The organism is Microbulbifer hainanensis, from assembly GCF_014904735.1.
Classification (GTDB): domain Bacteria; phylum Pseudomonadota; class Gammaproteobacteria; order Pseudomonadales; family Cellvibrionaceae; genus Microbulbifer; species Microbulbifer hainanensis.
Map to the genome: position 1 here is coordinate 1 of NZ_JACZCR010000020.1, position 113,691 is coordinate 113,691.

112 protein-coding genes and 1 pseudogene (1 of these 113 only partly in view) are annotated in these 113,691 nt (G+C 60.9%); 46 read left to right on the plus strand and 67 right to left on the minus strand.

The genetic code is table 11. From position 1 onward, the window contains the following. From IG168_RS06200 to IG168_RS06215, 4 genes and pseudogenes are all read left to right on the plus strand, one after another. A pseudogene (locus IG168_RS06200) lies at window positions 1–471 on the plus strand (DUF58 domain-containing protein); the annotation flags it as partial. Between the two features lie 450 nt (window positions 472–921). Further along, window positions 922–1,533, plus strand: a complete 612-nt coding sequence (locus IG168_RS06205) for a 2OG-Fe(II) oxygenase (RefSeq protein WP_193162960.1) — start codon at window positions 922–924, stop codon at window positions 1,531–1,533. A 48-nt stretch (window positions 1,534–1,581) separates the two neighbouring features. After that, window positions 1,582–2,034: a hypothetical protein gene (locus IG168_RS06210; RefSeq protein WP_193162962.1), complete on the plus strand. Its 453-nt coding sequence runs from the start codon at window positions 1,582–1,584 to the stop codon at window positions 2,032–2,034. A gap of 76 nt (window positions 2,035–2,110) precedes the next feature. After that, complete coding sequence (locus tag IG168_RS06215; protein WP_193162964.1) at window positions 2,111–4,258, plus strand: TonB-dependent copper receptor; 2,148 nt, start codon at window positions 2,111–2,113, stop codon at window positions 4,256–4,258. 55 nt (window positions 4,259–4,313) lie between these two features. On the opposite strand, the gene IG168_RS06220 is transcribed toward IG168_RS06215, so the two are convergent. The 5 genes from IG168_RS06220 to cysK form a co-directional block, all read right to left on the minus strand. Then, a complete protein-coding gene (locus IG168_RS06220; RefSeq protein ID WP_193162966.1) occupies window positions 4,314–4,880 on the minus strand; it encodes an outer membrane beta-barrel protein in 567 nt (188 codons plus the stop codon). Window positions 4,881–4,935: 55 nt separating this feature from the next. Next, the gene (locus IG168_RS06225) at window positions 4,936–5,223 is read right to left on the minus strand and encodes a type II toxin-antitoxin system HicB family antitoxin (RefSeq protein WP_193162968.1); all 288 of its coding nucleotides are present in this window, start codon (window positions 5,221–5,223) and stop codon (window positions 4,936–4,938) included. Window positions 5,224–5,356: 133 nt separating this feature from the next. Continuing rightward, window positions 5,357–5,563 carry a hypothetical protein gene (locus tag IG168_RS06230; RefSeq protein ID WP_193162970.1) on the minus strand — a complete coding sequence of 69 codons (207 nt, stop codon included), beginning with the start codon at window positions 5,561–5,563 and terminating at the stop codon, window positions 5,357–5,359. Window positions 5,564–5,674: 111 nt separating this feature from the next. Further along, a complete protein-coding gene (cysQ, locus tag IG168_RS06235; RefSeq protein WP_193162972.1) occupies window positions 5,675–6,499 on the minus strand; it encodes a 3'(2'),5'-bisphosphate nucleotidase CysQ in 825 nt (274 codons plus the stop codon). A 99-nt stretch (window positions 6,500–6,598) separates the two neighbouring features. Further along, complete coding sequence (gene cysK / locus IG168_RS06240) at window positions 6,599–7,516, minus strand: cysteine synthase A (RefSeq protein WP_193162974.1); 918 nt, start codon at window positions 7,514–7,516, stop codon at window positions 6,599–6,601. Between the two features lie 146 nt (window positions 7,517–7,662). Here cysK and IG168_RS06245 point away from each other — a divergent pair, with 146 nt between their 5' ends. From IG168_RS06245 to IG168_RS06290, 10 genes are all read left to right on the plus strand, one after another. Continuing rightward, complete coding sequence (locus IG168_RS06245; protein ID WP_193162976.1) at window positions 7,663–8,355, plus strand: lysoplasmalogenase; 693 nt, start codon at window positions 7,663–7,665, stop codon at window positions 8,353–8,355. A gap of 68 nt (window positions 8,356–8,423) precedes the next feature. Next, window positions 8,424–9,077 (plus strand): GMP/IMP nucleotidase, encoded by a 654-nt coding sequence (gene yrfG, locus IG168_RS06250; RefSeq protein ID WP_193162978.1) that lies wholly within the window; start codon window positions 8,424–8,426, stop codon window positions 9,075–9,077. A gap of 59 nt (window positions 9,078–9,136) precedes the next feature. Continuing rightward, on the plus strand, window positions 9,137–9,514 hold the full coding sequence (locus tag IG168_RS06255) for an RNA-binding S4 domain-containing protein (protein ID WP_193162980.1): 378 nt from the start codon (window positions 9,137–9,139) through the stop codon (window positions 9,512–9,514). A 115-nt stretch (window positions 9,515–9,629) separates the two neighbouring features. Next, complete coding sequence (locus IG168_RS06260) at window positions 9,630–11,129, plus strand: S1C family serine protease (RefSeq protein ID WP_193162982.1); 1,500 nt, start codon at window positions 9,630–9,632, stop codon at window positions 11,127–11,129. A gap of 35 nt (window positions 11,130–11,164) precedes the next feature. After that, window positions 11,165–11,605 carry a DUF4124 domain-containing protein gene (locus tag IG168_RS06265; protein ID WP_193162984.1) on the plus strand — a complete coding sequence of 147 codons (441 nt, stop codon included), beginning with the start codon at window positions 11,165–11,167 and terminating at the stop codon, window positions 11,603–11,605. 79 nt (window positions 11,606–11,684) lie between these two features. Beyond that, window positions 11,685–12,563 carry an Hsp33 family molecular chaperone HslO gene (gene hslO, locus IG168_RS06270; protein ID WP_193162986.1) on the plus strand — a complete coding sequence of 293 codons (879 nt, stop codon included), beginning with the start codon at window positions 11,685–11,687 and terminating at the stop codon, window positions 12,561–12,563. A 503-nt stretch (window positions 12,564–13,066) separates the two neighbouring features. Further along, window positions 13,067–14,614 (plus strand): phosphoenolpyruvate carboxykinase, encoded by a 1,548-nt coding sequence (locus IG168_RS06275; protein WP_193162988.1) that lies wholly within the window; start codon window positions 13,067–13,069, stop codon window positions 14,612–14,614. 198 nt (window positions 14,615–14,812) lie between these two features. Then, window positions 14,813–15,493 (plus strand): D-Ala-D-Ala carboxypeptidase family metallohydrolase, encoded by a 681-nt coding sequence (locus tag IG168_RS06280; RefSeq protein WP_193162990.1) that lies wholly within the window; start codon window positions 14,813–14,815, stop codon window positions 15,491–15,493. A 24-nt stretch (window positions 15,494–15,517) separates the two neighbouring features. Next, a complete protein-coding gene (locus tag IG168_RS06285; RefSeq protein WP_193162992.1) occupies window positions 15,518–16,219 on the plus strand; it encodes a D-Ala-D-Ala carboxypeptidase family metallohydrolase in 702 nt (233 codons plus the stop codon). A gap of 116 nt (window positions 16,220–16,335) precedes the next feature. After that, on the plus strand, window positions 16,336–17,403 hold the full coding sequence (locus IG168_RS06290; protein WP_193162994.1) for an AI-2E family transporter: 1,068 nt from the start codon (window positions 16,336–16,338) through the stop codon (window positions 17,401–17,403). A gap of 6 nt (window positions 17,404–17,409) precedes the next feature. Here the strand turns inward: IG168_RS06290 and IG168_RS06295 are convergent, their stop codons facing one another. Then, on the minus strand, window positions 17,410–18,216 hold the full coding sequence (locus IG168_RS06295; protein WP_193162996.1) for a bestrophin-like domain: 807 nt from the start codon (window positions 18,214–18,216) through the stop codon (window positions 17,410–17,412). A gap of 314 nt (window positions 18,217–18,530) precedes the next feature. Here IG168_RS06295 and IG168_RS06300 point away from each other — a divergent pair, with 314 nt between their 5' ends. Beyond that, complete coding sequence (locus IG168_RS06300) at window positions 18,531–19,049, plus strand: peroxiredoxin (RefSeq protein WP_193162998.1); 519 nt, start codon at window positions 18,531–18,533, stop codon at window positions 19,047–19,049. Between the two features lie 41 nt (window positions 19,050–19,090). Here the strand turns inward: IG168_RS06300 and IG168_RS06305 are convergent, their stop codons facing one another. From IG168_RS06305 to glnA, 8 genes are all read right to left on the minus strand, one after another. Then, window positions 19,091–20,047 (minus strand): Gfo/Idh/MocA family protein, encoded by a 957-nt coding sequence (locus IG168_RS06305; protein ID WP_193163000.1) that lies wholly within the window; start codon window positions 20,045–20,047, stop codon window positions 19,091–19,093. Window positions 20,048–20,120: 73 nt separating this feature from the next. Continuing rightward, window positions 20,121–20,555, minus strand: a complete 435-nt coding sequence (locus IG168_RS06310) for a DUF3465 domain-containing protein (protein WP_193163002.1) — start codon at window positions 20,553–20,555, stop codon at window positions 20,121–20,123. A 43-nt stretch (window positions 20,556–20,598) separates the two neighbouring features. Then, on the minus strand, window positions 20,599–20,802 hold the full coding sequence (locus tag IG168_RS06315) for a hypothetical protein (RefSeq protein ID WP_193163004.1): 204 nt from the start codon (window positions 20,800–20,802) through the stop codon (window positions 20,599–20,601). 346 nt (window positions 20,803–21,148) lie between these two features. Beyond that, window positions 21,149–21,946 (minus strand): bestrophin-like domain, encoded by a 798-nt coding sequence (locus IG168_RS06320; RefSeq protein ID WP_193163006.1) that lies wholly within the window; start codon window positions 21,944–21,946, stop codon window positions 21,149–21,151. Window positions 21,947–22,100: 154 nt separating this feature from the next. Next, on the minus strand, window positions 22,101–23,516 hold the full coding sequence (gene glnG, locus IG168_RS06325; protein WP_193163008.1) for a nitrogen regulation protein NR(I): 1,416 nt from the start codon (window positions 23,514–23,516) through the stop codon (window positions 22,101–22,103). 21 nt (window positions 23,517–23,537) lie between these two features. Further along, entirely contained in the window at window positions 23,538–24,602 is a 1,065-nt protein-coding gene (glnL, locus tag IG168_RS06330; protein ID WP_193163010.1) for a nitrogen regulation protein NR(II), read from the minus strand. A 450-nt stretch (window positions 24,603–25,052) separates the two neighbouring features. Then, the gene (locus IG168_RS06335; protein WP_193163012.1) at window positions 25,053–25,745 is read right to left on the minus strand and encodes a DUF4124 domain-containing protein; all 693 of its coding nucleotides are present in this window, start codon (window positions 25,743–25,745) and stop codon (window positions 25,053–25,055) included. A gap of 240 nt (window positions 25,746–25,985) precedes the next feature. Further along, on the minus strand, window positions 25,986–27,392 hold the full coding sequence (gene glnA / locus IG168_RS06340; protein ID WP_193163013.1) for a glutamate--ammonia ligase: 1,407 nt from the start codon (window positions 27,390–27,392) through the stop codon (window positions 25,986–25,988). A 370-nt stretch (window positions 27,393–27,762) separates the two neighbouring features. On the opposite strand from glnA, the gene thiI reads away from it, so the two are divergent. Beyond that, a complete protein-coding gene (thiI, locus tag IG168_RS06345; RefSeq protein ID WP_193163015.1) occupies window positions 27,763–29,235 on the plus strand; it encodes a tRNA uracil 4-sulfurtransferase ThiI in 1,473 nt (490 codons plus the stop codon). Between the two features lie 229 nt (window positions 29,236–29,464). Further along, window positions 29,465–31,273, plus strand: coding sequence for a translational GTPase TypA (gene typA, locus IG168_RS06350; protein WP_193163017.1), 1,809 nt, complete (start codon window positions 29,465–29,467; stop codon window positions 31,271–31,273). 94 nt (window positions 31,274–31,367) lie between these two features. Here typA and IG168_RS06355 read toward each other — a convergent pair whose 3' ends face one another. Next, complete coding sequence (locus tag IG168_RS06355; RefSeq protein ID WP_193163019.1) at window positions 31,368–33,899, minus strand: TonB-dependent receptor plug domain-containing protein; 2,532 nt, start codon at window positions 33,897–33,899, stop codon at window positions 31,368–31,370. Between the two features lie 345 nt (window positions 33,900–34,244). Between IG168_RS06355 and IG168_RS06360 the strand changes: the two genes are divergently transcribed. Next, on the plus strand, window positions 34,245–34,484 hold the full coding sequence (locus IG168_RS06360) for a hypothetical protein (RefSeq protein ID WP_193163021.1): 240 nt from the start codon (window positions 34,245–34,247) through the stop codon (window positions 34,482–34,484). 342 nt (window positions 34,485–34,826) lie between these two features. On the opposite strand, the gene IG168_RS06365 is transcribed toward IG168_RS06360, so the two are convergent. Then, window positions 34,827–35,345, minus strand: coding sequence for a macro domain-containing protein (locus IG168_RS06365; protein ID WP_193163023.1), 519 nt, complete (start codon window positions 35,343–35,345; stop codon window positions 34,827–34,829). Between the two features lie 231 nt (window positions 35,346–35,576). Here IG168_RS06365 and IG168_RS06370 point away from each other — a divergent pair, with 231 nt between their 5' ends. Next, window positions 35,577–36,671: a GGDEF domain-containing protein gene (locus IG168_RS06370; protein WP_226876595.1), complete on the plus strand. Its 1,095-nt coding sequence runs from the start codon at window positions 35,577–35,579 to the stop codon at window positions 36,669–36,671. A gap of 123 nt (window positions 36,672–36,794) precedes the next feature. On the opposite strand, the gene IG168_RS06375 is transcribed toward IG168_RS06370, so the two are convergent. Continuing rightward, window positions 36,795–37,358: a TetR/AcrR family transcriptional regulator gene (locus IG168_RS06375; RefSeq protein WP_193163025.1), complete on the minus strand. Its 564-nt coding sequence runs from the start codon at window positions 37,356–37,358 to the stop codon at window positions 36,795–36,797. Between the two features lie 63 nt (window positions 37,359–37,421). Next, window positions 37,422–38,558, minus strand: coding sequence for a thiolase family protein (locus IG168_RS06380; protein WP_193163027.1), 1,137 nt, complete (start codon window positions 38,556–38,558; stop codon window positions 37,422–37,424). A gap of 424 nt (window positions 38,559–38,982) precedes the next feature. Here IG168_RS06380 and IG168_RS06385 point away from each other — a divergent pair, with 424 nt between their 5' ends. From IG168_RS06385 to IG168_RS06395, 3 genes are read left to right on the plus strand one after another with little or no spacing between them, the layout of a single operon-like run. Further along, on the plus strand, window positions 38,983–40,914 hold the full coding sequence (locus tag IG168_RS06385) for an NPCBM/NEW2 domain-containing protein (protein WP_193163029.1): 1,932 nt from the start codon (window positions 38,983–38,985) through the stop codon (window positions 40,912–40,914). Beyond that, window positions 40,907–41,290, plus strand: a complete 384-nt coding sequence (locus IG168_RS06390; RefSeq protein ID WP_193163031.1) for a GtrA family protein — start codon at window positions 40,907–40,909, stop codon at window positions 41,288–41,290. Before IG168_RS06385 ends, IG168_RS06390 begins: the two co-directional genes overlap by 8 nt. Further along, window positions 41,290–42,303, plus strand: coding sequence for a glycosyltransferase family 2 protein (locus IG168_RS06395; protein ID WP_193163033.1), 1,014 nt, complete (start codon window positions 41,290–41,292; stop codon window positions 42,301–42,303). Before IG168_RS06390 ends, IG168_RS06395 begins: the two co-directional genes overlap by 1 nt. A 110-nt stretch (window positions 42,304–42,413) precedes the next feature. On the opposite strand, the gene IG168_RS06400 is transcribed toward IG168_RS06395, so the two are convergent. The 11 genes from IG168_RS06400 to IG168_RS06450 all read right to left on the minus strand — a co-directional run bounded on the left by IG168_RS06400 (window position 42,414) and on the right by IG168_RS06450 (window position 53,568). Then, a complete protein-coding gene (locus tag IG168_RS06400; protein ID WP_193163035.1) occupies window positions 42,414–43,175 on the minus strand; it encodes a VIT1/CCC1 transporter family protein in 762 nt (253 codons plus the stop codon). A 9-nt stretch (window positions 43,176–43,184) separates the two neighbouring features. Next, on the minus strand, window positions 43,185–43,598 hold the full coding sequence (locus tag IG168_RS06405) for a low affinity iron permease family protein (protein ID WP_193163037.1): 414 nt from the start codon (window positions 43,596–43,598) through the stop codon (window positions 43,185–43,187). A gap of 132 nt (window positions 43,599–43,730) precedes the next feature. Next, entirely contained in the window at window positions 43,731–44,474 is a 744-nt protein-coding gene (locus IG168_RS06410; protein ID WP_193163039.1) for a hypothetical protein, read from the minus strand. A gap of 53 nt (window positions 44,475–44,527) precedes the next feature. After that, on the minus strand, window positions 44,528–45,112 hold the full coding sequence (locus tag IG168_RS06415) for a TMEM175 family protein (protein ID WP_193163041.1): 585 nt from the start codon (window positions 45,110–45,112) through the stop codon (window positions 44,528–44,530). 22 nt (window positions 45,113–45,134) lie between these two features. Continuing rightward, window positions 45,135–45,725 carry a hypothetical protein gene (locus tag IG168_RS06420; protein ID WP_193163043.1) on the minus strand — a complete coding sequence of 197 codons (591 nt, stop codon included), beginning with the start codon at window positions 45,723–45,725 and terminating at the stop codon, window positions 45,135–45,137. Window positions 45,726–45,936: 211 nt separating this feature from the next. After that, window positions 45,937–47,841: a DUF885 domain-containing protein gene (locus IG168_RS06425; RefSeq protein ID WP_193163045.1), complete on the minus strand. Its 1,905-nt coding sequence runs from the start codon at window positions 47,839–47,841 to the stop codon at window positions 45,937–45,939. Window positions 47,842–48,008: 167 nt separating this feature from the next. Further along, complete coding sequence (locus tag IG168_RS06430; protein ID WP_193163047.1) at window positions 48,009–48,512, minus strand: MgtC/SapB family protein; 504 nt, start codon at window positions 48,510–48,512, stop codon at window positions 48,009–48,011. Continuing rightward, window positions 48,505–49,347, minus strand: a complete 843-nt coding sequence (locus tag IG168_RS06435) for a mechanosensitive ion channel family protein (protein WP_193163049.1) — start codon at window positions 49,345–49,347, stop codon at window positions 48,505–48,507. Before IG168_RS06435 ends, IG168_RS06430 begins: the two co-directional genes overlap by 8 nt. A 71-nt stretch (window positions 49,348–49,418) precedes the next feature. Then, a complete protein-coding gene (locus tag IG168_RS06440) occupies window positions 49,419–50,012 on the minus strand; it encodes a DNA-3-methyladenine glycosylase I (protein WP_193163051.1) in 594 nt (197 codons plus the stop codon). A gap of 109 nt (window positions 50,013–50,121) precedes the next feature. Then, on the minus strand, window positions 50,122–51,135 hold the full coding sequence (locus tag IG168_RS06445; protein WP_193163053.1) for an SDR family oxidoreductase: 1,014 nt from the start codon (window positions 51,133–51,135) through the stop codon (window positions 50,122–50,124). Between the two features lie 312 nt (window positions 51,136–51,447). Next, complete coding sequence (locus IG168_RS06450; RefSeq protein WP_193163055.1) at window positions 51,448–53,568, minus strand: prolyl oligopeptidase family serine peptidase; 2,121 nt, start codon at window positions 53,566–53,568, stop codon at window positions 51,448–51,450. Between the two features lie 134 nt (window positions 53,569–53,702). On the opposite strand from IG168_RS06450, the gene dtd reads away from it, so the two are divergent. Further along, a complete protein-coding gene (gene dtd / locus IG168_RS06455; RefSeq protein WP_193163558.1) occupies window positions 53,703–54,140 on the plus strand; it encodes a D-aminoacyl-tRNA deacylase in 438 nt (145 codons plus the stop codon). Here dtd and IG168_RS06460 read toward each other — a convergent pair. After that, window positions 54,047–55,138, minus strand: coding sequence for an aminopeptidase (locus tag IG168_RS06460; protein WP_193163057.1), 1,092 nt, complete (start codon window positions 55,136–55,138; stop codon window positions 54,047–54,049). The genes dtd and IG168_RS06460 overlap by 94 nt on opposite strands. A gap of 112 nt (window positions 55,139–55,250) precedes the next feature. On the opposite strand from IG168_RS06460, the gene IG168_RS06465 reads away from it, so the two are divergent. The 3 genes from IG168_RS06465 to IG168_RS06475 all read left to right on the plus strand — a co-directional run bounded on the left by IG168_RS06465 (window position 55,251) and on the right by IG168_RS06475 (window position 56,242). Next, entirely contained in the window at window positions 55,251–55,508 is a 258-nt protein-coding gene (locus IG168_RS06465; protein WP_193163059.1) for a hypothetical protein, read from the plus strand. A gap of 116 nt (window positions 55,509–55,624) precedes the next feature. Continuing rightward, the gene (locus IG168_RS06470) at window positions 55,625–55,753 is read left to right on the plus strand and encodes a DUF3149 domain-containing protein (RefSeq protein WP_193163061.1); all 129 of its coding nucleotides are present in this window, start codon (window positions 55,625–55,627) and stop codon (window positions 55,751–55,753) included. Between the two features lie 129 nt (window positions 55,754–55,882). Beyond that, window positions 55,883–56,242, plus strand: a complete 360-nt coding sequence (locus IG168_RS06475; protein WP_193163063.1) for an MliC family protein — start codon at window positions 55,883–55,885, stop codon at window positions 56,240–56,242. Window positions 56,243–56,265: 23 nt separating this feature from the next. On the opposite strand, the gene IG168_RS06480 is transcribed toward IG168_RS06475, so the two are convergent. Genes IG168_RS06480 through ubiE form a run of 9 tightly spaced genes read right to left on the minus strand, consistent with a single transcriptional unit; the run spans window position 56,266 to window position 62,467 of the window. Next, window positions 56,266–57,018: an esterase/lipase family protein gene (locus tag IG168_RS06480; protein WP_193163065.1), complete on the minus strand. Its 753-nt coding sequence runs from the start codon at window positions 57,016–57,018 to the stop codon at window positions 56,266–56,268. A 16-nt stretch (window positions 57,019–57,034) separates the two neighbouring features. Continuing rightward, window positions 57,035–57,799, minus strand: coding sequence for a twin-arginine translocase subunit TatC (gene tatC, locus IG168_RS06485; protein WP_193163067.1), 765 nt, complete (start codon window positions 57,797–57,799; stop codon window positions 57,035–57,037). Beyond that, the gene (gene tatB / locus IG168_RS06490; protein ID WP_193163070.1) at window positions 57,796–58,302 is read right to left on the minus strand and encodes a Sec-independent protein translocase protein TatB; all 507 of its coding nucleotides are present in this window, start codon (window positions 58,300–58,302) and stop codon (window positions 57,796–57,798) included. Before tatB ends, tatC begins: the two co-directional genes overlap by 4 nt. A 15-nt stretch (window positions 58,303–58,317) precedes the next feature. Next, entirely contained in the window at window positions 58,318–58,578 is a 261-nt protein-coding gene (tatA, locus tag IG168_RS06495) for a Sec-independent protein translocase subunit TatA (protein WP_193163072.1), read from the minus strand. Window positions 58,579–58,635: 57 nt separating this feature from the next. After that, window positions 58,636–58,989, minus strand: coding sequence for a phosphoribosyl-ATP diphosphatase (locus tag IG168_RS06500; RefSeq protein WP_193163074.1), 354 nt, complete (start codon window positions 58,987–58,989; stop codon window positions 58,636–58,638). A gap of 7 nt (window positions 58,990–58,996) precedes the next feature. After that, window positions 58,997–59,398, minus strand: a complete 402-nt coding sequence (hisI, locus tag IG168_RS06505) for a phosphoribosyl-AMP cyclohydrolase (protein ID WP_193163076.1) — start codon at window positions 59,396–59,398, stop codon at window positions 58,997–58,999. Between the two features lie 55 nt (window positions 59,399–59,453). After that, window positions 59,454–61,064 carry a ubiquinone biosynthesis regulatory protein kinase UbiB gene (gene ubiB, locus IG168_RS06510; RefSeq protein ID WP_193163078.1) on the minus strand — a complete coding sequence of 537 codons (1,611 nt, stop codon included), beginning with the start codon at window positions 61,062–61,064 and terminating at the stop codon, window positions 59,454–59,456. Between the two features lie 2 nt (window positions 61,065–61,066). Next, on the minus strand, window positions 61,067–61,693 hold the full coding sequence (locus tag IG168_RS06515) for a ubiquinone biosynthesis accessory factor UbiJ (protein WP_193163080.1): 627 nt from the start codon (window positions 61,691–61,693) through the stop codon (window positions 61,067–61,069). A gap of 24 nt (window positions 61,694–61,717) precedes the next feature. Continuing rightward, on the minus strand, window positions 61,718–62,467 hold the full coding sequence (gene ubiE / locus IG168_RS06520; protein WP_193163083.1) for a bifunctional demethylmenaquinone methyltransferase/2-methoxy-6-polyprenyl-1,4-benzoquinol methylase UbiE: 750 nt from the start codon (window positions 62,465–62,467) through the stop codon (window positions 61,718–61,720). 139 nt (window positions 62,468–62,606) lie between these two features. Between ubiE and IG168_RS06525 the strand changes: the two genes are divergently transcribed. The 5 genes from IG168_RS06525 (at window position 62,607) to IG168_RS06545 (ending at window position 66,282) form a co-directional block, all read left to right on the plus strand. Then, a complete protein-coding gene (locus tag IG168_RS06525) occupies window positions 62,607–63,434 on the plus strand; it encodes a CHAD domain-containing protein (protein WP_193163085.1) in 828 nt (275 codons plus the stop codon). 107 nt (window positions 63,435–63,541) lie between these two features. Then, the gene (locus IG168_RS06530; RefSeq protein ID WP_193163087.1) at window positions 63,542–64,003 is read left to right on the plus strand and encodes an NfeD family protein; all 462 of its coding nucleotides are present in this window, start codon (window positions 63,542–63,544) and stop codon (window positions 64,001–64,003) included. Window positions 64,004–64,084: 81 nt separating this feature from the next. Next, the gene (locus tag IG168_RS06535; protein WP_193163089.1) at window positions 64,085–64,930 is read left to right on the plus strand and encodes an SPFH domain-containing protein; all 846 of its coding nucleotides are present in this window, start codon (window positions 64,085–64,087) and stop codon (window positions 64,928–64,930) included. A gap of 64 nt (window positions 64,931–64,994) precedes the next feature. Then, window positions 64,995–65,399 carry a hypothetical protein gene (locus tag IG168_RS06540; protein ID WP_193163091.1) on the plus strand — a complete coding sequence of 135 codons (405 nt, stop codon included), beginning with the start codon at window positions 64,995–64,997 and terminating at the stop codon, window positions 65,397–65,399. Window positions 65,400–65,643: 244 nt separating this feature from the next. Further along, window positions 65,644–66,282: a thiol:disulfide interchange protein DsbA/DsbL gene (locus tag IG168_RS06545; protein WP_193163093.1), complete on the plus strand. Its 639-nt coding sequence runs from the start codon at window positions 65,644–65,646 to the stop codon at window positions 66,280–66,282. Between the two features lie 97 nt (window positions 66,283–66,379). On the opposite strand, the gene IG168_RS06550 is transcribed toward IG168_RS06545, so the two are convergent. The 12 genes from IG168_RS06550 to hslV form a co-directional block, all read right to left on the minus strand. Further along, a complete protein-coding gene (locus IG168_RS06550; protein ID WP_193163095.1) occupies window positions 66,380–70,156 on the minus strand; it encodes a S8 family serine peptidase in 3,777 nt (1,258 codons plus the stop codon). 784 nt (window positions 70,157–70,940) lie between these two features. Then, entirely contained in the window at window positions 70,941–73,019 is a 2,079-nt protein-coding gene (locus tag IG168_RS06555; protein WP_193163097.1) for a hypothetical protein, read from the minus strand. 247 nt (window positions 73,020–73,266) lie between these two features. Continuing rightward, window positions 73,267–74,214, minus strand: a complete 948-nt coding sequence (locus IG168_RS06560; protein ID WP_193163099.1) for a phosphotransferase — start codon at window positions 74,212–74,214, stop codon at window positions 73,267–73,269. Further along, the gene (gene pnuC / locus IG168_RS06565) at window positions 74,156–74,827 is read right to left on the minus strand and encodes a nicotinamide riboside transporter PnuC (RefSeq protein WP_193163101.1); all 672 of its coding nucleotides are present in this window, start codon (window positions 74,825–74,827) and stop codon (window positions 74,156–74,158) included. Before pnuC ends, IG168_RS06560 begins: the two co-directional genes overlap by 59 nt. Then, the gene (locus IG168_RS06570; protein WP_193163103.1) at window positions 74,820–75,083 is read right to left on the minus strand and encodes a YkoF family thiamine/hydroxymethylpyrimidine-binding protein; all 264 of its coding nucleotides are present in this window, start codon (window positions 75,081–75,083) and stop codon (window positions 74,820–74,822) included. Before IG168_RS06570 ends, pnuC begins: the two co-directional genes overlap by 8 nt. 75 nt (window positions 75,084–75,158) lie before the next feature. Beyond that, window positions 75,159–77,300 carry a TonB-dependent receptor gene (locus IG168_RS06575; protein ID WP_193163105.1) on the minus strand — a complete coding sequence of 714 codons (2,142 nt, stop codon included), beginning with the start codon at window positions 77,298–77,300 and terminating at the stop codon, window positions 75,159–75,161. A 395-nt stretch (window positions 77,301–77,695) separates the two neighbouring features. Then, window positions 77,696–79,273: an alkaline phosphatase gene (locus IG168_RS06580; RefSeq protein WP_193163107.1), complete on the minus strand. Its 1,578-nt coding sequence runs from the start codon at window positions 79,271–79,273 to the stop codon at window positions 77,696–77,698. Window positions 79,274–79,458: 185 nt separating this feature from the next. Further along, on the minus strand, window positions 79,459–81,135 hold the full coding sequence (locus IG168_RS06585) for a hypothetical protein (protein ID WP_226876597.1): 1,677 nt from the start codon (window positions 81,133–81,135) through the stop codon (window positions 79,459–79,461). Window positions 81,136–81,215: 80 nt separating this feature from the next. After that, entirely contained in the window at window positions 81,216–83,063 is a 1,848-nt protein-coding gene (locus tag IG168_RS06590; RefSeq protein WP_193163109.1) for a PhoX family protein, read from the minus strand. Window positions 83,064–83,197: 134 nt separating this feature from the next. After that, complete coding sequence (locus IG168_RS06595) at window positions 83,198–83,572, minus strand: gamma-butyrobetaine hydroxylase-like domain-containing protein (protein WP_193163111.1); 375 nt, start codon at window positions 83,570–83,572, stop codon at window positions 83,198–83,200. A 61-nt stretch (window positions 83,573–83,633) separates the two neighbouring features. Continuing rightward, on the minus strand, window positions 83,634–84,956 hold the full coding sequence (hslU, locus tag IG168_RS06600; RefSeq protein WP_226876598.1) for an ATP-dependent protease ATPase subunit HslU: 1,323 nt from the start codon (window positions 84,954–84,956) through the stop codon (window positions 83,634–83,636). Between the two features lie 136 nt (window positions 84,957–85,092). After that, window positions 85,093–85,632: an ATP-dependent protease subunit HslV gene (hslV, locus tag IG168_RS06605; RefSeq protein ID WP_319024669.1), complete on the minus strand. Its 540-nt coding sequence runs from the start codon at window positions 85,630–85,632 to the stop codon at window positions 85,093–85,095. A gap of 167 nt (window positions 85,633–85,799) precedes the next feature. On the opposite strand from hslV, the gene IG168_RS06610 reads away from it, so the two are divergent. Then, entirely contained in the window at window positions 85,800–86,039 is a 240-nt protein-coding gene (locus IG168_RS06610) for a DUF2798 domain-containing protein (protein ID WP_226876599.1), read from the plus strand. A 39-nt stretch (window positions 86,040–86,078) separates the two neighbouring features. On the opposite strand, the gene IG168_RS06615 is transcribed toward IG168_RS06610, so the two are convergent. Both IG168_RS06615 and IG168_RS06620 read right to left on the minus strand, forming a co-directional pair. Continuing rightward, window positions 86,079–86,654 (minus strand): SPOR domain-containing protein, encoded by a 576-nt coding sequence (locus tag IG168_RS06615; protein WP_193163116.1) that lies wholly within the window; start codon window positions 86,652–86,654, stop codon window positions 86,079–86,081. A gap of 105 nt (window positions 86,655–86,759) precedes the next feature. Beyond that, entirely contained in the window at window positions 86,760–88,979 is a 2,220-nt protein-coding gene (locus tag IG168_RS06620; RefSeq protein ID WP_193163118.1) for a primosomal protein N', read from the minus strand. Window positions 88,980–89,185: 206 nt separating this feature from the next. Between IG168_RS06620 and rpmE the strand changes: the two genes are divergently transcribed. Then, on the plus strand, window positions 89,186–89,398 hold the full coding sequence (gene rpmE / locus IG168_RS06625) for a 50S ribosomal protein L31 (protein ID WP_193163120.1): 213 nt from the start codon (window positions 89,186–89,188) through the stop codon (window positions 89,396–89,398). A gap of 126 nt (window positions 89,399–89,524) precedes the next feature. Here the strand turns inward: rpmE and IG168_RS06630 are convergent, their stop codons facing one another. Together IG168_RS06630 and IG168_RS06635 are read right to left on the minus strand one after the other, a co-directional pair. Continuing rightward, the gene (locus tag IG168_RS06630; RefSeq protein WP_193163122.1) at window positions 89,525–89,998 is read right to left on the minus strand and encodes a nuclear transport factor 2 family protein; all 474 of its coding nucleotides are present in this window, start codon (window positions 89,996–89,998) and stop codon (window positions 89,525–89,527) included. A gap of 16 nt (window positions 89,999–90,014) precedes the next feature. After that, window positions 90,015–90,587, minus strand: a complete 573-nt coding sequence (locus tag IG168_RS06635; RefSeq protein ID WP_226876601.1) for a TetR/AcrR family transcriptional regulator — start codon at window positions 90,585–90,587, stop codon at window positions 90,015–90,017. A 407-nt stretch (window positions 90,588–90,994) separates the two neighbouring features. Here IG168_RS06635 and IG168_RS06640 point away from each other — a divergent pair, with 407 nt between their 5' ends. The 7 genes from IG168_RS06640 (at window position 90,995) to IG168_RS06670 (ending at window position 96,761) form a co-directional block, all read left to right on the plus strand. Beyond that, window positions 90,995–92,248, plus strand: a complete 1,254-nt coding sequence (locus tag IG168_RS06640; RefSeq protein ID WP_193163124.1) for a malic enzyme-like NAD(P)-binding protein — start codon at window positions 90,995–90,997, stop codon at window positions 92,246–92,248. Window positions 92,249–92,380: 132 nt separating this feature from the next. Beyond that, window positions 92,381–92,821 (plus strand): hypothetical protein, encoded by a 441-nt coding sequence (locus IG168_RS06645; RefSeq protein ID WP_193163126.1) that lies wholly within the window; start codon window positions 92,381–92,383, stop codon window positions 92,819–92,821. A gap of 103 nt (window positions 92,822–92,924) precedes the next feature. Next, window positions 92,925–94,508: a glutamate--cysteine ligase gene (gene gshA, locus IG168_RS06650; protein ID WP_193163128.1), complete on the plus strand. Its 1,584-nt coding sequence runs from the start codon at window positions 92,925–92,927 to the stop codon at window positions 94,506–94,508. 18 nt (window positions 94,509–94,526) lie between these two features. Beyond that, on the plus strand, window positions 94,527–95,129 hold the full coding sequence (locus IG168_RS06655) for an acyl carrier protein phosphodiesterase (RefSeq protein ID WP_193163130.1): 603 nt from the start codon (window positions 94,527–94,529) through the stop codon (window positions 95,127–95,129). Beyond that, window positions 95,126–95,617, plus strand: coding sequence for a disulfide bond formation protein B (locus IG168_RS06660; RefSeq protein ID WP_193163132.1), 492 nt, complete (start codon window positions 95,126–95,128; stop codon window positions 95,615–95,617). The genes IG168_RS06655 and IG168_RS06660 overlap by 4 nt, the downstream gene beginning before the upstream one ends. Window positions 95,618–95,671: 54 nt before the next feature. Then, entirely contained in the window at window positions 95,672–96,073 is a 402-nt protein-coding gene (locus IG168_RS06665; RefSeq protein WP_193163134.1) for a CidA/LrgA family protein, read from the plus strand. Beyond that, window positions 96,066–96,761, plus strand: a complete 696-nt coding sequence (locus IG168_RS06670) for an LrgB family protein (protein WP_193163136.1) — start codon at window positions 96,066–96,068, stop codon at window positions 96,759–96,761. Before IG168_RS06665 ends, IG168_RS06670 begins: the two co-directional genes overlap by 8 nt. A gap of 14 nt (window positions 96,762–96,775) precedes the next feature. Here the strand turns inward: IG168_RS06670 and IG168_RS06675 are convergent, their stop codons facing one another. Beyond that, window positions 96,776–97,411 (minus strand): FMN-binding negative transcriptional regulator, encoded by a 636-nt coding sequence (locus IG168_RS06675; RefSeq protein WP_193163138.1) that lies wholly within the window; start codon window positions 97,409–97,411, stop codon window positions 96,776–96,778. Window positions 97,412–97,622: 211 nt separating this feature from the next. Between IG168_RS06675 and rsd the strand changes: the two genes are divergently transcribed. Beyond that, window positions 97,623–98,093, plus strand: coding sequence for a sigma D regulator (gene rsd / locus IG168_RS06680; protein WP_193163140.1), 471 nt, complete (start codon window positions 97,623–97,625; stop codon window positions 98,091–98,093). A gap of 95 nt (window positions 98,094–98,188) precedes the next feature. Here rsd and IG168_RS06685 read toward each other — a convergent pair whose 3' ends face one another. Then, entirely contained in the window at window positions 98,189–98,992 is an 804-nt protein-coding gene (locus tag IG168_RS06685; protein WP_193163143.1) for an FKBP-type peptidyl-prolyl cis-trans isomerase, read from the minus strand. A 453-nt stretch (window positions 98,993–99,445) separates the two neighbouring features. On the opposite strand from IG168_RS06685, the gene IG168_RS06690 reads away from it, so the two are divergent. After that, on the plus strand, window positions 99,446–100,384 hold the full coding sequence (locus IG168_RS06690) for a histidine kinase (RefSeq protein WP_193163145.1): 939 nt from the start codon (window positions 99,446–99,448) through the stop codon (window positions 100,382–100,384). A gap of 6 nt (window positions 100,385–100,390) precedes the next feature. Here IG168_RS06690 and IG168_RS06695 read toward each other — a convergent pair whose 3' ends face one another. Continuing rightward, on the minus strand, window positions 100,391–100,882 hold the full coding sequence (locus IG168_RS06695) for a TIGR02444 family protein (RefSeq protein ID WP_193163147.1): 492 nt from the start codon (window positions 100,880–100,882) through the stop codon (window positions 100,391–100,393). A gap of 81 nt (window positions 100,883–100,963) precedes the next feature. Between IG168_RS06695 and IG168_RS06700 the strand changes: the two genes are divergently transcribed. After that, window positions 100,964–102,880, plus strand: a complete 1,917-nt coding sequence (locus IG168_RS06700) for an ATP-binding cassette domain-containing protein (protein WP_193163157.1) — start codon at window positions 100,964–100,966, stop codon at window positions 102,878–102,880. Between the two features lie 33 nt (window positions 102,881–102,913). Here IG168_RS06700 and IG168_RS06705 read toward each other — a convergent pair whose 3' ends face one another. The 7 genes from IG168_RS06705 to ftsY all read right to left on the minus strand — a co-directional run bounded on the left by IG168_RS06705 (window position 102,914) and on the right by ftsY (window position 109,234). After that, the gene (locus tag IG168_RS06705) at window positions 102,914–103,711 is read right to left on the minus strand and encodes a porin family protein (protein ID WP_193163159.1); all 798 of its coding nucleotides are present in this window, start codon (window positions 103,709–103,711) and stop codon (window positions 102,914–102,916) included. 147 nt (window positions 103,712–103,858) lie between these two features. Then, complete coding sequence (gene trmB, locus IG168_RS06710; RefSeq protein ID WP_193163161.1) at window positions 103,859–104,575, minus strand: tRNA (guanosine(46)-N7)-methyltransferase TrmB; 717 nt, start codon at window positions 104,573–104,575, stop codon at window positions 103,859–103,861. A 113-nt stretch (window positions 104,576–104,688) separates the two neighbouring features. Then, the gene (locus IG168_RS06715; RefSeq protein ID WP_193163163.1) at window positions 104,689–105,066 is read right to left on the minus strand and encodes a DUF423 domain-containing protein; all 378 of its coding nucleotides are present in this window, start codon (window positions 105,064–105,066) and stop codon (window positions 104,689–104,691) included. Window positions 105,067–105,166: 100 nt separating this feature from the next. Next, window positions 105,167–106,021, minus strand: a complete 855-nt coding sequence (rpoH, locus tag IG168_RS06720) for an RNA polymerase sigma factor RpoH (RefSeq protein WP_193163166.1) — start codon at window positions 106,019–106,021, stop codon at window positions 105,167–105,169. A gap of 294 nt (window positions 106,022–106,315) precedes the next feature. Next, window positions 106,316–107,332, minus strand: coding sequence for a permease-like cell division protein FtsX (ftsX, locus tag IG168_RS06725; RefSeq protein ID WP_319024670.1), 1,017 nt, complete (start codon window positions 107,330–107,332; stop codon window positions 106,316–106,318). Continuing rightward, on the minus strand, window positions 107,313–107,999 hold the full coding sequence (gene ftsE / locus IG168_RS06730) for a cell division ATP-binding protein FtsE (protein WP_193163169.1): 687 nt from the start codon (window positions 107,997–107,999) through the stop codon (window positions 107,313–107,315). The genes ftsX and ftsE overlap by 20 nt, the downstream gene beginning before the upstream one ends. 62 nt (window positions 108,000–108,061) lie before the next feature. Further along, window positions 108,062–109,234, minus strand: coding sequence for a signal recognition particle-docking protein FtsY (gene ftsY / locus IG168_RS06735; protein ID WP_193163171.1), 1,173 nt, complete (start codon window positions 109,232–109,234; stop codon window positions 108,062–108,064). Between the two features lie 85 nt (window positions 109,235–109,319). Between ftsY and rsmD the strand changes: the two genes are divergently transcribed. The 3 genes from rsmD (at window position 109,320) to ggt (ending at window position 112,484) form a co-directional block, all read left to right on the plus strand. After that, window positions 109,320–109,925, plus strand: a complete 606-nt coding sequence (gene rsmD / locus IG168_RS06740; RefSeq protein ID WP_226876603.1) for a 16S rRNA (guanine(966)-N(2))-methyltransferase RsmD — start codon at window positions 109,320–109,322, stop codon at window positions 109,923–109,925. A gap of 222 nt (window positions 109,926–110,147) precedes the next feature. Further along, window positions 110,148–110,627, plus strand: coding sequence for a pantetheine-phosphate adenylyltransferase (coaD, locus tag IG168_RS06745; RefSeq protein ID WP_193163175.1), 480 nt, complete (start codon window positions 110,148–110,150; stop codon window positions 110,625–110,627). Window positions 110,628–110,708: 81 nt separating this feature from the next. Then, window positions 110,709–112,484, plus strand: a complete 1,776-nt coding sequence (gene ggt, locus IG168_RS06750) for a gamma-glutamyltransferase (protein ID WP_193163177.1) — start codon at window positions 110,709–110,711, stop codon at window positions 112,482–112,484. On the opposite strand, the gene IG168_RS06755 is transcribed toward ggt, so the two are convergent. Next, window positions 112,478–113,389, minus strand: coding sequence for an amidohydrolase family protein (locus tag IG168_RS06755; protein WP_193163179.1), 912 nt, complete (start codon window positions 113,387–113,389; stop codon window positions 112,478–112,480). The two genes, ggt and IG168_RS06755, sit on opposite strands and share 7 nt — an antisense overlap. A 115-nt stretch (window positions 113,390–113,504) precedes the next feature. Continuing rightward, window positions 113,505–113,691: the final stretch of a bifunctional DNA-formamidopyrimidine glycosylase/DNA-(apurinic or apyrimidinic site) lyase gene (gene mutM / locus IG168_RS06760; protein WP_193163181.1), read on the minus strand. 629 nt of this gene lie beyond the right edge of the window; the window shows 187 of its 816 coding nt (coding positions 630–816); the start codon falls outside the window, past its right edge; its stop codon occupies window positions 113,505–113,507.

Below are 113,691 nucleotides of genomic sequence, written 5' to 3' on the forward strand. Positions count from 1 at the left end.
CACAGCGGTGACGGCGGCCGGCTGCCGCCGGTGAAGGGGGAGAGCGGGATCAATCTGCTGCTCAACGGCGTCTACGACCTGCACTCCGGCACCGCCAACAGCGATTTCACCGGCGCCGCCCAGCAACTGCTCGCCGACCACCACCGTCGCGCGCTGGTGATCCTGGTGACCAACCTGCGTGACGAGGACAGCGACGAGCTGCTCGGCGCCGTGCAACTGCTGTCTCGCCAGCACCTGGTGATGGTGGCCAGCCTGCGCGAAACCTCCGTGGATGCGCTGCGCCGCCGACCGGTCCGGCAGTTCAATGACGCGCTCGAACTGGCCGCCGCCGAGGACTTCCTGCAACGCCGCGCGCGCCTGCTGCAGCAGTTGCAGGCGCGCAATGTGATTGTCGTCGACACCCAGCCGGACCAGCTGCATATGGCGCTGGTGGAGAACTACTGGCGACTCAAACGCAGCGGGCGTATCTGACGTCAAGCTTTGAGGCTCGGTTCGGGGAGCCGGGGCGGGGTACGCCTTTCCGAGACGCGGGCTAGGCGCCCCCCTTTACTACATCCCTGGACCCACAGCACTCGCTGCGCTCGCGGGGCCGGCCCTAGGCTCGTAATCGGCATCCCTGTCTCATACGCTCCCGGAAAGGCGTACCCCGCCCCGGCATGTGCCAAACTGGCAGTCCGCAACTCCGAAGCCGTTCCTCCCCGAAGAACTCAATGCGCAGGCCCCGCTGCCGGGGGCCGTCTGCGAAACATTTGCCGATCAGGCTGTTGAGCAGGCGGCCACCGGCAGCGGGACCGCCCCCAAGCCAGCTGCACTGTCCGGCCGGCCGCCACCGGCGTATAATCCGCCCCCGCAGGACGCCCGCGGCCGCCCGCCGCAGATTCATCAGGAACAAGCTGTTCAACTACCGAGTGGTCCAGACCTATGCTCAACCTCGCCGAACTCAAGTCCGCCGCGGTGAAAACCGATCCCTATCCGTATTTCTACCTGGAGCGCTCAGTCCAGCCAGAGCATATTCAGGCCCTGATCGACGAGTTCCCGGCGCTGGACCAGGGCGGCAGCTTCAATTTCGCCGAATTCGATACCCCGGCCAAGCTGCGCCAGTTCATCGAGGAGTTCGACAGCCCCGAGGTGCGCCGCATCATCGAGGAGAAATTCGACGTGGACCTGGCGGGCAAGCCGATGATGGCGACCCTGCGCGGCTACTCCCGGGCCAAGGACGGACGTATCCATACCGATTCCAAGACCAAGGTGATCACCGTCCTGGTGTACCTGAACGAGAACTGGGAGCCGGAGACCGGCCGCCTGCGCATCCTGCGCAACGGCACTGATATGGACGATTACGTCGAGGAACTGCTGCCCGGACCGAGTTCACTGGTGGCGTTCAAGGTGACCGACAACTGCTGGCACGGCTACCCGAGCTTCGAGGGCAGACGCCAGGCGATCCAGATCAACTTCCTGACCGGCGACAGCGCCCGCAGCAAGCACCAGTTCTTCCACGGCATCAGCGCCAAGTTAAAGCGGCTGTTCCGCTAACCAGCGCTAGTTGCGCTGTACTTGCTCGAAGATAAAAGTAACGGCGCCATGACACAGCGCAGACAGCTGGGAAAAAGCCAGTTTCGCCTGTCCCGCGGGCAGGCGGTACTGCTGTTATGCCTGTTCCTGGCCGTGCGCGGCCTGGTGCCGGCCGGCTTTATGCCGGCCCCGCTCAGCGCCGGCGCCCCCTACGGTTTCTGTCACGGGGACGGGAATAGTGCCCTGCTGCTGCAGTGGCTGCAGCGTGACTATCCCCAAAAGCAGGGCGAGCACCACCACCACGGTGGCCACCATCACGATGCGCTGACCGCGCACTCCTTCGCCGACAACCACTGTAACTTCTCCGCCGTGGCCGGCCTCGCCACAGCGCCGTCCCCCGACCTGCTGCTGTCCGTTAGCGGCACAGCGCTACCGGTCCCCGCGCCCGCCACCACAGCGGCGCTCAGCCGCGACTATGTGCTGCCGCCCGGCCGCGCGCCGCCATGTTTCCCGTTCGCATAAGCCACACCAACCGATAAAAAATTTCGTATGCGCGGCCGCCGCGCGGCGTGCGCGTGCGCCTGCACGGGAAAAAACAATGAACATCGCTCGAAATAACAAACTGCCACTGCGCTCAGCGCTGAGTCTGGCGATCATCGCCTGCTGCAGTTGCGCTGCCGGGGCCCAAGCCAATACCGGGGCCGACAACGAGCGCGACACCGGTATCGAACAGATGGTCGTCACCGGCGTGAAGACGCAACAGCCCCTGAACCTGTCCACCGACCCCAAGAAACCCCGCCAGCCGCTGCCCGCCAACGATGGCGCCGACTACCTGAAGACCATCGCCGGCTTTTCTGTCATCCGCAAGGGCGGCAGCGACGGCGACCCGGTACTCCGCGGTATGGCGGGCTCGCGCCTGAATATGTTGATCGATGGCGAGACCATTCTCGGCGGCTGCAGCAATCGTATGGACCCGCCGACCGCCTATATCTTTCCCGAGACCCTCGACAGCATCAAAGTGATCAAGGGTCCGGAGACGGTCAAATACGGCCCGGGCAACTCCGCCGGCGTAGTGCTGTTTGAGCGCGACCGCGAGCGTCCGGCCGAGGCCGGCTGGCACCTGCACAGCAGCCTGCTGGCGGCCAGCGCCGGCCGCCGGGACGGCACCGTCGACGCCAGCTATAGCTCGCCGGAATTCTCCCTGCGCGGCTCCGCCACCAGCGCTTCTTCCGACGACTACCAAGACGGCGATGGCGTCACCGTGCACTCCAACTACGATCGCTGGAACGGCCAGCTCAGCGCCGCCTGGACGCCGGACGCCGACACCCGCTACGAGCTCAGCGCCAGCCGCGGCGACGGCGAGGCGGCCTATGCGGACCGCGGTGTGGACGGTGCCAAGTTCGCGCGGGAAAACTACAGCGCCAGTTATTCACGGCGGAATATCGGCGAGCTGCTGCAGTCGGTCGAAATGCAGGTTTACTACAACTACGTCGACCACGTGATGGACAACTACAGTCTGCGCAAACCCGGCGGCGCCATGGCAATGCCGATGGTGATGAACCCCGATCGTGAGACCACCGGTGGCAAGCTGGCACTGGTGCTGACCCCGACCGACGATATCCAGTGGACCCTGGGGCTGGATGCCCGCGACGACCGCCACCGCAACCTCAACGCCATGGGCCCGCAGGCACTGGGCTACCGCAATCTTGCTCGGCACGCCGATGCCGAATTCCAGCAGCTGGGACTCTACTCCGAAGCCAGCTGGGAGCCGGTTCCCGGCCGCCGCTGGATCGCCGGGGCGCGGGTGGACAACTGGGAAGTGAAGGACCTGCGCAACCTGGTAATGCTGTCGATGATGCAGTCGGTGGCCAACCCCACCGCCGGCGACAACCGCGAGGAGCAGCTACACAGCGGCTTCCTGCGCTACGAATTTGCATTGGACAGCGCGCCATCCAGTTCCGCCACCGTCTACGCTGGCCTCGGCTATACCGAGCGCTTCCCCGACTACTGGGAGATGTTCGCCAAGGAAACCGAGGATTCCGTCAGCGCGCTGGGTATAGCTCCGGAGAAGACCACGCAGCTGGATGTCGGCTACCTCTACAGCGGCGAGCGGCTATCCGCGAGCCTGTCCGCCTTCGCCAACACCATCGACGACTACCTGATGATCCAGACCGGCTTTATGAAGCCGGCCCAGTCTATGGGTATGGAGATGGGCATGAATACGGGTTCGATGGGCGGCATGAACGAGATGCGCGGCGCCAGTATCGTGCGCAATATCGACGCGCGCTCCTGGGGCCTGGAGGCGGACCTGAACTACCAACTGCAGGACAACTGGCGCACCGAACTGACTGTATCCTCGGTGCGCGGTGCCAACGACAGCGACGACACCACCCTGGCCCAGTTGCCGCCGCTGGAGGCGCGCCTGGGTCTCTACTACGAACTGCCCCAGTGGTCGGCGGGCATCCTGTGGCGCAGTATCGCCAGCCAGGAGCGCGTGGATATCGGCAAGGGCAATATCGCCGGCCAGGACTTCGGCCCCACCGACGGCGCCGATGTACTGTCCATCAACGGTGGCTGGCGCGCGAGTAAGGTGGTGCTGATCACCGCCGGCGTCGACAATTTACTCGACGAGACCTACGCCGAGCACATCAGTCGCGCCGGTGTCGCCATTCCCGGATTTGACCAGCTTGCCCGGATTAACGAGCCGGGCCGGACTCTGTGGCTGAAGGGGGTTTACAGTTTCTAGAGGTTTGGCAATTCCGATTGCCGTCCGTGGCCGCAATCGGAAGCTATGAATGTATTCAGAAACGGTAACTGAAATTAACCGTTAGCGAGCGCAGGTGGCCGAGATCAAAATCGGTCACCCGCCCTACATCGTTGTAGTTGTACTCGATGGAGGTGTCGAAATCCCGCGTCCACATATAGCGGTAGCCGACACCGGCGTTCCAGTAGTTGTCACTACCGTCGCGGTACACCGGCACAATGACACGGCGATCATCCCTGCGCACCGTATCCACACTAAAATCACCGTAACTCCAACCCGCCATCCAGTAGAGACACTGCACGTCGCAATTCAGGGTGAAGTCCACTTTGAAATTGACGCCGTACTGGTCCACGGATACGCCGCCGTCATCGAAATAGGAATAGCGCAATTCCACCTGCCACAGGCCAATGGCCGGCGTGATACCGACACTGCCGTAGGCAAAAGTGTCCTGATCCCGGTTGATCTGCAACTTGCCAACACCGGCACCGAGCGTGCCGATCACCCGGTACTCGCCGGCACAGATACCTTCGAACGGATTATTCCACTCGACCGCGGCGGCAGTGGCAGAACACAGCATCGCGAGCACAAACAAAATCTTTTTCATCACTACCTTCCTTGGCGGCTTTCTTGTTCGGACTTTCGGACACGCAGTGCTTCAGTCAACGCTCCGTTTTCGGCGAAGACGCGGACTGTGCATGAGCTACATCGATGATTGCCCAGATACCGCCGGCGAATGCGGGATTAGTGCGCAGCGTGTCGACCTGCCCCGGGGGGGGAGGGGTTTCCCCGGCGGCCCGCAACTCCTCCAGGCGTTGCAGAATGGTCTCGGCCATTTTCTGCAAAGTGGCATCCAGGGTATCCGCGTGGCAATGGCAGTGGGGAAGATCCGGCGCTATTGCACCGAACCCGGCGTACTCAATGTTGTGAACCACAACCGGATATCGCATTGGGAGTTACTCTTATCGCGTTAACTCACCAAGCGTAGACGGAATTTATTTTTTCGTGGCAAGTTGGCGCGGTAAACCCGGCGGGAAAAGAGAATTAATTCGCAAAGAAATTCTTAATTGAAAAATATTTTTCTCAGCGTGGAATTCGCCCTAATAGGGCACGCCGGGAAAATATCATTTCCTTGTAGGTCTGCTGCAGAGAAAGGTCGAGTTCGCTGTCGGCATCGAACATCTCTTCCATCTGGCGCTGCAGCCAGGTGATCTCGGCCTGTAGCTGCTGGCGCAGCTGGCGGATATCGCCATCACTGAGATTTACGTGGGCAGTGGCGGGCTGGGACATAGCTCTACCTCGACCGGAATTTGCGACTGACGGCGTCGAAAACTTCCAAAGGTTGAAGTCCCCGCGGGCAATACGCCCGCAGGAATACAGTAAAGCTTAGTAGATCGGCGGTTACTTGGTGAGTAATTCGCGCCAGGCGAATGACTGGTCACCGATTACGTAGAAAAACGGATTCAGCAGGGAGTCCTTGGTGTTGTAGCGCAGCAGCTCGAACTGTTCGTCCACGACGATACCTCCGGCGGCCTCCACCACTGCTTGAGCCGCGGCGGTGTCCCACTCGCAGGTGGGCGCCAGGCGCGGATAGAGATCGGCGGCGCCTTCGGCCACCAGGCACAACTTCAGGGAACTGCCCATATTCTTGCAGGCGACGCTGCCCAGCGCGGATTCGATGGATTCCACCAGCTGGTCCACCGCACCGGCACCGTGGCTGCGGCTCGCCACCAGCTCCACCGGCTCGCCGGCATCCAGGCGCGGCTGCAGGCTGCGCACCTGAATCGCCGTTTCGCCGTCGGCGGTGCGCTTGAAGGCACCGCCATCTTTGCAACCGGCATAGGTGATGTTCAACACGGGCACATAGACCACCCCCAGCACCGGTTCGCCGTTTTCGACCAGGGCAACGTTGACGGTGAATTCACCGGTACGGCGGATGAATTCCTTGGTGCCATCGAGCGGATCGACAATCCAGTAGCGCTGCCACTGGCCTCGCTCCTCGAAGGACGGCATTTCCTGCTCCTCAGACAGGACCGGCACGCCGTCGAGCAGCTTCGCCAGCGCAGGCGCAAGGATGTTGTGCGCCGCCAGGTCGGCGGCGGTCACCGGGGAGTCGTCCGCCTTGGTGTCCACTTCCAACTCGGCGCTGCTGTGGTAAACCTCGAGAATCGCCTCGCCAGCGCGAGCGCAGATATCAATGACCTGTTCCAGTAATGCCTTGTCCATAACTCCCCCCGTTTGATTGAACGCCGCATTATACGCACTCACCGGCACCGGGCCACGCCGACAATCCCCAGGCGACCGCGCAGTAGCTGTGGATAGTTTCTAGGCGGGAAACAGATCTTCGATGGACAGATAGCGCTCACCGGTGTCGTAGCTGAACACCAGCACCCGGTTGCCGGCGGCAAAGTCGCCCTCGCGCTTTTTCACTGCGGCGAGGCTGGCGCCGGAGGAGATGCCGACAAAAATCCCCTCGCGCAGGGCGCACTCGCGCGCCATGGCGAAACTCTCCTCTTCGGTGACCTGGATGGTGCCGTCCAGCGTGCCGATATTGAGAATGTCCGGGATAAAGCCGGCACCGATACCCTGCAGGCGATGCGGCCCCTTCTCGCAGCCGCTGATCACGGCGGATTTTTCCGGTTCCACGGCAAAGGTCTGCAGCTGCGGAAACGCCTGCTTCAGCACCTCACTGCAACCGGTGATATGTCCACCGGTGCCGACTCCGGTGATCAGGTAATCCAGCCCCTCGGGAAAATCCTCGATGATTTCCCGCGCAGTCGTCTGGCGGTGCACTTCGGCATTGGCCGGATTGCGGAACTGCTGTGGCATCCAGCTGTTGTCGTATTGTTCCAGCAGCTCCTGCGCCTTTTCGATAGCGCCGGGCATACCGGTCTCCTTGGGCGTCAGCACCAGTTCCGCACCCAATGCCTTCATGATCTTGCGGCGCTCCACCGACATGGATTCAGGCATGGTCAGGATCAGCCGGTAGCCCTTGACCGCCGCCACCATCGCCAGCCCGATACCGGTGTTTCCCGACGTGGGCTCGATAATCACGCCGCCAGGTTTCAGCTCGCCGCCGGCCTCGGCCGCCTCGATCATCGACAGTGCAATACGATCCTTGATACTGGCGCCGGGGTTGAAGCGCTCCACTTTCATCCATACCTCGATATCCGGCCGGAACAGATGATTGATACGGACATGGGGCGTATTGCCGATGGTTTCGAGGATATTGGCTGCTTTCATGCGCGACGCTCTCCCTTTTCGTTCACGAGCTGGAATGCGGAATATACCGCGTTAATAGCGCGCGGCGATGATTGCACCACCGCGGGCTTTGCCGAATACTGAGCCGCCGAGCACACCATAAAACCAACAAAAACACGAGCCCCAATATGACCGCCACCGCAGCCAGCCCGCACACGGGTACCCCCACGGCCTCCAATAACGGCCTGCTCGCCGCCTTTGTGGCCAGCGCCGCGCTCTACATGCTCCTAGACGGCATTGGCCTGAACGGCACCTGGATGGCCGCCCTGAAAATCGTGCCCATCGCGCTCCTCGCGGTGATCGCCCGGCGCGAGCTGTCCGGAAGCACCCGCGTACTGACGCTGGCCGCCCTGGGCTTTTCGGCACTGGGCGACGTATTGCTGGCGCTGGAATTCCCCAACCAGTTTGTCTTTGGTCTCGGCGCCTTCCTGCTGGCCCAGCTGACCTACGCCGGCAACTTCCTGCGCACGGCGCAGTTCGGCAGCCGCCGTTTTGCCCTGCGCGGGCTGGCGGTCGCGACCGCGGCGGCGCTGCTGGCCAAACAGGTGTTGCCCGGCGCCGGCGAGCTGACTCTGCCAGTGCTGGTTTACATGGGCGCAATCGTGGCCATGGCACTGTCCGCCGCCGCCCACCGCAGTGGGTCTTCACTATTGTTCGCCGGGGCGGTGACCTTTCTGGTGTCCGATGCGCTGATCGCGCTCAATCGCTTCGTGGATCCGGTGCCCCTGGCCGGCAGCTGGATCATGCTGACCTACTACGTCGCACAGGCACTGCTGGTGGTGGGCACGATCCGCGCACATTTGGCGAGCCGCGGCGCTTGAGGGCATAATGGCCGCCGTTTTTTTGTACAATTAAGCTAAGCCGTACGCGGCGGCCATTCGAGGTGAACATGTTGGACTGGAGCCGGATCGATACGGTGCTGCTGGATATGGACGGCACCCTGCTGGATCTGCATTACGACAACCATTTCTGGATGGAACACCTGCCCCTGCGCTATGCGCAAGCCAACGGAATCGACCTGGTCGAGGCACAGGCGCTGGTGACCCGCTTGACCGACGAGCTCAAGGGCACCCTGGACTGGTACTGCCTGCACTACTGGTCCGACGCCCTGAAACTGGATGTGCCCGCCATCTACCGGGAGATCGAGGAACGCATCGCCCTGCGCCCCCATACCGACGCCTTCCTGCGCAGCCTGCGCAGTATGGGCAAGCGCACATTGCTAGCGACCAACGCCCACCCGGATGGCCTCGGCCACAAGCTTCAGATCACTGGTATCGATCAGTGGCTGGACGAGATAATTTCTTCCCACGACCTGGGACACGCGAAGGAAAGCAGCCTGTTCTGGCACGCCCTGCAGGAACGCCAACCCTTCGATCCCGGCCGCACCCTATTCGTGGACGACAACCTGCAGGTGCTCGGCGCCGCGCGGGACTACGGTATCGCCCACCTGCTGTGCATCCGCCAGCCGGACAGCCGCGGCCCCCTGCGGGATATCGCCGAGTTTCCGGCGATCCACCATTTCGACGAGATTATGACGCCCTGATCGCACAAGCCGCGCTTTCAGCTCGCCCCGCTCCCAAATGACTCCCGACGAAGTAATCCATGGAAAAAGTACGTATCGACAAATGGCTCTGGGCCGCCCGCTTCTTCAAGACCCGCAGCATCGCCAAGCAGGCCATCGAGGGCGGCAAGGTCCACGCGGACGGTCAGCGCGTCAAAGCCAGTAAGGAAATCACCACCGGTATCACACTGACTATCCGCCAGGGCTGGGACCAGGTGGACGTGGAGGTGCTGGCATTGTCGGATCAGCGCCGCGGCGCCGACATCGCCCGCACGCTGTATCGGGAAACCGAGACCAGCGCGGCGCGGCGCGAACAGGCCCGCGTCGAGCGCCAGGCCAGTAACGCCGGCATTCGCGCCGAGCGACCGAACAAGAAGCAGCGCCGGCAGATCCACCGCTTTCTGCGCGAACAGGACTGATTCGCCACGCTTTATCCGCCGTCGCAGTGGAGCCGTCCGCCCAACTGGCGGGGCAACTGCTAAACTGGCCCCGCAACCAGAGATAACAACAGTCCGAAAAGACAAGCGGTCCAAGATGAAACGACTCCTCGCCCTCGCCCTGCTGATGCTGTTCGCCGTGCAGTCCATCGCTGCCGACAGCGAACAGGAGCAGCTCAAGCGCTCCATCATCAAGATCTACACCACGGCCGCTGCGCCGGACTATTTCAACCCCTGGGCTCTGTTGAACCCGCAGCAGCTGTCGGGCTCCGGCGCTGTCATCAGCGGTGAGCGAATACTCACAAACGCCCACGTGGTGGCGAACGGCAGTTATATCCAGGTACAGCGCCATGGCGACGCACAGAAATTCCGCGCGCGGGTGCAGTTCGTCTCCCACGAGGCGGACCTGGCGCTGCTTACGGTCGAGGACGAGAGTTTCTTCGAGGGCACCCGCCCGCTGGCCCTGGGCAAGCTGCCCGAACTGCAGGAAGAGGTCACGGTTTACGGCTACCCGATGGGCGGCAAGTCCCTGTCCATTACCCGCGGCGTGCTCTCGAGGGTCGAACACCAGTATTACGCCCACGCCGACAGCTACCTGATGGCGGGCCAGATTGATGCCGCCATCAATCCCGGCAACAGCGGCGGCCCGGTGATCTCCAACGGCCGCATCGTCGGCGTGGCGATGCAGACCAATCACAGTCAGGGCGCGGAAAACCTGGGCTATTTCGTGCCGCCGAGCGTGATCGAGCACGTGCTGGAAGATGCCGTCGATGGCGTGCAGCAGGGCTTCCCGGAACTGGGCGCGGTGACCCAGAGCATGGAGAGCCCGGCGATGAAAGCGGAGGCGGGCCTTTCCGATGACGAAGAGGGCGCGCTGGTGGTGAAGGTTTTCGCCGATACCCCCGCCGCCGAAGTCTTGAAGCCCGGAGACGTGCTGCTGGCGGTGGACGGCTACCCTATCGCCTCCGATCGCACCGTGGAGTGGCGCGAGAATCAGCGCACCAACTACCACTACGCAGTGGACCTACACCACGTGGGCGACACCTTGCCGGTGCGCTTCTCCCGCCATGGCGAGATCCACAAGGCGCAGATCACCCTGGCGGCGCCGCCGCCCTCGCGTTCGCTGGTGCTGAGCGAACAGTACGACCAGCGCCCCCGCTATTACATCTACGGTGGCGTGGTATTCGTGCCGCTGAACATGAACCTGATCAAGCGCTGGGGCAACAACTGGCACTCCAAGGCACCGATTGATTACCTCTACGCGCGCAACCAGTGGAGCGATACCAAGCACCGCGAACTGGTCGTGGCGCTGAAGGTCCTGCCTGCCGCCGTCAACCTCGGCTACCACGACTGGAAGAACTGGATCATCGACTCGGTCAACGGCCAACCGGTACCGGATTTCGATACCTTCGCCCGCCTGATGGAGAGCAATCAGCAGCCGTTCGTGGACCTGCGCGACGAAGCCGGATATCGCATGGTGCTGGACGCCGCCGCTGCGCGCGAACAGCAACCGATGATTCTGCAGACCTACCATATTCCCCAGCGTCACTCACAGGGACTGTTCAGTACGCTGGCACAGAAAGACAGCGGCGATTAAGCACCGCTTTTTTACCATTTGAAAGGGGAAGGCAAATGTTGAATGCAACACGGATCTGTCTTTGCGCGCTGCTGCTCACCGCCGCCAGTGCCGACGCCGAAGAACTCTATCGCTGGGTGGACGCCGACGGGCAGGTGCACTTCGGCGATCGCCCACCGCAGTCGGCCAAAGCGGAAGATATTGAAGACAAGCTGCGACCGATCAACAGCGCAGATGCCCCAACCCCGCATAAGGCTGCCAGCGGCACGCAGCAGGCCAATCTGCAGCAGCAATACGAGAGTCGCCAGCGCCAGCAGGCCCAGCAGCAGCGCCGGCAAGTGGCGCAGGCCTGCCGCAAAGCGCAGCGCGATCTACATATCCTGCAGGGTAGGGTGATGTTCGTCGACGCCAACGGCAAAGAAGTGAAGATCACCGAGCGCGAACGCCAGCAGCGCGCCGCCGAATTGCAGCGCGAAATCAGCCGCGTCTGCGGCTAACTGTGTCGCGCGCGCGAACTACCATTTAGGGACAGGCACCTCTAAAATCCCGCGGTTTTGTAACCGAGGCAATCGATCCATGTCCGATCAGCTGGAACGCTTTATCTTTTCCCAACACGATATCCGCGGCCAGATGGTGACGCTCACCGAGTCCTACCGCGCCGTGCTGGAGAACAACCAGCTGCCGCCGCCGGTGGCGCAACTGCTGGGAGAATTCCTCGCCGCCGCCTGCCTGCTGTCGACCACCCTGAAATTCGAGGGCCTGCTGGTACTGCAGGCCCGCGGCGAGGGCGATGTACCGCTGATTCTGGCCGAGTGCACCCACCACAGCGACCTGCGCGGCATCGCCCGCGTGGCCGACGGAGCCCAGATCGACGACGCGGCCACGCTGCAGCAGCTGATCGGCAATCGCGGCGCCCTCGCCATCACCATCGAACCCCGCGACGGCGAACGCTACCAGGGCATTGTGCCGCTGGAAAAAGATACGCTGGCCGAGTGCCTGGAGGATTACTTCACCCAGTCCGAACAGCTGGAAACCCGCTTCTGGATTGAATCCAGCCCGGAGACGGTGGGCGGCATCATGCTGCAGGTACTGCCGGGGAACAACGCGGCCAGCGCCGAGGAGAACCGCGACGCCTGGGAAACCGCGCAACACCTGGCGGCAACCGTGACCCCCCAGGAGTTGCACGAAGTGCCCCACGACCAGTTGCTGCACCGCCTGTTCCACCAGCTGAAGCCGGCGGCGCTGGGTACCGCCAATATCCGCTTCAAGTGCAGCTGCTCCCGCGAGCGCAGTGCCCGCGCACTCATCTCGCTCGGCCCCGAGGATGTCTACCAGCTGCTGGAGCAGCAGGGCGGGGAGATCACTGCCGACTGCCAGTTCTGCAATGCGCAGTACCGCTTCGATCGCGACCAGATCGAAAACCTGTTCAACGCCCCGCCCCACACCCTGCACTGATGTCAGTCGCGCGCCGCCGGTCATCCCCTGGGGATCGGGCGGCGCGCCGGTCGCCTCGCTGCCCACCCATGATTGTGACCAATAGGTGGCAAAGGGACTATAAAACGTATAAATCCCCCTGGCTGATTCGGGTAGTGAAACGGCGGATTCCCGTGGAAACCCTGGTGCCAATAAGTCCCACAACCCGGGCGATGAAAGTGGCCCCAGCACGAAATCCCCACTCACCGGCACCACACCCACCAGCGCTTTCGCAAACCGCCGAAAAACGGGCATTTTCAGCCCTTTATTCATTAATTCAATGTAGTATTTTTACATCATCGATCAGACGAATTGCGTGAGATAAAATTTCACCTGACAACGCTGTCAACGATTAAAAAATAAACACTTTTTCTACCCGGCAAAATTGAAGTTTGCCATAATGCGCCCCCCGAATTTCGGCGCCGCGATTCCCGCACCCGCGGCGGCACTATGTTTTCTTTATACAACTCACGGGTAATCGACGAATGGCACAGATCGACGAGACGATGCAGGTCCTGAAAAACCTGGCGTCGGCGCAACTGGTGGAGCAGGCTCTGGCACGTGGCGAGGGCAAGCTGTCCGATACCGGCGCCCTGGTCACCGAGACCGGCGCACGTACCGGCCGCTCCCCGGCGGACCGCTTCGTGGTGGAAGAGGCTTCCACCAGTGACAGCATCGACTGGGGCAGCGTCAACCGCCCCTTCCCACAGGAAAAGTTCGATGCCCTGTGGAACCGCGTCGAGGACTTCGTCGCCAGCCACGACAACTTCGTGCAGCAGCTGCACGTCGGCCAGCACGAAGACTACTACCTGCCCGTCGTCGTTACCGCCCAGACTGCCTGGCACAGCCTGTTCGCGCGCAACATGTTCATTCGCGCGGAAAAGTACAACCCGAAGGGCAAGGAAGAGTGGCGCATCCTGCACTCACCGAACTTCGTCTGTGACCCCGAGCGCGACGGCACCAACTCCGAAGCTGTGGTCATCATCAACTTCGCCCAGCGCAAGGTTCTGCTGGCGGGCATGCGCTACGCCGGCGAAATGAAGAAAGCCATGTTCTCCGTGCAGAACTTCCTGCTGCCGGAAAAAGACGTGATGCCGATGCACTGCGCGGCCAACGTGGGCAAAGACGGCGATGTGTGCCTGTTCTTCGGTCTGTCCGGCACCGGCAAAACCACCCTGTCTGCCGACCCCGATCGCTACCTGATCGGCGATGACGAACACGGTTGGGCCAAGGGCGGCGTGTTCAATATCGAGGGCGGCTGCTACGCCAAGACCATCAACCTGAGCAAGGAAAACGAGCCGGTCATCTGGGACGCAATCCGTTTCGGCGCCATCGTTGAAAACGTGGTGACCGATGAAGCCGGCACCCCCGATTACCACGACACCAGCCTGACCGAGAACGGTCGCTGCTCCTACCCGCTGGAGCACGTGGTCATGCGCCAGCCGGGTAACCAGGCCGGCGAGCCGAAGAACGTGATCTTCCTGACCTGCGACGTCTCCGGTGTACTGCCTCCGGTGTCCATCCTGTCCAAGGAAGCCGCGGCCTACCACTTCCTGTCCGGCTATACCGCCCGCGTGGGCTCCACCGAGCTGGGCGCGGAAGCGGGTATTCACCCGACCTTCTCCACCTGCTTCGGTGCGCCGTTCATGCCGCGCGCGCCGCGCGAATACGCCGACCTGCTGATGAAGCGTATCGAGGACTTCGGCTCCAAAGTCTACCTGGTCAACACCGGCTGGACCGGCGGCTCAGGCGACAACGGCAAGCGCTTCCCGATTCCGGTCACCCGCGCTGTCGTCGCCGCGATCCAGAGCGGCGCGCTGGAAGCTGCCCAAACCGAGCACCTGGATATCCTCAACCTGGACATCCCGCTGGAAGTCCCGGGTGTAGACAAAGCGTACCTGAACCCGCGTGAAGCCTGGGCCGACAGCGCCGCCTACGACGCACAGGCTGCCAAGCTGGCCCAGCTGTTCGCCGAGAACATCGAGAAGTTCAAGGTGAGCGACGACGTCAAGGCCGCCGGCCCGAAAGCCTAACGGCCGACAGGGCGGGCGACAGCCCGCCCTGATGCCTGCGAAAAAGCCCCCGTGGAGCCATCCGCGGGGGCTTTTTTTATGACCGCATTGATGGCGCCGGCGGCGCATTTTTAACGGCTATAGTGAATAAAGGGGCACCGATCCAGGTTGTCGGCGAACCGCGTTTTTTTCTTATCGCAGTACGCGCGAGTCAGCGATATGCCCGCAGACAACTGCATATCCAAAGTCGAGTTTCACTTTCGCCCAATGCCGCCGGGCAGATGGGTCAACCGCTGGGTGGTGGCCGGAATTTCTGTGGTGCTGATGGCCGTGGTGGGCGCGCTGTGGCTGTACCTCTATGTGAAGTCCCTGGAAAAGCCCTACAGCGAGCTCCGGGGCTACCGGGTGCCCACCCAGGAGAGTGTCGACCGCTTTCTGCGCCAGGGTAACCACCGCGCGCGCTTTGCGCAGATGCTGGATTATTTCGACCGCCGCGGCGTCGGCGAGGTTGTCGAACCACAGAGCCTGCTGCGTCAGGGCACCGACTGGCTGGATATCAGCGAGCCCGCATTCGCCATCGCCCCGGAGTCCCTGTGGCCCACCATGGTCACAACTCTGACGCTGGTCCGCGACGAACTGGTGCCGAGTATTGGACCGGTGGAAGTGCTGTCCGCCTACCGCACCGACAATTACAACCGCAAGACCGGCGGCAGCCGCAGCAGCAAGCACCGCGATTTCTGCGGCCTGGACCTGGTGCCGCAATCCAACATCAGCCGCAAGGAACTGATCGAGGAAATGAAAGCCCTGCACGCGCGGCTCGGCCCGGCGAGCCATATGGGTCTCGGCTTTTCCAGCAATCTCCGCTTTCATATCGACACCTGCGGTTACCGCACCTGGTAACCGCGGTCACCTGATCACACAGCGATGGATATCAAAGAGACCGAAGACCACGAATTTGTCGACATCCACATCGAGCGCCGCCGCTTTGTCTGGATCACCCTGCTGGTGCTCGCGGGAACAATCGTGCTGGTGGTACTGACGGTCGACAAGGTGCGCGAGCTGGCGGAACGGATTGTTACCCCGGTAGAGTACCGGCCGATTCCCGAGGTCTACGATATCAAGGGCTACGCCGCAGCTTCACAGAGCGCCTTCGAAAAATTTCTGCAGAAGGGGGACAATCGGGAAAACTTCGCCAAACTGGAAAACTACCTGCAACAAAACAAGGTGGACCAGGTGGTCCCCCTCTATGAACTGCTCCGACAGGGCTCCGACTGGCAGGAGGTGGGCGAGCCACCCTTCGCCATCCCGCCGCCCAAGTACTGGCCGAGCATGGTGGCAACCCTGCGGGTGCTGCAGAAGGAAATCATCCCGCGAATCGGCCCCGTCACAGTCCTCTCCGGCTGGCGCACGACCAAGTACAACGCCAAGGCCGGTGGAGCAAAAACCAGCAAGCACATGCACTTCTGCGGGCTGGATATGATTCCGCAGCGGAACTACACCCGCAAGCAGCTGGTGCCCAAACTGCGCAAAATCCACAATAAGGTCGGCAAGAAGTGGGACGTGGGGCTCGGGATCTACAGCGGCATCCGCTTCCATGTAGACACCTGCGGCTACCGGCGCTGGTAAGCGCTGACGGCCACTGGTAAAAAGCGGCGGCTTCTGCTTACATAGGCGCGATGCGGGAACGGGTCTGCATAGCACCAGGGCGATAGCGCGATAACAATAATCGAGGGATACAGGCAGTGCACGAAAAGCTGGAACGGCGCTCATTTATTTTTTCACTGTTGCTGGTGACACTCGCATTCGCGCTATTGCTGAAGCCCTTCTTCACGCCGATATTCTGGGCCTGCGCCATCGCATTGATTTTCTATCCGGTCTACCGGCGGTTACTGCGGCGATTCCCCAATTGGCCCAATCTGACCGCGCTGCTGACCCTGCTAATTTGTATTGTGCTGGTGGTGATTCCGGTACTGCTGGTAGCCAGCTCCTTTATCAATGAAGGGGTCAGCGTTTTCCAGAAGGCCCAGAGCGGCCAGATCGACCTGTCCCAGCAGATAGAACAGGTACGCAGCGCCTTCCCCGGTATCAATGCGTTTTTCGACCGCATCGGTATCGACTTCGATCAGCTCAAGGCGCGCCTGCTCAACGGCCTGATGAACGCCGGCAGCTTCCTCGCGCGCAACGCTCTGGCACTGGGGCAGAACACGCTCAACTTTTTCATCATGCTCGGGCTGATGCTCTACCTGACCTTCTTCCTGATCCGCGATGGCGAGAATCTGGTGGCGCTGCTGATCCGCGCGATGCCGCTGGGGGACGAACGCGAGCAACTGCTGTTGGCGAAGTTTGCCGAAGTCACGCGCGCGACCATCAAGGGCAACCTTGTCGTCGCCGTGACCCAGGGCACCCTGGGCGGGCTGATTTTCTGGATCCTGGGCCTGCCCGCGCCGCTGCTGTGGGGTGTGGTGATGTCACTGCTGTCGCTGTTGCCCGCAGTCGGCGCTGCCCTCATCTGGTTTCCCGCAGCTCTCTACCTGTACGCTACCGGTGATATCGTCAAGGCATCGGTGCTGATGCTGTTCGGCGTTCTGGTTATCAGCCTGGTCGACAATATCCTGCGCCCCATCCTCGTGGGCCGCGACACCAAGTTGCCGGACTATATTGTCCTGTTTTCCACCGTGGGAGGCCTGATGATGTTCGGTATCAGCGGCTTCGCCATAGGCCCGTTGCTGGCCGCGCTGTTTATGGCCTTCTGGGAAATCTTTATGCGGGAGTTCATCAACACTTCCGGCGAAGCGGAGCTTGAACCATAGCTTTCCTCACTGCTGCGAACTCTTGAGCAGCTTATTGAGTTCCGCCATGGGGCGCTGATCTATCGTCAGCAGCCCCTCCAATGCGCGATCCATATCCGCGATCAACACGATCACGGTGGCAAATGTCAGTGCCAGGGCCAGGGCCACTTTCAGAGAGCGTCCGCGGCTGATGCCGAACTGGAAACCGATCATCAGCATCGCCAGTATCGTCATAAAATAGAGTGCCAGCCAGATAGGCCCCGGGATGCGGTACTCCAGCCCCACGATCACCCGCGAGTAGTGAAAGTTGATGACCGTATTGAGCGGTTCAACAAACTGCCGCAGGTAACCGGGGCTGTATCGATGCTGCAGGTGTTCGTCCACCAGCGCCCACAGGGCTTCATGGATGGCCTCACTCCGCGCCAGGTCCTCGTCCGTCACCTTGTCCTTTACCGGATCGATATCCCGCAATTCCACATATTCACGCAACAGTTTTCGCGCGCGCGGCTGCGCCTGGGCCTCGAGAAAGCTCGCGCGCAGGTAAGTGGTATGGATGGCATTGACCTCGTCCAGAAGCAATGCCTTGCGCTGGTTGAAGCGATTCGCGGTGAGGTTGAAAGTGAACGCGAGCAGGAAAGCCAGAAGCCCCAGCGACGCGGCGACCGCACTGCCCACCGACGAGTCTTTCGCCTCGCGGTTTTGCTGGCGATGGCGACGCCCGATGGCGATGCCCACCATCAGTGAGGCCAGCACCACCAACACAGTCCCGATATAGACAAAGGGCAGGGAAACAATGTGAAACAGGTTGCCGGCAGTGTGGACGAAATCGATCATGCAGTGACTTCCAAATCTGGACGGTTCATTACCACTGCTCAATTCTGGCCCAGATGCGCCCTCTCCGCCGCCGGCTGCGGGCGATGCTGCGTCGCCGCAATCCCCGCATCCTGCAACAGCAGTGTTATCCGGCGACAGCGAAACCTCTGGCACCGTGATCTGTCATCAGCCGCCACGCGTATACAGGTTTCAGGCTGCCGGGCCGGCCACATCGCCCGCCGCTGGCGACAAAACAAAATGGTGGCTTCTGCCGGAACACGCGGTAGCATAAGGTCACACGACAACAAATACCGACTGAACCACTAGGAGACGCTATGACACGCTTACTGGGATTTCTGCTCGCCGCCCTCACCAGCCTGCCACTGATGGCGCTGGAAGTTGGCGAACCCGCTCCTGACTTCACCCTGCAGGCATCGGACGGCAATACTTATTCACTGGCAGACTTCAAGGGCAAAAAAGCAGTCGTGGTCGCCTGGTATCCAAAGGCGTTTACCAAGGGCTGCACCATCGAGTGTAAATCCCTCGCCGAGAACGGCCACCTGATCCGCGAATATGATGTTGCCTACTTTATGGCAAGCACTGACGAAGTGGATACGAACAAGAAGTTTGCTGAAGAGCACGAAGCCGACTTCCCGCTGCTCAGTGACCCCGACGGCGCCGTGGCAAAGGCCTACGACGTGCGTATGCCGATGATTAATATCGCCCGCCGCATCACCGTGTATATCGGCAAAGACGGACGCATCACCAAGATCGACAAGGATATTCACCCGGCCACCAGCGCTGAAGATATCGCCAAGACCCTGGGGGAGCTGGGAATTGCCAGAAAAGGTTGAGATATAGAGGCAACCCGGTAATGCCGGTGCCCTATCTTTACTCAGACGAAAGCAGCGGATTCCGCTGCTTTTTTCATGGGTCTACAGATAAACTGGCAAAGTGATTCGGCCAATTGGTGGGACGCCAGGTTGCGCTCGACGATGCGCGGATCCAATGTTCCACTCTCAACCACCGCAAGCCATTCGTCCAGCATCCCGGCGAAACCCTTGCTGGCGAGCATCGGTGTCCAGTCTTTCAGCGCCAGTCGGGACTCCTGTCCATCTTTCCAGCGGCGCCCTTCAACGAACGAGTCGAATTCGTAGGCTTCATTGGCAAGCTGCGCACTGACGTGTTCCATGGTAATTCCGAACTGCCGGTTCATCGAGGCATGCAACATGGTAGCGCCGTGCTGCCACTGCACATCGACGCGGGCCAGCTGCGCACCGTCGCGCTGGAAGGTCACATAGGTATTATCGAGATGCGCCCTGCCGAAAATGTTGACGCTGTCTAGCGGGTGGATGAAATCGTCGAAGATAAAGGTGCGCATATCGCCGGCCATATCATAGCGGTGTTTTTCCCAGCGCAGCGCGCGCAAATCCATCCGCGTTCCCTGCTGGACACCCGGCAGTTGCGCGTTGAACATTGGAATATGGCGACGGTTAAAACCGACATACAGCGGTTGCCGATGGCTGTACGACAGCTCGTACAGGCGCTCGCAGGCCTCGGCACTGTCCGCGAGCGGCTTGTCGACGAAAGTGGGAATACCATTTCTCAGGAAAAAACCGGCCATTTCCGCATGCACTTCAGTGGCCGCGTGAATCATAACGCCGTCCACGCGGTGCGAGAGCAGTTCGCGGTAATCGCGACAGATTTCGACTACGCGGTAGCGCTCGCACAGTGACTGCAGGCGATCCGCATCGCGGCTACACAACACCAGCTCGACACCGCCCATTTGCGCCATCAACGGGAGATAGGCCTTCTGTGCAATCGCCCCCAGTCCGACCATGGCAATTTTCATTTTTTAACTCTCCATGCGGGAAATCAGGTTGTCAGCGGGGAGAGGCAGGGCGCCGTTGACAATGCAACGGTCACTACTGGTAGATCTTGCCGTGGTGTTTTAACCACCCACTGACATGGCGGCGCTCCGGATCGCGGTGGGTCCAGTGAATCACCCCTCCCTTGGCATTCCACTCATACTCCCCGTAGAAGACGACGGTATCTCCTTTACGCAGATCACTGACCTTCGGTGCCAGATCAATATTGTGGGCGACCAAAACCGTTTGTCCACTGGGCAGCTCCAGGATGAACCTCTGGTGCCTGGATCCTTTCAGGTCATCGGATAGAATTTTGATCACAGTACCCCGACCCTCGACCTGTATATCGCTTTGCCGGTTTCTATAGGCCGTCTGCAGTGCGCTGTTATAAATGCTGGGAGTTTGGTCAACAGCCGGGGGAGTCGCATCCTGAAGCTGCAGGAAGCTGTAGGCAAGCAGCAGGGCGATGGCCAAAAACAGAAATTTCTTCATGGGTTGTTGGATTATTTTTATCGCGTCTACTGGCAAGGAATAATTAGATATCGACAAACTTGGGCAGCAGCATCAAGCCAAGACCAACCAGCACCAGTGCTTGCGAACTTTCAAAAAAGTAGGGATAGATCATCAACCCAATCCCTGCGAGGCGAGCTGCAACATTAGACTGTCTTTTACCGTACAGGAAATAACCCAGACCAATAGAGCCAAAAACCAGGCCCCATAGCAAATTAGCTGTATTCATAGAAAAACCATTCTTACCACACTCAACAATACTTATTGAGGCATACGTTTGTGAAGTAAGCCCATCTGCTTATCGCCCCGATGATGCTGACTGAGGGATATTGCAAAAACGACTTCTAAATCGATTCTTGCAGGGACTTATGCTGACAACACGCAGCGATATTCCTATGGGTCTTCCAGCTTTCGCTGAGAACTAAAAATTCAGCTATTTATATCGAACTCAAGCCACAGTGTATAGGAACCAGGCAGGCAACTCTGTTGCCGCAGTCCGAACATTCGCTGCGCCGCACACCGGTGACGACACCTTGCCATTGGATACAAAGATCGTGAAATCGAATGGGGAGATTCTAGTGCGCCGCGCGCTGCGATGCCTGAAGCCGTTCGTTGAGTTCCGACATCGGCGTTTGTTCCACTATTAATAAACCCTGGTAAGACCGATCCAGGTCGGCAATCATGACAATAACCACGGAAAAGGCCAGCGCTAGGGACAACTCCACCTGCAACGAGCCCCGGCGGCCCACACCCTGCTGGAAGCCGATGCCGAACATGGCTAAAGCTGTGATGACGTATAACGCCGCCCAGATCGGGGGCATTATGTGATAGTTGATGCCAACATAGAGGCGCGACGTATTGGAGTCAATCAGCTCATTCAGGACCTCGTAGAAACCCCGCAGTCGCAGACCGTCGTAACCCGATGTGCTGAGCTGCCCGACAATTTGCCAGAGTTCACGCTGAATCGCCTCGCTGCGCACAAGACGCTCTTCGAAGTCGACAACCTTGCTCGGGTGAAAATCACGCAAGTTCACATATTCCGCCAGCAACGCCCTCGCGCGCTTGCGTTCAGGAGCCGGCAGTAAATCAGCACGCAGATAGGTAGTGCTGATGATGTTGACCTCGTCCAATAAAAGCGCCTTACGCTGAATGAATCGATTAGCGGCCATATTGAAGGTGAAGGCCAGCATAAAGGCCAACAGGGCGAGGGTGGCAGCCACCGCACTGCCGAGCGACGCATCTCCAGATTTACCGCGACGCGCCGTTCGACGGCCGAAAAGATTGCCAACCGCCAGTGCTATCAGCACCAGCAAAATGGAAGCAGCACAGACAGCGGTAAGGGATAGGGCGTTAAAGGGGTCACGGAGAAACATGGACTGCACCGGCGTTTTAGCCAAGTGTGGCCTAAACGCCGGTATTCTGCCCGCTTTCCCATCAATTCTGCCGCCTTAGGCGCCCGCCCGGAGTCCTATGTCAGTCAGTAATTCTCGGGGGCCAGCGGCGCATTAACCGGGGTGCGGCCCGCGATCAGTCAGCCTCGCCGCCGTTCATGCCCAGCTCCTTGAGCTTACGCGTGAGCGTATTGCGTCCCCAGCCGAGCAGTTCGGCGGCGTCGCGCTTGCGGCCGGCGGTGTGCTTGAGGGCGATTTCGATCAGCGCGCGCTCGAAGGCGGGCACGGCTTCGCTGAGAATTTCCCGGCGCCCGTTGGCCAGCGCCTGGTCGGCCCACAGGCGCAGGGCCTTCTGCCAGTCCTGCGGCGTTTCGCTGCTGGCGCCCTGCTGATGCAATTCCTGAGGCAGGTCTTCGACATGCACTTCGCGACCGGAGGCCATGACGGTGATCCAGCGACAGGTATTTTCCAACTGACGCACGTTGCCGGGCCAGTCGAGGCCCGACAGGTATTCCTCGGTTTCCTTGAGCAGGATTTTCGGCTCCACCCCCAGGTCCTTGGCGGCGCTGTTGAAGAAGTGACGCACCAGGCGCGGAATATCTTCGCGGCGGTCGGCGAGACGCGGGATATGGATGCGGATGACGTTGAGGCGGTGAAACAGGTCTTCGCGGAATTTGTGCTCTTCGACCAGGCGCTCCAGGTCCTGGTGCGTGGCGGCGATGATACGCACGTCCACTTTCACCGGCGTGTGGCCACCGACGCGGTAGAACTCACCGTCGGCGAGAACGCGCAGCAGGCGCGTCTGGGTTTCCGCCGGCATATCGCCGATCTCGTCCAGGAACAGGGTACCGCCGTCGGCCTGCTCGAAGCGGCCGGCGCGCTGGGCGCTGGCACCGGTAAAGGCGCCTTTCTCGTGGCCGAACAGCTCGGATTCCATCAGGTCCTTGGGAATCGCGGCCATGTTCAGGGCAATAAACGGCTTGCTCTTGCGCGGGCTGTGGTTGTGCAATGCCTGCGCGACCAGCTCCTTACCGGTACCGGATTCGCCGTTGATCAGGACAGTGATATTGGAGTGGGACAGGCGACCGATCGCGCGGAACACCTCCTGCATCGCCGGCGCCTCGCCGATGATTTCCTTGCTGCCGTTGCCGCTGTCGATGGTGACAGGTTCTTCGCCCTGCTGCTCGCTGGCGTGGGCCAGGGCGCGGCGGGTGACCGCCACTGCCTCGTCCACATCGAACGGCTTGGGCAGGTATTCAAAGGCGCCACCCTGATAGGCGGCGACGGCGCTGTCGAGATCCGAGTGCGCAGTCATGATGATGATCGGCAGCGCGGGGCGCTCCGACTGGAAGCGCTGCAACAACTTGAAGCCATCGGCGCCCGGCATGCGGATATCGCTGATCACCACATCGGGCGAGTCGCTGTAAAAATCGTCCAGCGCGCGATCGCCGTTTTCAAAACACTTGGTCTCGATACCGGCACGGTTCAACGCCCGCTCCAGCACCCAGCGGATCGAGCGGTCGTCGTCAATAATCCATACGCGATTGTTCATGCTGCAGTTTCCCGTATCCCGTTATTCTTTAACCAGCGGCAGATAAACCTGGAAGACACTCTGCCCGGCGCGGCTGTCGCATTTGATCAGGCCGCGGTGTTGATTGATGATGTTCTGCGAAATCGACAGGCCCAGCCCGGAGCCCTCGGCGCGCCCGGAAATCATCGGATAGAAAATCCGCTCGCGGATGTCCTCGGGAATGCCCGGGCCGTTGTCTTCGATCTCGATGCGGCACACCAGCGAACAGGTGTGCCGGCCGATGGTGAACTGGCGCTGGATACGTGTGCGCAGGACGATCTCGCCAGCCTTGAAGCCGATACTCTCGTCGATGGCCTGCATGGCGTTGCGCGCAATATTCAGCAGCGCCTGGATCAGCTGTTCACTGTCGGCAGGGAATTCCGGTATCGACGGGTCGTAGTCGCGACGGATTTTCAGTTCGCCCTCGCACTCGGCGTCGATCAGTTGCGCCACCCGCTCCAGAATTTCGTGCACGTTGGTGGGCTGCATCTTGGCCGGCTTGTGCGGGCCCAGCAGGCGATCCACCAGATTGCGCAGGCGATCGGCCTCGGCAATGATGATCTGCGTGTATTCCGCCAGTTCCTCGTCCGGCAGCTCCCGCTGCAGCAACTGCGCCGCGCCGCGGATACCGCCGAGGGGATTCTTCACTTCGTGCGCCATGCCGCGCACCAGGTTGCGCGTGGTTTCCTGCGCGCTGATCAGCGCGTCCTCGCGCGCGATGCGCAACAGCCGATCCATCGACTGCACTTCCAGCAGCAGCAAACCCAGCTCCGGCACCGGGCTCACCGAGTAATCCACCGTGCGCGTTTCCATGTTGTGCAGGCGCCAGCTGGCGCGGCGCACCGTGTACTTCTGGCCGCTGGCCAGGGCATTGCGCATCGCCTTTTCGGCAGCGGCAGATTCCCGCACCACGTCGGCGAGCGGCTGGCCGCTGACCCGCGCACTCGACGCGGCGAGCAGATCCTCGGCGGCGGAGTTCAGGTAGCAGAGCAGCAAGCTGTCATCCAGTACCAGAACCGCGGAGGTCAGGCTATCCAGCAACTGGCGCAACTGGCGATCGTTGAGCATCTGTTTCGTTCCGGTGTCATTCGGCAGCCTGCGCGATCCGCGGCGGTGGTTTCCCCACCTGCGGCGCCACGGCGCGGCCTTCTGCCGTCGAACTGTTAAGGCCTGTAAAGGCGTCTGTTAAGCACAGTGCAAGAAGCAAACCAAAATGGCGCACAAAAGTGCCGGGGGCACATTTACTCGGGTTTGGCTGACCCCGAACGGGGCGGAGCCCGCGCGGCGCACCGCCAGATCGACGGCGGGAAGCCGCCGGGGCCGTTCAGACCGAACCCTGCCGGGGCAGGCTGCGGCACCTCGCGACGGTCATTGGCACTCCATGAGCCATCGCAAGGCAGACCTGATTCGCACTAGCCATTGATGCACCATTGTGGTGCGTTGATCAGAAAAAGACCAGCATGAATTCGGGAGGAGGGTGGTTGCGGACCGCGCCCGAAGGCGCGAACCGTAGAGAAATCAGCCGTTGTAGCCAGTGCGCGACTTTTTCGGCGGGTTGATACCCGGCGCCACTGGCGCCTTGGGTGCGGGGGTAGCGCGGGGAGCGGGGTTGTCCGGGATGGTGCCACCGGGGCGCTTCACGTAAACGGTGACCGGCTGCGACTGCGCCAGCACGGTGTTGCCACTCATATCGGTCAGGACCGCCTGCACGCTGTGGCTGCCGCGCTCCAGCGCGGAGATGTCCAGGCTGGTGCCGGCAGAGCCGCCCTGCCAGGGCTGGCCATCGACCACGGCATAGAAGCGGTAGCCGTCCTGCGGCACCGGATCCACCGACACCTGCAGCGCGATAAAACGCTGCCCCGGGGGAATGGTGGCGCCATCCTGCGGGCTGACGATGGCGATACTAAACGGTCCCTGGTACTGGTCCTGCTTCGGGCTTTTCTTCTTCGGCGACAGTTTGCGCACCGGCAGGGGCCGCGGCAGTGCAATCGGCTGCACATTGGTCGGCCCGACGTGGACTTTTTCCACCTTGCCGCCCTTCGGCGGTGTGTCGCTGAATACGATACTGCCGTCCGGGCCCACCGATTTGTAGATGGTGTGTCCGCCGCTGTCGGGCTGCTTTGCCGCGTCGTCGACGTAACCGTCGTCGCCGGCCACGGCAGCCAGCGGTGCCACACACAAAATCACTGCGAACAGTTTTCGGAATTTCATCGCATCTCTTTCGCGGCCCCGGGCCGCTCCTGCTCAGGGAATTGACGATAGCCTACCAATAAAAGGCTAGCCCGGATATTGCGCCGCCGGCGGCGGTGTCGGGCGGCAAGCCGCGGACGCCGGCCGCATCAGTTTAACCCCAATAAAAAAGCCCGCACCTTACGGGGCGGGCTTTTGCTGCCAGTTGCGAACGGTGTCACGAAGGCACCGGCTGCATCTGGGCGGAATCGCCGACGGCGATTAGCAAGAGTAGTAGAGTTCGAACTCTACCGGGTGCGTGGTCATCTGCAGACGCTCAACTTCTTCACGCTTCAGGTCAATGTAGGCATCGATGGCGTCGTCGGAGAACACACCGCCTTCGGTCAGGAAGGCGCGGTCCGCGTCCAGCGCGTCCAGAGCCATTTCCAGGCTGGAGGCAACGGTCGGGTACTCGGCCAGCTCTTCCGCCGGCAGGTCGTACAGGTCCTTGTCCGCCGGATCCCCCGGGTGGATCTTGTTCTTGATACCGTCGAGGCCGGCCATCAGCATGGCGGCGAACGCCAGGTACGGGTTGGCGGTCGGATCCGGGAAGCGCGCTTCGATGCGCTTGCCTTTCGGGCTCGCCACGTACGGGATACGGATGGAGGCGGAACGGTTGCGCGCAGAGTAGGCCAGGATAACCGGTGCTTCGAAGCCCGGTACCAGACGCTTGTAGGAGTTGGTGGAAGCGTTGGTGAAGGCGTTCAGGGCGCGCGCGTGCTTGATGATACCGCCGATGTAGTACAGGGCAGTTTCAGACAGGCCCGCGTAGGCGTCGCCGGCAAACTGGTTCACGCCGTCCTTGCTGAAGGACTGGTGCACGTGCATACCGGAACCGTTGTCACCTACCAGCGGCTTGGGCATGAAGGTGGCGGTCTTGCCGTAGGCGTGCGCCACGTTGTGTACGCAGTACTTCAGGATCTGTACTTCGTCCGCCTTCTTCACCAGGGTGTTGGCGCCAACGCCGATTTCACACTGGCCGGCAGTACCCACTTCGTGGTGATGTACTTCGATAACGAGACCCATCTGCTCCATGGCGGAACACATGGCGGCGCGCACGTCGTGCAGGGAGTCGACCGGCGGAACCGGGAAGTAACCGCCTTTAACGCCCGGGCGGTGACCCATGTTGCCTTCGGCGTAGCTGGCGCCGGAGGACCAGGCCGCTTCCTCGGAGTTGATCTTGTAGAAGGCGCCACCCATTTCCGCGCCCCAGGTAATGTCGTCGAACACGAAGAATTCGGGTTCCGGGCCGAACAGGGCAGTGTCACCCAGGCCGGTGGACTTCAGGTAATCTTCGGCGCGCTGGGCGATGGAACGCGGATCGCGCTCGTAACCCTGGCCGGTGGACGGCTCGACGATGTTACAGCGGATGATCACGGTGCTCTCGTCGGTGAACGGATCCAGAACGGCAGTTTCATCGTCCGGCATCAGGATCATGTCGGATTCGTTGATGCCCTTCCAGCCGGCGATGGAGGAGCCGTCGAACATCTTGCCTTCTTCGAAGAACTCGCCGTCAACTTCCGAAGTCGGAATGGAAACGTGCTGCTCTTTACCTTTGGAATCGGTGAAGCGCAGGTCTATCCACTTGGCTTCACTCTCTTTAATCAAACCGAGCGTTTTCGCTGACATTGCTGTCCTCCAGGTCTTGAAAAGTAATGTGTTCGCTACAGCCCTGTTAAGGTGGCGTGTACTCTTTCTTTCTTAGTGATCCGGCAGCCCGATGCTCTGCGCTGCTGACGACCTCTATTAATCCATGATAAAGCAAGGAGTGTGCCAAATTGGGGCAGTGGCGCAGAATCGCGCTATGCGGGGCGCACGCACCGAAGCGCGGCACCGCCGGGAGCAGAATAGATGTAAAGTGGCCCATCGGCCACCAAGGTGCGCACCAAAATGGCACACATTCGGCCGGTGGCGCACAAAACAAGTGCACGACCAACTCGGCAACTCCTAGTTTATAATGCCGTGCTTTCCATCAATCTGCGGTAGCTCACGGATTCCCATGCACTTTGTCGTCAAGTTCTTCCCCGAAATCACCATCAAGAGCAATCCGGTGCGCAAGCGCATGTCGCGGCAGCTCGCCGACAACCTGCGCAGCCTGCTGAGACAGGTGGACGACCGCATCAAGGTACAGAAGGACTGGGAGAAAATTGACGTGATCGCGCCGGACGCCGTCGCGCACCTGTCGGACCGCATCGAAGAAGTGCTGTCGCACACGCCGGGTATCGCCAATTTCGCCCGCGTGCGCCAGTTCCCCCTCGGCGACATGGATGACATCTACCAGAAAACCCGCGAGTTCTGGGGTGACAAGCTCACCGGCAAGACCTTCTGTGTGCGCGTGAAGCGCACCGGCAAGCACGACTTCCAGTCCCTCGACGTGGAGCAGTACGTCGGCGGCGGCCTGAACCAGCACACCGACGCCAAGGGCGTGAAGCTGAAAAACCCGGATATCACCGTCAAGCTGGAGATCCGCCACGACAAGCTGAACATCATCGAGCAGCTGCACCAGGGCCTCGGCGGCTTCCCGCTGGGCACCCAGGATCCGGTTCTGTCCCTGGTATCCGGCGGCTTCGACTCCACCGTGGCCAGCTACCTGACCATGAAGCGCGGCATCCGTACGCACTTCCTGTTCTTCAACCTGGGCGGGCGCCAGCACGAGCTGGGTGTCAAAGAGGTGTCCTACTACCTGTGGAACCGCTACGGCGCCTCCCACCGGGTGCGCTTCGTCACGGTGCCGTTTGACGAGGTCGTTGCGGAGATCCTGGAAAACGTCGACGACTCCCATATGGGCGTGATCCTGAAGCGCATGATGTTGCGCGCCGCCACCGCCATTGCTAACGAGCTGGAGGTGGACGCGGTGGTGACCGGCGAGGCAATCGCGCAGGTATCCAGCCAGACCCTGAAAAACCTCGCCGTGATCGACAGCGTCACCGACACCCTGGTGCTGCGCCCGCTGATCACCAGCGACAAGACCGACATCATCCGCACCTCGCGCGCGATCGGCACCGAGGAGTTCGCCGCGAACATGCCCGAGTACTGCGGCGTGATCTCGGTCAAGCCCACCACCCGCGCTCGCCGCGAGCGGGTCGAGGAGGAGGAGAGCCACTTCGATTTCGCCGTCCTCGACCGGGCCATCAGCAACCGCGCGCTGCAGAATATCGACCAGGTAATGGAGGATCTACAGGAAGACGCGCCCCCGGTGGAAATCAGCGCGGAACCCGGCGACGCCGTGATCATCGATATCCGCCACCCCACCGAGGAGGAGGTGGATCCGCTGGAACTGGAGGGCGCCGACGTGGAGACAATCCCGTTCTACCGCCTGAGCACGGCATTCGCCAAGCTGGACAAGGACAAGCACTACCTCCTGTACTGCGCCCGCGGCGTCATGAGCAAGCTGCACGCCTCCCATCTGCTCGATGAGGGCTACCGCAACGTGGGCGTCTTCCGCCCGCACAAGCCCCACCAGCCCGACTGACCGGCGGGCCGCATTCGCTGCCTCACGGCGCCGGGACAGCTCCGGACATCACCTCTACCGTCAAAAGGGGTGATTCTGGTCATTTTTTATGCAATTTCCGCTCGCAGTTGTCACGCTTCGCCACTATAATCGCCGCCTTTGGCCGGAGTGCCGCTGCCCGTCAGCCCCCGCCCCCTTAGATTTCCCGCGACTTACACACGACTTCGCGATTTACCCCTAGAGGCATCCAGTGATAGACAACTTGCGCAATATTGCGATCATCGCCCACGTCGACCACGGCAAAACCACCCTGGTGGACAAACTGCTGTCCCAGTCCGGCACCCTGGACCGCCGCGATGAGGGCGCCGAGCGGGTGATGGACTCCAATGACCAGGAGCGTGAGCGCGGCATCACCATTCTGGCCAAGAACACCGCCATTCGCTGGAACGACTACCGCATCAATATCGTCGACACCCCCGGGCACGCCGACTTCGGCGGTGAGGTGGAGCGCGTACTGTCCATGGTGGACTCGGTACTGCTGCTGGTCGACGCGGTGGATGGCCCCATGCCACAGACCCGCTTTGTGACCCAGAAAGCCTTCGAGCAGGGCCTGAATCCGATCGTCGTCATCAACAAGATCGACCGCCCGGGCGCACGCCCGGACTGGGTCATGGACCAGGTATTCGACCTGTTCGACAGCCTCGGCGCCACCGACGAGCAGCTGGACTTCCCGGTGGTCTACGCCTCCGCCCTGAACGGCATCGCCGGCCTCGACTACACCGACATGGCGGCCGACATGACCCCGCTGTTCCAGATGATCGTCGACAAGGTTTCTCCGCCTCAGGTCGACCAGAGCGGCCCCTTCCAGATGCAGATTTCTGCACTGGACTACAACAGCTACGTAGGCGTCATCGGTGTCGGCCGTATCACCCGCGGCACCCTGAAGCCGAACCAGCAGGTGGTGGTCCTCGACCGCGAAGAGAACAAGCGCAAGGCCAAGGTCCTGCAGGTCATGGGTTACCTGGGCCTGGAGCGCGTGGAAGTGGAACAGGCCAGCGCCGGCGACATCGTCTGTATTACCGGCGTGGGTGAACTGAACATTTCCGACACCCTGTGCGACCCGGAAAACCCCGAGGCACTGCCTGCCCTGAGCGTGGACGAACCCACCGTGAGCATGACCTTCCAGGTCAACGATTCACCGTTCGCGGGCAAGGAAGGCAAGTACGTAACCTCGCGCAATATCAAGGATCGCCTGGACCAGGAGCTGATCCACAACGTCGCACTGCGCGTGGAGCAGGGCGATTCTCCGGACAAATTCAAGGTTTCCGGGCGCGGCGAGCTGCATCTGTCCGTATTGATCGAATCCATGCGTCGCGAAGGTTTCGAATTGGGCGTATCCCGCCCGGAAGTGGTCCAGAAAATCGTCGACGGCGAGATTCAGGAGCCCTATGAGCAGGTGGTGATCGACGTCGAAGAGCAGCACCAGGGCCCGATCATGGAAGAGCTGGGTCTGCGCAAGGCCGACCTGACCAACATGGAACCGGATGGCAAGGGCCGCGTGCGCCTGACCTTTATTGTGCCGTCCCGCGGCATGATCGGCTTCCGCTCGCAGTTCCTGACCATCACCAGCGGCTCCGGCATCATGACCAGCATCTTCGACCACTACGGTCCGGTGAAGGTGGGCGACGTTGCCAAGCGCATCAACGGTGTGCTGGTCTCCATGACCAAGGGCAAAACCCTGGCCTACGGCCTGTTCGCCCTGCAGGATCGCGGTCGCCTGTTCCTGGGCCACGGTGAAGAAGTGTATGAAGGCCAGGTGATCGGCATTCACTCCCGCGGCAACGACCTGGTGGTAAACCCCACCAAGGCCAAGCAGCTCACCAACGTACGTGCCTCCGGTACCGACGACGCGCTGACCCTGTCACCGCCGATCCGTCACACCCTGGAGCAGGCGCTGGAGTTCATCGAGGACGACGAGCTGGTGGAAGTGACTCCAGAAAGCATTCGAATCCGCAAGAAGATCCTGCAGGAAAACATGCGCAAGCGCGCGAAGAAGTAATTCTTTGCGGGATGCTCACCCAGCGCCCTTTGGGCGCAAATAAAAAAAGCGCCCCTCGGGGCGCTTTTTTTTATTCGCCAAACAGCGGAATGGTTTAGAACTCGTAGCTCGCTTTCAGGTAATAGAAACCACCGCCAATACCGTAGGGCGAGGTTTCGTAGTACACACCACCCAGCACGTTATCCGGTTCGCCAACGATGGAGCCATCGATCTTTCCGCCCTTTTCATCGAACAGATTAGACGCACCGGCGGTCAGGAATATCGCTTGTGTTGCCTGGAAGGTAGCTTCCATATCGACGGTAAACGCAGAACCCAGCTGCTCGCCGAACCAGTCGGCGTGAACTCCGACATACTCACCATAGTAATTTGCGCGCACGAAGGCACTGACCTTGTCCCAGTTTTGCGCCATGGTGAAGGAAGCGCGATGCTCTGGCAGTCCGCGCTCCAGACGGACCGCTTTACAGATCTCGCCCTGGTTATTCACAAAGGCACCACCACAGGTGGCATCGCCGCCGATTACCTCGGTCTTATTCCAGTTGTAGGCCAGGCTGAAATCGGTGGCGCCGCCCAACAGCTCCGCGCCATAGGTTGCCACCACATCGACACCGGAGGTTTCGGTATCGAAATCATTGGCAAAATAGTTGATTTGTCCGATCAACTCCGGATTGGGCACACCGGCGGCCGCCATGGCCGCGCGCTGGGCGTCGGTGGGTGCGGCGTTATCGGTCAGCGCAATGCGGTCGTCCACTTCGATGTAATAGGCATCGATGGTCAGGTCGACAGCGCCTGCTGAAATGACCAGGCCAGTGGCGAAGTTAACCGACTCCTCCGGCGTCAACTCTGCTTCACCCAGCTTGGGCGCCGGCAGGGTTTGCGCCTGGGTCAATTGACCGCCGACGATGGAGGTCTGGGTATTGACCACAGAAGCCTGCCCCATGGTCGGTGCACGGAAACCGGTACTGTGGGAGCCGCGCCAGGCGATGTTGTCGCTCAATTGCCAGTTAAAGGCCAGTTTGTAGTTCGCGGTATCCCCAAAGGTATCGAAGTTTTCGTAGCGCACTGCACCGCCCAGCAACAGGTCATCGGTGACCTGGTTCTCCAGGTCCACATAGAGCGCGTAGTTGCTGCGCTCTGCGGTGCCTGCGGAATCAATCGAGAAGCCGGCAAATCCGTGTGAGCCGATATTGAAGCCCTGCTCTGCCAGCGGTCCTACCTGCCAGGACATGCCTTCACCAGCGATGATCTGGAACGACTCTTCACGCCACTCGGTACCCATGGCAAGACTCAGGGTATCGAACTGCTTTTGCAGGTCGAAGTTCAGCGTCTTTTCCAGCTGGATGTAAGCACCGGTATTGAAATTGCGCTTGCTGTCCGGGCCAAACGACGGGTTGATGGTGTTGTTGAGACCGAATTCCGCCTCGTTACGACCAACAGAGCCGCTGACATCGTAACCCCATCCTTGCATGAAACCATCGGCAAACTCGCCGCGACGACCCGCGGTAATTGAGGTGTCGGTAATGTCGCCGACAAAGCGGGGGGTATAACCACCGGGGATCATTTTGTTGAAGACGAAGCAGTTATCGTCAGCCATTAACCCGGAAGTCACCATATCGGAACCATCCGCCAGTGGCGTTGTGCGGTAGGCATCGCAACTCGCCGCATTGCCATCCAATGCGCCGACCAGTCGAACCGGTCCGTCTGTGTATACGCCATCACGGCCATTCGGGTTCCGGTAATAGAATCCGCCGTCCACCATGCGGTTGGAATAGTTGCCAAACGCGTAAATTTCGCTGCCATCTTTCAGGTCGATGCCGAAATTGCCAAACAGGGTCAGGTCATCTTCGATCTTGGGCGAACCCCAAATCTGCGCCGGTTCCGGCACAGCGGTATTGCCGGCGTCGATCATTGCCTGCGCGTCCGGGCGCTGCACCGAACGAGAGGTGGCATCAGCATTCTTCATCTGGAAACTTAAATTCAGGAATCCTGAATCGGTCATGGGCATACCATAGTTGCCCGCCATGGTCGTAGTCTGGCCGTCGCCCTCAAAAAACTCGCCGTTTTTGACTTCCAGAGCACCACCCTCGGCATTGTCTTTCAGCACAAAGTTCATCACCCCGGCAATGGCATCTGAACCGTACTGGGCCGCAGCACCGTCGCGCAGCACTTCAACCTGCTTGAGCGCGATGCTGGGAATTACAGAGATATCCGGTCCCTGGGCGCCATCGTTCAGACCGCCACCCTGGAAGGCAATGACAGAGGCGCGATGACGGCGCTTGCCATTCAGCAGAATCAGGGTTGAATCAGATGACAGGCCGCGCATGTTAACCGGGCGGATCATCGAAGCAGCATCGCTAATCGGTTGGTCGTGGACGTTGAAGGATGGAACCGAGCCCTTCAGCAAATCGAGCATATCGCTGCTGCCCGATTTTGCCAGGTCATTCGCATTGAGCACATCTACCGGCACTGGGGATTCTGTCACGGAACGGGGTTTAGTTCTGGAACCCACGGTAACCACTTCTTCAATCACTTCCTTGCCATCGCCGCTAGTCTGCGCAAATGCAGGCATTCCCAGGCTGCCGGCCAGTGCGGCCAGGGAAAGCGAAGTAACTATTTGTTGGACCTTCATAGTATCTCTCCAATTAGCGCTTATTGTTTTGTGGAGCAAAATTTCGACGCATAGATAGAATTGAGCTAAATCATCGCGATGAACGCAATGGATTAAGTAATAATCCCTGCGAACGAACTGATTGGAAAACATTACTATCGCGAAGTCTACCGATAAGCTCGGTGCGGACTTCACGATAAAATCAGTTGAGCCACGAAAACCAGTAAAGTCAGGATAATTAATCAGTTGCACCACGCGCGGACAATCAATGACTCTAATCCCGCTGAACGCTTAGGCAGCTGGCGGCGCGGTCGCCCCAAAAATCGAATCTTCCCGAAAAAATTCCAGTAGTCGCTGCAGGTTGGGATGCGTATCGATGAAACAACGCTTGCGGAACTTACCCCAAGCCACGACAACCGCCACTCGGTAGTCCGCATCGCCAAACTGAGCAGGTGCAGGAAGTGGCGCGGCATCCCGCTCTCTGAGAACCTGCTCTATACGTTGCCGCTGGCGCGGGTGTACAGGTTTGTGTTGATATCGCTTCCGCTGCGCTCCAGCAAGAACAAGTTGATCGTGGTATCCAGGAGGGTATTGGCAAGGCAGTAGTGATCGAGATCTAGTATTTCGGAAATAAATTCTTGGCCGAATTTTTTGCAGCCAACGTCGGAATATTGCTAAAAGATGGATCTACAGAAAATAGAAAAAGGAATATGAGGCCCGTTTTTACTCCGCCATCCACTAACATTTAGGGCAGGGTATCGAATGCGTAATTGTCATGACGTCGATGACGCCGACAGCCATAACCCCTGATCGGAATCGGGGGCCTGATAAATGTTGGTTGTTATTATTTTCTCGCTGTTTTGCTGCGCGTTTCAAAATTTTCGCATTGCGGCCAGAGGGTCATAACGCGCACAACGGCGCCGTTGCCCAGGTGCCAGCGGGAGGCCCTCAGCGGCTAAAGAATCGCTGATCCACTTGCCGCCATTCCGCCAGTGCCGCCGGTGTGTGCAGGCAGACGGTCAACCGGTCGAACTCCCCCGCGCGGCGATGCAGCACTTCCAGCGCCTGATGGGCGGCAATCACATGGGGAAAGCGGTTGGTCCCGGCACCGAGTGCCGGAAACAGCACGCTCGAGATTTTTTTCTCCAGCGCCAGATCCAGCACGCGCTCGTAGCACTGTCGCAACTGCGCCACTGCCTGGGCGCCCCACTGGTCGCCACTGCTCCATTGCGGCGTCACCGTATGCAACAGGTATTTAACCGGCAACCCATAGGCGCGGGTAATCCGCGCATCTCCCACCGCGCATTCCGACTGTTGTTCGCAGGCCGCCACCAGCGCCGCGCCGCCGCGCTCGAAAATCTGCGCCGAGAGTCCGCGGCCGCAAACCAGGTGCTTGTGCGCCGGGCAGACCAGCGCATCGGCCCGCAAAGTCAGGATATTGCCGGAGGTCAGGATCAGATTGCTCACTGGATCAACGTTTTTGTATCTGTACTGATGAAACTATAGTCCGGCACTTTGGCGCCGCAGTGATTCCCCCTATACTGACCGGATACCTCGACCGCGTTCACACTTAAAATGGCCAATCTGGGGACTTTTTACTTTTACCCGCGCGGTTGCGGTGTCAGCAATAGGTAAAGAATAAATGATAGCCGCCCAAAAGATGTGCGGCCCGGGTCCAACGGAGGTAATGGGCTCACAATGACAAGGACCCCCATGAACTCAGGGCTCAACCAAGATTTTCCTCTCCGCGACCCACTGGAAGAAGCGCGCCAGATCGAGTTGCGCCGACGCATCCAGGCCTCCGGCTACATGCTGATTTTCTGCCTCGCCATTACCGGTGCCATGGCGGTAATGGCGTTGACCAGTGGCGACCTTCTGCAGACCATAACACTGTTCGGCGTGGCTGCACTGATTCTCGGCGCCTACATCACCATCAACATGGTCGGACCCAGTCGCGCAACGCCCTTTCTCGTGGGTGTATTGTTGCTGGTTCTGTACTTCTATCTGCTGTTGTCCGGCGGCGTGAACAATACCGGGCTGATGTGGGCGGTAATGCTGGTGCCGGGGTTTATCAATCTCTACGGTTACAAGCGCGGCACCGCGACGCTGCTGGCCGTTGGCGGCCTCACCGCGCTGGTACTTTTCTACCCGGACTTTCCCGGTCTCACTGCGGAATACGACACCGGTTATCGGGCGCGCTTTATTGCGGTCTTTGGTGCTCTGACTGCGCTCACCGCCCTGCTCGACAGCAGCCGCCACCAGACCCAGCAACTGCTGCAAACGCTGACACAGGAACTCGAAAATCGCGCCAGCACCGATGCACTGACCGGCCTCGCCAATCGCCGCGAGGCCTACCGCGCAATCAGCGAGCTGGAGCGGCGCAACCGACATCTCGCCGGGCGCTACACAGTGCTGATCGGCGACCTGGATAATTTCAAAAGCATCAACGACAACCACGGGCATTCCTTCGGCGACCGTGTGCTTCGGGATGTCGCCGAGGTTCTGCGCGACAATACCCGCGCCGATGACATTGTGGCGCGCTGGGGCGGTGAGGAGTTCCTGATTCTGCTGCCCAACACCGACGTGCAGGGCGGCGGTATTCTGGGAGAGAAACTGCGCGACAAAGTCGAGGCACTGAGCCAGCGCTACGACCCGCCGGTAAAGGTTTCCATCAGCTTCGGCGTTGCCGAGGGCGACCCCGCCAGCGCCACTCACGGCCAGTTGCTGGCCGAGGCGGATGCGCGCATGTACCGCGCCAAGGACGGTGGGCGGAACCAGGTCGTCGCGGTTTAAGCAAAAACTGGAGTCAGACCGCCGTCACAGCCCGAGGATTGGAATGAGTATTCCCGGCAGCACCGCGGCCCGGTGTCGCAACCACGCAATCGGTATCGCATAGCTCCCGCTCCGCAAGTCGGCTCAAGCCTCTGCCGTCATTTCACCTAACAACCGGCCGGTGCTTTCGAGCAGGCAGTTCGACAGCCGCTTGCTCTTGACGCTACGCGACAACTGCAAGGCCCCGACCATCGCAGCCAGTATCAACATACTTCGCTCATCGGCATCGTCGCCGTCGAGGCCACCGGCAATCTGTTGCAGCCGTTTTTTCACCAACTGATCTGTCGTCGCGCTGGGCTCGCCGCGCTGCCCCAGTTCGGCGGCCATGGTGGGAAGTGGGCAGCCCTGCTCTGCGTGATTACGATGGGCTCCGGACAGGTACTGATCGATCAGCGTTTCCAGCGGATGTTCGCCGGCCATGTACTCGTCCACCGCTGTATCGCGCTCTGCCACGGCGTGTTGCAGTGCCGTCTCCACCAGCTCGTCCTTGGATTTGAAGTGGGCGTAGAAGCCCCCGTGGGTCAAGCCCAGCGCCTTCATCAAAGCCTGCAGGCCTGTGGCGCCGATGCCGTCGCGACGAAATCGCCGCGACGCCTCCTCGACGATACGCTCACGGGTCTGGGCCTTGTGCTCTTTGGAATAGCGCATAAGTCTCTCGCTTCAGATGTTACCCATCATCTTAACGTCAAATCCACCGCGGACAAATTGCGCTTACAATGCCACGCGTTCGAGCAGCGTGGCGACGCCCTGGCCACCGGCAATGCACTGGGTCGCCACCGCGTAGCGCTCACCGCTGTCGCGCAATAACGCTGCCGCTTTGCCGGTGATGCGCGCACCGGTGGCGCCAAGCGGGTGCCCCAGCGCGGTTGCGCCGCCGTGCAGGTTGACCCTGTCCATAGCCACCCCCAGCTCCCGCACGCAGGCGATCGACTGGCTCGCAAATGCCTCGTTGATTTCCATCAGGCCAATATCGTCAATATTCAGGCCTGCGCGCTCTAGAAGTTTGCGCGTGGCGTATACCGGGCCCATTCCCATGATTTCCGGCGCACAGCCGGCCACTGCTACAGCCTTGATACGCGCGAGTATCTCGAGGTCGCGACTGCGTGCGAAGGACTCTGTACACACCAACAGTGCGGCAGCGCCATCGGTCAGCGGCGACGCGGTGCCTGCAGTCACGGTGCCGTCGAATGCCGGCTTCAGTTGTGCCAGCGCTTGCGGATCGGTGCCGGGGCGAATGCAACCGTCTTCGAAGACAGGGCCGCTGGGTGTTTCTACTGGGGTGATTTCCGCGGTCAGCAGGCCCTGTTCGCGCGCACTGGCCGCCTTAGCGTGCGATTCAACCGCAAACGCTTCCTGTTCGCCACGGCTGACGGCATAGCGTTTCGCCACCTCTTCGGCGGTGTGGCCCATCGCCATGTACACCTGCGGAAAAGACTCCAGCAGTGTCGGGTTCGGTGAGATATTAAAACCGCCCATCGGCACACGCGTCATCGATTCGACGCCGGCGCAGATAAAGGCCTCACCCGCGCTGGCGGCAATCTGCCCGAAGGCGTAGTGCACTGCGCTCATGGAGGATCCGCAAAAACGATTGATGGTGACGCCACCGAGCTGCTGTGGAAAACCCGCTCGGAAGCTGGCAATGCGCGCCACGTTCATGCCCTGTTCCGCCTCGGGATAGGCACAGCCCATGATCACATCTTCAATCTCTGCGGGATTCAGATCCAGGGATTCCACCAGTCCGCGCAATACCTGCGCAGCCAGATCATCTGGCCGCACATCAATGAGCGCACCCTTGCGCGCAAAGTGGAACGGCGAACGCTTGTAACCTGCGATAACGATAGATTGCATGGCCTTGACCCTCTTGCGGATACACAGGGGAGATGGTGTCGATCAACACCGCCGCACCCGTTAAATTACAACCATAATTCAAAACAACGCATTACATGTCAACCATAATATTATTAAGTGAAGGATGACTCGGTGTGATAGGAGGCCAGGTCGACAACTGACTCCCAGGTTCCAGCAGCCCTGGCGGATGGGCTCGAGGCAGTGCCCTGCTTCTGACCTGACACCGCCGTCCGCAACATTCTGTAGCATTGCCAAGGCAAGACCTGACGGCCAAGTCACTGGACAACAATGGCGCGAATGCGGGGACCAGTTTAAGAGCACACTTGCCCTGGCCGCGTAATCGGCGCGCTATTCAACGCAGCCGATACGAGCCTGTGGTTAAAATGACTGCCAGTCCAACAACAATAATCCGGGGGCAAACTCCATGCACAGCCACTCGCTGGAAACCGCCACCGCTCCCGGCCACCGTTGGACCGACGCTATTGCGGCGCGGCTGTCGCCAATCAGCCTGCAGCTCACTTCCACCAATGTCCTGTACGCAATCCTGTACGGACTGATCCTCGCCGGCGCCTGGCTGCGCATCGATTACGTATTGCAGTTCAATCCCGTCGACCACCTTTGGAGCGATCCGCAGCGCCACTGGGAGCAGGGCATCGACGCGCTGCGCGCGGATCCGATGGCGCTCACCGACCCGGTCCTCTACCAGCTGTATATCGGCGTGCTAGGCAAGCTGACACTGAAAGACCCGTTGCTGGTGGCCTTTTACACCGCGCTGCTGTCGCTGTGCACCCCCTGGGTCTGGTATCGCTTCCTGCGGGAACTGCAGCCGAGCCGACAGCTCGCCACGGCTGGCTGGGCGGCGCTGTCGCTGCTGCCGTCGTGGATCGCCATCTACGGCTATTTCATGCAGGAAACCCTGCTGCTGCCCCTGCTCGGCGCGGCGCTGTGGGCGAGCTGGCGTTGCCGGCGCAAAGAGACATTGCGCAGCTTCCTGTTGATGGCACTGCTGTGGGCACTGGCGGGCCTGACCCGAGGCATTGCCATCCCACTGGCGGCAGTGACCTGCACCTGGCTGTGGCTGGAACAGGGCGACAAGTGGCGCAAGGCCGGCTACGCGCTGTTGTTGCTCGGCCTGATCCTCGGCCCGCTGACTGTGCGCGGCTACCAAGAGCTCGGAATCTTTGCCCCCCATGGCAACGGCAAGCTGGTTTCCATCTACACTCGCTCCGGCCACAAGCAGATCAATATCCACTACCGGCGCGGCGGCGAGCGCTGGAATTACTGGTTCGCCTCACCGTCGACCGGGGAGAAGCCCCTGGAGCCGCTGTCGGAATGGCAGACAGCGCGCCGGGGTGCCGCCGAGGTCAACATCGACCTGGACCAGGGTGGCGAGGACTGGCAGCGGGCAGTGGCCGAGTATCCGCTGACGGTTTCCCGCTACCTGTGGATCGCCAGAGAAAACCTGATCTACCTGTTCTTCGGCGCCTCCTGGCCGGACAAGAACACCGAGCGCAGCCTGGACCGCATCAATATCCAGATGCGCTGGCTGTGGGCGCCTCTGACGCTGCTGCTGTTCGCCGCCAGTGCGCTTTACTGGCGCCGGCTGCGTAACGCGCGCCTGCTGGCGGTCCTGTTACTGACGTGGATATTCGTGCAAGGGTTATTGCCTATCGCCGTCAACGAGGGGCGCTACCGCAAACCCGCCGAGGGCCTGTTATTGGCCCAGGCCGCGCTGCTGTTATCGCTGCGCCGGCACCGGGGACGTGAAGCGGTGCCGCGCGCATTCCCGCCGCATGGCCCGACCGTCGCCGCCCTGACGGCAGCGGGGCTGCTGTGCTGTGCCGGCGGCAGCTATCTGTGGCAGCGCCAGGCACTGGCTAACCAGTTCTCGCACACCGGCACGCTGTATTTGAGTCAGCTGGACGCCGACTACCACCGCCAGGGCTGGGGGCGGCTGGGGCTGGATAAGACCGTCGATCGCGGGCCCCTTAAAATTCACGGGCACCGCTACGCGCACGGACTCGGGGTACACGCACCCAGTGAAACCCGCTACCGCATTCCCGACGGCGCCCGCTACTTCTACAGCCGCTTCGGTCTCGATGACGACGACGGCCGCCGCGGCCTGGTGCAGTTCAAGGTGTTGCTGGATGGGGCCACCGCCTACGACAGCGGCACTTTTGCCTGGGGCGAACCCGGCGAGGTGCTGTTGCCCCTCGACGGTGCTGACTCGCTGACGCTGTTGGTGCAGCCACTCGGCAGCCGCAATTACGATCACGCCGTGTGGGCTGCAGCCCACTTCCTGGCCGCAGTACCTCAGGGCGCAGATATGCAGGTGGAGGAAAGCACCGGTGATTGACCGCCTGTTGCAGTGGCGCTTCGCGCGTTTCGCCCTGGTGGGAGGCGGTGCAACACTGTTGCAGTACGGGCTGCTGATCCTGTTTATCGAGGTACTCTACGCGAATCCGGTCTTCGCCTCGGCGGCCGCCTTCAGCCTGTCCGCCGGCGCCAATTACTGGCTGAACTATCACTTCACGTTTACCAGCCAGCGCCAGCACGCGCAGACGCTGCCCCGTTTCCTGCTCGTCGCGCTGGTCGGGCTCGGACTCAATACCGCCAGTTTCGCTGCACTGCAGACAGTGCTGCACTACCTGGCTGCGCAGATCATCGCCACCACAATCACCCTCGCCAGCAATTTCGTCCTGCACCAGTACTGGATCTACCGGAGAGAATAATGTCCCGCAGCCATTCAGTAATAGAGGTACCCGCGCTCGCCATCGTCGTGCCCTGTTACAACGAGGAGGAGATCCTGCAGGAGACTTGTAGCGAATTGCTGCAACTGATGGACGAGCTCGAGGGCAGCGGGCGCATTCAACCGACATCGAAAATCTACCTGGTGGACGACGGCAGCCGCGACGCCACCTGGCCGCTGATGGAGGCTATCGCCGCGCACGATCGGCGCGTCGTCGCCATCCGCCTGTCGCGCAACCGCGGACACCAGAACGCGCTGCACGCCGGGCTCAGCCAGACGGTGGAAGATGCCGTGGTCAGTATCGACGCGGACCTGCAGGACGGCGCCGACAACATCGCCGCCATGCTGGAGCACTACGCCGCCGGCAGCGAAGTGGTATACGGCGTGCGCACCGAGCGGCAAACGGACACTTTCTTCAAGCGCTTCACCGCGGAGGGTTACTACAAGGTCATGCACAAGCTCGGCGTGGACCTGGTTTTCAACCACGCCGACTTCCGCCTGCTGTCGCGCCGCGCACTGGATGCACTGCTGGAATATCCCGAGGCCAACCTGTTCCTGCGCGGCATGGTGCGCGAGCTGGGTTTTACCGCCTCGCAGGTGGAATACGAACGCCGCGTGCGCGCCGCCGGTGACAGCAAATACCCGCTGCGGCGCATGCTGTCCCTGGCGTGGAGTGGCATCACCGCATTTTCCACCGCGCCCCTGCGCGCGATCACCGTGCTCGGCGTCGTCTCCAGCGCACTGTCGGTCGCGGTCATCGCCTGGGTACTGGTTACGCGCCTGTTTACCGACAACGCGGTACCGGGCTGGGCATCCATACTTCTGCCGCTGCTGTTTATCGGCAGCGTACAACTGTTATGCGTGGGGGTCATCGGCGAGTACATCGCCAAGCTTTACGAAGAGGTGAAGCGCCGGCCGAAATACCATATCGACCAGATTTGCAGAACGCAGGCACCGGTCGCGAAATACCAGCATAGGGAACTGGAATCGAATTGAAACACACTCCGGATTTCGACTACAGACAACGCGACTCCTGTCGAAATTGTCGAACCCGGTGCAATGACTCAGCTGATTGAAATCCGGTAGAAAACTACTACCTCCAGGCCTCACACCGCATCGATACCGAACAGATGCCGCAGTACATAACCGGTCAGGAAGGCAAGCACCGCTGCCCCACCACCGAGCAGCAACGTCTTCAGGCCCGAGCGCAGTACCGGCTGCGCGTAAACCAGGCTTTTCAACATACCGATGACAAAAAACATCACCGCCGCCAGTGCGGCGCTGATGGCAAACTGCAGCGTCATCGAAAGGGCGTCGACAAGAAACGGCAACAGTGGCGCGGTGCCGACCAGAACGAAGGCGGAAAATGTGGCGAACGCCGAAGTCAGGGGACGGTAACGCGAGGGGCTGAGACCATATTCCTCGCTGACCATTGTCTCTATCCACAGCTGTCGGTCAGCGGTGATCGTCGCGACAATCTCTTCCAGCGTCTCACCGCTGAAACCCTTGCCGGCAAATATCTGGCGTATTTCCTCCCGCTCCCCCTCGGGAACGATACGAATATGTTCCTCTTCCGTGCGGCGCACCGCATCGACATGATCGCGCTCGGCATTGACCGCTTCGAAATTGCTCACGGCCATGCTGAAGCCATCGGCAATCAGGTTAGCGAAACCGAGGACCAGCACGACAACCGGGGCAAAGCCGGCTCCGAAAGCACCGGAGACAACCGCAAACGTTGTGACGCAGCCGTCGATGGCACCGAGGACAAAGTCCGATACCGAGTGCGCGCGCGGTGCCTGCTGCAGGCGGCGGGCAATATTCTCCGGTTCGTGCTCGCGCTGCAGGTTTTCCTGCTCCCTGGAGTTCACGCGGTACCTCTAACCGGGTTCCGGTGTGTCGGTGTCCTTCTGGCCGTGGCGGAGTTTTTCCCGGGCCTCGGCGGCGAGTGCCTCGTAGCGCTGCCGGAATTCCTCCAGACTGTCGTCATCCAGTTCCTCCAGGTCGAGCAGGGCGTTGTGCGCACCCTGCGTCGCGCGGATCAGTTCATCCAGCTTCAGCTGGATCGCCTCGGTATCCCTGTTCTGGGTATTCTGGATCAGGAACACCATCAGAAAAGTCACCGTGGTGGTGATGGTGTTGATGATCAGTTGCCAGGTATTACTGAAATGAAACAGCGGTCCGGAGATACCCCACACCAGGATAATCATGACCGCAGTGACAAAGACCCGTGGGCGACCGCAAAAATGCGCCGCCGATTTGGCGACCTGGGAATACCAGGTAATTTTTCGCATTGGCAGCTCTCCTCAAAGCAGGGCGACGGACGTTTCCGGTAGCCGCCGCCCTGAAGAGGATAGCCCCAATTTGTTGCCTATCCGGCTGGCGCTATATGGCCGGGCACGACAGCCCGGCCACACAAAGGCCGTCTAGCGAACAATAAACGTCGTCTGGTCGACGCCGGTATTCTTCGAGCGCGGATCGTAGGCATAGACCAGTAGCTGATACACGCCGGGCGCCGCCGAAGGCAGCGTACCGACAAAGGTGTTCGCCTGCTCCTGCATCTTGAGCGGTACCGTCTTGAGAGGCCGGCCATCCTTTTTGATGATCGCCGCGACTTCCAGCTTGTCCCCATCCCAGAGGCCGCCGGCGGTCAGCGGACAGCCGCACATCATCACCACATTGGCGCGTATCTCGAAGGGGCTGTCACCGGTGGCCGCGACGCTGTGGGTCTGCGGTGCCAGCACATCCACTACCATGCCGGGGATTTCGACAATCAGGCCATCGCCGTCGATGGGTTTGCCCGGCACCAGCCAGGTCTGGGTCTGCGCCAGCACCTGCGCCTGACGCTTACTGTGCGGTGCGAGCACTTCCACTGTCAGGAATACCGGCTCACTGATATTCAGCGTCGTGGAGAATTCTGCCGCCCCCTCGCTAATGGAACCGTAGCGCATGTGTGGCTGCTGCATGATTTTTTCGGTATTGCCGGTACTGCCCCTGGTCAGGCCTTCGGCGAGAATTCGCCCGCTGTCCGCATCGCGAATGCGCACCAGCGCACCGCCCATGGAGGTACCAATAAACTTGGCATCCTTGGCCCGCGCGTGCACGACGATTTTTGTGGGTGTTCCATCTGCCAGTGCCGGTACCGCGACAACAAGCAGCAGACAGATCATTATTTTTTTCCAAAGCGTCACTGAATTCTCTCCGTGATTTTAAGTTTGTTTCATCACCCCGGCCGGTCGGCCAGAACGTTCTCGATACGCCGGTCGGGAAGCAGCCATATCAGCGCCACGATCACATACAAACTCATGGACAGCCAGCGCCACTGAAACGCACAGAGTATCGCCGTGGCATAGAGTAGCGGCGACAGCCGTCCCTTCCAGTCACTCCCAATGGCACGCTTCAGGATTGAGCTTGGCCCCTGGGTCGCAATGATCAGATGCTGCAGCAGCCAGTAGGCCACCGACGCCATCAACAATACTATGCCGTAAAGCGCTGCCGGCGCGGCAGCGAAGTGATTCTCACCCATCCAGCCCGTTGTAAATGGAATCAGCGACAGCCAGAACAACAGGTGCAGATTTGCCCAGAGGATGGGACCGGTCGCCCGCTCAGAGGTGCTGAGCATATGGTGGTGGTTGTTCCAGTAGATGCCCAAATAGATGAAGCTCAAAATGTAGCTCAGAAACACCGGCACAACCGGCAGCAGAGCATCGAGCGTCTCACCGTGGGGTACCTTCATTTCCAGAATCATGATGGTGATCAGGATGGCAATAACGCCGTCGCTGAACGCCTCCACGCGATTAGTTCCCATCGATTACCCTTCGTTAAACCCTTTAAGCGGAATATCCGGTATAGGCCTCGTAAAGCACTAAGCCCATCAGCGCCCACACCGCCACACCGATAACAGTCCAGGCGTAGTTGGCTGCTGTGAACTGGGCATTGCTTTTACCTTCCGGGTCACCGCAAACGAGGTTGGCCACCGACTGCGCCCGGTAGAGTACCCAGGTAATCAATGGCAAGAGCCCGAGACTGACAACATCCAGCACCGAATACTCTGGCATCTTTGTAGAGATCCGATCCGCGATTGTACTGACAAGGGTTGCCAACACATAGACCGCGCCCATCCATTCCGGATTCCAGGAAATATTTTTTTCCGCTTCCCGCACGCGGCTATCCATTAAGCGAAACAGCGAGTGGGCAAAGAATATCGCGAAGATGGCCCTCGGGACCGGCCACATATCTTCGTTGTTGGCCCGCTTGTAGAGGCTCCAGTTTTTGTAAAACCAGTAAATTTCATAAATGCCGAAAGTAGCGATCATCAGCACAAGAAATTTCGTTTTGGAAACCACGTAAAATTCACGTGCGGTAGTAGTCGACTCCGACTGCAATTCCGCCGCCGGTGGCTGGTAAATATTGGCTTCCATAGACTGACTCCCTGTTATTTTTTTGGTGGGCAGTATCCGGCCAGGCAATGTTGGGCCGTTCGGGATACTGGTGGGCACTCGATCGAGATTGCCACGATTTAACAGGCAAGTCGAACCCAGGGGGGATCAGGGGGAATGGGAGGCACAGAAAATGGGGAAGGCTGCAAAGGCACTGCCGCCAGGCGGCGGCAGTGCCCTCACTGGAGGGGGATCAGCTGTTTTTAACCTGCTCGATCCAGCGGTTCACCCGGGTCTCCAGCATCGGCAGGGGCAGAGCGCCGCCGCCGAGTACCGTGTCGTGGAAACCGCGGATATCGAACTTGTCACCGAGTTCCTGTTTCGCGTGCTCACGCAGCTCGAGGATCTTCAGCATGCCGATTTTGTAGGAGGTCGCCTGGCCCGGCAGGGTCAGGTAGCGGCGGATTTCCGAACGCACCGCGCCTTCCGGCACCGCGGAGTTATCCAGGAAGTACTGTACCGCCTGCTCCTGGCTCCAACCTTTGGCGTGCATACCTGTGTCCACCACCAGGCGGATGGCTCGCCACATTTCCGCGGTCAGGCGGCCGAAGTCCCGGTAGGGATCCTGGAACTGGCCCATCTCCTTCGCCAGGCTCTCGGCGTAGAGCGCCCAGCCCTCGATATACGGCGTGAAGTGTGCCTGGGTGCGGAACTGCGGAATACCGGTCAGTTCCTGGGCGATCGAGATCTGCATATGGTGACCGGGGATACCCTCGTGGTAGGAAACGGTTTCCATATCGGTCTTCGAATTGCTGCCCATGTCAGACATGTGCACGTAGTAGACGCCGGGGCGCGAGCCATCCGGAGTGCCGGATTGATAGTGCTGGGCACCGCCATCCACTTCGCGGTAAGCCTCTACGCGTTTCACTTCCAGCTTGGCCTTGGGCAGTATGCCGAAATAATCGGGCAGCTTCTGCGTGACCTGGTCGAGGAACCCACTGACCTCCTTCAGGTAGGCCGCGCGGCCCGCATCGGTATTCGGGTAGTAGAACTGCTTGTCGGTGCGGATGAAGTTGAAGAACTCCTGCAGGCTGCCCTTGAAGCCAACCTGGTCCTTGATCGTTTCCATTTCCTTGCGGATACGCGCCACCTCGTCGAGGCCGATCTGGTGTACCTGGTCGGCGGTCAGGTCGAGGGTGGTGTAGTAGGCCAGGCGGTTCTGGTAGTAAGCCGCGCCGTTGGGCAGGCTGGAAACGCCTTTTGCCTCTTTGCTGGCGTTGTTGCGATCCGCTTTCAACCAGGCGATATAGGCATCGTAGGACGGCTTGAAGTTCTCGGTCAGGCTCTTGCGCACCTGGGCCAGCAACGCATCGGCCTTGGCCTGGTCGATCTTGCCCGCTTTCTGCAGGGCCTCAATTTTACCCTTGGCATCGGCGTACAGCGGTGAATCGCCCTCGCCACCGAAGGGGGCACCGGTAATGACATTGTGCGCGCGCTTGCCGGCGAGATCGTAGGCGAAGCGCGGCGGGCGGATACCGTCGGCAGCCGACAGTTTGGCGCGCTCGAGGCGCTGTCCCATCGCGCGGCTGATACCGCCGATCCGCTTGATATACGCTTGCATATCCTCGACGGAATCCACCTTGTGGTAATTGATCAGGAAGGACGGCAGGGAGTCTTCCGGCCCGCCCAGCTCACCGGCGAAATAGGAATAGCGCTTGAAAGGCTCGGCGGCCTTGGCCTGTTTGTACTGGAAAACCCACAGGTCGTAGGATTCTTTGCCGGCCTTGGTCAGCTTGTCGTAGTCGAAATTCTTCTTCAGGTCTTCGACGGTTTTCGCCTGCCAGGCCAGTTCGCGCGCATCGGCGGCCTCGCTCATGTCGTCGATCTGGTCGTATTTGTCCTTGCGACCCAGAGCGGTCAGTTCCATCGGGCTGAACTGCAGCTCTTCCTCGTAGCGCGCGTCGAACCACTGGTTCAGGCGCTTGGTTTCCGTCGCCTGATCGACGCTCTGGGTGCCGGCTGTGGCGGCGACATTACCGGGTTGCAGCTGGTTGGCGCTGACCTCGGTCATCTGCTGGCAGCCGCTGAGTACGGCCAGGGCCAGCAGGCTGGGGATCAGGGGGCCCCGGGTCACGGGAGTTGGCAACTTGATACGCATTATGGTGCCTCGGTCATTTTTTATACGGAAAAATCGCCCGCTACTTTGTCACGAAAAGGCACGGGAGTCGATTGAGGCAGGCAGTCGCCGCGGCGCGATTGCGCCGAGCGGAGGGAATTGTGGGACGAGAGTGCCGGCCCGCGCTCGGGGCCGGGCCGGGACCGGCTTCAGTTCTCGCTGGGATCCGCGGAGCCAACCAGCTCGCGGCGCTTGCGCCAGCGCTTGTAGCGGGCGTGGACACCGCGGGTCAGCAGGGACGAGTAGTTTTCGAGGATATCCACTCCCAGCAGTACAAAGATCACCAGCAGCGCCAGGGTGATCGCCGTACCCAGGGCACCGAAGCCAATCAGCGTACCGATGGCGGCCTGCACCCAGATGGTCGCCGCCGAGGTCACACCCACGACGACGCCGTCGCGGGCCAGCATCACACCGGCGCCGAGGAAGCCGATTCCGGTGATGATCTGCCCAAGCACCCGCGCCTGGTCGGCGCCGCCGCCGACCGAGACCGCCAGCGCGGTGAACGCGTAGGTGCCCAGTACGATCAGGATCGAGGTGCGGATACCCACCGGCTTGCCGCGGAACTGTCGCTCCAGGCCGATGGCCCCGGCACACAGCATGGCGGTGAGCACGCCGCTCCAGGTCAGCGGTGCTATTGCGAACAGGTTATTCATGCACTGTCTGCTCGCGGCGCTGGTCGGCGACCTGGTTGACGATATGCAATTCCCGCTGCGGGAAGGGGATCGTCAGCCCTTCGGCCTCCAGGGCGGGCTTGAGTTTTTTCATCAGCGCCCAGTACACATCCCAGTATTCGTCGGTGCGCGCCCAGGCGCGCAGGTGCAGGTTGACCGAGCTGTCCGCCAGGGCGCGCACGGCAAAGGCCGGAGCGGGTTCCGGCAGGATGCGCTCCTCTTCTGCCACCAGGCGGCGCAGCACTTCCATACCGGTGTCGATGCTGTCGCCATAGGCGATGCTGGCGACGATCTCGATACGGCGGGTGGCGTTGCGGGTAAAGTTGGTCAGGGTCTGGCCCCAGACATTGCTGTTGGGTGCAGAAATACGCAGGCCGTCGGTGGTATCCAGCTGGGTGGTAAACAGCCCCACCTCCTGCACCGTCCCCATGATATCGCCGAACTGGATGAAATCTCCCACGCGGAAGGGTCGCAATCCCAGCAGGATAAAACCGGCGGCGATATTCTGCAGGGTATCCTTCAGCGCCAGGCCGACGGCGATGCCGGTGGCACCCAGCAGTGCGACCAGGCTGGTGGTGTTGACGCCGAAGCTGCCCAGCACCATCAGCAGGCCGACGATATAAACGCCCCACACGGCCATATTCGACAGCACCGGGATCAGGGTCGCGTCGAGGCGCCCCGACAGGCGCTGGACGCCCCGGCGCGCGAGACGCGCGGCGAAACCGGTGGCGATCAGAATCAGGATCGCCTTGCCAAGCGCGATCGCCAGCACCATCAGATGCGGCCAGTACTCACTTACCAACTCGTTGATATCCATCCGGCAGACTCCTCCGTTGTTGAGTTCTGTATTGCCGCAGCATAAGGCAACCGGGACGGCAGATCAGCGGTCTACAGCAGTTTTTTTGCGGCGGCCTCGTCGAGACATTCGCGGTGGGCCGGGCAGGTCACCAGGTGATCATTGACCATGCCGGTGGCCTGCATATGGGCGTACATGATCGTCGAGCCGACAAAATTGAAACCGGCCTTCTTCAGGGCCTTGCTCATCGCATCGGACTCGGCCGTGGTCGCCGGCACCTGCTTGAGGCTGCGGCGCTTGTTGACCAGCACCCGGCCATCGGTGAATTGCCACAGGAACTCTCCCAGGGTTTGGCCGGCGTCCCAGAGCGCGAGCGTCGCGCGGGCGTTCCTGACGGCGGACTCCACTTTTAACCGGTTGCGGATGATGCCCGGGTCCTGCAGCAGTTTTTCAATTTTCTTCGGTGAGTAGCGCGCGATTTTCTGCGGGTCAAAGCCGTCGAATACCTTGCGGTAGTGTTCGCGCTTGTTCAGCACCGTAATCCAGGCGAGTCCCGCCTGGGCACCTTCGAGCAGCAGAAACTCGAACAGGGTGGCGTCGTCGGTAGCCGGACGGCCCCACTCCTCATCGTGGTATTGCTGGTACAGCGGTGAACTCAGGCACCAGCCACAACGTTTTTCCGCCATTGTTCCCTCCAGGGTTGCCGATGCTACTGCGCACCGGACAGGAAATAGTGCTGGACCAGCTGCAGTATCAGCAGCAGTGCGACCAGCGTGAAAAGTAGGTTGCGGCGGTTCACTGACTACCCTCCGTGGCAGCTGCGGACGTTTCCAGCAGCTTCTGTTCTACCAGCCAGTCGCGGCATTCGCGCAGCATCGAATCCAGTTCCAGATCGGTGCGGTAGTCCAGTTCCCGCTCGGCCTTGGCGCTGCTCGCCACCACGCGCCGGGTGATCAACGCGGCCTTTTCCGGCGTGATTGTCGGCTCGCGTCCGCTGATGCGCGACCAGCTGTCGGACAGCCAACCCACGGTGCGAATCACAAAGGCGGGCGTGGTGCGCTGCGGCACCGGCTTGCCGAGCAGTGCGGCAATGCGCCCGAAGAACTCCAGGAAGCTGGCATCGGTCCCGGCCAGAATATAATTTTCTCCGCAGCGGCCGCGGTGATACGCGTTGATATGGGCGCGCGCCACCGCACCGGCGTGACAGAAAGAGCCTCGCCCCGGTGGCACGCCGGGAAGCTGGCCCTTTTCGATCATAAAAAACGTCTGTGCCCAGCTGCTGGTATCGTACTTGCCGACAATCGCACAGGGATTCAGGAACACCGCATCCAGCCCCTTTTCGATTTCCGCGCGCACTGCCAGCTCCGCGCGCTTCTTCGTATACAGATAACCACTGCGCGGGTCGTCGGCCAGCTGTGGGCTGTTTTCATCGATGCAGTCGCGCTGGTAACCGTAGGCGGAAATGGAACTGGTGACGATCATCCGGCCGGCATTTTTCTCCCGCGCAATCCGCGCGATATTGGCCGAGCCCTCCACATTGTCGCGCCACTGTTGCGCATTGCCACCGCGCCACATGCTGGTATTGGCAGCCACATGGAACACTGCGTCGACTTTTTCCGGCACAGCCGCGCGCAGTGAATCCAGATCATCCAGGGATGCGGGCACCGGCTCGGCACCCAGCGCTTGCAGGCGGCGGATATCCGACGACGGGCGGTGCATGGCAGTCACTTTCCATCCGTCGGCTTTCAACTGTTCGATCAGGTTGGCGCCGAGGAAACCGGTACCGCCGGTGATAAATGCATGTTTCAAACTGTAATCTCTTTGTCGAGTTAGTCATTCTGTGAGTGCGGAGAGGAGTGATGGCAGGCGTTCGGGAAAAAACCTCATCGGCAAATATTTCCCGAACGCCTGCCACCACCCCGCTGGACTATTCAGCGTTCTGGGAGAATCGAACCGTACTTGCAAAATTCTGCACTGCGGCTCCTCACATCCCGCTATATCCCCGCAAAAGATCACTTGCGACAAAGGTGCAGCGGCGGGCATCTGGCAAATATTTACCGCTCAGGTTTTTTGCCGGTTGCCCGCCGCCGCACCTCCTCTCTACGGAGCCCCTGCCTGAGATCAGTCGATCTTCATTCCGAGGTGGTCGGCGAGGAAACTCCACTGGTTGGCAAAGTCCTCCACCTGCATCCACATCGGCTTACCGGCACCGTGACCGGCGCGGGTTTCGATCGCCAGCCAGATCGGGTTGTCACAGCCCTGGTCCCGCTGCAGCGCCGCGGCAAACTTGTAGCTGTGCCAGGGCACCACACGGTCGTCGTGATCGGCAGTGGTGATCAGGGTCGGCGGGTAGCACTTGCCCTTGACGGTATTGTGCGCGGGCGAATAGGCGTAGAGCGCGTCAAATTCCTTTTTGTTTTCGCTCAGGCCGTAGTCGCTGGACCACTGGCGCGCATTGGCCGAGGCCGTCTGGTAGCGCAGCATATCCAGTACACCCACCGCCGGCAGGGCCGCGGCAAACAGATCCGGGCGCTGGGTCAGGGTTGCGCCCGCCAGCAGGCCGCCATTGGAGCGCCCGCTGATCGCGAGTTTCTTCGGCGACGTGATCTTCTGGTCGATCAGCCACTCGGCCGCGCCGATGAAATCGTCGAACACATTCTGCTTGTGGGTCTTGGTTCCCGCCTGGTGCCAAGCTTCACCGTATTCGCTGCCACCGCGCAGGTTGGCCACGGCCAGGGTGCCGCCCATATCCAGCCAGCCGGCAAAGCGGGTAAAGAACTCGGGGGTGATGGCGATATTGAAGCCACCGTATCCGTACAACAGCGTGGGATTGCTGCCGTCTTTCTTCATGTCCTTTCTCGACACCAGGAACAGCGGCACGCGTGTGCCGTCCTTGCTCTTGTAAAAGTGCTGGGTCACGGTCAGGTTGGAGAAGTCCGCCGGGTAGTCGGGCGCCTTGTACAGTTCGCTTTTGCCGGTCTCTACATTCAGGTGGTAGACGCTCGGCGGCGTAATGAAGTTGCTGAAGCTGTAGAAGGTTTCCGGATCATCCGGTTCGCCATAGAACCCGGCAACAGAACCCATGCCGGGCAATTTCAGCTCGTACTGTTTTTTGCCGTTCAAATCGGTCACCACCACTTCCGACTTGGCATCCTGCAGATAGTGCAGCACGAAACGGTCGCCGATCAGGGAGGCGCCCTGCAGCGCATTTTTCTGTTCCGGCACCAGGTTGCGCCAGTGCTTTCTGTCCGGCTGGTCCAGGTCCACGGCTATGATGCGGCCCAGCGGGGCATCGGCGGTGGTCTGGAAATAGAAGGTTTTGCCTTTGTTGCCCAGGTAGTAATAGAGCCCGTCCCAGTCGTCGAGCAGCTTGACCACCTTCGCGCTCTTATCGCGCAGGTCCCTGTAGTAAACACCACTCACGTCGTAGCCCTGGTCGATATTGAATACCAGGTAATTGCCGTCGTGGCTCACTTCCGCGTAGACGTTGCGGTCGTCGTGGCCGGTAATTTTGTAGATCCGCCGATCGCTGCTCTGCGGCTCACCGAGTTTGTGGAAGTACACCGCAACCTGTTTGCTGTCGTCGGCGCTGCGGCTTGAGTCTTTGGCTTTGTCTACAAAGGGGTAGCGGCTGTAGTAGAAACCGGACTCGTCCTTGGCCCAGCTGACACCGCTGAACTTGATACCCTTGAGCAGGTCCTTCAGGTCCCTGCCACTGTTCAGGTCGCGCACATGGTAGTCGGTCCAGTCGGTACCGCCGTCGGTGGTGCCGTAGGCCAGGTAGCGGCCCGTGGGGCTGACCTTGTAACGGCGGGCGGCGATGGTGCCGTCCTCGCTCAGCTTGCGCGGATCCAGCGCCACGCTGCCGTCTTTGCCGAGCTTACCCGTCTCATAGAAGACGCTCTGATCCCAGGTGCCGTCGTTGTATTCATAGAAATACTTGCCGGCCTTCTTGTAAGGCACACCGAAACGCTCGTACTGCCACAGCTCGCCGAGGCGCTTGTTCAGCTTGTCCCAGCCCGGCAGTTTTTTCAGGCGCGGCAATGAATGGTCATTTTCCGCCTTGACCCACGCCTTGACCTGCTTCGAATCCAGATCTTCCATCCAGCGGTAGGGATCCGCCACCTTGGTGCCGAAATAGTCGTCGGTCTGATCGACGGTGGGCGTCTTGGGGTAACCCGCCGCGAGCGCGACCGAGCTCACCAGGGCACTGACGGCCATTATTAGAATCTGTTTTTTCATACCGTGGTTTCCGGTTTATTCAACTCTTGACCTTGGCTAATCTATGGCATTTCCCCCGCAGGTTCCAGCACGCGCCAGACGAGCCGAGGACCTGCGGCGATCGCGGCAAAACCACTGACAAAATCGAGAGAATGATGCGAGGACTGATTCAGCGTGTGAGTCACGCCAGGGTGGATGTGAACGGCCAAACCGTGGGAGCCATAGACCGCGGCCTGTTGCTGCTACTCGGCGTGGAGTCGCGTGACGACCGGGAGACGGCGGACAAGCTGCTGCACAAGGTACTGCACTACCGGGTATTCGGCGACGACAGCGGCCGCATGAACCTGAATGTGCAGCAGGCGGGCGGTGGGCTGCTGGTGGTAAGCCAGTTCACCCTGGTGGCGGAAACGGCCCGCGGCCTGCGCCCCAGTTTCAGCCGCGGCGCCACGCCGCAACAAGCCGAGGAGCTCTACGACTACTTCGTCGAGCGCGCCCGGGCTCAGTTCTCGCCGGTCGCCACCGGCGTGTTTGCCGCAGACATGCAGGTTTCGCTGTCAAACGACGGCCCGGTCACTTTCCTGCTGGAATCCTGATACGCAGCGGTGAGCGCGGACATGCGCTGCTTGCGCGTCTTTTTGTCCAGCTTGCCGAGCTTTTCCGCCGCGTCGTAAAACGCCGGCCAGTCGCCGCTCTGCTGATACAGCTGCTTGAATGCCGGGACCTGTGACTGGTATTCCGCCACCAGCGCCAGCGTGGCGTTGTTGGTCTTGTCGATGTAATAGCGGTAGCGCTCCGGGTGGGGCCAGCCCACCGACAGTTTGCGGTAGCAGGCACGCAGTCGCTCCAGTGTGGCCGCCTTGCGCGTGCGCTTCTCGACATCACTGATATCCGCCTTGTAGACCGTTTCCAGCTGCTTGCGTGTCGCCAGCATCAGGTGATTGACCGCCAGCGCCTGGGCAATGCGGTTGGCCGCCGGTCCGTTGTAACCATAACGCTTCCGCCAGTCGGGCAACGCAATTTGCGACACCGCGGTGGCGAAGCTCTCGTTGAATTGGGTATCGCCGGATATATACACGCGGCGGTGCGCCAGCTCGTGGAACAGCAACCCGGCCAGGCGCTCCGGTGACCAGTTGACGAAGCTCGACAATATCGGGTCGTCGAACCAGCCCAGTGTGCTGTAGGCCGGAACCGGTCCCAGATAGACATCGTATCCCTTCGCGAGCAGTTCATTGCCTTTGGCCTGTGCGGATGCCTTGCTGAAATAGCCGCGGTAGCTGGCACAGCCGACAAATGGGTAGCACCAGCGCTTCGGCGACAGGGAAAACTCCGGCGCCGCCAGCACGTTCCACAGCGGGTATTCCTCTTCCAGTTTTACATAGGAGCCGTAGGCGCGGCCTACCGGCAGCTGCAGTTCGCCGCTGGCGTAGGCGCGGATAGACTGCACCAGCCGCAACTGCTTCTGCAGTTTTTCGTTGGTATCGGCGGCGGCGGTAACGTCACTGATCGGCTCCCGGGCCGCGAGGATACGGAGCTGCCCCGTCGCCGCCTGGGTGTAGTAACTCGCCGTTTCACAACCCGCCAGAATTCCCATTGTGCACAGCGCCGCACAGAAGATTACGAGGCGCGACAGATTCGACCACCGATAGCTGTTATACACTCTATTACCCGTGTTTTATTCGCCGCTGATCCTGAAGGAGTCAGGCATGGACTCGGCAGCCGCCGGTACGGGCATGCAGCCCGTCGCCGCCCTATTGACCATCTTCGCCCTGGTTTTTGCCGCCATCTGCTGGCTGCGGCTGGTGCGTGTCTGTTTCGGACAGGACACCCTGCTCGGCATTATTGCCGTATTGTTGCCGCCACTGGCACTGCTTTCACTGCTGCCGCGCTGGCGGCAGTACCGGGAACTGCTCCTGCTCGCCGCCGCGTCGCTGACCTGTATCATCATAGCCACAAACCTGTGAGCCTATAAACGCCATCAGCGCTATCCAACCGCCATGCCGCTTGATCCAAATCAAGGCACCATTTCCGCAAGTTCTTATTCTGACCCCGAGTTAACTGATTTAAGCGGAGAACCGAGATGGACGCGTGGATCGACCTGTTTACCAGCCTGTCAGGGCTGCTGAGCCTGGGCATCATCGCCTTTGTCTGTGTCATGGCGGCCTATATATTGCGGCTGGCGCTGCGCAATATACGCGAGGAACGCTGATACCTTTTCAGCTGACGCCCAATTGCTGATCTACTGCTGAATTTTTGCGATGCGACCGGAATTTTTTCGTTTCGCGGCTTTCCAACCTGTGGCAGCCTGTTCGAAGAGTTTCAGCAAGGATCAAGCAGTATGTATCGATTGACCCTAACCTGCATCGTCTGCGCGGCGCTCGTCGCCGGCTGTAATCACGATGGCAGAGAAACATCCGTGGATATCCGGACGGTTGACTACCAGTGTGAAAATAGCGAAACACTGCAGGTCAAATATGTCATGCCGCAAAGCGGGCCTTCGATGGCGACACTCGCCTTCCAGAACAAGCTGGTACCGATGCACCAAGAGCGTGCGGCTTCCGGTGTGCTGTATGTGGCCGACAAGGGCCAGCCAGGCTACCGCTGGCACAGCAAAGGCGACGGCGGCATATTGCAGTTACAGGAGCTGGGCGAAATAGAGACCGCGACAGTGCTAAAAGGCTGCAGCGCCGTCGAATAACAGCCGCGAGCCTCAAGCGGCGCCTAACCATCTGCGGCACAGTCAAATTGCTGTGCTGCCTCCCCGGTGAAAAATCCCCATCGCAAATAGGTTACCGCCTGCCGTATCACCTCCCGATCTGCGGCAATGCCGCCATGTGTCTGCGGCAAAACCAGAAAAGCGCACATGGCTTCGGCCTGCGCACTCTTCACGGAAATACGACCGTCGTCCTCCCCGGGTAGTAACACCGAGGCAAGCGGATTCAACGAATGGTTTCCGGCAATGATGCCGGCGTCGAAGCGCAGCGGCCCCAACTGCAGTGGCACGCTGTTGACGCCAGTACCCAACTGTCGACCTGCGGGGCCGTTGATGTCCTTGATGATAGGGATATGGTCCAGCAGGTCACCGATGCGACTGCCGTGGTTTGGCGGCGCCAGCATCACCACCCGATGCACGTTATCGGCGGAACGGTACTCATAGAAGAAACGCACCAGAATGCCGCCCAATGAGTGAGTGACAAAATTAATGGGATGCGCATTCACACGCAGGCATTTTTCCAGCCCCGCATTGATGGCCAGCGGTGCCAGTTCGGCGATGGGTAGCTGCCGCGACGGATAGTCGATATTCGCCACATAAAAGCCGGCGTCAATCAGTTGCCGTTGTAGCGGTTGCAGGCTGGTGGAATCTTTGGTGAGTCCGTGCAGCAGGATCACGCATTCGGTCTGCGTATCTGCCGCGCGGGCGGCGAGGGTGGCGAAGAGAAGGAGCAGCGCGGCGGCGCACAGTGCGATGCGCATTCCGCCGCGCTGCTCCTCAGGCATTTTCCTGCTTTTCTGCCGACTTGATCCAACGGCCGAAAAAGATACCCACCTCAAACAGCAGCCACATGGGCACCGCGAGCAGGGACTGGGACAGGATATCCGGCGGCGTCAACAACATACCCACCACGAAACAGGCGACAATAACATAACCGCGCTTGGCCGCCAGCGACTTGGCATCCACAACGCCGCTCCAGATCAGCAGCAGCGTGGCAATGGGTATCTCGAAAGCAAAGCCAAAGGCGAAAAACAGCTTCAGCACCAGGTCCAGATAGCGGCTGATGTCCGGCATCACCTTGATATCCGAGGGCGCCGAACTGACGAAGAATTCGAATAGGATCGGGAACACCACAAAATAGGCAAACGCCATGCCCGCATAAAAAAGAATGACACTGGAAATCAGGATCGGAACCGCAAAACGTTTTTCGTTCTGGTATAGGCCCGGGGCAATAAAGGCCCAGGCCTGATAGAGCACAAAGGGTACCGAGACAAAAAATGCCAGAACGAAGGTGGTCTTGAACGGCGTGAAGAAGGGCGAGGTTACTTCGGTGGCAATCATGCCCGCGCCGGCTACTAGACGCTCCTGCAGCGGCTCGGCCACGAAGTGGTAGATCTCGGCGGCAAAGGGCACCATGCAGGCAAATATCAGAACCACCACGACCAGCGTCTTCAGCAGGCGGTTGCGCAGCTCGATCAGGTGATCGATGAACGGCTGGTTACTCTCTTCCACGGCCTCGTTATTGTCGGGCTGGTCGCTCATGACTGGCTGTCTTTCCCTTTCGGCGGCTCTTCTTTTTCGACGTCGGCAACTTCTTCCACCTCATCGACAAAGTGGTCCGGGTGATGCTCGTTGAATTCCGGATCGCCGAAGTCGTGCCAGTGTTCCGGATATTCCGGATCCTGCAGATCCTCCGCGTTTTCATCCTCTTCCGGCAGGTAATCCTCGGCTTCGACCGTCGGATGGGGCTGCGACTTGGATACCTCCGGCTGCTGCACCTCCTGCCCGATGTTGCCAATGGCCTGCTCCATCTCCCGGCGACTGTCTTCCAGCTCGCGCATGATGCGCTCATTGTGCAGTTCCCGCCGGATGTCGTCAGCGCCGATTTCCTTTTCCAGTTCCTCGCGCGCATTGTGCAGCGTACGCTTGAGGCCAGACCACCAGCGCGCGGTCGTGCGCACGGCGTCGGGCAGGCGCTCCGGCCCGACGACGAGCAGCGTCACGATGCCGACCAGCAGGAGTTCAAAAAAGCCGATATCAAACACGGAGTAACGCTCGCGTTATTTGTCCTGGGACTGCTTGTCCTTGTCTTTCACAGAATCCGTGCCCGGCTTCTGCGGCTCGTCGTGCTGCAAGCGGTCGGCATCTTTTTCCGACTCCTCTTCGGACTCCTTACCCTCGTCTTTCATGGCCTTCTTGAAACCCTTGATGGCACCGCCGAGATCACCGCCGAGGTTTTTCAGACGCTTGGTGCCGAACAGCAACAAGACGATCACCAGAATGATCAACAGCTGCCAGATGCTAATTCCGCCAAAACCCATAACCTTCTCCTGATTGATAGCAATGCCCGCCAAACGGATTGGGGGGCCTGGTTTCTATTATTCCTGACGCTGTCCGTGCGACTGGCCGCGCGCGGCCTTTTCTTCCAGCCCAGAGAGACCGAAGCGACGCCCCAGCTCCTGTAAAACATCCTGAGAATCCGCCCCCAGGTGCGAGAGCATGATCAGGGAGTGGAACCAGAGGTCGGCGGTCTCGGCAATCATCGCCTGACGGTCGCCACCGTGTTCCGCATCCTTCGCGGCGAGGATCACTTCCGTGGCCTCCTCACCGACTTTTTCCAGAATCTTGTTCAGGCCCTTGTGGTGCAGGCTGGCCACGTAGGATGTGTCGGCGTTCGCGGCTTCCTTGCGGCTGGCGAGCACCGCGTCCAGTTCGCGCAGCAGATCGCTCATAGGGCCCTCACTTGTAAATGGTTTCCGGACTCTTGATAACCGGCTGGTTTGCCCGCCAGTTGCCGTCTTCCAGCACGCGGTAGAAGCAGCTGGTGCGACCGGTGTGGCAGGCGATGCCACCCTGCTGCTCTACCAGCAGCAACACCGTGTCGCCGTCGCAGTCGAGACGGATCTCGCGCACCTGCTGGGTGTGCCCGGACGACTCGCCCTTGCGCCAGAGTTTACCGCGGGAGCGCGACCAGTAGACGGCAATACCTTCGCTCACTGTCAGCGCCAGGGATTCGCGGTTCATCCAGGCCATCATCAGTATGCGCCCGGTCTTGGCGTCCTGCGCTATCGCGGGTACCAGCCCGTCACTGTTCCAGGTGACCTGGTCGATAAAGTCGGCGCTCGGATCTGTCTGCGTCAATGTCCCTTCCTTCAGACCTTGTCTAATTATTGTAGGTTGGCGTCTACCGCAATCCTCATGGCCACAGTAGCAGCGCCAGCGCCAGCACGCCGGTAATCCAGCCTGCGGGCGGCAGCTGTGCCAGCCAGCCCGGGGCGATCAGCGCGGCGGTACCGGCGGCCAGCAGCACACCGGCGACCCGGCGCAGGTACTGCCGGCGCCCGCGGCGGTGGCTCAGCGCCAGCTGTTCGCCGATACCCTGCAACTGTGGTGCCAGTTCCCGTGACTGGTCCAGCGCCGAATAAACCAGCTGCGGCAGTTGCGGAAACTTCTCCAGCCACTCCGGTCCGTAGCGCTTGATTTCGCCGAGTATCGTTTTCGGGTGAATGCGCTCACGCATCCAGCGCTCGAGAAATGGATGGGCAGTCTTCCACAGATCCAGTTCCGGATAAAGCTGCCGGCCGAGCCCCTCGATATTGAGCAGGGTTTTCTGCAGCAGCACCAGCTGCGGCTGCACGGCCATATCGAAGCGCCTCGCGGTCTGGAACAGGCTGATCAGTACACGGGCGAAGGAGATCTCGCCCAGCGGTTTTTCAAAGATCGGTTCGCACACGGCGCGGATCGCCGCCTCGAAGGTGTTCACCGGCGTGTCCGCGCGCACCCAGCCGCTCTGTACGTGCAGTTCCGCCACCATGCGGTAGTCACGGCGGAACATCGCCAGCAGGTTACGCGCCAGGTAGTACTGGTCTTCCCGCGACAGGCTGCCGACGATGGCCGTATCGATAGCGATGTACTGGGGCCGCTGCGGGTGCTGGCGCGACACGAAAATATTGCCCGGGTGCATGTCGGCGTGGAAGAAATTGTGCTCGAACACCTGCTTGAAGAAAATCTCCACGCCGCGCTCGGCGAGCAGTTTCATATTGGTGTCCTGGGCGCGCAGCTGCGCCAGGTCGGTCACCGGAATACCGTCGATGCGCTCCAGTACCAGCACGTTCTCGCGGGTGTAATCCCAGTGCACCTCGGGAATATACAAAAGCGGGGAATTGGCGAAATTGCGTTTCAGCTGGGTGCCGTTGGCGGCCTCGCGCACCAGGTCCAGCTCGCCCTCGATGGTGTGGCGGTAGTCCTCGACCACTTCCACCGGGCGCAGGCGGCGGCCGTCCGGCACAAAGCGCTGGATCCAGCGCGCGATTACGCGCAGCAGGCGCAGGTCCTGCTGGATGATCTTGTCGATGCCGGGGCGCAGCACCTTGACCACCACCGACTCGCCGCTCTTCAGTACGGCGCCGTGCACCTGCGCCACCGACGCGGAGGCCAGCGGCTCGCGCTCGAAATCGGCAAAGAGTTCGTCGACGCTGCCCTCGAGCGCCGCCTCAATGCGCGCGATGCACTGGTCGACGGGGAAGGGCGGCACATTGTCCTGCAGGTGGTCGAGCTCCTCGACCATATCCGGCGGGAGCAGATCCGGGCGCGTGGACAGCAGCTGGCCGAACTTGACGAAGATGGGCCCCAGCTCTTCCAGTGCGCGGCGCAGGCGCTCGCCGCGGCCCATTTTCGGCTGCGGCAAGATTTTCATCGGCGCCCACAGCGCGCGCAGCCACAGCGGGCGGCGTCCCGCCGGCAGGAGATCGTCGAGGCGGTAGCGCAGGAACACCCGCGCGATGGTAAGACTGCGTGTAACCGGCAAAACTACGCGTCCCCCCGGCGGGAGAAGCGCTCGCGCAGTATCTGCACCCGCGCGTCCAGGCGATCGGTGGCCAGCGCCAGGTCGGCCAGGTCCTCGGCGAACGCCTCGAACTGCGCCTTCGGCGGAGTCATCTGCCACTCCTCACTGACTGCCTCGGCGGCGGCTTCCGGCGCGCGCTGCAGGTTGGCGGTCAGCCAGCGGCTGGCCGAACGCAGGGCATTGCCGACCGTGTGCGCGGGCACGTCACCGACCAGTTGCGCCAGCGGCGCCTCCCAGTCGATATCCAGATCCCGCAGTATCGCCTGCAGTTCCGCCAGCAGGGCGCTGGAGCCAGTGATGCTCACACCGAGCTTGGCCGGCGTGGCGTTCGAGTCGCGCAGCAGGCGCAGGAAAGCGATCGCCGAACCGGTCAGGCCCGTGGTGACGGTGCCCTCCCAATGGTTGCGCACGCGCACCTGGTCGCCTTCGATACACAGGAAAAATTCCAGCGCCGGCGCCGTGAGGTGCAGCGCCATAACCCGGCCATCGAGCTTGCCCAGGCGGGCGCGGGTGCCGGGATCGTATTGCAGCGCCGCGTTGATCGCGGTTTCCAGGGCGGCGTCAAAGCCGCTACGCAGTGTTGGGTCCACGGTAGCTTCCTTCGCGATGGAACCTTAGGGCTTGATGCCTTTGTGCAGGGCGACGATGCCGCCGGTCATGTTGTGGAATTCGCAGTCGACAAAACCGGCGTCCTGCATCATCTGCTTGAGGGTTTCCTGGTCCGGGTGCATGCGGATGCTCTCCGCCAGGTAGCGGTAGCTGTCGGCGTCGTCGGCCACCAGCTTGCCCATGAACGGCAGCAGGCGGAAGGAGTACTGGTCGTAGACCTTCTCCAGCAGCTTCGACTGCGGCTTGGAGAACTCCAGCACCAGCAGGCGCCCGCCGGGCTTCAGCACCCGCAGCATAGAGCGCAGGGCCAGGTCCTTGTCGGTGACGTTGCGCAGGCCGAAGGCGATGGTGATGCAGTCGAAGGTATTGTCGGGGAACGGCAGGTACTGGGCGTCCGCCTGCACCGGCACCACATTGCCGGCGATGCCGCGGTCCAGCAGGCGGTCGCGGCCCACTTTGAGCATCGACTCGTTGATATCCGCCAGCACCACCTGGCCCTCGGGACCGACAATGCGCGAGAAGCGCGCAGTCAGGTCGCCGGTACCGCCGGCGATATCCAGAATCGTCTGTCCCGGTCGGGCACCGGAAAGCTCGATGGTGAACCGTTTCCACAGCCGGTGGATGCCGCCGGACATCAGGTCGTTCATCACATCGTAGCGCGCCGCCACCGAGTGGAAGACATCTGCCACGCGGCCGGCCTTTTCGTCTACCGGTACCTCTTGATAGCCGAAATGGGTGGTCTTGCGATCCTTCATGCTGAGCCTGCTGAGCCACTGTTATGCCAAATATAGGGGCGCCATTGTACATTGACCGGGCCGCCGCGGCACCGCCGCTCGCTAAACTTTACCGCGAGCAGATCGGTGAAACGCACAGAACGCAGTGGCGGAGAGAAGCATGGCCTATCAGCTGGATGGCGACATTACCCTGCCGGCAACCCTTCACAAGACCGCGCGGTGGCAACTGGCGGCCGCACAGCGCGACTTCGCCGAACTGTCCGAAGAGGAGGCCGTGCACGCGCTGCGCAAGCACTGCAAGAAAATGCGCGCATTGCTGCGCCTCGTCCGGCGCGATATCGGCGACCTCTACGCCGAGGAAAATGCCCACTACCGCGAACTCGCCAACAGCCTGTCCGGCAGTCGCGACGCGGTCTCGATACGCGACGCGCTGCTGACGCTGGCAAGTGCGGAGGAATTCCCGGACATCATGGCCTTTCTGGAATCCCGCGTGGCCCATGGCGCCGACCCGCAGGCGATGGAACAAGCGGCGGAACAATTGCGCCAGGGCGCCGCGCGCGTTGACGGCTGGCCCCTGGAGAGCCTGGACTGGCCGTGCGCCTGCAAAGGATACCGGCGCGGTTACAGGCGCGCGCGCAAGGCGATGAAGCGGGCGCTCAAAAATGAAACCGCGGCGGAATTCCACGAGTACCGCAAGCGGGTGAAAGACCACTGGTATCACACGCGCCTGCTGGAGAAAAAATACCCCCGGGCACTTCGCGGGCGGCGCAAGCCGCTGAAGGAACTCGCCCAGGCGCTGGGAGACTGGCGCGACCTGACCCTGCTGTGCGAGTTATTACGCCAGAACGAGACCGTACTGGGTGCCGAACTGGCACCACTACTGAAACGCGCGAAGCGACAGCACGAGGCACTACGGGAGACCACCGAACGGCTGGGGCGCGACCTCTTTGTCGAAAAATCATTCACATTGAAAGCCGATTCGCGCTAAACGGTGACTACCGCCGGTCGGCTTGCGAGATCATTTCAGCGCCGGACACGATATATTTGGCATAATCATCTCAACGCTTTGCACAGTGAAAGGGAGACTCTGCCAACATGCTGGACTGGCTCAACGCGCACATCGCCTATTGGCACTGGCTGGTACTCGGCCTGCTGCTGGTCACCGCGGAAATTTTCGTTTCCGGCTTCATTCTGTTCTGGTTCGGCCTCGCCGCGCTGCTGATCGGCACATTGCTGATCGTCGTGGATATGCCTATCACGCTGCAGCTGTTGCTGTGGGCCGGCATTTCCATCGCGCTGCTGGTCGGCTGGCTCAAATATATCCGCCCCAACTGGAAAAACCGCTCCCTGTCGGGCATGGCCGCGGAAGCGCTGGCCGGCCAGGTGGGCATGGCGATCGAATCCAACCACGGACGCAATCGCGGCAAGCTGAAATTCCCGGCGCCGATTCTCGGCGAGGAAGAGTGGCTGTTTATCTGCACGGAAGAAGTGGCCATCGGCGACCGAGTGAAAGTCACGGATATCTCCGGCAATTCACTGATCGTCACGCGACTCTGAATTCCAGCTGCCCGCACACAGTGCGGCACAACAACAACCAATGATCAAACAACGAATTTTTGACCCTGGGAGGGGAAAGTAGTGGAAGGTTTATATGTAGTACTGGCGCTGGTGGCGCTGGTTGTCATCACCATCGCCAAGGGCGTGCGCATCGTGCCGCAGGGTTCCAAGCATATCGTGCAGCGCCTGGGTAAATACCACAAAACCCTGCCGCCGGGCATGAATGTGGTGATCCCCTATATCGACCAGATTCCCTACAAGGTCACCACCAAGGATATCGTGCTGGATATTCCCTCGCAGGAAGTCATCACCCAGGACAACGCCACCATCATTGCCAATGCCGTGGCTTACATCAACATCGTCTCGCCGGAAAAAGCGGTGTACGGCGTTGAAGACTATGAGATAGCGATCCAGAATCTGGTGCAAACCGCGCTGCGTTCCATCGTCGGTGAGATGTCGCTCGACTCGGCGCTGTCCTCCCGCGACCTGATCAAGGCCAAACTGAAAGAGGGTATCTCCGACGATATCGCCGACTGGGGCATCAACCTGAAGACCGTCGAGATCCAGGATATCAACCCGTCCGCCACCATGCAGAAAGCGATGGAAGAGCAAGCCGCTGCCGAACGTCAGCGCCGCGCCACCGTGACCCGCGCCGAGGGCGAAAAGCAGGCCGCCATCCTCGAGGCCGACGGCCGCCTGGAAGCCTCCAAGCGCGACGCCAAGGCCCAGGTAGTCCTGGCCGACGCCAGCCGCGAAGCCATCGAGCGCGTGACCCACGCCATCGGCGACCAGGAAATGCCGGTGATGTACCTGTTGGGCCAGCGCTATATTGAGGCCCTGTCGGAGCTGTCCCAGTCTGACAATGCCAAGAATGTGATTTTCCCGGCGGATTTGCCCAATGCTGTAAAAGGATTACTGAACCGCTAAGTGGGATAACGCCTGGGCTTTCCGCGGTCGGTGTTTATCGCCAGTTTCTTACCGAGTATTAAAAGTGATCGCAGGGAAAACTGTTTCAGAAAGAAAACGCTCTCTCGCTGAGGTTGTAAAGGTCCATTTAGAGAGTATGGGTAAAAGCGCAGAGTTAGTTTTCAGTCGTGTTAACTCCGCGGGGCATAAAGATCAGGTCTTAGTGGAAAGTGACCTTGGACTAATACACGTAACTGCCACATCCTCAGATGATCCAAATGGATCCCTCGTTACTGGTGGATTCAAGGAAAATGAGCAGGATTATCTGGCAGATAAAAAGTATGTTGTTTTCGGTTGGAATACTAAAGAGCGAAGACCTCGTACCTTTTTGTTTTTCGTTAAAGCAGAGGAGTTAGTTGGCAGGGAGGGCATCACCAAGCTGGAAGTTAATGGCCTCAGGGACAGGGAGTTGAGCATAGTCTTGGCATAGTAGAAGTCTTAATTTCTTCATGGATACTGCGCACCCACCACTGCTCGTTTAACAATCAATTCAGCTCCCGTACAGTTACGGCGCGCGAAGATAAGCACCAGTCGGGAGCGATTCAACGGATTCTGGAGACGAATGAGCCCAATGGCGTCAGAGGAACCCTCTGACACTTGCCTCATCTTGGGAGCCGCATGCCATAATCTTGCCCTGCACCCATTTTTACTCGTCGTTACCGAAGGAGACCTTAATGAAGAATTTGTTTGTCCTGCCACTCCTGCTCTTGCTTGGCAGTGCATTTGCCTCCGCACAGGATCAGGCAGCACCAGTGGCCGGGAAGGACTACATCGAGATCCAGAATGGCCGCCCGCTGGCCCCCGCGGACGGCAAGGTTGTCGTGGAAGAGTTCTTCAACTACATCTGCCCGGCCTGTAACAGTTTCGAGCCCAAGTTCGTGGCGTGGACGAAAAAACTGCCACCCTACGTGGAAGTGGTGCATATTCCGGCCGCCTTCCGCCCGGACTTTGCCGTCTATGCAAATGTCTTCTACGCGGCACAGGTTCTCGGCATCGAGGAAAAGACTCACCAGGCGGTCTATGACGCCGTACACCGCACACACAAGCTTCCCGGTGAGGGGCAAAAGCCCGACGAAAACAAGATCGCGGAGTTTTACGCGGCCTACGGCGTAGACCCGCAGAAATTCGTCGCCACAATGAATAGTTTCGGCGTCAAATCCAAGGTCCGCCGCGCCACCGAACATATGAAGCGCAGCCAGATCCGCAGCACCCCGTCGCTCCTCATCAATGGCCGCTATCTGGTTCAGGGGAAATCGTTCGACGATAAACTGCGCATTGCGAGCTATCTGATCGAGAAAGAACACGCCAATTAATGGGCGAGAATAGATTCTCGGTGATCACCATCAAATAGATCGCAAAAAAGGCCGCTAATGCAGACACATTAGCGGCCTTTTTAATGAGGATAAAAAATCAATTCAACATATAAGCACGCATGGTGACCTGCTCTGTATGGCTGCCTTGATAACCACTCATTTCCACGCGCAGATGCACAAACTCACCGGCGTCCGCCGCGTTGGGCACTGTGGCAATCCACTCGCCATCCACCTGCTTCACCTCGGCATCCACCCAGTTGTTCGCGGAGAATTTGTCGTACACAGGGCAGTAGACATAGGCGTAGACATTGTCCACCACGCACTCCTGGCCGTAACCGTATTGCAGAGAAACCGAGGACAGGTCGACTACGCCCCTGCTATCCATCACGCCTGACAGCTTGATCTCCATCGGCTCGCCGGCGGGCGCGCTGTTTTCGAGACTCAACGGCAGGTCAACGACCGGCACAAGAATCGGCTGCGGCCCCTGCTGGCTGGCGTCTGTCGTGAAAGTATAGATGCCCTGGTAGAGGGAACCGAGGCTGTCCTTGACCGGTGAACGCTCGCCCACACCTCTGGGGTAGTAGCGAATTTCCAACGTGATTTCTCTGGTGCTATCCGCAGCCGTCAGCATACCGCTATCCAGATACTGGGTCTGCCCATTTACCTTGATGCCGTACGCAGAGGAGCCACTGTAACCGCCCCTGCCATCGTGGCCTGCTGCATCACCGAACGAGGGGATGCTGAAGTGCAGCACGTTGGTATCGCGATAGGCGATGGCCGAGCCGCTGGTCAGCAGGCTGCCACCGCGGGGCCCCTTGAACCAGGTGGTCTCCTCTTCAGCGCCCGCAGTCATCAGGCGGGCACCATCGAAGTAGCCACCATTGCTGTTCAGTCGCGAGCCCGGCATGACGATATTGGTCCAGGCGTTCTTGCTGGTGGCCGTGTAATACTCGTCGCGCACCACCGGCGTCATGACCAGTTGGGGGCTGCCGGTGGAGTAGAACTCGCCGGTGCTGTTGGTCAGGGCCATGACATCGGTCCAGGCCGGGCGCTCACCATCCTGTGAATAGTAGGCGGCGCTGATCTTGTGCATCTGCTCTTCGTGTATCCGCACCAGCCCGCTATCGATATGGCCATCGGTAATGTGATTGATGGAGTAGGCATAGGGGCTGCGTTCCGGGGCTATGCCGGACCAGCTGACCCGGTTATTGCCGGCCTCTACCTCGGCCTGAATCAGTGCGCCCTGCTCGGCACTGACCGCGACGACCGGGATCTTCGGCGTACCTGAAATAGTGCCTTTGTAACGACCGTGGGTGCCCGGGCGATATCCGATCACGCCGATGGCGCCGTGATTCATGGCATTGCCGATCATGTATGAGGTCAGGTAATAGGGGTTGGCGATCAGCGCGACTTTGCCGTCCAGATCGAACTGCGACCAGTCTGTACTGTATCCGGCGTCACCGACGGGCACGAGTTCCGCGCTGCCTTCGCCGTGGAAACCCAGTGCCAGGCCTTGGTTGACGTAATCCAGGGCTTCACCATTTTCCAGCGTCATCACGGTTTCCGGAGCCACCGCGCGGGTCGTGACAAAGGAGCGGAAGCGATCATCATGGCCCTGGGACCAGGCGTAGAAGTCGTTGACGTAGTCCGGTGCCAGTTCCATGGCGGCGAGCTTAGCAACCTTGGCGTCGTCCAGTGCGTAAGTAAAGCCGAAGGAATATCCCTGCGGTGCCAGAGGCTGGCCGGCTTTGAACTCCACCTTTTGCGCGTTACGCGCATCGAAATCAATATGTGTGTCGCTTTCGACCTTACGGCGCAAAACTGCCATCTGCGCCGCGGATTCCACCAGGCCACCGAAGGCATTGTCGTTATCGTAAGTCATGATATTGGCAACAATGCTGTAGTTACCCTCAGGCACTTCAACGCTGGCCATACCGTTGGTCACCGACACATAGCGACCCCAGTCATCCTCGTCGTTCATCAGGTAGATTTTCGACGGCGAGTTCGCCGGCTTGCCGCGGTGGTCTGTCAGACTGAAGCTCAGTTCAACGGAAGGCTGGTCAATCCAGAAAGACACTGGTACTGCGAGGCGCTCGTCATCATTGCCCGTGGTGGTACCGACCACGCGGCCGGTGATTGCGCCGTAGGCGCCACTGCGCAGACCCACCATTGGATCGATCCAGAGCGGAATTTCGGCATTGCCGTGTGCGGGTACCGTGATGGATTTTATGCCCAGGCCAGCCAGGGTAGCAGGTAATTCCGTAGAGCCGTCTTCGCCGATCAGATCCAGCTTCAGCTTGAACGTCTTTTCTTCTCCAGACAGGTTTTCCAGTGTCATCGAGGTCTCGGTCAGCCCGTACTGCTGTCCGTAGGCAAAATAACCCAGCTCCTGATTGGGTGCGGCAACCACTGCCTGCACGACGGCCTGGTTCACATCCATCGGTCCGGCGCCCTGTTCGAGCACATGGGCGTCGCTGGGCGTGACAGAGGAAGTCAGTACCTCTTTAAGATCGCGGGGGCCGAGGTCGGGTCGCGCCTGTTTGAGGATGGCGGCACCACCGGCGACATGGGGCGCGGCCATCGAAGTACCGGAAAGGGAGACATAGCCAGTGTCACCGAATCCGCCGGCCGCCGCGGCAACCACGTCCACACCCTGGGAGGCGATGTCGGGCTTGGCAGTGTGCCCATCCGGCGAGGGACCGCGGGAGGAAAACACCGCGGTCTGGTTGTCGCGATCAATGGCGGCCACGGTCAGCGCACTCGGCGCGCAACCCGGTGATCCGACAGTTTCACGGGTGAAGCTGTTGCCGGCAGAGATTACAAACAGGGCTTTGTCACTCAACGCCTCCACCAGGTCCACCATCGGGCCGTCACAGGAAGTGGCGCTGCCACCGAGGGACATGCTGACAATTTCGGCGCCCTGATTCACTGCCCAGATCATGCCGTTCATGATGCCGTAGGTCGAACCGCCGCCGGTGTTGCCCAGCACTTTGCCGACCACGAGTTTGGCACCGGGTGCCATACCCGCCCACAGGCCGTCCGACTCCAGGCCGGTTCCAGCGATTGTCGTGGCGGTGTGAGTGCCGTGGCCATTGAGATCATCGACACCGTTTCTGGAGTAGGTGAAATCTTTTGAGACTAGTACCTGGCCATTGAGATCCGCGTGCTCGACGTCGTAGCCAGTGTCCAGAACGGCGACGGTTACACCGCTGCCATCAAATGCAGCCGCATGTTCACCCCGCGCACCGGTCAGCGGTACCGTGGGTGTCAGGATTTTGGAAGCAGAGACCTTGTGCGCATGCAATATTGCATCAAGCCAGACACCTTCGATTTTGCTGTCGACGGTCAGCTTGGACCAGAGCTCGGCGGCCTGGTCTTTTTCGATACCGAAGGCCGCGCTATCGATAATTTCAATTTCACCGGTCAGGGACATGCCGTTAAGCACTTCCGGTGTTGCGGACCCGGCCAGGGTGCCATCGGTATACTCGATAATGACCGGTAACTTGCTGGTCGACTTGTCATCGTAACCGCCCTGGTAAAGCTTGCTGATATTAAACAGCTCCAGATCGACGGCTTTTGCGTCTATCAATTTTTGCGCCTTTGGCGGCACTACATAGGTGTCATTGCCATATTGATAGATACTGGTAACCACTTCACTGCCGTCTTCACCGAGCAGGCGAATACCCGCAAGCTGGCCGTCACTTTTCACTACGGCGGAGACTTTGTCCCCCGTGATCAGTGTGAAGGTTAACTCTCCGGAAAAAGGCTCCTCGCTAAGTGCCTGTTCTTGCGCGATGGCAGACGCCGCCATCATTCCCCCGGAAAGAGTGAGCATTGCCGCGGCAATGCGGCTCACTCTGAATAGCTTCTTCATATTTAATAACCCTAATTGTGATTTAAAATTTTTATTGACTCTCTACGCATAGAAACGTGATACATACATAGTCAGTAGATTCAAAATCTGATTTCTTTCATGGCTGAATGGAACAAGGTCCCCCCGAACACGCACCAGAATGAGTCGCGCAACGACCCATATCGGTGCCTCGGATTTTGGCCCGCTGCAATTCTTTGATCGCCGGAAATGCTTTAGTCGGAAAGTTAAAGACGCCCTGTAAATCAGGCGAACTTCTTTGTCGTCAGAAGAAAAAGCAATTGAAAGAAAACCGGCTTTTCGCCTTTTCCCTTACCCTTTGCGACAGATAGGGAGATTCTTCAATACGTACAGACGCCAGCAATCCCAACTAATGATAATTAGAGGACTTTTTGAGTCTCTATAGGGGAATCCCCGATATCCGGGAAAATTTGAAGTACTTCAAATTTCCGCAATATTGGTACTGATCAACTGGAAGACGCCAAATTTGCAAACGACAACAATATCCAAGTGTCTGTGGATATTTAATTGGTACGCGTCAATTTAAGAAATAAAACCGGGTAGGGTAAGAAGGGCTATAGAGTGCTGAGAGACAATTCGGAATACGATGCTAGAAAACCAAATTCAACATCAGCTAATAGGTGGGAGCGCTTTAGCAATGCACTCCCAGCCTATCATGTGAAAGTTTTCGAATTTGATAACGCTCCGATTTCCGTCGGCAGGCAATTGGAGTCAGAAAAAATTTAGCTCTAACTCCAATTACTTTTCTAGCGCCAGTCTTGTGCGGTTATCGAGAAATCGCTTCCAACTCGCCAGACTCAAAGTCTATTTGGACGACATAATTAAACTTGGTTCCGAAAAGCTTTCCGTCGGACGCCGCTTCAGCATCCATGATACTGAGGTTACTGACCAGACCATTCCCGTAGTACTTGTGCGGCATTACGGAACACGATTTTGTCTCCAGGTTGAATCGCATCAGGTAGTCCCCCGAGATCCAGATCAATGGGTTATTCGGATCCAGCACCATCGCTTGTACGGTGCCAACGCTGGGATCCATTGCGTTCCTTCCCTTATCTTCCAGGCAGCTATCCAGTAGCAGCGCGGTCGTGCCCGTGTCAGGGTCATAGGTACGCAATTGACCATTGCCCTGGGACAGGATGTACATAAGCCCGGAAGTATCGTCCAGCTCGACATCGACTGGCGCATCTATATCTGGCGATGAAAAAACGCCCGTCATATTATTCGTGGCCAAATCGATAGCCAATACCGAGTCCGAAGGGGCATCGGTCACCAGCAGGCGATTTCCGGCTTCGTCGAGACTTGCGCCGGTGAACTGGTATCCGCCGCCCGTCAATGGCGTAATGGTGCCATCCGCGAGTGCGACCACATAAACTTCATCGTCAAAAACCGCGAATATGCGACCTCCAGCGATATCGAGCACGAGGTCTTGCGCAACATAATTGTACGCTAGATTAAAGCGCGCCAGGGCAGTCCGATCGCCTGTTACCAGGTCGATTTCGAACAGGGTTTCGCCTGTGTTGCCCCCGTCGTCGAGTACAAACGCACGCTGGTTGGATTCATCCAGTTCAATCGCTCTGGGCGCCAACAAGTGCCTACCTGTGCCGATTCCATTCTCGGCAAACTCGAACCGCTCACCGGTTTCGGTATCGACTGCGAAAATATAATCAAAACTGGAATCTCCGACGAGAATTCTATTGGTGGCTTTATCAAGTACTACAGATCCCAGTTGATCGATACCGAAGAGTTGCTCTTCAGATTCCAGTGACAGGACTTGCTGGGTACCCGCAGCGATGTCGGCCTTAGCAATGCCGTTGTAACCAACGACGTAAGCAGCGTTACTCCCTTCGCCGATAGTAACGCGGCTTGCATTCAGATTGAACGGTGCAGAAATGTCACTAACATCTGCACCGGCGTAGTCGATCAGGCTCAGATGGTCATCTCCGTCAGCACCTCCGGCCAATTGGCTGTTGATCGTCAGAATGCCGTTATCGGCAAGAGCAAAAGTGTCGGCCGCCACCTTCGCCCCGGACTGCGCGTATCCGTCAATTAACTTGGTCAAGCTGCCGTCGGCAAAGTCGTAGCGGAAAATGACGGTCCTGTTCTTGTCATAACTGATTGCTGACATGTACACCAGCATCAAGTACAGACTCGTATTGTCTGCGGATGCTTTTACATCGGTGATCATGGCATATGACCACTCTGCTGGATCGATGCTGAGGTTGGTGCCAAGCAGCAACCGCTGTACACCTGAACTCATATCAACAGCGGTCAGCTTCAACTGACTGTCTGAAATTTCCGGGCAGATAACTTCGTTCCGCGCTGGATTCAGGGCAAGAAGTCCACAGTAGGGGAAATTATCCGAGACAGAAATGAAGTCATAGCTGTCGTCATCGAGGCCCATGACGACGAACGGATTGTACCATCCCGCATCAGATGGCATCTGCCACAACTGCCCGATCAACCTGCGGTTGGCCGGATCAATCACGAAAGAAGTCGGCACTGCGCGGGTCTTGGTTTCAAAAGTAACACTGACTTCGCAGTTCCCGGTGACACTGCCGGTGGTGTAAGTCAGGCCGTCCAGCGTGCCACCGCAGCCGCTAGCAGTACTGACCTGATAACCCGTTCTGGGTGTAATGGTGAATGCTACTGTATCTCCGCTTTCCACCGTCGCATTCGCTGGCACGATAGACCCGCCGAACTGGACAGCCGTTGATACCGAATATTGTGCCGGGTTGTTTGGTGGAGAAATCGTGTCATCGCCTCCACCGCTGCTGCCCCCACCGCCGCCACATGCCGTTAGGGATACACTGGTGGCTATTGCCGAGAAAATATTTTTCCAACCCATATGGACGCTCTTATTTAATTTTTGAATTATCGACGGTGTTTTATCATAACTCCTTTGATTACACATCGACCTGCAGGGAATTTGGCGCCAAATAGATCAATACAGATTTGGTGTCGATTTAGACGGAAAAATATTAATTGAATTTTGGCAATTAGATTGAGTGAACGCATCAGCCGTTTCGCATCTGGCGACAGGCGAATCATTTTTCGCTGTTAGTCTGCTTGAATCTGTGCGCAATACTCGCACATCACTGCGACATGGCAGCGCTCTGTGCGAACAAATGGGTGACTCTGCTGGTAATGCAATCGTAGATGCTGGCATCCTTCATGGATCCAGTACACCACTGAACCGCGTACCAAAGCGCCGATAAATAACCGTAGATTAATCGCCAGTGATCGAGTCGCATCTCGTCCAACTTCCCCACAGGTCGGTTCAAGTATTCCGCAATTAGCATTCGCTGTTGCTGTCTGTTCAACCCATGTTCTTTTGTTATAACCGCGAGCTCATAAAAAGGGTCACCCATGGCCGCGTACTCCCAGTCAATCGCGTAGAGATTTTCTCTATTGGCGACGATCAGATTCGTCATCACGAGATCGTTGTGGCATAGACAGTCGCTGTCACTTAGGGAATGCGCAACAGCAATATGTCGACGGACATTTTGGTCGAGCTCCCATAGTTTTTGGCAAAAGTCCGCGCGCCTGTTTATCGAGCGCCAGTAGTTCGCAATTTTTTCCTCAATATCCAGCCGAACATCAATGGCGGGCAACGCATGGATACGACGCAATAACTGTGCGAGCTGCTTCAATGAAGCCGCTTCTGGATCGCCCCACTGCCGCCCTTCGATAAAGCGTGTGACCAGATATTGGTGGTTGGGATCGCAGTAAATCACCGGGGCGCAGATTCCGGCTGAGTCGGCGCAGCGCAGGGCAGCAGCCTCGGCACTGCGATTCAAATCGAGTGCATCGCTGATCGGGGAGTTCCGGCGTAGTACCAGCCGCTCACCGTTTGCTTCGATCAGGAAGCTGCGGTTGGTCAAGCCGCCGGTCAGGGGTCGCAGCAGGCTGGGTCGGACGCGACTCCAGCGCTGCCAGTCAGGCGGAATGATTTCGGACTCCGGCGCATTCATGTCGTTAATGTCACGGCTCCAGAGCGACAGTAGCGGGTTGTCCCCGGCCTTGAGGCGACAGTGGGCCACCAGCCTGTTCCCGCTGGTAGATGTCCAGCCACTGGAAGTAGCCGAAGATTACAATGATCACATAGAGCACAAACAATAGGGCGGTCAGGTAGAGGCCTCTGTCGATATACAGATAGATGGACACTCCATCGAACAGAACCCAGTAGAGCCAGTTTTCCAGGACTTTGCGCGTGACCATATAGGTGGTGATCACGGCACCCCAGGTGGTGAACGAATCGAGGAAAGGACGGGCGGCGCTGGTGGACGAACTCAGCACGGTGCCGAACAGCAGCGTCAGCACCCCCACCGCGGCGAAGGCGAGCAGGTGGGTGCGCAGCGGCCAGCGATGTATCTGCAGGTCCTGCTGTTTGTCGCTGTGGAAGCGCCATTGCCACCAGCCGTAAACAGCCATCAACAAGTAGAACACCTGCAACGCGGATTCCATCAGCAGACTGACGTCCCAGAACAGGAACAGGTAGATCGCGGTACTGATAAAGGCCGCGTACCAGCAGCTGATCTCTTCCTTCATCGCCAACAGCAGGTAGGCCAGCGCCAGGATAACTGCGACGATCTCCCAGCCGGACATCGCCGCAAAGGCGCTGGCAATGGCGCTGCCGATGTCGTTATCAAACATCTTGATTTTCCGGCGCCAGGTCGCCGTCGATAAATTTACACACAAAAATGGCGCGGCCGAACTGTTCGTAGGACGCGCGCATTTCCTGTTTCAGCACATCCATCAGCTGGTCGTAGTCGCCGAATACCTGGGTGCTCATGGTATTGGTGATGACCCGCAGCTGCGGGTGCTGGTTCAGGCGATCGATAAAATTCTGGATCGCGGGAATGTACTCATCCTTCAATGGGTACATGCTGATTTCGACGGAGAGTTTCATCGTTGATTCCTCGCGGTAGTCCGCGGACAGGTGGGGCGGTTCAATTCCAATCGGGCCACCCACCTGCGCAAAGGGTTAAAAGGTATAGGTACCGGTGACACCCGCCACGCGCGGCTCGCCGAACTGGTAGTAGGTTTCCGGCGCATAACCGTTGGCGGGGTTGTTGCCGAACTGGTTGCTGAAGTAGAAGCCACGAGTGTAGTAATCCTCATCGGTCAGGTTTCTGCCCCAGAGGGAGACATCCCAGTTACTACCCGTGTAGGTCAGGCGCGCGTTCAGCAGCTCGTAGGCTTTCGACTTCTCGTCGTGGCTGTTGGAGAAGTAGTAGCTGTCTTTGCCCTCGACCTCCAGGCGCAGGACCAGTTGCGGCAGCAGCGAAATTTCCGTGCCGGTGAAGAATTGGTAGTTGGGTGCCTGGGCCACGTCGCGGCCATCGAGATCCACCGGGGCCAGCGCAATGCCGTTGTAGTCATCCCGCGCATCCACATGGGACGTGCTGACGAAGTCGACGAATTCCGCGTTCAACCAGCCCAGCGACGCGAACAGGCGCAGGGAATCTGTGGGCAGATAGTTCAGTTCCACTTCCACGCCGGTGGTCTCACCGCCGGCGGCATTGGTGAGGTAGTCGTCGAAAGAAAAATCACTCGGATCGAAAATCGACTGCTTGGCCTGCACGTCGCTGCGGTCCTGATAGAAGGCCGCCAGTTGTGCCTGCAGGCGGCTGTCCAGCCAGTTGCCCTTGAGGCCGAGTTCGTAATTGAGCAGGTGTTCGGTGTCGAACGCAAACTCGTCGCTGCTGATGGCCGGGTTGGTGGCGGAGGCCGAAATGATACTGGCATTGATGCCGCCGGCCTTGTAGCCACGGGAGACCGTCGCGTAGACCAGGGTGTTGTCACTGTAGTGGTATTCCAGCGTGATGTTGCCGCCCCACAGGTCTTCGCTCTTGTCGGAATCCACAGCGAGGGAATCCGCGTAGTCGGCATCGCGCCGCTCGAGCCGCAAGCCGGTGATCAGGTTGATGGCATTGCTGAGTTCTGTGTTGAGCTGGCCGTAGACAGCGGCGTTCTGCGTATCGAACTGGCTGGTAAAACTGCGGTTGCGCTCGAGGCCCTCGCTTTCATCGCGGAAATAGACCCCGGCTACCCAGCTGCTGCGACCGTTGAATAGCTTTGAGGCCTGCGTCGACAGCAGGCGCAGGTCGGCACTGACATTGTCCTTGTCGCGCAGGTAGTTGTCGGTGGAGCTGTACTCCCAGGGGTGGAAGCCGACATAAGTCCAGTCTTCGTCGTAGCCGTACTCGGTATCGGAACTGGCGGTGCTGAGTGTGCCTTTCACGGTGAACAGTTCGCTGCCGCTCCACTGGGCGATCACCGAGCCGGCCAGGGTTTCCTGCCGGTCCCAGCCGGGCTGGTCGGACAGGGTTTCGCGGGTGTTATACAGCGAGAAGGCGTCGTAGCCGTTGTCGGTGTCGATATAGAGTGCGGTGAAATCCAACTGCAGATCGTCATTCGGCTGGTAGCGCAGTTTTCCGCGCGCCACCGACTCGTCGATACCGTTGGTATCACTGCGGCCGAGGTAGGTGTTGTCTATGTAGCCGTCGGACTGCTGCTTGCGCGCGGCGAGGCGGTAACTCAGCTTGTCCGTTAGCGCGCCGCCACCAGCCGCGGACAGAGCGCGGCCGTTGTACCGCGATGCCTCCGCGGAAACACTCGCTTCGGATTCGGTCGTGGGCGCGCGACTGGTCATGCTGATCAGGCCGGCCAGCGCGTTGGCGCCATAAGCGGTGCCCTGGGGCCCGCGCAGGATTTCCACCCGATCCATATCCAGGGTGCTGGCGGCCAGGCCGAGGCCGGTGAAATCGATGCCGTCGATAATCAGGCCGACGGACGGATTGACCGGATCGATAAACTGGCTGCGCTCGCCGATACCGCGAATCTGTACAAAGCGGCCGCGGGAGGCGCCGGCGGCGAAATTGACGTTGGGAGCCAGGTTCAGCAGCTGGTCGAGATTGCCGGCGCCGCGGGCACTAATCGCGGCCGTGTCGAGAACGCTGACGCTGGTGGGGATATCGAGCTGGTTCGCAATGCGCAGCTGGCTGGTGACAATGACTTCTTCGAGGGCTTTGTTTTCAGACTCGGCCGCGGTCACCTGTCCCGCAGACAGGCAGGCAAGGCTGATTGACCAGGCAAGCGGTTTTATTCTCGATAGTTGATTCATGGTTCTCTCTCAGTGGAAACAGAGTGAAAGAGACCCGGAGTGCGACGGAGGAGGAATTTCAAAGACTACCTATTCCTACGCCGGTATTAACCGGATCAGGTTCAAGGGTTTGCTCGTGGAGCATCTCAGGCTTTAACAGTCGCTTCATAACGTAGCGAGCGGGTGTCTGGTGGTGGTCACCGGAGCGCAGGAAGCGGAATGTACATAAGTACATGAGCACTTCGAGCACCGCTGATCGCCGCCAGGCGCACGCGCAGTCGTTATGAAGTGGCTTTTAGCCACCCCTTAGGTTTTGCGGGCGGGATAATAGCAGAAGTTCTGCCGACGAGTCACAGAATGCAAAAAGCCCCGACAGCGTCACCACTGCCGGGGCTTTTTCGCGATTGCCGCGCCAGTTATTCCGGCAGCAGGCCGCCGGCGTGCACCATCACATGGAAGATCAGGTTCTGTTCGTGGGTACCGGTGAGCAGGTCGGCGCTGGGGCCGCGCGCCCAGATGCCCACGTCCTCGCCGGAGTGGGTTTCGCCATCGCGGGGCACCAGTACTTCCTGGTGGTAACCGGGCGCGGTGGTGTCCACATCGGCGTGCTCGATGCGACCGGCGCGGGTGGGCATGTCGTAGCGGGCGTCCGCGTCTGTTTCATCACCCAGGTCGGCATAGCCCTTGCCGTTGGCATAGTGGATGGTGGTGTAGGGTTTGCCGTCCTCCGCCAGCTCCGGCTTTTCCTGCGGCTGGCCGTGTGCGTCATTGCCCACCACCAGGCCCAGAATCGGGTTGCCGCGAGTGGCGTAGCCGGACATGGTAAGCGAGTGGCTGTGATCGGCGGTGACGACGATCAGCGTATCGCGGGGATCGGTCTTGTCCATCGCCACCTGCACCGCGCGGGCAAACTCGGCGGTCTCATTTAGCGCGTTGTAGGCATTGCCGGCGTGGTTGGCGTGGTCGATACGGCCACCCTCGATCACGAGGAAATAGCCATCCTTGTGCTTCTGCAGCAGGTCGATGCCCTTGGCCGTCATCTGCGACAGGGATGGCTCGCCGGCCTTGTCGTTTTTGCGGTCCGCCTCGTAGTGCATGTGCGACGGATCGAACAGCGCCAGCAACTTGTCGGTGTGGGCGCTATCCAGTTTGTCGAATCCCTTCTCGTCGGCAATATAGTGCGCGCGCAGCGGGCCGCCGGCGTAGCGCTTCTTCCACTCGTCGACCAGGTTGCGGCCGTCCATCCGCTTGCCGTGCGCACCCTCTTTATCGGTGAAATTTTCCGGCAGGAAGTTGCGGCGGCCGCCGCCCATCAGCAGGTCGAGGCCGTTGCCGGGCTGGAAGGCCACGAACTGCGCGGCGATATCAACACAGCCTTTGGGCGCGGCGTACTCCCAGTCGCGCTCGGCGACATTGGCATAGGTGGCACCCGGGGTAGCATGGGTGACCCGCGCGGTGGTGATGACGCCAGTGCCCTTGCCATCCAGCGCCGCCAGTTTCAGCGCGCTGTTGAGTTCGTGACCGCGACTACCAGCACAGTCTCCGCGCAGCACATTCTGGTCCACGCTGAGCACGCCGGCGCGGGTTTTGACCCCGGTCATGATCGCGCTCATGGTGCCGGCGGAATCCGGCACCTGCTGGTTGGTGTTGTAGGTCTTGATCAGGCCGCTGTAGGGCAGGCGCTCGAAGCTGAGCAGGTTCTCTTCACCGCTCTTGCCCTGCTGCTGGCCGGCAAAGATGCGCCCGGCGGTGACGGTGGAGATACCCATGCCGTCACCAAGGAACAGGATGATATTTTTCGCCGCGCCGCGCTTGTGGTTGACCTGGCGCTGCTCGGCCTGCTGCAACACCTTTTCCGCGTCGGCATACCAGTGGCTGTTGAGCTGGTTCGCTGGCAGAACCGCCTTGTCCGCGGCGGGTTCAGCGACGCTGGCGCTGCAGGCGCCGAGTACTGCCGCGGCAGATAGCACCGCGGCGAGATGTTTCTGAATCATTCCGTTACCCCCGAAAGCTAAGAAAAGAAATGCGCCAATTAGATAAGGGGCATATTACAGAAGCGTGACCAACCACAGAAACTTTTCATGACGAGAAGCTGTTTCATAGCGTAGCGAGCGGGTGGCTGGCGTACCAGCGCCGCCGAACGCCGCCAGGTGCACGCGCAGTAGCTATGAAATTGCTTCTAGCGGTAGAACGATACCCGCTCCACCCCAGTCTTCTGTCCCTCGGCCACTTCCCGGTACAGGTTTTGCCGCGGTGCCAGCACCGCGTCGCGCCCCTCGCGGTAGCTCTGCTCCTCGACCACTGCACGGTAGGCTTTGTCCAGGTCGAGCGCGCGGCGGCGGGACGGCATGATCAGTACATTGATATCGTCCGCCAACCTGTCGAGCATCGCGGTTTTCAGCGTGCCGTCTTCGTTGAAGAAGTGCGCGCGCACCTCGCCGTTGGAGCGGTATTCGTCTGCATTACCCACCTGCTGCAGGTAGTGGGCGTACTCGCCCTCGCCGTCGGCGCGCCGGGGTTCCGGCAGACCGGCCAGCGCTTTCTGTGACCAGTGATACCAGCCGCGCTGGAAACTGTTACCGGCATCCAGCTTGCGGGTCATCGCAAAGCCGCCGTCGACATTGGCCCCGATGGCACCGTGGCAGCCCGCGCAGCTCGCGAGCTCCTCGTAGGACTGCGGGCGCAGGTCGCCGCGGCTGTCCTCGATAAAACCGCTGTAGCGCCAGCCGCGGCGGTTGCTGATACCCCGCTCGATATCGCCGACCACGGGCTCGATGCGGTCGGGAAAATCGTGGGCCTCTTTCAGTTCACCCGCGGCGAGCTCGCGGTGCTGGAAATAGGTCACCCAGCGCACCTTGCGCGCATAGCGCAGCTCCTTCATGCGCGGTGCCATTGTGGCCCGCTCCTGCGCATCGACATCGATATAGCGCACGCTGTGCAGGAACTCGGTGCCGAGCGGGTAGGCGCCGCCGGACAGCGGGGCCTCCTTGTGCTGCTGGGCCAGACGCGCCTGACCGACATAGTGCATATAGCGCTGCTCCAGCGGCGCCCAGTCGTAGGTCACGCGCCGGGCGATGGCCAACTCGCCGTCCTTGTCGAGGTCGACCTGCAATTTCTTTTCATCGACGGGATCGATGGCCACATCGCGGCGTTTGATCAGTGCCTCGACAATCGCCAGATTGATTCGGTACACCGTTTCGTCGAACTGGCCCTGTTCGTCGTTGCGGTAAATTTGCGGCAGTCGGATCAGCACATCGTCCATGGAGCCGCTGGTGGGGAAAAAAGTCCCCGGAAAGGGCGTGTAGGCCAGTGCGCGCCAGCCGGTGAGTTTGTTGTCGGCGTTGCGATCGAAGCCTTCGCTATCGAAATGAAAACCCACATCCGGCACATAGCCATCCCAGCGCCCGTTGTGATTGCCGTCCCAGTGCGCCGGCAGGTTTTCGGTGAGTTTTTCGGCCAGCGGAATGCGACCGTTTTCCGTGCGATAATTGTCCTCACGCACATAGTCGAGGATTTCCTCGTCGCTCACCGACGCGATATAGGCGGAGCGGTCCTTGAACAGGTTGCGCCAGTGGTTGGCCCGCGCCGGTGCGGCAAAGTCGTAGGCCAGCTGCAGATCCACGTCGTTGGTAAAGTTCGGCGCTTCGCTGCGGGTGTGGCACACGTAGCAGGGATTGCTCGCCGTAGCGCCCGGGTTTTCCGTCTTGGTGTAACACTGGGGCGGCGTCACTGCCGCGGGGTTGGTGAGATAGAGCCGGCCCAGATTGTCCGGTTGCTTTTCGATGGCTACCGAGGCTGCGGCGACGCCACCGGCGATAAGGACAGCGGTGATCGCCGCCGGGAAAATTGCGCGCATAACGAGAATCCGAAAAAAGCGGAAGTGCCGCGCCCCGGCAAACGTCGGCCAGGGCGCGGCACCGGATTTGGCCGAATAGATTATTCGGCGCTATTCACATCCATGGCCGGGAAGGGACCCACATAACCGGTGTAGGCGCGGTGCTCCAGTGAGCCGGGTGCAAGCTGGTCGCCGTCGGATTCGCCGTAGGGATGCTGGACTACACTCATCAGGTAGGCGAAGCCGTTGATGTTCGGGTACCAGTAGGGCGAAGTGGTTTCGGAGCCGTAGGGCGTGGTCTGGATACGGGTCAGGCCAGCGGTGTGATCGGCGGCGTCCACGTTATCCAGATTCAGCGACCAGATGACGTCGTTCTGGTGGCCGGAGCCAGTGTCTTCACCGATGATCAGCGTGTTGTAGCCGGTGATAAAGGTCAGGTTGTCCGGATTGGCGAGGCCGTCCGCGTCGCAGCTGTAACTGGCGAAGGGGCTGTCAGAGGGATATACCGTCGGGATACCGCCGATCAGGCCGCTCATATGCGTGGCGACATAATCGGAACCGATGTCGCTGTCGCTGGCTACGTCCAGCTGGTAGACACCGCCGCAGGCATTTTCCTCGGCGAGCTGGATAGCGCCGGCGCCGTCGGTCATGCCCTTGCGCACTTCACTCATGGCCACATACAGTTTGCCGCCGTCGGGATCAAAGGTAACACCCTCTTCCTTGCGGAATTCGGTACTGGCGCCCATCAGTGCGGCGTAGCGACGCGTCTCCAGGCGCGAGGCAATTTTTTCCATACCCGGCTTCAGGCTCAGGCATTCAGTGTTACCGCCGGCAGCGACCTCGGTGCAACCCTCGCCGTCGACGGTAAAGATGTCGTCGAACGTGGTGGCCGGTACGCCGTCGCCGCCGTGAACCGCAGCGCTGATCTCGGCGTCGGTGGCGTGCCCCAGGGAAACCCACTCCAGGTCGGCGGCGCCCAGGCCTTCGGCGGAAGTCTGGTTCCACTTGGCGGCATAAACGGTGCCGGCACTCAGGTCACCGGCGGTATCGGCGACGAACATGTAGAAGCCCACATTGGTGCCATCATCGGTCATGTAAACCGTCTTGGAGTCGGGCATCACGTAAGAGAGTTCGAAGGCCAGGCGGCCCATGGCATAGTGCTTGGTCAGCTCCGCTGCCGGCGCGGCGTCACCCTCGGCGGCTACATTGATTTCGATATTCCAGCCGTAAAAGTAGGGGTTCCACTGGGCCGGATCGGCGTAGTAGCTCAACATACCCTTCGCATAGCCGTCACCCTCGACTTCGACACTGGTGGGCAGGGCGCGGGCATCCGGCTCGTATTCTTCTGACGCGAGGTGAGCGTTCCAGGGAGTCACCGATGCGGCGCAGTGCACCCAGCCGCCGTCCACGCCGGACTGGTCGATCTGCCACAGGTCCTTGGCGGTCAGCTCTCCATTTTCCGCATCCTGATCCAGTTCCATCAGGAACATGGCGCCGGGGCGGGTTTCCATCTGCGAGACGGAAAACAGGCGGTCGCCGATGGGCAACAGGGAAGTGTGTTCGTTGGCATCGGTCACTTTCAGCATGCCGTCTTCGCCGTACAGCGGCTGATTGGCGGCGTCTACCAGCTGGCCGAAGACGACGTTGCCATTGACGGAATCACCGGAGCGCAGCAGCGTGTGATAGCCGATTGCGTATTCTTCGCCATTCACTTCCACCATTGGCGAGGCAAGGATCTGGCGTTTTTCACTATCGGTGCTCGGCGCCGGCACGCCGGTAAAATTCAGGGATACCACCGGCGTCTCGACGGTACCACCTTCTTCCGGCGCTGGCGGTAGCGTTGCCTGTGAATTATTGTTGTTGTCGTTGCTGCAGGCGGGAATCAGCGCTATTCCAGCCAGGATAAAACCCAGCTTCAGTGCCAGCGGTTTTTTGGAAAACGGAATCATGATGGAAGCCCCCCAACTCAAAATTATTTTCGAGCGGGGAGTAAATCGGCTCTGCGTGACAGTGGCATTACACGACAGCCGCCTTTCATGACCGCTACATGAATTTTTTGCGACTGTGATGTTATCCGAATGTTTCAGCCAATAATTTTCACGGGGTTTTCGTCAGGGTCGCGGCCCTTGCCGGCGCGATAGAGGCGCTCCAGATAATTCTGCCAGTTGGCCTCGTAGTTCTCCGCCAGCTCGCGCAGGTATTCCCAGGTAAAAATACCGCTGTCGTGACTGTCGTCGAAGGTGATTTTCAGCGCGTAACGCCCGGCCGCTTCGAGATTCTCGATACCGACATACATCTTGCCGCTGACCAGCTCACCCTCACCGGCACCGTGGCCGCGCACTTCGGCACTGGGCGAGTAGACCCGCAGATACTCCGCCGGCAGTTCGAATTCTGCGTCGTCGAACTCAATCTGCAGGGTTTTGTCTGCGCGGTTGAGGCGAATTTTTTTTGGCTTCACTGTCACCTTCTTTTAATTCCCTTCTCCCGACCAAGCGGGAGAGGGGAGGATAAATTTGCCGTTACAAAATAAAGCGGGACAGATCTTCATCCTGGCTCAACTCGCCCAGGTGACTGTCTACATAGGCGCCGTCGATGGTGACTGTCTTGTGGCCGTCGCCAGCATCGAAGGAAATTTCTTCCAGCAGCCGCTCCAGTACCGTGTGCAGGCGGCGCGCGCCGATATTTTCGGTGCGCTCGTTCACGTCGAAAGCCACCTCGGCAATACGGCGAATACCGTCTTCGGAAAATTCCAGCTGCAGCCCCTCGGTCGCCAGCAGCGCTTTCTGCTGTTCGGTCAGCGAGGCCGACGGCTCGGTGAGAATGCGCTGGAAATCGGCAGACGTGAGCGAGTCCAGCTCGACGCGAATCGGCAGCCGGCCCTGCAGTTCCGGAATCAGGTCTGACGGCTTGGACAGGTGGAAGGCGCCGGATGCAATAAACAGGATGTGGTCCGTCTTGATCATGCCGTACTTGGTGGTGACGGTGCAGCCCTCGATCAGCGGCAGCAGGTCGCGCTGCACGCCCTCGCGGGATACGTCGGCACCGCCGCTTTCCTGGCGCTTGGCGACCTTGTCGATTTCGTCGAGGAACACGATACCGTTCTGCTCGGCGGTCTGGATTGCGCGGGTTTTCACTTCCTCGTCATTGACCAGCTTGCCGGCTTCCTCGTCGGTCAGCTGTTTCATGGCCTGCTTGACCGTGAGCTTGCGCTTCTTGGTCTTGCCCTGGTTCATGTTCGAGAACATGCCCTGCAGCTGGTTGGTCATTTCCTCCATGCCGGGCGGTGCCATGATTTCCACCCCCATCGGTGACATCGCCATATCGACTTCGATTTCTTTGTCGTCGAGCTGGCCTTCACGCAATTTCTTGCGGAATGTCTGGCGGGTACTGGAATCCTTGTCGCCCGGTTCGGTGGAGCGCGCCGGCGGTAGCAGCGCGTCGAGCACGCGCTCTTCGGCGGCGTCCAGCGCGCGCTGTTCGACACCGGCCATGGCCTTCTCGCGCTCAAGCTTCACAGCCATTTCCACCAGGTCGCGGACGATGGATTCTACATCGCGACCGACGTAGCCGACCTCGGTGAACTTGGTCGCCTCCACTTTAATGAAGGGCGCACCGGCCAGCTTGGCCAGGCGGCGGGCGATCTCGGTCTTGCCCACGCCGGTGGGGCCGATCATCAGGATATTTTTCGGGGTAATTTCCGCGCGCAGTTCCTCGTTCACCTGCATGCGCCGCCAGCGGTTGCGCAGTGCAATGGCCACGGCGCGCTTGGCATCCTGTTGGCCGACGATATGGCGGTCGAGTTCGTGGACGATTTCGCGGGGGGTCATCTGGGATTGGGACATAGGAATTCTCGGTCGCAAACTTGCTGTGTACTTTCCGCCGACCCGCTTTCTCATTAACGGGTGGCGGCCGATGACCGGGCCAGGTTTCGAAACCTCGCTCCAGCAACCGGCCTTCAATTCGGGTTAACGCACTGCGTCAGTAACTCAACTCTTCAATCGTGTGGTTCTGGTTGGTATAGACGCAGATATCGCCGGCGATCTTCAGGCCCTGCTCGACGACGGTGCGGGCATCCAGCTCGGTATTGTCGAGCAGCGCACGGGCCGCCGATTGGGCGTAGGGGCCACCGGAACCGATGGCGATCAGGTCGTCTTCCGGCTGAATCACGTCGCCGTTGCCGGTGATGATCAGGCTAGCGGTTTCGTCGGCTACGGCCAGCAGCGCCTCGAGGCGGCGCAGGGCGCGGTCGGTGCGCCAGTCCTTGGCCAGCTCCACCGCCGCACGGGTCAGCTGTCCGCCGTGAGCCTCGAGCTTGGCCTCGAAGCGCTCGAACAGGGTGAAGGCATCGGCGGTGCCACCGGCGAAACCGGCGATGACCTTGTCGTTGTGCAGGCGGCGCACCTTGCGCGCATTGCCTTTCATGATGGTGTTACCCATGGAGACCTGCCCGTCGCCGCCGATGACGACCTTGCCGTTGCGACGGCAGGAGAGAATGGTGGTTCCGCGATACTGTTCCACAGGGGGCTCCCGGGTTGTCTGCATACTGCAGGGGGAGCGGCGCCCGGCCGCTCCCCCTGCGTGAATCGGTTCTGACTTCTGTAAGTGTGGTCACCGGAGGGGAATTTCAACTTCGGCAGGGCAAATGCCTATAATGCGCGCCCGCTGTCACTGACTGGAGTTTCGCCTTGGCCGCACTGTCTTCGCGCTTCTACACGCTGGTGTTCGCGCTGTTCATGTCCTGCATGATGTCACTGCTGATGTCCGGGGTGATCACCTTCATCAATACCGGGCTGGCGGACGGATTCCTGTGGCGCTGGCTGCACGCGTTTGTCGTGGCCTGGATGGTGGCGTTTCCGCTGGTTTCGGTGATCGCGCCACTGGCCCACTGGCTGACGCGCAAGCTGGTACGCTCACCGCTGCAATAAACAAGCGGGACTAGACGGGAAACTGCGCCGTGATGACGCTTACTGGGACTTGAGCGGGCGTTTCAGCACCAGCGGCATCAGGTTCATGTTGGCGAGGGTCTCGCGCGCCGCGGATACTTCCGAACTGTTTTCGTAGGGGCCGACCAGTACCCGGTTCCAGGTGCCGCGGCTGTCGGTGTTGCTTTCCACTTTCACATCCAGATTGGCGAGCATCAGCCTCGCCCGCAGCTTTTCCGCCTCCGCCTTGTCACGGAAAGAAGCGGCCTGGAGGATATAGGTCATTTGCGGGTCGCGGCTGGGGCGGACACCCGGCTCTTCGGCGGGGCTTTTGCTGTTGTGGCGCGCCAGCTTGGCATCTTTCGGCGGCGGCACGGACACTTCGTTTTCCTTCAGCAGCGTGTAGAAATCGAAGCGCGGCGCGTCGGACTTGTCTTCCGCCTGCTGCTTTGCGGGCGCCGGCGGCCGGTGTGCGGAGGAGGGCGCCTGGTCGTGCTTGAGGCCGTTCAGGAAGATGATGAACACCACGAAGCCGCCGACAAAATTCCCCAGCACGAACCAGACCCAGGCGGGCTTGCCTGCGGAATTGTTGCGGCGACTGGCATTGCGACGGCTCATGGAAGTCTCTTTCCTGTAATTCTTCATTGGATACGGCGGTAGCGCGAATTGTAACGCTATTCGGCGTCATTAGGGTCTGCCGGCACTAAATTTGCCGGCGCCGCATCAGGACAGTTCCTGCGCATCCATATCCACCGCCCAGCGCAGGCGGCGGTTCCGGTTGCCCTCCGCCCACTGGCAGAATCGCGCCAGCAGTCCCTGCAGTACGCCGCGCCGCTCAGCGGTGACCTGGACATAGAAACGGAAGCGCCCGGACTTGCGCTCCAGCAGCGCCGGTACCGGACCCAGGTAGGAAAGCTCCGGCGATGGCGGTGCCAGTGCCTGCATCTGCGTGCGCGCCTCGGCGAGAAAGGCCTCTGCCCATTTGGGTTCCTCACATTCCGCACGTACCAGCGCCATGGCCCGCAATGGTGGCAGCTGTGCCGCCGCCCGGTCCTGTAACAACTGCCGCGCGAAGGCGCCGTAGCCGCGCTCCAGCAACAACTGCAGCAGCGGGTGTTCCGGATAGCGGCTCTGCACCAGCACCCGTCCCGCCAGGTCGCCGCGACCGGCGCGGCCGGCCACCTGCTCCAGCAGCTGACCGGTGCGCTCGGGCGCGCGGAAATCCGCACTGAAGAGCCCGCCATCGGCGTCCTGGATCACCACCAGCGTGACCCGCGGCAGGTGGTGCCCCTTGGCCAGCATCTGCGTGCCCAATAACAGGCAGGGCTCGCCGTTGCGCGCCGGCTCCAGCAGGCGATCGAGCGCCTGTTTGCTCGCGGTGGTGTCGCGGTCGACCCGGATGACCGGGAAATCCCGGAACTTGTGCGTAAGGAAGTCCTCACTGCGCTCGGTGCCGCCACCCAATGCATTGAGATTGCGGCTGTGGCACTGGGGGCAGGTGTTGACCGCCGGCTGGCGGAAATCGCAGTGGTGGCAGCGCAGCTGGCGCTGGCGGCGGTGCAGGGTCAGCTTGCTGGAACAGTGCGGGCAATCCGCCAGCCAGCCGCAGTCGTCACAGGTCAGCGCCGGCGCGAAGCCGCGGCGGTTAATAAAGACCAGCACCTGTTCACCCCGCGCCAGCGTCTCGCCGATGTGGCGCAACACCTGCGGCGCGAACCCCTCTTCGAGTTGCTGGCCGAGCGTCGGCACCACGTGAATCTGTGGCGGGCGTGCATTGCCGGCGCGATGCACCAGGCGCAAATGCTGGTAGCGGCCGGACAGGGCATTGTGCAGGCTCTCCAGCGATGGCGTGGCGGAACCCAGTAACACCGGCACCGCGGCATTGCGCCCCAGCACTAGCGCCAGGTCACGCGCCGAATAGCGCACGCCATCCTGTTGCTTGAAGGAGCCGTCGTGCTCCTCATCGACGATGATGGCGCCGAGCCGCGGCAGCGGCGTCAGGATCGCCGAGCGGGTGCCGATAACGATATCCGCCTGGCCGACGGCCGCAGACAGCCAGGCCTGGGCGCGCTCGCCCTCGGCGAGACCGGAGTGCAGGGCGGCGATGCTGTGGCCGGGGAAACGCGCGGCAATGCGGCGCAGGGTCTGTGGGGTCAGGCCGATTTCCGGCACCAGCAGCAGCGCCTGGCGACCGTCCGCCAGCACCCGCTCCATCAGGCGCAGGTAGACTTCGGTCTTGCCGCTGCCGGTAGTGCCCTCGAGCAGCGATGCGGAGAAGCCCGCGGCTGGAATGGCCGCGAGCACCTCCTTTTGTTCTTCATTCAGTTCCGGCGGCGCTGCCTCGGCGCTCTCCCCGGACGTGATGGGGGGCGGCACTGTCGGGCCCGGAATCCACTCGGCCAGGTTCCGGTCCAGCAGCGCACGAATAATAGTGGTCGAGTGGCCCAGTGCCTTCAGTTGAGTGCGGCTCTGGCGCCCGCCCTGTAATAACAGTTGCAGTAACGCCTGCTGTTTCGGCGCCCGCGCCAGTGCCGTTTCCGGCAGGCCCTTGCCCTCAGTGGTCAGCTGCAGCCACTGCTCGGCCCAGTGATCGGCGGGCTTGCCCTTGCGCAGGGCGGCGGGCAGGGCGGCGGCGTAGAGCTCCCCCACCGGCGCCTGATAGTAGTCGGCGGCCCAGTGCAGGAAGGCGCGGCTGCGCTCGTCGAACAGCGGGGCGCTGTCGACCAGCTCCAGCGCCGGTTTCAGCTGTGCGAGGGGTGATTCGGCGACGATATCCACCAGTACGGCAACCAGCTTGCGCCCGCCAAAGGGCACCCAGAGGCGCTGGCCCGGCTGCAGACCGGCCGGTTCCACGCCGTCCGGCGGCAGATAGTCGAACAGACGGCGCAGCGGCACTGGCACCGCCAGCCGCAGAATTGCCGGTTTCCCCCCTTCGAACGCCAAGTTGATCCTCCCCCTACTGCTGGCTCGAAGGGCGCATGATAGCGCAGATAAGCCGACCGGCCGTTTCGTGATAGTGCTTGAACCGCGCGACTAATCTGATTAGTATGCGCCGACTTTTTAAACAGGCCGGAATCCCTGTGGTTCCTGCACCAACGACGACCCCGTGCCCGGCAACAGATCGAGTGGCGGTGTCGAAAGAGGCCATCATGAAGACAGATATCCATCCGAACTACACCGAAGTGACCGCCACCTGTTCCTGCGGTCACTCCATCAAGACTCGCTCCACCCTGGGCCAGGACCTGCAGATCGACGTGTGCTCCCAGTGCCACCCGTTCTACACCGGCAAGCAGCGTGAAGCCAGCACCGGCGGCCGCGTAGATCGCTTCAAGAAGCGTTTCGGCAGCCGCATCAGCAAGTAAGTTCGGGCCGCCGCGCGACACCGCGCAGCGAACGAGCAAAAAAGGCACCCTGGGTTACCCCTCGGTGCCTTTTTCTTTGCCCCGGCCACCAGAGCCCCGATGGCTCTGGCGACAACCGTATTTGCTTCACAAGCCCAGATCGCTGAGCCCCGGGTGGTCATCTGGGCGCCGCCCCAGAGGCCAGTGGAATTTGCGCTCGCTCTCCTGGATGGGTAGATCGTTGATGCAGGCATAGCGGTTGACCATCAGGCCATTGTCGTCGAATTCCCAGTTCTCGTTGCCGTAGGAGCGGAACCAGTTGCCACTGTCGTCGTGCCATTCATAGGCGTAACGCACGGCTATGCGGTTGCCGGTAAAAGCCCAGAGTTCTTTGATCAGGCGGTAGTCCAGTTCCTTGTGCCACTTGCGCTCCAGGAAGGTCTGGGCCTGTTCGCGCCCCTGCACAAACTCAGCCCGGTTGCGCCAATTGGTATCCAGGCTGTAGGCCTTGGCCACCTTCGCCGGGTCGCGGCTATTCCAGCCGTCCTCGGCCAGGCGGACCTTTTGCGTGGCGGTCTCCAGCGTGAACGGGGGTAGGGGTGGGCGCTGTTCATTCGACATTGTTGATTTCCTGTTGCTACAGCCCCTCGGCCACGAGCAGGGTTTCGGCGACACGCCGCGCATCCGCGGCTACGTCGGACCTGCCCGACACCAGGGCGTTGGTAATGGCACCATCGATCAGCAGCAAAAGCTGTCCGGCCAGTTGCTGCGGTTGGTCGGCGCCGAGCTGGCTGCATCGCTGCGTCAGGCAGCGTTGCAGTTTTTCCTTATGCGCCCTGGCGACCTGCCGCACCGGGTCCTCCGGGTCGCACACCTCTCCGGCGGTATTAATGAAGGCGCAGCCGTGGAAATCGGCTGAGCCGAACCACTCGGCGAGCAGGTCGAAGGCGCCCAGTAACTGGGCCTTCGGGCCGGCGAAACGCTCGAGGCCCATCTCAAACCAAGCCATCCAGCGGAGGTCCCGCCGCTTCAGCGCTTCGGCCACCAAGCGATCCTTGGTACCGAAATACTTATAGATGGTTTTCCTCGAGACCCCGGAAGCCTTCACAATTGCATCCATCCCCGTAGCACAGATCCCGCCTCGGTAGATCAGCTGTTCAGTGCAGTGGAGGAGCCTCTCGAGCGGTTCGGTCTGTTGGCTTCTATTCATGAGCACCAGTGTAGAACGATCATTCTCCATGGAGCAAGGACAAATCCGGGGCTTTCCCGCTCGGAGGCACCGGCCCAATTGCGGAGGGCCTGCCGAGCCCCCGCCCGGATGAAAGATGGGATTCTGGCCAGCTTGTCCGGCGCAACTGGCAAGGGCTGCAAATAGAAGTGAAAGGCTGGCGCATCGACCACAGATCGAAATATACATCCCGGCATCCGCAAAATAAAAGCCAGCGTATTGCGCCGTACCCAGAGTTTATTGCCAAAATTAGTAGGAATTAATCCATTCGCCTGTTTTTTAGCCTTGTGTCGTCTGAGGCCTCCGGTTATTCTCTCCGACCCCGCAGTAACCCGGGCGAAACGCCAGATTTTCGCCCGCAGCATTCTAACGAAGAGAAGCTTTCCAAGATGACGGATTCATTGCGCCAGGCCGCGCTCGACTATCACGCGCTGCCGACACCCGGCAAGCTGTCGGTAGAACTGACCACGCCGGCCCAGACCCAGGAAGACCTGTCCCTGGCCTACAGCCCCGGTGTCGCCGAGCCGGTGCGCGAAATCGCCAAGGATCCGGAAGCGGCCTACAAATACACCGGCAAGGGCAACCTGGTGGCGGTGATCTCCAACGGCAGCGCCATTCTCGGTCTCGGCAACCTGGGGCCGCTCGCCTCCAAGCCGGTGATGGAAGGTAAATCGCTGCTGTTCAAGCGCTTTGCCGACATCAACTCGGTGGATATCGAGGTGGATACGGCGAGCCCGGAGCAGTTCATCCAGACGGTGGCCGCCATCGCCAATACCTTCGGCGGTATCAACCTCGAGGACATCAAGGCGCCGGAGTGCTTCCATATCGAAGAGGCGCTGATCGAGCGCTGTCCGGTACCAGTATTCCACGACGACCAGCACGGCACCGCCATCGTGACCGTCGCGGGCATGCTCAACGCGCTGGAGATCCAGGGCAAGAAGATCGACGAGGTGCGCATGGTGTGCCTCGGCGCCGGCGCCGCCGCCACCGCCTGCTGCAAACTGATGCTGGCTGCCGGTGCGCGCAAGGAGCAGATCACCATGCTCGACAGCCGCGGCGTCATCCACGCCGGGCGCACCGACATCAACGCCTACAAGGGCGAGTGGGCGCGGGATACCGAGATGCGCACACTGGACGACGCCATCGAGGGCGCCGACGTGTTCCTCGGCGTGTCCGGCCCGAACCTGCTGTCCGCCGAGCAGCTGAAGCGCATGGCACCGCGCCCGGTGGTGTTCGCCTGCTCGAATCCGAGCCCTGAAATTGCCCCGGAGCTGGCCCACAGCGTGCGCGACGATCTGATCATGGCCACCGGCCGCTCGGACTATCCCAACCAGGTCAACAACGTGCTCTGTTTCCCGTTCATCTTCCGCGGCGCGCTGGACGTTCGCGCGGTGCGTATCAATGAGGAGATGAAGCTGGCGGCCATCGAGGCCATCCGGAAGATCGCTCACGAGCCGGTGCCGGAATCCGTACGCGCCGGCTACGGCGGCGTGGAGCTGAGTCTGGGCGCCGACTACATCCTGCCCAAACCCACGGATCCGCGCCTGCTGCCGGAAGTGGCGGCCGCGGTAGCACGCGCTGCCGTGGACAGCGGCGCCGCGCGACTGCCGTACCCGGCGCACTATCCGCTCACGGAACTCTGACCCGCCAAATCCGCCCCCGCGTCTCGACCCGCGGGGGCGACTTCCCGTCGCGCAATTGACTGCCATTCTTGAGCCATCCAGCCCCCGTCGCTACACTGCCCATCTATCAAAGCGTTAAAGTTCTACACCCGCATGAGTCACGTCTACGTGCTGACCAACCAGCACCAACAATTCCTGAGCAAAAGCAACGAGTGGATTGACGGCCGCGAGGCTATTCGCCTGTTCCGCAGCGAATACAAAGATGTCGCCATCAACCAGATGTTCGAAGCCAACACCCGCGACGTGAGCCTGCGCATCGAGTTGCTGCAGTGCGAAGTGAACGGCAAGGGCCAGCCGCAAGTGCCGGAAGACGCCCTGGGCGAACCCGCGGTCAAAGCGGAAGCGGCGGGCGAGCCGGAGATTGAGCCGGGCGCGCCGGAAGAAATGCCGCCGTCGACCAACCCGGAGGTGAACCCCGAGCCGGCCCCGGAGGTCACCCCGGACGAGCCACCGGAAGTCGCACCGGACGAGCCGCCGGAAATAGAGCCGCAGCAACCGGAAGAGGGTGCGGCCAAATCCAATTCCGCCGCCTGATCGCCGATTCGCCGCGGACTTGAGAAAGTCCCCGGCGACCCCCATATCGGCCTGCACAAGCGACAGCGCCATGCCAGGTGCCGACAGCCTCCAGGAGAACCGAGTGCCCAATCCCCATCTGGCCGCCCTGCGCCAACCACAGACGCTGCAACTGCTGAAGGGCATTCGCCGCGGTATCGAAAAGGAAAGCCTGCGCGTCACACCGGACGGCGCCCTGGCGCAGACCCCTCACAGCGAGGCGCTGGGCTCAGCGCTGTCGCACGACAGCATCACCACGGATTTCGCCGAGGCGCTGCTGGAATTCATCACGCCGCCGGAGGCCACACCCGAGGGCGCACTGGCAATCCTCGACCGGATCCACCGCTACACCTACAGCCAGATTGGCGACGAGCGCCTGTGGGTAAACAGCATGCCGTGCCGTATCGGCGCGGACGCGGATATTCCGGTGGCCCGCTACGGCAGCTCCCACAGCGGCACCATGAAAACTGTCTACCGGCTGGGACTGGGACTGCGCTACGGCCGCGCAATGCAGACCATCGCCGGCATTCACTACAACTTTTCCCTGTCGAACGATTTCTGGGCCTGGCTGCACGAGCACGAGGGTAGCAGCGAATCCCTGCGCGACTTCAAGACGCGCCGCTATTTCGACCTGATCCGCAATTTCCGCCGCCACTACTGGCTGCTGATCTACCTGTTCGGCGCCGCGCCGGCGGTGTGCGGCTCCTTTGTCGAAGGCCGCGAGCACAGCCTGGAAAGCTTCGACGATAATGGGCGCACCCTGTACGCCCCCTACGCCACGTCGCTGCGCATGGGCGACCTCGGCTACAACAGCGATGCCCAGCAGTCGCTGATCGTCTGCTACAACGACCTGCCCAGCTACCTGTCCACGCTATGCGCGGCCATCAGCCGGCCCTATGCGCCGTATCACGCGCAGGGCGTTAAAGATGCACAGGGCCACTACCAGCAGTTGTCCACAGGGCTACTGCAGATTGAAAACGAGTTTTACTCGCCGATCCGCCCGAAGAACCCGGCCGAGATGGGCGAGACGGCGCTGTCGGCGCTGGACAACCGCGGGGTGGAATATATCGAGGTGCGCTGCCTCGACCTGAACCCCTATGCACCGCTCGGTATCGACGCCCGGCAGATGCGCTTCCTCGACAGTTTCCTGCTGCACTGCCTGCTGGAAAAGAGCCCCAAGACGGACGATGCCGACTACCGCGCGGTACAGGAAAACCAGAACCGCATCGTTTATCGCGGCCGCGATCCGGAGCTGCAGCTGATCCACAATGGCGGCGAACTGAAACTCACCGACTGGGCCGGGCGCCTGCTCGATGAGATGGCGCCCATCGCCGAGCTCCTCGACAGCGCCTGGAGCGGCGACGACTACAGCCGCGCTATCGACGCGCAACGGGCCAAGGTCAGCGGTGAAGCGCCGACCCCGGCCGCGCAGATACTGGCGGAGATGCGCAAAAACAAGCAGAGCTTTTTCCAGTGGGCCGCCGACAAGGCCGAGCAGCACCGCCGCTATTTCCTCGAGCGCCCGCTCGACGACAGTGAACAGCGGGAATTCGCCGGGCAGGCCGAGGAGTCCCTGCGCAAACAAAGGGCGGTGGAAGACGCGGACACGGGCAGCTTCGAGGATTTCCTCGGCAAATACTATGCCCAGTACATCTTCTGCCAGCGGTAACGGCCGCCGGGCACTTCGATGAACTATCTCGCCCACCTGCTGTTGTCCGGCCCCGATCCGGACTGGCGCCTGGGCGGGCTGCTGGGGGATTTCGTCAAAGGTCCCCTGACCGGCGAGCGGCCCGCCGCGATCGAAGCGGGCATCCGCCTGCACCGCCGCATCGATGTCACCACCGATGAACACCCCGCACACCGCGAATCGCTCACCTTGCTGGATCCCAGCTGGCGCCGCTACGCCGGCATCATTATGGATATCTGGTTCGATCACCTGCTCAGCCGGCAGTGGTCCCGCTACCACCCGCAGCCCCTCGACGCCTTTTGTGACCAATGTTGGCAGGACTTTCACGCCCGCAGCCGGTATATTCCGCCGCGCGCGCAGGCGTTTATCGCCCGCGCTGAGCAATTTAAACTGTTGCAGAGTTATGGCGACCCGCAGGTAATCGCGCGCACACTGGAACGTGTCGGTCAGCGCCTGCGCCGGCCGGTGCCTTTGCACGAGGCGCTGCCGGAACTGATCGCCGCCGGGGGAACTCTGCAACACCAATTTGATCGACTATTTGAAGACTTGAATCGCGAGGCCGTCGAGTTTCGCCTGCACTATTCAGGATCCAATAAATCATGAGCCTACCTAACCCGCGCATTACCTTCCTGCTGGTATTCCTCGCCGTCGTATTTCTGCTGGGCGCCGCCTTTTATCTTGAATTTGCCATGGGGCTGGAACCCTGCCCGCTGTGTATCAGCCAGCGCTTGATGCTGCTGGCCGTGGGGCTGGTATCGCTGGTTGCTTTCCTGCACAACCCGGCCACGATCGGGCGGCGCATCTACGGCCTGCTGGTGTCACTGTCCGCGATGGGCGGGCTGTATTTCGCCGGTCGCCAGTTGTGGCTGCAGAGCCTGCCGGCGGACCAGGTGCCGGCCTGTGGCCCGGGCATCACCTACATGATCGATGCCTTTCCACTGGGCGACGTCATCAAGACCCTGCTGACCGGCGACGGCAACTGCGCGGATATCAAATGGACCTGGCTGGGCCTGTCCATTCCCGGCTGGTCCGCAGTGGGCTTTGCCGGCATCATCGCCTTCGGCGTGTGGCAGGCCTTCCGTAAACACTGATCGCCCTCCAACCGGGTGCGCCCGCGCGCCCGTCCGCGCCAACTGGTAGCCGCCTTGAAGCAGACAATTCCCCCGCAATTGCGTGAACTCGCGCACTGGCTGTCCGGCGCGGCGGCGCTGGCCGGTTGCGCAGTAGTCGGCCGCTGGATCAGCGCGCTGCTGTCACTGCCGATTCCCGGCTCGGTGGTGGGGATGCTGCTGTTGCTGCTGGGAATGATGCTCTACGGGGGCGTGCCCCGCGGTATCGCACTGGTCAGCGATCTGCTGCTGCGCCTGCTGGCGCTGTTGTTCCTGCCCGCCGCAGTGGGTTTCTATTTTCTCCGCGACCTGAACGCCGGCGACTGGCTGGGCCTGCTCGCCGCCACCATCCTCGGCACGCTGCTGAGCCTCACCCTGTGTGCGCTGCTGCTGAAAAAACTGCTGGAGTCTGCCGACGCGAGGCACAACGATGAGTGATGCCATCGCCGGCTTCCTGCACAGCCCGCTGTTCGTGCTGCCGCTCAATCTCGCCGCCTTCCTGTTCGGACTGAAACTCTACCGCGCAACGGGCACGGCACTGCTGCACCCGATCGTCGGTGCCAGCGCGCTGGTGGCCGTGGTGCTGCTGACAGTCGACATCCATTATCCCGATTACCAGCGCGCGAGCGGACTCCTCTACGCACTGCTGGGTCCGGCGGTGGTGGCGCTGGCGGTGCCGCTGAAGCAGAACCTGGGCATCATCCGCCGCGCCGGCTGGCCGCTGGCCATCACGCTGGTCGTGGGCGCGGCGCTGGCCCCGCTGGTGGCCGTCGGCTTCGCGATGCTGTTTGGCGCCGGGCACACGGTCATACTGGCGCTCGCGGGCAAGTCGGTCACCACGCCCATCGCGCTGGCAGTCGCGGAAAAAATTCACGCGGTGGAGAGCCTGACGGCGGGAATCGTCGTGTTTACCGGCGTCGTCGGTGCGGTACTGGGCCCGCCACTACTGAAGCGGATGGGTATCGACGACGACCGCATCCTCGGCCTGACGCTGGGCATCAATGCGCACGCAGTGGGTACCGCACGCGCGCTGGAGATCAGCGCCCTGTGTGGCGCCTTTGCGGCACTGGCGATGGGCCTGTGCGGCGCGCTGACCGCACTGCTGTTGCCGCTACTGCTGCGTTAACCGCGAGTCCGCGCTCAGTCTTCGAGCGCCATCACCAGCTCGGCCATGGCCGCATCAGCACCGCGGCCGCGTTCGCGCAGTCCATCTGCCACCGCGACGCGGGTATCGGCACTCTGGTTCTGGCTCACTTTCCACTTGCCTTCCAGTGTTTCGACCGCCAGCTCGATACCGACAATCGCCGACGACAGGCGCTGGATAAATACCTGCGGTGCATCGTCCACCGACCAGGGATCAGCGGCATCGCCCTCCTGCTGCGCGGTGAGATCGTCGAGCAGTTTTGCCAGCCACTGCGGATCCTCCACCAGCCGCAGGCGGCCACTGGCGTGGACTGCGGTGTAGTTCCAGGTGGGAACCACCTTGCCGTGTTCCGCCTTGGCCGGGTACCAGGACGGCGAGATGTAGCTATCCGGCCCGGTGAAGATCGCCATGGCGGACACAGGCTGATCGAGATCCCGCACCAGAGTGTTAGCCCGCGCGACATGCCCGCGCAGGGTGACGCCGTCGTCCTCGGCGACAGACAGAAGCAATGGCACGTGATTCGCGCACAGGCCCGCAGAGGAAGTGGTGACCAGGGTCGCCAGTGGAAATTGACGAATCAGCCGGTAGAGGTCGGGACGCGCCTCGCGTCGAAAATGGCTTGGAAGATACATGGTCGATACGGCCCCTCGGGCTGATGAGAAGCAGCGCATGTTAACCAACCCGGTTTTGGCGCTCAATGCGCTGGCTTCCTTGCCGGCGGCGGGCGAATCTCCTATCTTCCATAGGGCCTGCTGACACTAAATTAGAAGGCCGCACCCGCGCTGTTTCGGGCAGCACCAACGGGCGGCGATGGCAGTAAAAGCAACAAAAGGAAGTTCGGACATGCTGGAAAATTGTAAGACCGCACACGAGCGCTGGGGTGGGGTGAGTGACATCATCGACCGCTGGCTGCATTCCCGTCAGTCGCTCCTGGTGCGCTTCTGCGCGCTGTCAGAGAAAAAAGAATTCACTGAGGGCGATGCAGGGGTGGACGAAAATCTCCGCCAGCTGTGCCAGTACCTGATGGATTACATCTCGGCCGGTCACTTCGAGGTCTATGAACAGTTGATTCGCGAAGGGCAGGACTTTGGCGACAAAGCCGCACTGGATCGGGCTCGCGCACTCTACCGCGAAATCGACAGCACCACCGATGTCGCCGTCGACTTCAATGATAAATATCTGGAGACCGACGACCTCTCCAGTCTGCCCGGCGACCTTTCGCAATTGGGCGAAGCGCTGGAGACCCGCTTCGAGTCCGAGGACCAGATGATCGCGGTGCTGCATACAGCGCACAAGAACCAGCTGCCATCGTAACTGCAACCTGACGGCGACCGCCGTTACCCGACATTGTTGTTACCAGACATTAAAAAAGGGGCCAGAGGCCCCTTTTTCATATCCGGCAATAACGCTTATTCCTGATCGGAACCCTGATCAGCGTCGTCCGCCTTATCAGCTTCGTCCGCAGCGGCGTCGTCACCCGGCTTTACGTTCGCCTTGTGCAGTTCCACTTCAAAGATCAGTGTGGCGTTGGGGCCGATCATGCCGCCGGCACCGCCCGGTCCGTAGGCCAGGTCGGCGGGAATATACAGCTCCCACTTGGCGCCTTCCTTCATCATCTGCAGCGCTTCGGTCCAGCCCTTGATCACGCCATTCACCGGGAACTGAACCGGCTCGCCCTTGGCATAGGAGCTGTCGAATACGGTGCCGTCGATCAACGTACCCTTGTAGTCCACTTCAACCACGCTGTCAGCGCTCGGGGTATCGCCGCTGCCCTCGGTGATGACCTTGTACTGCAGACCCGAGTCAGTGGTCTTCACGCCTTCTTTCTTGGCGTTCGCTTCCAGAAATGCCTTGCCTTCCGCCAGGTTCTTCTCGGCAGTTGCCTTGAACTCTTTCTCCTGCTTGGCCAGCATTTCCTGCTGCTTGGACTGCATCTTCTCCTGGAAGACTGCGATCACCTTCTGCTTTTCTTCATCGGACAGGCGCGACTCGCGGCCGGCCTCGACATCTTTCAGAGCCATCAGCACGACCTGGGGATCCAGTTTTACATCCTGAGTCTGCAGGCGCTTGGCCATATCCTCGGCGATGATGTAGCTGACCTTTTTCTCGTGGGTATCCAGGGCGACTTCGGCGGTCTGCGTGGATTCCTGTTTGTTGCAGCCGGCCAGCACGAGGCCCAGGGCAACTGCAGCAGCCAAAGGAAGTTTATTCATGGGATTTGTCTCTTTATCCGTGATGCATTTATTAATTTGTACATGGCCTCTCGGCCAATGCCGGAAAGCGTCCCGGGTCATAACTCGACGCCGACACAACAGCGTGCCAGGCAGTGCCGTGCAAGTCTAACCCATGGCGGCGGCCGGTGCATACCGACAGCCTCAATTGGTCAAGGGCACCATTTTTGCCCATAAGTTCCCGACCCATTTACCAAAAAATCGCGAATCGGTGCTTTTTTTCCCGGTTTACGGCATACATTTTTTTGAAAAACAACGCTATTATCAGGCTTCCATCTGTTGTTGCGTCGGAAAATTTCCAGGGGTGGTCAACCATTTCCGAGGCAACCGATCAGTGCATGGATCTGTGAACGCGGTAGCAACCGCATCAACGTCGGGCACATCTATTAATCCCCGGATGCGCCGAATCGAAATTAAAACTCAGGATATTTACCCATGGCTGCCAAACGTAAAGCTGTTAATCCAGTCGCAGAACTGGAAGCACAAATCGCCAAGCTCACCAACCAACTCGACAAGGCCCGAGCCAAGCAGGCCACCGATGCCGGCAAAGCCGCGCAGAAGACGGCCAAGGCGGTAACTGCTGCCAACAGCAAGCTGGCCAAGGCCAAAACCAAGCTGGTGAGCGCCCGCGCCGCCGCGAAGAAGAGCAAAACCGCTGCAGTGAAGCAGCGCGTGGACACCGCCAAAGCGGCAGTAGACAAGCTCACCGCAGAACTGAAGATGGCCAAGGACGCGGCGGCGGAAGCCAAGCAGGCGGAAGCGGCTGCAAAAACCGAACTGAAGATCGCGGCGACTATCAGCAAAATAGCAGCCAAGGCGGAAAAAGCTACAGCCGGCAAAGGCAAGAAAAAGAAAGCCAGCTCCAAGAAAGCGCCAGCCAAAAAGGCCGCCGCGGAGAAGTCAGCCACTGCTGCCAAGGCACCGAAGAAATCCGCAGCAAAAACTGCAGCGAAACCAGCGAAAAAGGCCGCCAAGGCCACGGCCAAAAAAGCCCCGAAAAAAGCTGCCACCAAAAAGGCACCGGCCAAGAAAGCCGTAGCCGCGAAAGCCCCGGCCGAAAAGGCTGCAGCCAAGCCCGCGGCAAAGAAAGCACCCAAGCCCAAGAAGGCCCCGGTCAAGAAGGCAGCCGCCAAGCCAGCCGCCGCACCCAAGCCCGCTGCGCCGGCCGAAGTGAAGTCGGAAAGCAAACCCGAAACCAAGCCGGAATCCGGTTCCCCGATTATGGGCAAGACGCCGGAATCGCGCCCGCTTGGCGGCGAGCCGGCAGCGGAGCAGAAGCCCGCCGAAATGCCGAAGACGGCTCCGGCTCCGAGCATCACCCCGATGACTCCGCCGAACAGCCTGTTTTCCAGCGAAAAGTCCGGCGACGAGTAAGTCCCGCTAGGTGCCGGCCCGCCGCGCGCCAAAGCTATTGATCAGGCCCGCCCAGCGGGCCTGTTCTTTTTGCAGCAGACCGTATTGCTGCCCCGCCAGTTCGAGTGCCGGCCGATCTTCCGGCCAGGTCTCTTCCTGCAATTTCCACAGCGCCGCCAGTTGCCGCTGCTCCAGCTTCAGTTCATAGCGCTTGCACCAGTCGTAGAGTCCCTGTGAGCGCGGGCGCAGCCGTCCGAGCCAACGGCGCAGATGGCGCACGCTGGAAATCATGCGCCGCCGCGGTGCCAACCCCCGGTCCGCCACCCGCCAGCTCTCTTCGCTCAGCTGGCGCCCACAGGCGGTCACATAGCTGGCCCACAGCAGCAGGCACACGTCGGCCCCTTTTCGGTCCTGGCAGTCCAGCAGGAACTGCTGGACCTCCTCGTGGCGGTAGAAATCGAGACTGAACTGCCACAGGGGGTTCTGCAGCGAAGAGGAGGGAGGGGCGGTTTTTGTCATGGTGGGCCCGTTAGCACTAAAATCGCGACCGCTTTAATGTCGAATAGCCTAGCATCCGCATGGGCCCGTGAGGTTTTTTCTTTGATCAATTTGCAAGGTGTCTCCGTCCAGCGCGGCGGTCGCGAACTGTTGCATGAAGCCGACTGCCGGATTTTCCCGGGTCACAAAGTCGGCATCATCGGCGCCAATGGCTGCGGCAAGTCCACCCTGTTCAAACTGCTGCTGCGCGAAATCGACAGCGACACGGGTCGTGTGGAGATCCCCGCGGGCTGGCGCATTGCGCATATGGCCCAGGAGGTTCCCGCCGGCGAGCAGAGCGCCCTCGACTATGTACTCGATGGCGATGCCGAGCTGCGCCAACTGCAGGCGGCACTGACCCGCGCGGAGAGCGATGGTACCGACGGCCGGCAGCTGGCGGAACTGCATGAGCACATGGCGGCAATCGACGGCTACAGCGGGCCGGCGCGTGCGGCACAACTGCTCGACGGCCTCGGTTTCGCCCACAGCGAGCAGCAGCGACCGGTGCGCAGTTTTTCCGGTGGCTGGCGCATACGCCTGAACCTGGCCCGCGCGCTGATGTGCCCGGCAGACCTGATGCTGCTCGACGAACCCACCAACCACCTGGACCTGGATGCGACCCTGTGGCTCGAACAGTGGCTGCAGCGCTTTCCCGGCACCCTGTTGATCATCTCCCACGACCGCGACTTCCTCGATGCCGTGGTGGACGGTATCGTCAGCTTCGAACAACAGAGCCTGGTGCTCTACAGTGGCAACTACAGCGCCTTCGAACGCACCCGCGCCGAGCGGCTCGCACAGCAGCAGGTACAGTACGAGAAGCAGCAGGCCGAGCGCGCGCACATGGAAGACTTCGTGCGCCGCTTTCGCGCCAAGGCGACCAAGGCCCGGCAGGCACAGAGCCGACTCAAGGCGCTGGACCGCATGGCAGAGATAGCGCCGGCGCATATCGATTCGCCGTTCCGCTTTTCCCTGCCGTCGTCGGACAAGACTTCCGACCCGCTGATCGACCTGCGCGAGGCAGATATTGGCTATCGCGACAGCGGCGGCGAGGACAAGGTGATCGTGCGCAAGGTGCAGCTGGGCATTCAACCCGGGCGCCGCATCGGCCTGCTCGGCCCCAACGGCGCCGGCAAATCCTCCCTGATCAAGACCCTGGCCGGTGAATTACCCCTGCTGCACGGTGAGCGCCTGTGCGGGGAACACCTCGCGATCGGCTACTTCGCCCAGCACCAGCTGGAGGCGCTGGACGGCGCCGCGTCGCCGCTGCTGCACCTGCAGCGCCTGTCCCCAGACGCGAGTGAGCAGTCACTGCGGGATTTTCTCGGCGGTTACGGCTTCGTCGGCGACCGGGTGTTTGAAAAGGTGGGCGGATTCTCCGGTGGCGAAAAGGCGCGGCTGGCACTGGCGATTCTCGCCTGGCAGAAACCCAACCTGCTGCTGCTCGATGAGCCGACCAACCACCTGGATCTGGAAATGCGCCACGCGCTGACCCTGGCGCTGGCGGAGTTTCCCGGCGCCGTGGTGCTGGTTTCCCACGACCGCCACCTGCTCGCCAACACCGCGGACGAATTCATGCTCGTCGCCAACGGCCGCGCGGAACCCTACGACGGCGATCTGGAAGATTACAAGCAGTGGCTGCTGAATTTCCGCCGCAATGAAAAGGCCGAGGAGAAGGCAGCGACGGCAGATACCCCCACGGAGGACAAAAAAGCCCAACGGCGTGCCGCCGCGGCCCTGCGCGAACAGCTGAAACCACTGACCAACAGGCTCAAACGCATCGAGCAACAGATGGCGCAGGCGGAAAAGGCGCTGGCACAAGTAGAAGAACAGCTCGCCGATGAAAACCTCTACAGCGGCGGCCAGCAGGACGAGATAGCGCGCCTCAATCGTTCCCAGGCGGAACAGCGCGAGACCCTCGACACGCTGGAAATGGAGTGGCTGGAAATCAGCGAGCAGCTGGAGGACGCCCGCGGAGACTGAGCCGGGAAACGCCGACGCATCGCGGCGCCGGCGTTAAATCGGTGTCGTGCAACCGTTTTCGTTCACCGCTGTCCCCGCCGGCGTGCTCGGGCAGCGGTCCAGATAGTCGGGTACACCGTCGTAGTCGGAGTCGCCCGGGCAACCGTTGCTGTGCACCGGGATGCCGGGCGGCGTCTGCGGGCAGCCATCGATATCATCAAACACACCGTCGCCGTCAAAGTCGCGCACAATGCGCGGGTACTCGTACCACTGGTAGCCGATACTGATACTGACAAATCCATCCAGGCCACCGTGCTCCACCCCCTGGAAGAGTCGCGCATCACCGCGGGCCTGCCAGCGCGGCCCCAGTTTGTACTTCACACCCAGACCGAGATTGACCATGGTCTGGCGATCGTGCCAGTCGAAGGCATCGTCGTAGGAATCGTTGTTGTCCACCCGTATTTCCCCAGCGCCGAAGGCGACATAAGGCTGCCAGCAGAAATTGCCACAGAAGCGACCGGCGAAGTGGTAGAACAGATCCATGTGGTAGTTGTACACCTCGACCTTTTCGTCGAGGTCTTCGACTTTCGCACTGAAATAATCGAGGACGCCTTCTAACGCCCAGCGATCGGTAACGCTGTAGCCCAGTCCGGCGCCGCCACCGGTGGTATCTTCCAGGTCATAACCTTCGAAAGGGGAGCCATCGAGGCGGTCGCCGCTGAACCAGTACTGGCCACCGTTCAGGTAGAGATTCAGGGTGGTTTCTTCATCTGCCAGTGACGGCGCACTGCACAGGCCTGCCAGCACAGAAACGCTGAAGGCAATCGGGGCGAGCGGGCGGCTTTTTGTCATTGTGGGCTCCGGAAGTTCCTTTTACCGGCAGTGGGTCTGAATGAAGATAGCAGACATTGGCGCGGCACAACGGCGCGCCAGTGGCTGTCAAAAAAACGTCACGGAGCCACCCGAAATGCGCCGCCATCCCTGGCAACACCGCGCCGTTTATTTACGGCGGTAGAGCAGGTCCCAGACCCCGTGGCCAAGCCGCAGGCCGCGGCGCTCGAACTTGGTTTCCGGGCGGAATTCCGGCCTCGGCGCGTAGTTGCCGGCGCCGGCGGTATTTTCCAGTTGCGGCTCGGCCTCCAGCACCTCGAGCATATGCTCGGCGTAATTTTCCCAGTCGGTGGCCATATGCAGCAGGCCACCGGTTTTCAGTTTGGCGCAGATCAGTTGCACGAACTCCGGCTGCACGATGCGGCGCTTGTGGTGCTTTTTCTTGTGCCAGGGATCGGGGAAATACAGCTGGAAACGGTCGAGCAGGCCGTCATCGATGCAGTCGTTCAGCACGTCCACCGCGTCGGCCATATAGACGCGCAGGTTTTTCAGCTCGGCCTTGCCGGCGTTGTTAATCAGGCGGCCTACCCCGGGTGGGTGCACCTCGATGCCGATGAAATCCTTGTCCGGTTCCGCCTCGGCCATCGCCAGCAGCGAGTCCCCCATACCAAAACCGATCTCCAGCACCAGCGGTGCAGCGCGGCCGAAAACCGCCTGTGGATCCAGCGGACCATCGAATAGCGACAGACCGTAGGGCCCCCAGTAATTGTCGAAAGCGCGGCGCTGCCCCTCGGTCATGCGCCCGGCGCGAATCACATAGCTGCGGATGGATTTCTTCTTGTATTCAGTGCGGTAGGGAAAGTCTTCCGCGGACTCGTCTTGCATGCTTCGCGACCTCGAATGCGAATTTATTGACTGGCTGGAAGGTTGGCGTGCCCCGGGGACGCGCCAAACCTCCGCGTTAACTAGCTGACATTGTAGGGCCCCGGGCCCGGGAATTATTTGGAGAGATTCAGCGCGGCGATAAACAGGGCCACCCAGCCGCCAATCATCAACAGGCCGCCCAGCGGCGTCACCGGACCGAGCCAGCGCGGACCGCCAAAGGTCAGGCCATAGAGACTGCCGGAAAAAAACAGCACACCGACAAAGAACAGGGCGCCGCAGACGGCGAGGGCCGTGCGCTCGCCCCACTGCTGGATCAGCACCGCGACACCGATCAGCGCGAGTGCGTGTACCAGCTGGTAGTGCACGCCGGTCTTGTAAGCCTCGAGCAGGTTGTCAGCGACTTTCCCGCGCAGGCCGTGGGCACCGAATGCCCCGAGAATGACGCCGCTGCCGCCGAGCAGCGCGGCCAGCAATAAGTAGAGTTTGCTCACCGGAAATCTCCCACTTTCCAATCAATGTTCCACCAATAAAAAAACCGCGCTGCTGCGCGGTTTTTTGTGCCCGAAGGCAGTGCGCGGATCAGGCTTTCTCTCAAGCCTCCATCGCCACGCGTACTTTCTTCATGGCATTTTTTTCCAGCTGGCGGATTCGCTCGGCGGATACGCCGTACTTGTCGGCCAGCTCGTGCAGGGTGGACTTCTCTTCACTCAGCCAGCGTGCGCGCAGGATATCCTGGCTGCGCTCGTCCAGCTGCTCCATGGCGGCGGCGAGGCTGTTGAGGCTGGTTTCCTGCCAGTTGTCGCGTTCCAGCTGGGCGGCCGGATCGAAACGGCGGTCCTCGAGATAGTGCGCCGGCGCCTGCCAAGCACTGTCATCATCGTCGTCCACGCCAGCATCGAAGGCGGCGTCGTGGGCGGCCAGGCGGCCCTCCATCTCGTGGACGTGGGCCACATCGACGTTCAGGTCCGCGGCCACGGCCTTGGCCTCGTCGTTGGTCAGCCAGGCCAGCTTTTTCTTCTGACCGCGCAGGTTGAAGAACAGCTTGCGCTGCGCCTTGGTGGTGGCGATTTTAACGATGCGCCAGTTGCGCAGGATGAACTCGTGAATCTCGGCCTTGATCCAGTGCACGGCAAAGGACACCAGGCGCACACCCTTCTCCGGGTTGAAGCGCTTGACCGCCTTCATCAGGCCGACATTGCCCTCCTGGATCAGGTCGGACTGGTTCAGGCCGTAACCGGAGTAGGACTTGGCGATATGCACCACGAAGCGCAGGTGCGACAGCACCAGCTGGCGCGCGGCGTTCAGGTCTTCGCGGTAATAGAGATCTTCCGCCAACCGCTTCTCCTCGTCGGCGGACAGCACGTCGAAGCCGCTGACTGTCTGGATATAGGCGCCGAGATTGGCACCCGGAGACAGTATCTGGGCGGGCTGTAGGCTGGTTCCCATTCGGGTCTCTCCTCTCTGAATTCTCGTGCCGGACCGGTTGATGACCGGGCGGCCGCCGCTGCGGGCACAGGGCCGGCAAGCGACAAATTGGCCTCAGTGTAGCACTTGCGTGACCGCCATAGGAAGTCCGGATGGGGGCGCCGCAATGCGTTGAAATCCGGGCTCTTAGAGGGGTTATCCACAGGATGGGTTCCCCGCCGCACAGGGGCTTTACCTTTCTTCACGCACGCAGGGGCCACGGGCATCGGAATCGGCCGCCAAAGCGGTCGAATTCGGCGCAGACGAACCGAGCAATCAGCGCGGTTCTATGGCCTTGATATGCCGAGCCACGGCCACCCAGGCACCGAGCAGGCCGAGCAATGCCGCACCGGCCGTCAGGCCAAGCAGGTAACTGATACCGGGGCCGTGCAGGGTGTAGCCACTGCCGTAGGACGCCGACAGGCCGGCCACCGGGCCGGACAACAGCGCGGCACCGGCGGCCACCAGCAGCCAGGCCAGCAGGCCGCCGAAAAAGCCGTAGCACAGGCCGCTGTACAGGAAAGGGCGGCGCACAAAGGCATCGGTGGCACCCACCAGTTTGACCACGAGTATCTCCTCGCGGCGGTTTTCGATATGCAGGCGAATGGTGTTCACCACCACCAGCAGCACCCCCAGCGCCAGCAGCAGGGCCAAACCGGCAGACAGGCGCCGCCCCAGCTCGGTCAGTTGCGCCAGACGCTGCACCCAGGCCATATCCAGGACCACCGAGTCAGTCAGCGCGCTGTCGCGCAGCTGCTGGGCCAGCGCCTCGAGATCCGCGCTGGCGGTGTTGCGCGGGCGCACCAGCAGCACCGCCGGTAGCGGATTACTATCCAGGCCGGTCAGCGCATCAGCCAAGCCGGAACTCTGCTGGAACTCGGCCAGGGCATCATCCGGGGAGATATAGGTGACGTCCGCCACCAGGGGTTTCGCGCGCAGTTCATCGGCGAAGGACTGCACCACCGAGTCGCGCACGTCTTTGTGCAGGAATACCGAGATCTGTGGCTGTCCGTCCCAGCCGGCCACGGCGCGCTGGAAGTTCACCAGCCCCAGCTGCAGGGCGGCCGGCAGGGCCAGGGCGATGGCGATCACCAGTGCGGTCATGCCACTGGCCAGCGGCGTGGCAAAGAAGCGGCGCAGGGATTCACCGGCCATTTCACGGTGGTGGCCGAGCCAGCTGTGCCAGCGGTCGCCGAGACTGGTGCGTGCGGCAACCGCGCCGGGGCCGCGTTCGGCCGGCGGGCGCTGGGCAGTGCGGGTCGCCCGCGGGGAATTATGAATACGCTGGTTCACGGCTCGGGATTCCATCGTAGATCAACTGGCCCGCCTGCAGGGTCAGCACGCGGCGTTTCATGCGCGCGATCAGCTCCAGATCGTGACTCGCCACCATCACAGTGACGCCCACGGCGTTGAAATCGGCAAACAACTGCATGATCTCTGCCGACAGTTGCGGATCCAGGTTGCCGGTAGGTTCATCGGCCACCAGGATCGCCGGCTTGTTCACCACCGCGCGGGCAATACCGACGCGCTGCTGTTCACCGCCGGAGAGCACGATCGGATTGTGCTTTTCCTTGTGCAGCAGGCCGACTTTATCCAGTGCGGCGCGCACCCGCCGACCCACTTCGCGTTTGCTGCAGCCGGCCACGGACAGGGGCAGGGCGACGTTTTCGAACACACTGCGATCGAACAGCAGCTGGTGGTTCTGGAAGACGATGCCGAGGTTGCGGCGGTAATAGGGGACCTGGCCGTTGCGCAGGCGGTTGAGGTTCTGTCCGGCCACGAGAATACTGCCGCGGGTAGGGCGCTCGATGGCGGTGAGCAACTTGAGCAGCGTGCTCTTGCCCGCCCCGGAGTGCCCGGTCAGGAACACCATGTCGCCGCGCTCGATGTCCAGGCTGACCCGCACCAGCGCATCCTGCCCGGACTCATAGCGTTTGTTGACGTTGTCGAAGGTGATCATGCAGTGGTCGCAGCGTTTTTATTATGTGTTGCGGGCGCAGCCGGGGCGGCGCCCGCCGGAAATCAGCTCGGTTCGCGATTGAACAGCGCGGCGACATAGTCGCGCGCGACAAACGGCTGCAGGTCTTCCGCCTGTTCACCCACGCCGATAAAGCGTACCGGAATACCAAAGCGCTGCGCCAGCGCGAAAATCACCCCGCCCTTGGCGGTACCGTCGAGCTTGGTCAACACCAGGCCGGTGACGCCGGCGGCATCGCGGAACTGGCTGGCCTGGCTGATGGCGTTCTGGCCGGTACCGGCATCCAGTACCAGCAGTACCTCGTGGGGAGCGGAGTCGTCGAGCTTGCCCATTACGCGGCGCACCTTGCTCAGCTCTTCCATCAGGTTGGCCTTGGTGTGCAGGCGCCCGGCGGTATCGGCGATGACCACATCGATGCCGCGGGCCTGGGCCGACTGCACCGCGTCGTAGATCACCGAGGCGCTGTCGGCACCGGTGTGCTGGGCCACCACCGGCACGTCGTGGCGCTCGCCCCAGACCTGCAGCTGCTCCACCGCCGCGGCGCGGAAGGTGTCGCCAGCCGCCAGCATCACCGACTTGCCCTGGTTCAGGTAGCGGTGCGCCAGTTTGCCGATGGTGGTGGTCTTGCCAACACCGTTGACGCCGACGACCAAAATGACGAAGGGCTTCTTGGCCGTATCGATTTCCAGCGGCGCCTGGACAGTATCGAGCAGCTGCGCCAGCTCGTCCTGCAGTGCACCATAGAGCGCCGCGCCATCGCCCAGCTCCCGGCGCGAGACGCGCTCGGTCAGGCGCTCGACGATTTCGGAGGTGGCTTCCACCCCCACGTCCGCCATCAGCAGCTGGGTCTCCAGCTCCTCGAGCAGCTCTTCGTCAATTTCCTTGGCACCGAGGAACAGGTTGCCCATACCCTCGGCAAACTGGCCGCTGGTGCGGCTCAGGCCGCGGCGGATGCGGGAGAAAAAGCCAACCTTTTGCTCTTTCTGCGGCTCGGGCGCCGGTTCTGCAGGTGCCTCCGCTACGGGTTCGGGTTCCGGTTCGGGCGCAGTGTCCGCCTGCGATTCGGCCTGCGCGGTGGCTTCTTCCTGCTCCGCTACCTCTTCCGCTACCCCGGCGTCCGGCACTTCCGCTTCGGCGGCTTCTTCCGCCTTGCTGTCGACGGGTTGCCCGGCTTCGTCGGGCTTGGGCTTCTTTTTGCGCAGGAAGTCAAAGATCATGTGTGCGTCCGGGTGTACCGCTGTCAGAAAGGCGCTAATCTTAGCACCGCTCAAGTCCCCAGTAGAGAGTTACCAGAGAGTCACCTTGCCCCGAAACTCATCCAGGCGCCCAGCGCACAATCCGGCCCCCCAGGGCCAGTCACAACTGCGCATCATCGGCGGCCGCTGGCGCGGGCGCAAGCTGCAGTTCGCCCCGGTCGAGGGCCTGCGCCCCACCGGCGACCGCCTGCGCGAAACCCTGTTCAACTGGCTGCAGTTCCACCTGCCGGGCGCCCGCTGCCTGGATCTGTTCGCCGGCTCCGGCGCCCTGGGGCTGGAGGCGCTGTCGCGGGGCGCGGATGCGGTGGATTTTGTCGAACTCAACCGGCGCGCGGCGCAGACACTGACGGAACAGCTGCAAGTCCTGCAGGCGGACAACGGCCGCGTGCACCACAGCAGTGCGGCGGATTTCCTGACGCGGGCCGAGGGCGACTACGACATCGTGTTTGTGGATCCGCCGTTCGCCGGCGACCTGTGGCAGGAAGCTCTCACCGCTCTGGCACCGCACCTGCGGGACGGCGCACTGGTCTATGTGGAAACGCCGCGGGACAACCAACTGGTGACACCGGCGGGCTGGCAACTGGAGAAGGAAAAGAAGGCCGGGCAGGTGCAGATGCGGTTATTTACCTGTGGGCAGCCTGGGTCGTCCTGACCCCGGCACCCCGGCGCCGCTCGCATTGGTCTATCGGCCAATGACGGCACATCCCTGTGCCGCACTGTACCAGTGGGCAGCCCGAGTCGTCGTGACCCCGGCTGCCCCTCGTGCCGCCGGGATCTGCGCAAAGCCACGAGGCCTTTCGTTACAGATTTTGAGCCCTCCGCACAAATTGTTTACCATGCGCGTCCCATTCGGCCCCGCTCGGAAAGCTGACGTATGAAAAAAGTCGTCTATCCCGGAACCTTCGACCCCATCACCAATGGTCATATGGACCTGGTGGAGCGGGCCGCCCGGCTGTTCGATCACGTAATCGTGGCGGTAGCCGCGAGCACGCGCAAAAATCCGCTGTTCACCATGGACGAGCGGGTGGAACTGGCCCAACAAGTGCTCGGCCACCTGCCCAATGTCGAGGTGATCGGCTTCGATATCCTGCTCGCCGACCTGGTGCGCCAGGTGGATGCCTACGGCGTATTGCGCGGTCTGCGCGCAGTGTCCGATTTCGAATACGAGTTCCAGCTGGCCAATATGAACCGGCAACTGGCACCGAATATGGAAAGCCTGTTCCTGACCCCGGCCGAGCACCTCTCCTATATCTCTTCTTCGCTGGTGCGTGAGATCGCCTCCCTCGGCGGCGACGTCACCAAGTTCGTACCGCCGGCGGTTCAGCGGGCACTGCTGGATAAATTCCAGAAGTAACCCGATCTTGGAGCCCCCCGCGGGCTCCGTGGCGCTTTCTGTTACACTCGGACGGATTTTCACAGTCCCCCGGAGTGTTTCGTGCGCAATCTGATACTCGCTCTTCTCGTTCTTTCCAGCGCAGCCGCGCAGGCCGGTACCGCGCAGGGCGCAGCCGCGCAGGTCACAGCCGCACAGGCGTCTGCGAGCCAGGAAATCCAGCCGGAAGTCGCCACCGGGCGCACCGAGGTCAAGTCGGCCACTGCCAGTAAATTCATGGCGGTTACCGCCAACCCTCACGCCAGCCTCGCCGCCGAGCAGATGCTTGCCCGCGGCGGCAGCGCGGTGGACGCAGCCATTGCTGCACAGATGGTGCTGGGACTGGTGGAGCCGCAATCGTCCGGTATCGGTGGCGGTGCCTTTATGCTGAGCTACCGCGCCGGCGACAAGCAACTGAACTACTACGACGGCCGCGAAAAGGCGCCCGCCGGCGTCGATGAAGATTACTTCATGCGCGACGGCAAGCCGCGACCATTTTTAAAGGCGGTGATCGGTGGCAATTCTGTCGGCGTTCCCGGTGTCCTGCGCATGCTGGAACTCGCTCACAAGCGCGATGGCAAACTGCCCTGGGCCACTCTGTTCCAACCCGCCATCCAACTCGCCGAAAACGGTTTTGCAGTGTCGCCGCGCCTGCACCAGTTGCTCGAGGAACTGCCCCAGGTGGCAGTGCGGCCGGCCATTCGCAACTATTTCTTTGATGCCGATGGCGAACCCCTGCCGGTCGGCCACATCCTGAAAAACCCCGCGTACGCAAAGACCCTGAAGTTGATTGCCGAACAGGGGGCGGGCTATTTTTATCGCGGTGACATCGCCCGCGCGATTGTTCAGGCCGTGCGCAACGACCCGGAAAACCCCGGCGTTATGACCCTGCGGGACCTGGCCGATTACCAGGCGCAACGCCGGGAACCTATCTGTGCGGAGTTCCTGGTCTATCGTGTCTGCGGCGCGGACGCGCCTTCATCCGGCGGCACCACTGTGGGCGCGACCCTGGGCATGCTGGGACAGTTCCCGCTGCATCAGTACAAGGCCGGCAGCACCGAGCTGACCCACCTGTTTGCGGAGGCCTCGGAACTGGCCTTCGCCGACCGCAATACCTATTCCGCCGACCCGGACTTTGTCGACGTGCCCAGCCACGCGATGGTCGCACCGGGCTACCTGGTGCAGCGCGCTAAGCTGATCGACCCGAACGCGGCCACACCAGCGGTGCCGGGCAAACCCAAGGCGTTTCACGAGAAGCGCCTCACGGCCAAATCGCCGGAACTGCCCAACACCAGCCACCTGGTGATCGTCGATCGCTACGGCAATGGTGTCAGCATGACTACCAGTATCGAGACCGGATTTGGCTCGCGACTGATGGTGAAGGGCTTCCTGCTCAACAACCAGCTGACCGACTTTTCCTTTACGCCGAAAAATGCCGACGGCGCCCTGGTAGCCAACCGCATCCAGCCGGGCAAGCGGCCGCGTTCGTCCATGTCGCCGACTATCGTGTTCAACAAGGACGGCAGCATGCGCCTGCTGGTGGGGTCGCCGGGCGGCTCGCGTATCATCGACTACACCGCGCGCACCATCCTGTACCACCTGGGCCTGGGTATGCCGATCGCCGATGCGGTGGCCGCGGGAAATATCGCTGCAATCGGCAGCACCGTGGAACTGGAGCCGGGATTCTTTTCCGCCACTACAATTGATGGCCTGGAAAAACTCGGCCACAGGGTGATTCAGCACCAGCTCAACAGCGGCATCCACGCCATTGCGCTGCACGACGGCAAGCTGTACGGCGGCGCCGACCCGCGCCGCGAGGGCAGTGCGCTGGGTCAGTGAGACCCGGCCACCAGCTCGCCGCGCTGGTAGCGGCGCCACACGGTCGCGGTGGTGCTCTCGACCAGCGGCAGTTGCAGCAGGTTCTTATCCAGCACGGTGAAATCCGCCCACTGGCCCACGGCCAGGCTGCCCGCCTTGCCCGCGCGGCGGCCGGCCTCGGCCAGTAGGGCGCGCAGTTCCGCGCGGTAGTCATCCGCGGTATTTTCCGGGATGATTTTCTCCACCAACGCCATGGCGCTCTCTTCGCGCAGCAGGCCGATGGCCAGGCCATTTTCATCTTTTTCGATGACGCCACCGGGCGGATTGGGCGTATCGTGATTGATACCGGCGGCGGCCAACGCTTCGGAGTTGGTCCAGACGCTAGCGCGGTCGCCGGAGAAAAGCACAATCGGGTAGAAATCGGAAACCTGGTCCAGCTGATCCTTGTGCGGCCCGCCAGCGGTAAAAATACCCGCGTTCCAGCCCTGGCCGACGATCACCTGCCGCTGCGGATGGGTGCGCATAAATTCCGCCACACGCTGCTGGCAGTCACCCACGCTGGCGGCATCGCGCAGATCAACCCGATTACCCAGCGCCCACGCGTGCAACTGGGCCCCGACAAATCCCGGCAGTACCAGGCGGCCTTGCAGATCCTCGACCCGGGTATGCGCACCGACAAACTTGTCGACACCTTCTTCAGCACCGATATACAGAATCCTTCCGTTATCCAGGGCCATGGCAGCAGCCTGCGGTCGCTGAGGGTCGAGGGTGACGATATAGGCATTCTTCAGCACCAGCTTGGCGCCGGAGGACACATCTTCCGCGCTGCCGTCATGGCCGGCGCGGCCGCAGGCTGCCAGCGCCAATACAGCGGCGGCAATCAGGGTGTATAGAAGCCCGCCCCGACGGATCCCTTCCCACGTCATTTTTCTCTCCCGGTGCGATTCGTGTCACCGGAAAAGTATAGGAGAGGCGCATCATCCGTCTGGAATTCGACAACCCGGGTGGGGCCCGGGTATCCGCATTTTTTGTGCCCCGGTTTCAGCGCTGGCAGCGGTTACAGAAGAAAGTGTTGCGCTGCCCCAACACGATATCGCGGACCGGGCGGCCGCAGGCGGGGCAGGGCTGGCCGGCACGGCCGTAGACGTTGAGCTGCTGGGCGAAGTAGCCGGGCTTGCCGTCACCGCCGATAAAGTCGCGCAGTGTCGTGCCGCCCTGCTCGATGGCG

What these genes read in the sequence shown, in the direction of transcription:
- hslU (WP_226876598.1), bottom strand. Translation starts at nt 84,956, where the DNA reads ATGTCCCAATCCCAGATGACCCCCCGCGAAATCGTCCACGAACTCGAC.
- IG168_RS06415 (WP_193163041.1), bottom strand. Translation starts at nt 45,112, where the DNA reads ATGGGAACTAATCGCGTGGAGGCGTTCAGCGACGGCGTTATTGCCATC.
- IG168_RS06590 (WP_193163109.1), bottom strand. Translation starts at nt 83,063, where the DNA reads ATGATTCCGTTTTCCAAAAAACCGCTGGCACTGAAGCTGGGTTTTATC.
- IG168_RS06335 (WP_193163012.1), bottom strand. Translation starts at nt 25,745, where the DNA reads ATGAAATTCCGAAAACTGTTCGCAGTGATTTTGTGTGTGGCACCGCTG.
- yrfG (WP_193162978.1), top strand. Translation starts at nt 8,424, where the DNA reads ATGTTGGACTGGAGCCGGATCGATACGGTGCTGCTGGATATGGACGGC.
- IG168_RS06305 (WP_193163000.1), bottom strand. Translation starts at nt 20,047, where the DNA reads ATGAAAATTGCCATGGTCGGACTGGGGGCGATTGCACAGAAGGCCTAT.
- IG168_RS06480 (WP_193163065.1), bottom strand. Translation starts at nt 57,018, where the DNA reads ATGCGCATCGCACTGTGCGCCGCCGCGCTGCTCCTTCTCTTCGCCACC.
- rsd (WP_193163140.1), top strand. Translation starts at nt 97,623, where the DNA reads ATGCTGGAAAATTGTAAGACCGCACACGAGCGCTGGGGTGGGGTGAGT.
- IG168_RS06695 (WP_193163147.1), bottom strand. Translation starts at nt 100,882, where the DNA reads ATGACAAAAACCGCCCCTCCCTCCTCTTCGCTGCAGAACCCCCTGTGG.
- IG168_RS06755 (WP_193163179.1), bottom strand. Translation starts at nt 113,389, where the DNA reads ATGACGTGGGAAGGGATCCGTCGGGGCGGGCTTCTATACACCCTGATT.
- IG168_RS06285 (WP_193162992.1), top strand. Translation starts at nt 15,518, where the DNA reads ATGGATATCAAAGAGACCGAAGACCACGAATTTGTCGACATCCACATC.
- IG168_RS06225 (WP_193162968.1), bottom strand. Translation starts at nt 5,223, where the DNA reads ATGCGATATCCGGTTGTGGTTCACAACATTGAGTACGCCGGGTTCGGT.
- cysK (WP_193162974.1), bottom strand. Translation starts at nt 7,516, where the DNA reads ATGAAAGCAGCCAATATCCTCGAAACCATCGGCAATACGCCCCATGTC.
- tatA (WP_193163072.1), bottom strand. Translation starts at nt 58,578, where the DNA reads ATGGGTTTTGGCGGAATTAGCATCTGGCAGCTGTTGATCATTCTGGTG.
- cysQ (WP_193162972.1), bottom strand. Translation starts at nt 6,499, where the DNA reads ATGGACAAGGCATTACTGGAACAGGTCATTGATATCTGCGCTCGCGCT.
- IG168_RS06660 (WP_193163132.1), top strand. Translation starts at nt 95,126, where the DNA reads ATGAGCCTACCTAACCCGCGCATTACCTTCCTGCTGGTATTCCTCGCC.
- IG168_RS06640 (WP_193163124.1), top strand. Translation starts at nt 90,995, where the DNA reads ATGACGGATTCATTGCGCCAGGCCGCGCTCGACTATCACGCGCTGCCG.
- IG168_RS06585 (WP_226876597.1), bottom strand. Translation starts at nt 81,135, where the DNA reads ATGCGCGCAATTTTCCCGGCGGCGATCACCGCTGTCCTTATCGCCGGT.
- IG168_RS06385 (WP_193163029.1), top strand. Translation starts at nt 38,983, where the DNA reads ATGCACAGCCACTCGCTGGAAACCGCCACCGCTCCCGGCCACCGTTGG.
- IG168_RS06375 (WP_193163025.1), bottom strand. Translation starts at nt 37,358, where the DNA reads ATGCGCTATTCCAAAGAGCACAAGGCCCAGACCCGTGAGCGTATCGTC.
- IG168_RS06420 (WP_193163043.1), bottom strand. Translation starts at nt 45,725, where the DNA reads ATGGAAGCCAATATTTACCAGCCACCGGCGGCGGAATTGCAGTCGGAG.
- IG168_RS06635 (WP_226876601.1), bottom strand. Translation starts at nt 90,587, where the DNA reads ATGAATAGAAGCCAACAGACCGAACCGCTCGAGAGGCTCCTCCACTGC.
- rpmE (WP_193163120.1), top strand. Translation starts at nt 89,186, where the DNA reads ATGAAGACAGATATCCATCCGAACTACACCGAAGTGACCGCCACCTGT.
- IG168_RS06245 (WP_193162976.1), top strand. Translation starts at nt 7,663, where the DNA reads ATGACCGCCACCGCAGCCAGCCCGCACACGGGTACCCCCACGGCCTCC.
- IG168_RS06220 (WP_193162966.1), bottom strand. Translation starts at nt 4,880, where the DNA reads ATGAAAAAGATTTTGTTTGTGCTCGCGATGCTGTGTTCTGCCACTGCC.
- IG168_RS06360 (WP_193163021.1), top strand. Translation starts at nt 34,245, where the DNA reads ATGCGTATCGATGAAACAACGCTTGCGGAACTTACCCCAAGCCACGAC.
- IG168_RS06705 (WP_193163159.1), bottom strand. Translation starts at nt 103,711, where the DNA reads ATGACAAAAAGCCGCCCGCTCGCCCCGATTGCCTTCAGCGTTTCTGTG.
- IG168_RS06210 (WP_193162962.1), top strand. Translation starts at nt 1,582, where the DNA reads ATGACACAGCGCAGACAGCTGGGAAAAAGCCAGTTTCGCCTGTCCCGC.
- IG168_RS06410 (WP_193163039.1), bottom strand. Translation starts at nt 44,474, where the DNA reads ATGATCTGTCTGCTGCTTGTTGTCGCGGTACCGGCACTGGCAGATGGA.
- IG168_RS06570 (WP_193163103.1), bottom strand. Translation starts at nt 75,083, where the DNA reads ATGAAACTCTCCGTCGAAATCAGCATGTACCCATTGAAGGATGAGTAC.
- IG168_RS06430 (WP_193163047.1), bottom strand. Translation starts at nt 48,512, where the DNA reads ATGAATAACCTGTTCGCAATAGCACCGCTGACCTGGAGCGGCGTGCTC.
- glnG (WP_193163008.1), bottom strand. Translation starts at nt 23,516, where the DNA reads ATGAACAATCGCGTATGGATTATTGACGACGACCGCTCGATCCGCTGG.
- IG168_RS06265 (WP_193162984.1), top strand. Translation starts at nt 11,165, where the DNA reads ATGTTGAATGCAACACGGATCTGTCTTTGCGCGCTGCTGCTCACCGCC.
- IG168_RS06530 (WP_193163087.1), top strand. Translation starts at nt 63,542, where the DNA reads ATGCTGGACTGGCTCAACGCGCACATCGCCTATTGGCACTGGCTGGTA.
- IG168_RS06295 (WP_193162996.1), bottom strand. Translation starts at nt 18,216, where the DNA reads ATGATCGATTTCGTCCACACTGCCGGCAACCTGTTTCACATTGTTTCC.
- hslO (WP_193162986.1), top strand. Translation starts at nt 11,685, where the DNA reads ATGTCCGATCAGCTGGAACGCTTTATCTTTTCCCAACACGATATCCGC.
- trmB (WP_193163161.1), bottom strand. Translation starts at nt 104,575, where the DNA reads ATGCAAGACGAGTCCGCGGAAGACTTTCCCTACCGCACTGAATACAAG.
- rpoH (WP_193163166.1), bottom strand. Translation starts at nt 106,021, where the DNA reads ATGGGAACCAGCCTACAGCCCGCCCAGATACTGTCTCCGGGTGCCAAT.
- ftsE (WP_193163169.1), bottom strand. Translation starts at nt 107,999, where the DNA reads ATGATCACCTTCGACAACGTCAACAAACGCTATGAGTCCGGGCAGGAT.
- thiI (WP_193163015.1), top strand. Translation starts at nt 27,763, where the DNA reads ATGCACTTTGTCGTCAAGTTCTTCCCCGAAATCACCATCAAGAGCAAT.
- IG168_RS06215 (WP_193162964.1), top strand. Translation starts at nt 2,111, where the DNA reads ATGAACATCGCTCGAAATAACAAACTGCCACTGCGCTCAGCGCTGAGT.
- IG168_RS06615 (WP_193163116.1), bottom strand. Translation starts at nt 86,654, where the DNA reads ATGAGCCGTCGCAATGCCAGTCGCCGCAACAATTCCGCAGGCAAGCCC.
- IG168_RS06440 (WP_193163051.1), bottom strand. Translation starts at nt 50,012, where the DNA reads ATGGCGGAAAAACGTTGTGGCTGGTGCCTGAGTTCACCGCTGTACCAG.
- ftsY (WP_193163171.1), bottom strand. Translation starts at nt 109,234, where the DNA reads ATGATCTTTGACTTCCTGCGCAAAAAGAAGCCCAAGCCCGACGAAGCC.
- IG168_RS06690 (WP_193163145.1), top strand. Translation starts at nt 99,446, where the DNA reads ATGGCTGCCAAACGTAAAGCTGTTAATCCAGTCGCAGAACTGGAAGCA.
- IG168_RS06425 (WP_193163045.1), bottom strand. Translation starts at nt 47,841, where the DNA reads ATGCGTATCAAGTTGCCAACTCCCGTGACCCGGGGCCCCCTGATCCCC.
- IG168_RS06310 (WP_193163002.1), bottom strand. Translation starts at nt 20,555, where the DNA reads ATGAAGAAATTTCTGTTTTTGGCCATCGCCCTGCTGCTTGCCTACAGC.
- IG168_RS06475 (WP_193163063.1), top strand. Translation starts at nt 55,883, where the DNA reads ATGTATCGATTGACCCTAACCTGCATCGTCTGCGCGGCGCTCGTCGCC.
- IG168_RS06280 (WP_193162990.1), top strand. Translation starts at nt 14,813, where the DNA reads ATGCCCGCAGACAACTGCATATCCAAAGTCGAGTTTCACTTTCGCCCA.
- IG168_RS06260 (WP_193162982.1), top strand. Translation starts at nt 9,630, where the DNA reads ATGAAACGACTCCTCGCCCTCGCCCTGCTGATGCTGTTCGCCGTGCAG.
- IG168_RS06230 (WP_193162970.1), bottom strand. Translation starts at nt 5,563, where the DNA reads ATGTCCCAGCCCGCCACTGCCCACGTAAATCTCAGTGATGGCGATATC.
- IG168_RS06355 (WP_193163019.1), bottom strand. Translation starts at nt 33,899, where the DNA reads ATGAAGGTCCAACAAATAGTTACTTCGCTTTCCCTGGCCGCACTGGCC.
- IG168_RS06670 (WP_193163136.1), top strand. Translation starts at nt 96,066, where the DNA reads ATGAGTGATGCCATCGCCGGCTTCCTGCACAGCCCGCTGTTCGTGCTG.
- dtd (WP_193163558.1), top strand. Translation starts at nt 53,703, where the DNA reads ATGCGAGGACTGATTCAGCGTGTGAGTCACGCCAGGGTGGATGTGAAC.
- IG168_RS06550 (WP_193163095.1), bottom strand. Translation starts at nt 70,156, where the DNA reads ATGAAGAAGCTATTCAGAGTGAGCCGCATTGCCGCGGCAATGCTCACT.
- IG168_RS06450 (WP_193163055.1), bottom strand. Translation starts at nt 53,568, where the DNA reads ATGAAAAAACAGATTCTAATAATGGCCGTCAGTGCCCTGGTGAGCTCG.
- ubiE (WP_193163083.1), bottom strand. Translation starts at nt 62,467, where the DNA reads ATGAAGGATCGCAAGACCACCCATTTCGGCTATCAAGAGGTACCGGTA.
- coaD (WP_193163175.1), top strand. Translation starts at nt 110,148, where the DNA reads ATGAAAAAAGTCGTCTATCCCGGAACCTTCGACCCCATCACCAATGGT.
- IG168_RS06525 (WP_193163085.1), top strand. Translation starts at nt 62,607, where the DNA reads ATGGCCTATCAGCTGGATGGCGACATTACCCTGCCGGCAACCCTTCAC.
- IG168_RS06555 (WP_193163097.1), bottom strand. Translation starts at nt 73,019, where the DNA reads ATGGGTTGGAAAAATATTTTCTCGGCAATAGCCACCAGTGTATCCCTA.
- IG168_RS06575 (WP_193163105.1), bottom strand. Translation starts at nt 77,300, where the DNA reads ATGAATCAACTATCGAGAATAAAACCGCTTGCCTGGTCAATCAGCCTT.
- IG168_RS06460 (WP_193163057.1), bottom strand. Translation starts at nt 55,138, where the DNA reads ATGGGAATTCTGGCGGGTTGTGAAACGGCGAGTTACTACACCCAGGCG.
- IG168_RS06465 (WP_193163059.1), top strand. Translation starts at nt 55,251, where the DNA reads ATGGACTCGGCAGCCGCCGGTACGGGCATGCAGCCCGTCGCCGCCCTA.
- IG168_RS06370 (WP_226876595.1), top strand. Translation starts at nt 35,577, where the DNA reads ATGACAAGGACCCCCATGAACTCAGGGCTCAACCAAGATTTTCCTCTC.
- IG168_RS06470 (WP_193163061.1), top strand. Translation starts at nt 55,625, where the DNA reads ATGGACGCGTGGATCGACCTGTTTACCAGCCTGTCAGGGCTGCTGAGC.
- IG168_RS06205 (WP_193162960.1), top strand. Translation starts at nt 922, where the DNA reads ATGCTCAACCTCGCCGAACTCAAGTCCGCCGCGGTGAAAACCGATCCC.
- IG168_RS06655 (WP_193163130.1), top strand. Translation starts at nt 94,527, where the DNA reads ATGAACTATCTCGCCCACCTGCTGTTGTCCGGCCCCGATCCGGACTGG.
- IG168_RS06315 (WP_193163004.1), bottom strand. Translation starts at nt 20,802, where the DNA reads ATGAATACAGCTAATTTGCTATGGGGCCTGGTTTTTGGCTCTATTGGT.
- IG168_RS06405 (WP_193163037.1), bottom strand. Translation starts at nt 43,598, where the DNA reads ATGCGAAAAATTACCTGGTATTCCCAGGTCGCCAAATCGGCGGCGCAT.
- IG168_RS06275 (WP_193162988.1), top strand. Translation starts at nt 13,067, where the DNA reads ATGGCACAGATCGACGAGACGATGCAGGTCCTGAAAAACCTGGCGTCG.
- IG168_RS06500 (WP_193163074.1), bottom strand. Translation starts at nt 58,989, where the DNA reads ATGAGCGATCTGCTGCGCGAACTGGACGCGGTGCTCGCCAGCCGCAAG.
- pnuC (WP_193163101.1), bottom strand. Translation starts at nt 74,827, where the DNA reads ATGTTTGATAACGACATCGGCAGCGCCATTGCCAGCGCCTTTGCGGCG.
- IG168_RS06300 (WP_193162998.1), top strand. Translation starts at nt 18,531, where the DNA reads ATGACACGCTTACTGGGATTTCTGCTCGCCGCCCTCACCAGCCTGCCA.
- IG168_RS06545 (WP_193163093.1), top strand. Translation starts at nt 65,644, where the DNA reads ATGAAGAATTTGTTTGTCCTGCCACTCCTGCTCTTGCTTGGCAGTGCA.
- IG168_RS06630 (WP_193163122.1), bottom strand. Translation starts at nt 89,998, where the DNA reads ATGTCGAATGAACAGCGCCCACCCCTACCCCCGTTCACGCTGGAGACC.
- IG168_RS06675 (WP_193163138.1), bottom strand. Translation starts at nt 97,411, where the DNA reads ATGTATCTTCCAAGCCATTTTCGACGCGAGGCGCGTCCCGACCTCTAC.
- IG168_RS06580 (WP_193163107.1), bottom strand. Translation starts at nt 79,273, where the DNA reads ATGATTCAGAAACATCTCGCCGCGGTGCTATCTGCCGCGGCAGTACTC.
- IG168_RS06255 (WP_193162980.1), top strand. Translation starts at nt 9,137, where the DNA reads ATGGAAAAAGTACGTATCGACAAATGGCTCTGGGCCGCCCGCTTCTTC.
- IG168_RS06685 (WP_193163143.1), bottom strand. Translation starts at nt 98,992, where the DNA reads ATGAATAAACTTCCTTTGGCTGCTGCAGTTGCCCTGGGCCTCGTGCTG.
- IG168_RS06435 (WP_193163049.1), bottom strand. Translation starts at nt 49,347, where the DNA reads ATGGATATCAACGAGTTGGTAAGTGAGTACTGGCCGCATCTGATGGTG.
- IG168_RS06645 (WP_193163126.1), top strand. Translation starts at nt 92,381, where the DNA reads ATGAGTCACGTCTACGTGCTGACCAACCAGCACCAACAATTCCTGAGC.
- glnA (WP_193163013.1), bottom strand. Translation starts at nt 27,392, where the DNA reads ATGTCAGCGAAAACGCTCGGTTTGATTAAAGAGAGTGAAGCCAAGTGG.
- IG168_RS06380 (WP_193163027.1), bottom strand. Translation starts at nt 38,558, where the DNA reads ATGCAATCTATCGTTATCGCAGGTTACAAGCGTTCGCCGTTCCACTTT.
- glnL (WP_193163010.1), bottom strand. Translation starts at nt 24,602, where the DNA reads ATGCTCAACGATCGCCAGTTGCGCCAGTTGCTGGATAGCCTGACCTCC.
- tatC (WP_193163067.1), bottom strand. Translation starts at nt 57,799, where the DNA reads ATGAGCGACCAGCCCGACAATAACGAGGCCGTGGAAGAGAGTAACCAG.
- IG168_RS06320 (WP_193163006.1), bottom strand. Translation starts at nt 21,946, where the DNA reads ATGTTTCTCCGTGACCCCTTTAACGCCCTATCCCTTACCGCTGTCTGT.
- IG168_RS06395 (WP_193163033.1), top strand. Translation starts at nt 41,290, where the DNA reads ATGTCCCGCAGCCATTCAGTAATAGAGGTACCCGCGCTCGCCATCGTC.